Origin of the sequence: Bradyrhizobium sp. PMVTL-01 (assembly GCF_051861855.1) — a bacterium.
In the GTDB taxonomy this organism is placed as follows: Bacteria; Pseudomonadota; Alphaproteobacteria; order Rhizobiales; family Xanthobacteraceae; genus Bradyrhizobium.
In genome coordinates, this window is the sequence record NZ_CP193982.1 from 3,213,462 (window position 1) to 3,319,705 (window position 106,244).

Below are 106,244 nucleotides of genomic sequence, written 5' to 3' on the forward strand. Positions count from 1 at the left end.
CTCAAGACCTCGGATCAGACCAACCTCAACATCATTCAGGCGATGATCCCGAACTTGATGGCCGATCCGACCAACGGCATGACGCAGCAGATCATGGATCAGATCATGGCGCTCATTAACCCGAACGTGCCGTGGTGGAAGGCGAACGGCTTCTCCGGTCCCATCGTCGTCAGTGACCTGATCGCGGCTGGAGACCTGTTTTGACGAGTGACGGCCAGGTCACCGCCGATGAGCAGCTGATCGCCGACATCCTACGCGCCGAGCTGCACGACCGCTTCTACGGCAAGAAGATCGAACGGCAAGAGGTCATCGAGGTCGTTGCCGGTGTTCTCGGTATTCCCGAGGACATGATCAAGGTCACTTACATCGCAGCGACAGGTCAATTTCAAGTCGACATCCACTAACAAGGCTCCCCACCATGTGGTTCCGCTTCTCCAAGCCCGACTATTTCTACCTCGGTCGCTACCGGCTCTTGGATGCCAGCGACATGTCGCCGTTCAATCGCGGCGTCTCGATCGGCTTCGGCTTCTTCGTTTTCCACGCTCGCTGGAACGAGGGGCGTTCGGAAAGTCACGAGGGCCTCCACTATCCCGACAAGCCTCGCTTCGATTGCCTGATCAACGGTCAGCGTATCTCGCTACCAGAGATCGCGAGCTATGAGCTGATATGCTCGCTCGCCGGCCAGCCGCAAGCCACGGTGACCTATCGCTCGAAGGACGGCCTCCGTCACGGCATGATGGGTCTCGGTGACAAGGTGCTGACCTCCTACGGCATGGTCTTCAGCGCCGTCACGACTGGCGCCGCATGAGCCATGATCGCTGCGACGCCTGCGGTGCGCTCTATGCCATGGTCGGCCTCGTGCATCGCTGTATCCCGCGGCCGAAGCCAGTCGAGGTTAGGCTCGCTGCCGAGGCCTCAAAGCCCAAGGCCAGGCCGAAGGTTGCGAAGAAGAAGCCTGCGAAGAGGTCGAAGAAGTGAGCACCTTCGACGACTTCCCGCACAATCGCGGCGACGCCCTGATCGCCGAATACAAGGAGCGGTACGGCGACAAGACGCTGATCGCCTTCTCGCGCGGCAAGGACTCGATTGCTGTTGCGCTCGCCCTGCGCGACAAGATCGAGATGGTGCCGTTCCACTACGACGACTGCCCCGGTCTCGAGTTCGTTGAGGAAAGCCTTGCCTATTACGAGAAGCACCTCTTCGGGCGGAAGATCCTCAGGATGCCGCATCCGGCCTTCTACAAGCACTTGCGCGACGGGATGTTTCAGCCCGTCGGGCGCGCCGAGCTCCTGGCCGCTGCTTCCATCCCCAACCTCAGCCACTCGGACATTGTCCGTATGGTCAAGAAGCAGGAGGGGATCGAGGGCGAAATCCTCTCGGCAACGGGCCTTCGCGCCCTCGACAACGCTGTGCGGTTCATCTCGATCCGCAAGCATGGTGCCATCCGCGGCACCGCCGGCAACTGGGCTCCGATCTGGGATTGGACCAAGCAGCAGCTTCTCGAAACCATCGAGAAGAGCGGCGTTTCGCTGCCTGCCGACTACACGTTCCTGCCGCGCTCCTTCGACGGGTTCTCGTACCTCTACCTGATCCCGATCAAGGAGCACTATCCCCGCGACTACCAGCGCATCCTCGAATGGTTTCCGCTCGCACAGGCGGAGATGTTGCGCTGGGAGATCAATCAGAGGTTCTTCCCCACATGAGACCGTTCACCGTGTATCTGGCGGGCCCGATCACGGGCCTGACCTATGACAGTGCCACGGATTGGCGAGCGACTGCAAAGCAGAAGCTCAACGACGTCGGCATCCGCAGCCTGTCGCCATTACGTGCCCAGGAGCACCTGCGCCACGTCGGCGTCCTGACCCCCGACTGTGCCGGATACGGCGAGATGAGCGCGCTCACGACGCCGCGAGGCATTTTCATCCGCGACCGGTTCGACGCGACGACCTGCAACGCCATCATCGTCAACCTCTTGGGGGCGGAGCGCGTCTCGCAGGGCTCGATCTGCGAGATTTCGTGGGCGCATTGGTGTCGCATCCCTGTCGTCGCGGTGATGGAGCGGCAGGGCAACCTGCACGACCACATCATGGTCACAGAGCAGATCGACTTCCGCGTGACCTCGCTGGATGATGCGATCAACGTCGTGAAGGCGATTGCCGACGCCGCACCGGTGGGGACTGCCGCATGACCACACAGCAGCACATCCTGCAACTGCGCAGCCGTGGCAAGACCCTTCAGGAGATCGCCGACGAGGTCGGCGTCACCCGGCTCGACGTCAAGCGCACCCTCGACCGGCTCGGCATCCGCTGATGTTCCTGGCATCGCTGCTCGCCTTCATCACGGCGGGCATCCTGCTGCTCGTGCTCATCGACCAGATGCGCGGGCAGCCCCACGAGGACAAGAACCTACTCCTCGAGACCGCCTTCCTCATCGGTCTCCTCTGCATGCTGTTCGTCGCCGGGCACGCGCTCTACGGCGCGATCCACGGCCTCACCTGATCTTCCACCCCATCCCCAAGGGACTTCCCCAGAATGACCGACGTCGAACAGGCGGGCGCACAGGCGCGCCTCATCATCGCAACCGAAGTTGCCAAGCAGAACGCCATGTGGGGCGACGCGAACGATCGCGCCGACATCTTAAAGGGTCAGCTGCTCGGCGCGGCCTCCGCGCAGCTGATGGCGGTCTGGTCCGCCAATTTCGAGCCGCAGATCAGCCGCGAGACGGCCTTCGAGATCGCGCGCGAGAGCGTGTTCCCGAAGGACTGGGGCGGCTTCCGCGACTATGGCAGCGACATCGCCAACCTTGCCGTCGTCGGTGCCTACATCGAGAACGAGATCAAGCGCCGCCTCCTCAACGGCGAGAGCACCTATCGCAAGCCGCGGGATCTTGTCACGCAGCCCTTCGACGGCTCGTGCGTTCCCAACCCGGGAGCGTGAGCGGTGGGTGATCCGAAGCAATGCCCGCACTGCGATCGCGTGTTCCAGTGGGGCGAGGATGGCGACAGCCATTATGGCGTTGCCGCCGCTGGCCCGTCCTGCAACAAGAACGCCTTCTGGAAGCTGACCGGCCACCTCAAGGCCGATCATCCAAATGCGGCCCGTCATGTCTGCGGCCGTCGATTCGACATGTTCCGCCCGCCGTCCGGGACGGAGCCCGAGGACTTCTGGCACGGCCGCGGCGCTCATCGCGCATGCAGCTATTGCGGCTCGATGAACCCCGACGACTTCTTCAAGGCGGTCGAGGACGGCAGCTGCGCCAAGATCACCGGCACCGACAAGAACTACAAGATCTATGTCGATGTGGCGGACGCTCACGTGAAGCTCTACTTCCAGCACTTCGATGCTGATCAGCAGCAGCGCTTCATCGATCTCTACAACGAGAAGAAGCTGCCGCTGGAGCCGAGGTTCGGTCTCTACGTGTGGCCGTTCTTCGCTGTTCCGGCGACCTCCAATGGGTGACGTCATCGAAATGCGCCGCAAGGCGCCGCCTGATCCTGCGGACCTGGCGCTGTCGCGGGCGTTGTTCCGCGCGCAGATGTCACTGCTGTCGTCGGCCTTGCATCTGCTGACCCTGCAATTGCATGGCCTCGCCAAGGCTCTCGACGAACAAGCCAAGAAGTGAACATGGCTCTCAAGCGCATCGAGCGGCCGGGGCTCAAGGGCCCCGGAGGCCCCCTCAAGAAGATCGATCGCGACGGCCTAGAACGTCGGCGCGCGATGAATAAGGCGCTCGACTTCGTGCAAGGTGAGACGCAGGACGTTCTCGCCAAAATCGACGAGGACGCGACGCCCGAGGAGCAGACGGCCGAGGTCATAGGCAAGCTGGACGCAGCTCTCAACCCCGAGAAGCAAGCACAGATCAAGGCTGACCTCAAGCGCCAGAAGGACGCCTACGTCAATCAGGGCGCCAACGACTATTACTGCGTCGTCGTGTTCGCGGAAGGCGCCGCGGTCACCGAGTTTCTGCGCAAAGCCGGATACGGCGACACCAGCGCAACCTATGTCGATGGGCATGTGCTCGCACAGGGCCTCAAGATCGACCTGCCGAAGCCGCAGTTCAAGCTTCAGAAGATTCGCCCGCCCGTTCGTAATCTCGAACGGCTGGTGACGGCATTCCCGAAGACCAAGCAGTCGTAAGACGTGCGGTCTGATGGAATGACAGGCGTTGCGTCGGCGCCATCCCCGACGTGTCATCCGAACGGAGTGCCATCATGGCGAAGAAGGCGAAGAAGGCCGTCAAGAAGAAGTCCAAGGCCAAGTCGAAGTCCCGTGGCAAGGGCGGCTCGGGCAACAGCTAAGCTGTAGCCCGGCTCTCTCGAGCCTGAAACGAGGTCGCCCCCTTTCCAACCGACGGGGAGGCGACCTCGTCTTTTTTGAAGTGTCCCCATGCCCCGCAAGACAATCGACATGAGAGGTGACCGGCGCCGTCGCAAAGGCAAGCGCACCACTGGCACCTCCACAACGTCGCCGCGTGAGATCAAGTACCGCGAGAAGGTCGCGCAAGCGCTCGAATACCGCAAGCTCGGCTACACCTACGAGCAGATCGGCGGCGAGCTGAAGTGCGATCCCGCCTATGCCTATCGCCTCGTCAAATGGGGCCTTGACAACATGGTCGCGGAGCCCGCCGAGGACCTGAAGAAGATCATGCGCGCCCGCGTCGAGGAGATGATGGTCGGCGTGCTGGACAAGGCCTTCGCCGGCGAGATCGACGCGCAGGATGCCGTGCGCAAGAACATGGAATTGCAGGCCAAGCTCGATGGCCTGTTCGCCCCCACGAGCAGCAAGGTCGAGCATTCCGGAGAGGTCCAAGGTGGACAACCCATCTTCATCCTCTCCGATGCTGACGCCCGCCTCTAAGAAGCGTCGCCGCCGCCGTCCCGGACGCGGCGAGCCGATCCTCAAGACGGCAGAGCAGGCGGAGAAGGACGGCGACAAGCCGGCCCAGATCGGCCACAACGGCGGCCCGGCCATCGATCCGAAACTCGGACCGTGGGGCAAGCGCGGCCCGAACCCGGCACAGATCGTCGCGACCGACCTTCTGACGCGCCAGCGCCACACCTGCCTCGTCGGGGGCGCGCGCTCCGGCAAGACCACCACCATCGTCCGCGCCATCATCCTGCGCGCGCTGCGCTTCCCGGGATCACGCCATGTGATCCTGCGCGCCCGCGCCGTGCACGCGGACGCCTCGGTCGGCCTCGACACCATCCCGAAGGTGATGTCGCTGTTCTTCCCCGGCACGAAGTACAAGCACTCGCGCCACCCCCACAACGTGGTGAAGTTTCCGAATGGCTCGGAAATCTGGATCGGCGGTCTCGATGACGCCGCCCGCGCGGACAAGATCCTCGGCGCCGAGTACGCCACGATCTTCCTCAACGAGTGCAGCCAGATCAGCTGGTACACGGCCAAGCTCGTCCGCTCGCGTCTCGCCCAGGTGGTCGAGGGCTGCACGCAGCGGATGTTTTACGACATCAATCCGGTCGGCAAGAGCCACTGGACCAATGTCCTGTTCGGCGAACTCAAGGATCCCGACAGCAAGCAGGAGCTCACCGACGGCGCCAACTACGCACGTATGTTCGTCAACCCGGCGGACAACAAGGCGAACCTGTCGGCAGAATACCTCGCCGAGCTCGAAAACTCGACCGGCAACTATCGCAAGCGCTTCTACGAAGGCGCCTACATCGACGAAAACCCGAACGCCATGTGGACGGCGGACCTCATCGAGGCCTGCCGCATCGCTGGCGGTGCTACCGACGGCAAATCCGATCCGGCCATGCCGGGTCCGGAGGAGCCGGAGTATGTGCAGACAGTCGTCGCGATCGATCCGTCTGGCGCCAGCGAGCAGGGCGACAAGACCGACGTCGAACTCAAGCCGCGCAACGACGAGATCGGCATCGTCGTTGCCTCCCTTGGCAAGGACCAGCGCGTCTACCTCCGCGCAGACCTGTCGCTTGTCGGCAGCCCCGAGACGTGGGGCAAGGCAGCGATCGCCGCCTTTCACGCCTTCAAGGCTGACCACATCCTGGCCGAGACCAACTTCGGCGGCGACATGGTCTCCTATGTCATCCGGTCGCTGGACGGCAACGTCCCGGTGAGGGTGGTGACGGCGGGTCGCGGCAAGCACGTCCGTGCCGAGCCGATCTCGACGCTGTACGTAAAGGACGGCGTTCGCCACGTCGGCCGTTACGAGCAGCTCGAGGACCAGCTCTGTGCCTTCACCTCGCTCGGCTATGGTGGCGCGAAGTCGCCTGATCGCGCCGACGCGTGGATTTGGGCCGTGACGGACATCGCGCTGCAGGACGGCGCCAACAACTGGATCGAATACTACCGTCGCCTGTCGGAGGGGTCGAAGGCCGAAGCGGCCGCGACCCCGAGCAAGCCTCCGGAGTTCGGTTTCCAGATCACGCCGCCGAGCGCGAGCGCGAAGCATCGCGTTCGCGTGCCCGACGACATCTCAACTCTCTACCTCATCGACGGCACGTCGCTGCTCGTTCCGGCAGATCGCATCGTCGAAGTCTCCAAGGAAGACGCGACGGCCTTCGGGCTGCGCGGATGGGAAAGGATAACCTAAATGGCCAAGACCGCAGCTGATCCTTTCTCCGGCACGAACGGCTTGCCGGTCACCGCTGGTCGTAACGGCGCCGTCGTGACGCCGAGCGACACCAACGACCTGAAGAACGTCACGACGAGCCTGATCGTGACGATCGGCACGGGCGGCACCGGCATCTCGGTGCTCTATGCCGCCGAGACGCGTGACAGCGCGCCGGTCACCATCCCGCTCGGTGTCGGCACCTGGCAGCTCAATTTGCAGGTCCGCCGCATCATGGCGACCGGCACGACCCTTGGCACCGGCGGCGGTGTCGTTGCGCAGTGGTAAGGCATCCGCCCAGTGTCCGACGACATCGAGAAGATCTCCACGCCGCGCGGCGACGGTGCCCGCAGCATGACGCCTCTTGCGCCGGGCTACGACCTTCGCATTAACGGCTCCCGCCCCCAAGGGGGTGGCTTCACCGTCAACGGTCCCGACTGGTTCGGTCCGCTGTCGCCCGTCCAGCCGATCGCGCCTCCCGCGGTCGCTGGCCGCGCTTGGGATTACATCCCGGGCTACAATCTCGGCATGCAGCCGCGGGCTTACGAGCAAGTCTCGTTCCCGGCCCTGCGTGCCCTTGCCGACACCTATGATCCGGTCCGTCTCATCATCGAGCGGCGCAAGGATCAGATGTGCCGGCTGCCGTGGACCATCCGGATCAAGCACGACGACACGAAGAAGAAGCGCCCCGCGCTCTCGGACCTGCCGCCGGCAAAGCAGCAGCGCATCAAGGACATCAAGGCCTTCTTCGGCCGTCCTGATCGGCAGCTCAAGTTCCGCAATTGGCTTCGCGCGATCCTCGAAGACCTGCTCGTGCTGGACGCTCCGTCGATCTATTGCGAGCGCAACCGCGGCGGCGACCTGATCGGCCTTCGCGGCATCGATGGCGCCACCATCAAGCGCGTGATCGACGACTGGGGCCGCACGCCGGAGCCGATCGTCTGGGAAGGCCGCCCGTTCTTCTGGAATGGCCAGCTCATCACGCTGGAGAACCATCACGAGTTCGGCTTCAAGATCGTGCCGGGCACGGCGGTCGCGCATCAGCTGCCGATCGGCTCGGAGGTTCCCTCGTATGCGATCCTGCCGCCCGCCTATCAGCAAATCCTGAAGGGCATGCCGGCCGTCAACTACACGACGTGGGACCTCGTCTATCGCCCGCTCAACATCCGCACCGGCGCAGCCTATGGCTATTCGCCGGTCGAGCAGATCATGATGACGGTCTCGACCGCCTTCCGGCGGTCGATGGCGCAGTTCGAGTATTTCCGCGAAGGCAACCAGCCGGATGCGGTGTTCGGGCTGCCGGAGAACTGGACGCCCGATCAGGTCGCCCGGTTCCAAGAGTATTGGGACTCGCTCTTCGTCGGCAACCTGGCCGCTCGGCGCCGGATGAAGTTCATCCCGACCGGCTCCACCAACTCCTACACGGCGTTGAAGGAGCCGCCGCTCAAGAACGAGTTCGACGAATGGCTCGTTCGCATCGTCTGCTTCGCCTTCTCCTATCCGCCGAACGCCTTCGTCGCGTTGTCAAATCGTTCAATTGCCGATCAGCACGAGCGACAGGCCGAGGAGGAGGGTATCGAGCCGCTGAAGGCCTGGTGCGCGGACACGTTCAACGAGATCATCGATGCCGAGTTCGGCAAAGACGACATCGAGTTCGCGTGGGCTGAGGAAGAGGAGATCGATCCTGAGAAGCAGGCTAACATCCTACGTGGCTATGCTGAAGACGGCATCCTGACGATCAACGAAGTGCGCGAGCGTATCGGTCAGGAAGCTGACCCGAACCCGGCGGCCAACCGCCTCATGGTCAAGGTCCCAACCGGCTTCGTCAACATCGACTCCGGGCAGCTCGAGAACAAGGTCACGGAGGCGAAAGCCATCGCGGCCGCGGTCCCGCCGCAGCCCGCACCGACACCCGTGAAGGTGAAGGTCAGCGGCGGAAAGAGCAAGTCAACCTCCAAGACCCCGAAGGAGAAACAGGAATGAACCGCCCCGGCGGCACTTACCGCGCGGCTCGCCGCAATGAAGCTCGCAAGCTTCGCAAGTCCAGCCAGGATGGCAAGCGTCTCCCGGTGATCTCGTATGCCGACGTGCGGCGGATCAACGCGATGGCGCTCGTCAACCGCCAAAACCTCAAAGGGAGTTCACATTGACCGCTCCGCTCACGCATCGTCTGATCCCGCCGGCCTCCGCGGCCCAGATCACCGTCCATGGCCGCAAGTACGATCCCGCCAACGGCGCGATCGATGCCTACGAGCATGACGCCCTCCGCCTCCAGGCGAACGGCTGGATCTTGATCGCTCCCTCGGGCCCGACCTCGCAGCGTCCGGACAGCCCGGTCGGCAACTATCCACGCGTCCCCGGTACCAAGTTCTGGGACACGACCATCAGCCATCTGGTGGTCTGGAACGGTAAGAACTGGATCAAGGAAGACGGCACCGTCGGCTAGCGCCATGTTCGATCTTCGGCTCGCAGAGCAGCTTGACAGCCAGTGGCGGACAGCTTCGGCCATCCGCCGCCGGCTTAAGCGCTACGACTACGACACCAACGAGATGGTCAACGCGCTGCGCAAGCTCGCCAAGGCCGGTCGGGTCGAGCGCAAGGAGATCGACACAGGCGTTGCCAGACCTGCGAACCGCCGGCTCGGGTCCACCATCACCGTAGAATACTTCCGGAAGCTGCACGATGACGAAACCAGTTGCCACGGAGCCATCACCGGAGGTGAAGGCGCTGATCGGTGAGTTCTGCCGCATCCAGCGCGAGAAGTATGGTCCTGATTGGAAGCGCATCCTCGCCGAGGAGATGGCCGCCAAGTCGACACCCGTCCTTCAGAAATTAATCGAGCTGCAAAAGACGAGGCCGACACGGTGAGCACGTTCTCCGCACCCGCATCCGCGACCAGCGGCTTGCAGGGCTACGACCTTGAAGGTGCCGAGAAGCCGAAACGCACGCTCTACATCAAGCGACGCGTCCGAAACGGCGCCGACCTGGTGAAATGGGCAAAAGACGCAGGCTTCCCGACAACTCTCGAGCCCGACGACCTCCACGTCACGATCGCCTACTCGAAGACGGCCGTCGACTGGGACCGCATCCCGCGCACCGATCTGCCGCTTCTGCGAATCGTTGGCGGCGAACGCAAGCTCAAGCGCCTTGGCAAGGACGGCGAGGCGACGGTTCTCGGCATTGAGTCCGACGACCTCACGCGCCGCTGGGGTGAAATCCACGCCGCTGGCGCCGTCTGGAGCTGGCCGAGCTACTTGCCGCACATCACGCTGTCGTGGTCCGCCGCTGACGTAGCGATCGATGACATCGTGCCGCCCGGCGAGACGATCGAACTCGGTCCGGAGGAGTGGGGCGAGGTCAACCCCAACTGGTCCGCAACTATCGTCGAGAAGCACGCTCCCATGCGAGCGGCCGGCATCGCGCTCATGAGCGATGACGGCAAGATGCTGTTCATCAAGCGTAGTGGCCACGATGGCGGTGATCATGCCGGCGAATGGTGCATCCCCGGCGGCGGGGTCGAAGTGGGTGAGACGCCGCTGCAAGGTGCGATCCGCGAGGCTTACGAAGAGGTCGGTTTCAAGGCCGGTCCGACGGCCGAACCGATCTTCGTCTGCGAGATCGCGACCGCGGGGGTCGTCTTCACGACCTTCTTCCTTCGCGTAGAAGAGTTCAAGCCGACGCTCAATCACGAGCACGTCGGCTACCGGTGGGCGTTCATCGATAGCCCGCCTCGACCGCTGCACCCGGGCCTGCGGGCAGCGCTGCCGCTCATCATGTCCCAGGCCACTCAACTGACAACGAAATCCAACTCAGCCGTGATGACAAAGAGCGGCGCAGGAGAAAAGTCTATGAAAGACCTGTCCATCTTTGTGCCGATGCTCAAGGTCGATGCCAAGAAGCGCATCGTCTACGGCACGGCCGTGGTCGAGGAGGTCGATCGCTCCAAGGAAATCTTCGACTATGCGAGCTCGAAACCCGAGTTCGAGAAGTGGTCCGGCGAGATTGAGAAGGTGACCGACGGCAAATCGAAGGGCAACGTCCGCTCGATGCACGGCAAGATCGCCGCTGGCAAACTCACCGACATCGGCTTCGACGACAAGCGCAAGGCGATCGACGTCGCCGCCAAGATCGTCGACGAGGACGAATGGAAGAAAGTCGAGGAGGGGGTCTACACCGGCTTCTCGATCGGCGGCAGCTACCTCAAGCGTTGGCAGGACGGCGAGTTCAAGCGCTACACCGCTCGCCCCGCCGAAATCTCGCTGGTCGACCTGCCCTGCGGTCCCAGCGCCACCTTCTCCATGATCAAAGCCGACGGCTCGGAAGAGCTGCGGAAGTTCGCAACCCCGGAGCCTGTTGTGAAAACCATCACCAACGACGACGTCGCCGCCCGCGCCAATGAGCTTGCCAAGGCTTCCGGGAAGCACTTCCTCGAGCACGTCGTTGAGGCGCGCAAGCTGCTGGAGGACGAGGCTGCTGCCGCGGTCGCCAAGGCTGCGGCTACCGCTGCGGAGACCACTCCGGCGACCACCGAGGCTTCTGTTGCCGAGATCGTGACGGCCGAGACCACTAACGCTACCGATCCCGTTGCCAAGGGTACCCAGACCACCGAGGTGCAGGCAGCTGAGGTCACCGCCGCCGAGGGCACCACGACCGACGCCGACTTTGCCAAGACCACGCCCGCGGACATCGCGCAGGTCTGGGTCTCCGAGCGTCTGCCTGGCCAGCACTTCGCTAAAAAGCTGGACCTCCAGAACGCCTTGATCGAGCTCGATGCCAAGGAAGCGGCCGCCAAGGCGGCTGCGCCCGTGCTGGATGCGCTCAAGGCGGCCGTGGGTGAGCAGGCCGTCGCCACCGTCGAGGGCGCCGCTGACGTCGAGAAGGCAGCCGAGGGCGCGATCGCGACCAAGGAAGCGCTGGTCGAGGCCATCAAGGCCTTCGACTTCGACAAGGGCGGCAAGGCATCGCGCCGCGCTCTGGTCAAGTCGGCCCGCGCGCTCGGCGCGCTGGACCTGCTGCCCGAGGGCCTCGTGTTCTTGGTCAAGGATGCGGCGGAAGCCGGAGACCTTGCCAAGGGTGCCAATCTCTACACCGTAGCCTCCCTATCGCGCATGCTCGCATGCGTCGAGGAGATGGAGGAGACGGCCGAGATGGGCTACGGTACGGCCCTTCCCAAGGAGCTGACCGACCGCTTCGGCACCGCCCTCGTGACGCTTGGCGACATCGTTGCCGACATCCTCGACGCCGTCCTCAAGGACATCAAGGCGGAGGAGGCCGAGGAGGCCGCCAAGTTTACCGGCCACATGCTGGACCTCGTCAAGGTCGGCGCCCGCAACTCGCGCGCGGACAAGACGACGATCAAGAAGGCGCACGACGCGCTGGTCGCTCTCGACAAGGATGTCTGCGGTGGCAGCATCTCCAAGGCTGCCGGCGAGATCACGCTCGATCTGAAGGTCGAGGGTGGCGAAGCCCTCCAAAAGGCCGTTGCCGAGGCAGCCGCCAAGGTCGACGCGGTCGCGGCCGAGAACGCCCAGCTCAAGGCCGAGAAGGCTGCGAGCGCCGTCGTGATGCAGGACATCGCCGCTGGCATCGCCAAGATGACCGAGACGATGGAAGGCCTCAAGGCCGACAACGCTGCCCTCAAGGCCCAGGTCGAAGAGGTGCAGAAGAACTCGGCCAGCATCGAGGAGGTGCAGAAGCACGTCCTCGCGATCCGCGCCACGCCGATCCCGGCGCCGCACGCCGGCTCCTACCGCATCGTGGAGAAGGTTGCCGTCCCCGATCACAACGTGATCTCGGATGAGGCGCTGCGGATCGCTGCCGCCGGCGCGCAGGCCGCCCGCATGAACGGGCCGCACGCCTAATGGCGAGTGAGAACGACAAGTTCCTGCCGCCGGCGTCAGCCCAGACGCCGGCGCGCAAACGCGTGCTCGAAACCGACAGCGCCAGCCGAAAGCAATATCCGATGGCGCGCGGTCTCCTCGACTATTTCCCGGACGCGCTGGCCGAGGTTGCCAAGGTCTCATTCCAAGGCAACCAGAAGCACAATCCGGGCGAGGAGATGCACCACGCGCGCGGCAAGTCGATGGATCATGCGGACTGCATCATGCGTCACCTTGCCGGCCGCGGCGGCTTCGACGGAGAGACCCGGGAGAGCGCTGCGCTCGCGTGGCGCGCTCTGGCTCTGCTCCAGGAAGAGCTCGAACGCGAACTGGGCTTGCCGCTTCCGCGCGGCGCCCGCGCTGCGACCTGAGGAGGTCGCTGTGCTGCTGATCACGATCATTGCCATCGCCCGCAAGCTGGGCGGTCGCAAGAGCTAACCCACGAAATTCTCGCGCGCTCGTCCGGGGACGGATGAGGCCAGCGCGAAATGCCGCGAGCAAGCCGGCCACGCAACCTCCGCCCGGGGACGGGCAGGGGAGGGATGCGCGCTGCCTTTCATCGCGATGGACGACCCGCGCCCGCCGGGGACGGCGATCACGGCGCACCCACCCATCCACCCATTCCAATTTGGAGAAAACACGATGAACGCCATCGTGCGCGACGTCAAATTCAGCGACCAGATGCCGCTGGAGCTCTCGAAGTCCTGGGCCCCGATCTTCTCGGCGCCGGGCACCATCGACCGTGCCGCCATCGCGGCCGAGGTGTCGAGCTTCCTCGCCGCCATGCAGAAGGCGCATGCGACGGACAAGTTCGTCCCCGAGACCGAAGTGCTGTGGAAGTCGACCTTCGCGCAGAACGGTTCGGCCACCTCCGGCCTGACCTACTACGATCTCGAGCTCGGCGCCAAGTTCGTCTATCCCGTGCTCACCCCGCTGCGCAACGAGATCCCGCGCGTCTCGGGCAAGGGCGGCATTCAGGCCGCGTGGCGCGCCGTCACCGGCGTGAACACCGGTAACCTGCGCATCGGCGTCTCGGCGGGTAACCGCGGTGGCGTGCAGGCCGTCTCCACGCAGGACTACACCGCGGCCTATCGTGGCTTCGGTCTGGAGACCAACGTCGACTTCGAGGCCGAGTACGCCGGCCGCGGCTTCGACGACATCCGCGCGATCGCGGCCAAGGTCGGCCTCGAAGCGACGATGATCGGCGAAGAGGCGCTGATCCTCGGTGGCAACACCTCGATGGCGCTCGGCACCACGCCGACCCCGACGGTGGCTGCCTCGACCACCGGCGGCTCGCTGGCGGCTGCGACCTACTCGGTCATCTGCGTCGCGCTGTCGTTCGACGCCATGCTGTACGGCTCGATCTCCGGCGGTATCCAGGCCTCGATCACCCGCACCAACGCGGACGGCTCGTCCGACACGTTCGGCGGCGGTTCGGCGCAGAAGTCCGGCAACGCCACCGGCGTCGTCGCTTCCGGCACCACCGGCTCGCTCACCGCTTCCGTCACCGCCGTCACTGGCGCGTGCGGCTATGCGTGGTTCTGGGGCGCGGCCGGAGCGGAAGTGCTGGGCGCGATCACCTCGATCAACTCGGTCTCGATTGTTGCGACCGCCACCGGCACGCAGACCGCTGCCTCGCTGCCCTCGGCTGACAACTCGACCAACAGTCTCGTGTTCGACGGCATTATCACGCAGATGCTGAAGGGCGGCTCCAACGCCTACGTCAGCCTGTTGCCCACCGGCACCGCCGGCGTCGGCACCCCGCTGACGGCCGACGGCGCTGGCGGCATCGCCGAGATCGACGCGGCGCTGAAGGACCGCTGGGATCGCTACCGCTTGTCGCCGGACACGATCTGGGTGAACAGCCAGGAAGCGCTCAATATCTCCAAGAAGGTGTTGCAGGGCAACAGCAACGCGGCTCAGCGCTTCATGTTCAACTCCGAGCGTGACAGCCTCGGCGGCGGCATCATGGTGCGCACGTACTTGAACCGCTTCTCGATGGGCGGTGCGAAGACGCTGGACATCCGCATCCATCCGAACATGCCGCCCGGCATGATCGTGATGACCTCGCGGTCGCTGCCGTATCCGGTCTCGGGCGTGTCCAACGTCCTCCAGATGCGCATGCGTCAGGACTACTATCAGATCGAGTGGCCCCTGCGCAGCCGCAAGTACGAGTCCGGCGTTTACGCCGACGGCGTCTTGCAGTGCTACTTCCCGCCCGCGTTCTGCGTGATCGGCAACATCGCGAACGGCTAAGGCCTATCGCGAAGACGGAGGGGGGAGCGTTCGCTCTCCCCCTTTGACTTCCCCCTTCAACCATCCCCACGAAATTCTGGAGACATTCAATGGTCCGCATGATCGCCCCCGAGGGCGTCGCGAGCTTTTCTCACGCCGGTCACACCTTCGAGGTTGCCGAGGACGGTACGCTCGAAGTTGCCGAGCACGCCGTCGACGAAGCGAAGGCGCACGGCTTCACCGTTGCCGGTGACGGCGAAATCGTCGCGAGCGAAGCGATCACCGTCAAGCGCGAGAGCGTGCTGAAGGTGCTCGAAGCCATGGGCGTCGCGGCCAACCCCGCGATGCGCGCCGACAAGCTCGCCGCCGCCTTCGAGGGCGCGGCCGCGCGCGTCAAGGCGCCGAAGACTGCCGAGACCAAGGCCCCAGCCGGTGACGGCAAGGGCGCTGACGGCAAGGGCGGCGATGGCAAGGGCGCTGACGCCGGTCAGGCCGGCGCGAAGTAAGCCTGACCACACGGGGACGGCATCATGACCGGTCTTGCCAAGGACATGGCAGAGAAGGTTCTTCGCTTTCTGGCCGGTCAGGCATCAATGCCAGCCGTCCCGCGCGTGTTCATCTCGCTCGGCACTGTCGATGGCGAGGTCTTTACCGAGACCTCGCCGCGCGTGCAGGTCGCAGGCCCCGTCATCACCAACGGGGCGACCTCGACCTCGAACGCAGCCATCAACCATGCGCAGGTCCCGTCGTGGGTCATGGCCGGCATGCAAGCCTATAGCGAGCCGGCGGGCCTCGTGCTCGGGATGGTCAAGTCTGCCGGCGAGCGCCGGGTCGTGCTCGCGGAGACGGTGGCCAGCCCGGTCAATTCCGGCCACACCGTCACCTATACCGCCTTCGCCATCGACGGCGATGCCGCTGTCAGCTGCGCGCCCATCACCTTGGTCGCGGCCGAGGCCGATGCATGGGCGCTGTTCGACGCGAACGGCGTCATGACCTGGCTGGGCGAGCTCGGCGATGCGAGGCGCAGCGCCATCAGCACGGGCGACCAGCTCATCATGCCTCCCGGATCGTTCCGGATCAGCCTGAGGCAGTCAGCCCCAGCGCCGACCGCAACTCCAATCGAGGCGCCGGAGTTTGCGCCAGCGCCAGCGCCGGCCCCCTCGGCACCTCCGCTGCCATCACTCTCGCGCGCACCGCGCGGCCGCACGGCTATCGCCCGCGCCTAAGGAACCATTCGCATGCTGCTCTGGGATGACGGCAAGTCGCCGACGGAAGTCGCTGACTTCGATATCGACTGGACCGTGCGACTGGCTGGCGACACGATCGCATCCTCGTCGTGGGCGATCTCCGACGGAGACATTGGCGCGGCGGGAACGCTGGCCATCAATTCGTCGAGCTTCACGACGACCCTTGCCAAGGTCGAACTGTCCGGCGGCAATCTCGGCGTTCTCTACACCCTTGCCAACACCGTCAATACGGCATCCGGGCAGAGGCTGGTCGAGACGGTGCAGCTGCCCGTCCGGTCCACGGTCCTGCGCGGCAATCTGACGTCCCTTGCCAACGCCATGCAGTGGCTCGGCGTCACCAAAGACGATGACGGCAAGGTCGCCCGGATGGTCGCGGCGGTATCTGCGATCATCCAGCAATTCCTCAGCTATCAGGTGGCGCAAGCCACCTATACGAAGACGTTCAACGGCAGCGGGTCGCACACGCTGTTCGTGCCCGACCTGCCCTTGGTCTCGGTCTCGTCCGTCCTCGTCAACGGCGTCTCCGTCCCGCAGGGTCGCATCGGCGGCGGATCGCAGAGCGTCGGCTTCTACAACGACGCAGATGCGATCCGGCTGATCGGATACCGCTTCATGCGCGGCTTCCAGAACATCCAGACGACCTATATCGCCGGTTACGCGACAGTGCCTGAGGACATCGAACAGGCCTGCCTCGATTGGCTGAAGATCCTCTTCGGCTCGTCCTCCATGCCGTTCGGAAACAACGTCGTGCGCGTCCAGGCCGGCGACACCTCGTTCGATTTCGGCGGTTCTGGTACGGTGACTGACACCAAGAAAATCTCGATGCCGCAGTCGATCTATTTTGTCCTGCAACCCTATCAACGGGTCACGGGGTGGTGACATGGCAAAGCAGAAGATGAGTGCACTCGACAAGAGCGTGCAAGCGCGGGCGCGCGACATGGCCGCAAAACGCATCCAAACGGCAAGCAGCATCGCTCGCGCCTACGTTGAGGCCAGCATGCGGATCATGTTTCCCGGCGAAGAGGTCGACTGAAGATGCTCTACCCGCGCAAGGTCGAAATTCACCGGCTTCGGACGGTGGCGGGCCCCGGAACGTCGCCGACCGACGTCATCGGCCTGACCGGATATTCCGGTGCTGAGGCGTCGACCGACCCTGCGGACCCGCAGGGCGAGGCGATCCTCTACAAGGATATCCCTGCGAACATTCAGGCTGCCGCCACGGGGCGCAAGCGCGACAGCGCGCTTCCGCAAGACGCCGTCTCGAACCCGACGTGGGACATTTTCCTGCCGCTTACGGCAGCGCCGCGCGGCGCGATCAGGGATCGCGACATCGTCGTCGACGACGAGGACTATCGCTACGAAGTCGGCCAGGCGTACTGGAACATCTTGGGCTGGAAGCTGATGTGCATTCGTTTGGAGGTGTGACGTGGCAGACCTGACCGACGTCACGGCCTACCTCGCACAGCAGGTGGCCGCGGCGGTCTACCCCAACGGCACGAGCTCGCCATCGGTGGCGGGCATGGATTGCCGCATCTTCGAGGGGTGGCCGCTTGCAGATCAGCTCGATCTCGACCTGGCCGGATACAGGATGGACAACAGCCAAAATCCTCCGGTGAAGGTCAAGCGGCCGGGCGGTCCATGTGCCAACGTCTCGATCTTCCCAATGTTGGGGCAGGGCGCGCCGACATATCAGATCCTCGACGAGACGTACGTAATCACGCCGCCGCCAATCGGCCTCGCGTTCACGCTTTCCGGGAATACGATCACGGTGTCTGGACAGCCGGCTCCCGGCGAGTTCTTGACCGTGATCTGTGACGACGCTGTCGTCGTCTCGCAGACCGGGGCGACGGCGCAGGCTCTGCTCGCGGCGCTCGCTGCGGAAGCGCAGCCCCATTACCCGGCAGCGTCCTCGACCGCGACGACGCTGACCATCCCGGTGGGGCACTCGATCGTGGTCCGGCAGGGTGGCGAGGGCGTGATGGGCAAGGTCACACACCGCCAGAAGCAGTCCATCATGATCACGGTGTGGGCGCCAAATCAGGTGGTTCGCAAGGCGCTCGCTTCGGCGATCGACGTTGCGATCAAGAGCAAGAGCAAGATCACGTTGCCGGTCGATACCTCGCAGGCGACGGTGTTCTACAGCAGAACGAACACGATCGACGAAGAGCAGGCCAAAGGCCTTTGGCGCCGCGACCTCATCTTCGACGTCACCTATGCCACCGTGGAGAAGTTCGATGGCTTCACGATCACCTCCACGAAGGTAACGATCGCCAACCCCGACGGCTCCGCAATTGCAACCGCACTAACCTGAGAGAGGCACGCCAGTGAAGTATCACCTCACCGTGGTCCATGAGTTCGGAAACTACAACAAGGGTCAGCGGATCACTGATCCCGACGAAGTTGCGAGCGTGCTCGACGGGCACAATCACACGCACGTCGTCAAGACCGCGGCGCCGGAAGAGCCGGAGCCCGCTCCGCCCGAGGTTCACGCCGAGGTTCACGACAGCGAAGCCTGATCCCGCCTAGCCACAACTCTCAATTCGTCCTCCCGACCCGCCTCTGATCGAGGCGGGTTTTTTATTTGGAGCAAGCTCGATGCCCGTGTTTCTCGACGGCCAGCAGAATTTGGCCGCGCTCACTGTCCCCGGGGTCTATGGCGACATCATCCTGCCGACCCCGTTCATTGCGGGCACGCCGACCAACATCGAAGGTCTTGTCGGCGTGGCGTCCTGGGGCCCCCTCAACGCCCTGATCCCGCTGTCCAAGCCGACCGATGCGGCCGTCTTGATCGGGCCGCCTCAGGTCCGCAACTATGACATCTCCTCCTACGTCTCGGCGGCCTCGCAGGTCGGCGGCGCGATCGGCTTCTATGCGGTGCGCGTCTCGGATGGCACCGATGTCGCCGCGACGGCGAACATTCAGAGCTCCGCTCTGACCCTGACCGGCAAGTACACCGGCACGCTTGGCAACGGCATCACCTATTCGCTCCAGTATGGCAGCCTCGCCAACTCGTATCTGGCGATCGTGGCCTTCCCGGGTTTCGTTCCGGAGCAATTCAACAATGTCGTCGGTCCGACGCCAGCGTCCGCTTCGTACACCTTCACGGGGCAGCCGACCGCAAACGACACCATCACGATTGCCGGCTCTGCCGTCACCTTCGTGGCGTCCGGTGCGACCGGTTTGCAGGTGAACCTCGGCGCCAATCTCGCGGCGACCCTGTCCAACCTACTGACCTTCTTGCAGGGCTCGTCCGACACCGGCCTTGTCAAGTGCGTTTACTCGCTCTCGGGCAGTGTCCTGACAGTGACTGCGAACCAGACGCAGGGCACCGGCACCAATGCCGGCACCGGCGGTAACGCGCTCACGGTGGCGAAGACCTCCACCAATATCACCGTGTCCGGGGCGACGCTGACGGGCGGCACCGGAACGTGGCAGACGTTCTGGACCAACCTTGCCAACGTCATTAACAACGGCAACGCCGTTCGCGGTGCGAGCCAGTGTGTCATTGCGACTGCGGGCGTATCGACCGTTGTTCCGGTGGTCGGCGTGACCACGCAGCTGTCCGGCGGCACCGATGGTGCATCCGGGGTGACCGATGCGACGCTGATGGGCCAGGACATTGTGCCGCGCAAGGGCATGTACGCCCTGCGCAACTCGAACTGCGACAGCTTCACGCTGTGCGACCTGTCGACGACGAGCTACTATGCTGCGATCGCGTCGTTCGGCCTGTCCGAGACGATGCTGCCCATTCAGGCGACCGTGAAGGGCGACTCGATCGCGAACGCGCTGGCGACCCGGATCAATTCCGGCGTCGACACGCCTTGGATGTGGCTCCTCCTCGGTGATTGGCCGTCGTTCTACGACAGCTATAACGGGTTGTCGCGCCTGATCAGCCCGGCGGCATTCGGCATCGGCATCGTCGGCAACCTCTCGCCGCAGCAGTCGCCGTTGAACAAGCCGCTTCAGGGCGTCTCGTGCACGCAGCGGGCCACGCTCGGCCAGACCTATTCAGACACCGAGCTGTCGCAGATCAACACCGGCGGTATCGACACGATCCTGCCGCCGAACTCTTCGCCGGGCGGGTATTACTACTCGTTCGCGACCGGTCGCAACGCGTCGAGCAACACGGCTGCGAACGGCGTCGAATACACGCGGATGACCAACTTCCTCATCCGTGCGGCGCAGAGCAAGGCTGCTGGCAGCTTCATCGGCAAGTTGCAGTCGATCCAGCCGAACGACCAGACGCGCGCGCAGGCAAAAGCGCTGTTCGACGGCTTCTCGGCGCAGCTCGCTTCGCCCCAAGTCGGTCTCGGCATCAACGGGCAGGGCATGATCGACACGCCTTGGCTCGTCACGTGCGACCTGTCGAACAACCCGCCCTCGTTGCAGGCCCTCGGCTACCTGTTCCTGTATTGGCAGGTTCGCTACCTCAACGTCGTCCGCTACTTCGTGGTGAAATTCCAGGGTGGCGGCAACGTGTCGGTCACGGTCCAGTCGACGCAACCCTCTCCGTCGCAGTTCGCGCAGGCCGTCAATACGACGATCTAAGCGATCTCGCGACCACGCCATCGACCCAACCTTAAACTCAGCCCGCCCTCACAGGCGGGCTTTTGCTTTGGAGAGCAAGCATGCCCGTGAACGGGATGAATACCGGCGTCGACTACTCGATCATGTACTACGATGGTTCGAGCGGCGCGCTGATCGACCTCGGCGACGTCCAAGACGTCAACATCACCGCGTTGAAGCACGACATCAAGAGCCAGCCCTACAACAACGTGCCGCGTTACGGCTACGTTCCGGACGGCTTCAACATCGAGTTCACCATCACCCGCACGGGCGCCGTGCTCGAGGACGTGATGGCGGCCTTCAATGCCAACTTCAACGCGGGCGCGGTGCAGAAGCCGGGGTTCTTGAACCAGTCGACGATCAATCCCGACGGGTCGATCTCGCGTTACCAGTACACCAACCTTGTGGTGTTCCTGACCGATCACGGCAACATCAGCCGCGAGAAGACCGTGACGCAGAAGCTGACCGCACGCGCCAGCGACAAGATCAAGATCGCGTAAGCGATCGAACAGAGCCCGCCGGCGAACACCCGGCGGGCTCTTTGCCGTTCCTGCATTCCCCATCCCCAAGACACGAGCTTTCCATGAGCACCGAAACCGAAATCCGCCTCCAGCGCTACCGCCAGATCGAGCGCGAGGGCGACGAATTTGGCCGCGTCATTGGCGTCCGCAGGCTGAAGCCGAGCGAGCAGACGCGCGCGGCAGGCTTCACCGCCGATATCACCGGCTCAGACAAGTTCATTGGCCCGAACGGCCAGGAGATGTTCATCCCGCATCGGATGCCGCTACTCGTTGCGGCGGCGGTCTGCGAGATCGATCAGCTGCCGATCCCGTTCCCGAAGAGCCGGGCGGAGCTCGACGCCATCTATGACCGCCTCGACGAGGAAGGTCTGGCCGCGGCCAGCAAGGCCTTGGCGAGGCTTCAGAGCGTCGCCGTCGACGACGCCAAGGGCGAAGCAAAAAACTAGTAGAGGACCCTGTCTTTCGATTGCAGGCCTATGCGATCAAGAACGGGGTCCCTTACGACGTCGCCCACGTCATGGACGACTGGGAACTGCTTGCCCACGCCATCGTGTTTGCCCAGTTCGACAACGGCAACAAGGAGTGGGACTGGGAAGGTATGAAGTTCATCGAGAGGTGATGCGTGCAGATCGGCCTGATCAGCATTGGAGGTCGGGCCATCGGCACGATCACGCTCGAAAGGGCCGACGCGCCGCTCCCGAGCTACGTCCCGAAGCACTCGATGTTCCAGAATGCCTCGTTCGATGCGAGCGATGGCTACAGCGCCGAAGCTCCGTCTTACGGTCGCAGCGCACCTAGCCCGGGTCACAATCACCAGCCGGTCGGCGAGGCACAGCAGCCGCCCGCTGCCGCGCCCCGTCCCACCAACAGGTTCGGCGGTGAAGGCGACACCGATCCTCCGGCCCAGCCAGCGGGCTCGGGAACCGCGGTCTCCGGCAATCGCGTCTATGGCCGTCTTGCGGAGGCGCGTGACCGCGCGCGCAAGGAGCTCGCCGACAATCCTCGCCTCAACGAAAAGGCGATGCACATCTTCGCCGGCGAGAACCCGGACCCGACGGCGTCGACCGCTCTTTGGGAAAGCGCCATCAACCGCATGGCGGTGCGCGGCACCACGCTTGAAAAAGAGCTGCGCCGCACCAATGAGGGCGGCTATTACGAGGGATGGCGCGACGAGGTCTCACCGTCCACCCGCAGGGTGTTGGAGGCAAGTCGCGACAAGGCGCTCGCCTATTCCAACGTCTCGAACTATGCCACCGACAACTCGTCGGGCAATCTCGCCGCGCGCGAGAACGCCAGCGGCACGTTCACCCAGAAGAGCGTCTATGCCCGCGAGCATTTCTTCGGGCCCGACAACCGCATCGCCTCGCATCAGCGCTCCTACCGCGATCTGGTCGCAAACAGCGAAGCTGAGCGGCAAAGGGTGGGCGGGGCTCCGGCGGAGGGCGTAGCTCCGAACACGGCAGCTCAAAGCCCGGCAGCTCCAAACCCGGCAGGTCAGCCAGGTCGCGTCGAGGGCGTCGATCCGCAGGCCTTCATCATGCACCACACCGGTGGCCGAGGGACGCCGGACGGGGTCAGGAACACGCTCCGCCAGCGCGGTCTCGGCGTCGAATACATCATGGACCGCGATGGCAACATCGAACGGGCCGGCGGCCCGGGATCGGCGCACATGATGCGAGGCTGGGGCAAGGGCGAAGGCCTTTCCAACAGCAACACCGTTGGCATGGAGGTCATCGCCCGGGATGACAAGGACGTCACGCCGCAGCAAGTCGAGGCGGCAAGGGCCTTCATCGCGAAAAACTACCCGAACACGCCGGTTTATGGCCATGGTGAGGTCAACCCGGGCCATAAGGAGGCCGACGAGGGCATGAGCATCGTCAACGCCATCCGCTCCGATCGAGCGCGGGCCGCCGCGACGACAGCCACGACCGCCGCCAAGGACCCGGAAGAGGACAAGAGCAAATGACCAAGGAACTGAGCCTGCTCGCGGCCGCGGAAATGTTCGCGACCTTGAAGCTCGAGATCGAGCACAAGAACCATCAGTTGCTGGAAAAATCGGCCAAGGTCGTCGAGAAGCAGGCCAAGGACTACATCGGCACGTACGACGCCCACTATCCGACGATCTGGCTGCCGCTGGCCGAGAGCACCAAGCGCGATCGCGTCAACAAGGGCTTTTCGGCCGACGAGCCGCTGCTGCGGACCGGCGCCTTGCGCGACTCGATCAAGCACGAGGCGGACCACCACGAGGCCCATATCGGTACGGACAGCCAGATCGGCGTCTGGCATGAGCTCGGTACCTCGCGCTTCGTGCCAAGGCCCTATCTGGAGCCGGCGCTCAAGGAAAAGACGCCTGAGATCCTTGAGATCCTTGGCAAGGGGACCGTCGGCAAGCTCTCCGGCGAGGCGCGCGAGGGCGATTAGGGTCTTGGGGGCGGGTCCGGCACCCAGATCGCGATGGCGATCAGGGCAGCCAGCAGCACCAGGAGGATGGCGAGGGCCCATTTCCAGAAGGGGTGCACGCGCCGCGGCGCGGGCGCCTCAGGCTGGCTCGCCATCTGGATGATCGTCGGCACCAGCTGCGGCGGCACCTGCTGGATGGGCTCGCCAACGCGTCCTGCGGCCTCAATGACGGCGCCGGTAGCAATCGACGCCGGCACAGCAAACCACTCTCCAGACGCCCTGTAGGCTGCCAGCAGATCGTGCGCAGCACGCTCGATGGAAAAGCCGGTCCCGGACGTCACGCCGATATAGGCGAAGTCCAGCGGCTCATGGGAGCCCGTCTGGAGCGTGGCAAGGCGGGCGATGGGATCGGTCGAAACGCCGATCTTGTGGTGATTGCCCACGCCTTTGATCACGTAAACGAACGATCCGGTCATCCGACCCGCACCCAAGGGGGCTTGCGGGCGTGACAGGCTCCGAAAGTCGCTCGGGCTGAAACTGACGCCCGGACGCAGGCCCAGGATACGCGGGCCTCCCAACCAAAATCTCATCTCAAATTCCCTTAAACGAGGTCACGACGTGGACGCATACCGGATTGGCGTATCGATCGTCCTTGCCAACGGCGTCTCGCCGGTCCTTGCAATCATAGGTAAGGACCTCCTCGGCCTCAATACCTCGGTCGAGGCCATCCAGCGTAACTTTGGCGGGTGGTCGGCCGCCCTGATCGGCGTCGGCGCCATCCTGACCGGCAGCACGATCCTTGGTGCCATGACCAAGATTGCAATGAAGGCGGCCGATTTCCAAGACGCTCTCACCAAGATCTCGCAGCTCAATCCGAAGGTCGCAGAACTCGTCAAGTCCGGCGAGATCACCAAGATGTCGTACGGCATCGGCACCTCGCTCGGCATGAAGGTTGAGGATGTGACGAAGGTCTACGGCGGCATCTATGGCGTGCTTCAGGATCCGCACGAGGCGGAGGAGCTGACGCCGATCGCGTCCCGCTACGCTCGCTTGATGCAGATGCGGCATCCCAAGAGCAAGCCGGAGGAAAGCATCAACACCTTGATGCGCGCCGGCGAATTGTCGGGTCGACTGACCGACGACAACGGCAAGATCGACCCGAAGAAGGTCGAGGAATGGTTCGATATGGCCGCGCGGCTCGAAGCCGCAACCCACGGCCAGGTCAATCCCGAGCAGCTGCTCGGCCTCGCCCAGCAGGGCGGTGGCGTCGCGCTGCGTGGCCTCTCGACCGAGGGCTACGAGCACATGGCGATCATGGCCCAGATGATGGGCGGCCAGCGTGCCGGTACGGCACTTCTGTCGCTGCGCGCCCAGATGGGCGGCACGATGATGAAGCGCAGTGCTGCGGCGATGCAGGAATACGGCATCCTTCAGGATGGCGAATGGACTACCGAGGGCGGTCACGTCCAACTGACTGAGAAGGCCTCCAAGCGCCTCAACGATCTGGTCAGCAAAGACCCGATGAACTTCATCAACTTCCTTGTCGACCGGCTCGAAGCGAAGGGCATCAAGGACAAGGACGACCAGATGGCGGCGCTTCAGCGCATCCTCGGCCGGCAGACGACGCAGCGCATGGTCGCCGACATGATGCTCGCCCGCGAACAGATCAAGCGGGAAACCGAAGGCCTCCAGCAAGGCGCGACCGTCAGACAGGGCCTGGATGCCTACAACGGCAACATCCATGCCGGCATGCAGAACGTCAGCGCGGCCTGGCACAACCTCTTGGTCGCAATCGGCGGCCCCGAGGGGGAGCGGTTCGCAGGGCTCTTGAATAAGATCGCCGGCGCCTTCAACTGGCTGACCGCACAGGTCAACAAGCTGAGCCCCGAACAGATCGACTGGATCTTCAAGATCATGGCCGGCTTTGCAGCCGGCCTTATCGTTCTGGGCGGTGCCGTCACCGCGGCGCTGATCACGACCCTGATCAGCGTCCCGGTTGCTATCGCGGGTGCGGTGTCGGCCGTGGCGGCCGCTGTCGGCACGCTGCTCTTCTTGCAGTGGGATAAGGTCAAGGCTCTGTTTGAGGGTATCACCTCGGCGATCTCCGGCTTCATCGACAGGATCGTTGGCCTCTACGACAGGATCTCGGCCGCTATCACAGGCCCGGTGAAATCCGTCGCAGATGCTCTCGGCACAATGATTTCCTTGCAGTGGGACAAGGTGAAGGCCCTGTTCGATGGGGTCAGCTCGTCGATCTCCGGGCTCATTCACAACACGATCCCGCTGCAATGGGAAAGGCTGAAGGCGTTGTTCGAGGGGGTCGGCTCCTCGATCTACGGGTTCATTACCAACACCATCCCGCTGCAATGGGAGAAGGTGAAGGCGTTGTTCGAGGGCATCACGTCCTCCGTAAGCTTGCTGATCAGTGTGAGTTGGGAAAAAGTCAAGGCGCTCTTCGATGGGATCACCTCGGCGATCTCCGGCTTCATCGACAAGATCGTCGGGCTCTACGACAAGGTCAAAAGCTTCATCTTCCCGAGCGGTAGCGGTCCAGACCCCAAGCTCAAGAAGGATCTCGAGGAAGCCAACAAGAACTACGTGCCCATGCGCTTCGATCCGAGTTCGGACACGAAGCGCAGCGGCGCCATCACGTTGGCGCTCAACATCGACGGTCGAACGCTGGCGCAGGCCGTCAGCGATCAGCTGGCCTCGCTCCACGACTTCTCCACCGGCGGCCACGCCGCCGATGGCATGTCGCGCTTCGGGAACGTGGACCAGGGTTTCACCGCCTAGCCTTCCATCCTCCAGTCAAATCGGTTGAACATGGCAAACGATCAGCCCGCGGACGTACTGTCTCTCGGCGGGTTCGTCTTTCGCGACTATTCTCCTCCGGACTCAATGCCAGCGGGCGGCCGTCAGGCCATGGCCGTCCACAAGCTTCCAGGTGGTGCCCGCGTTGTCGACACACTCGGTCCCGACGAATTGGACATCCGTTGGGAAGGGACGTTCTTCAGCGACACGGCCTATAGCGATGCGCTGATACTCGACGCGATGCGATCAGAGGGCCAGGTGCTGCCCCTGACCTTCGCAGGCCAATTCCGCTTGGTCATCATTAGCGACTTCATCTCTCGCATCCGGCGACTGCCGGTGTGGGTCGAGTATTCGATCACCTGCATGGTCTACCAGAACCCGATGCAGGGCATCCTTGGCGCCGTATCGAGCTCGATCGACGCGCTGGTCTCAGCCGATCTCGACACCGCCGAGCAGGCGATCATTGGCGGCGTCGGAGGAAACGGGCTGTGACCATTTCATCGAAAATCAGTGACGCGCTGGCTTCGCTGCAAAGTCAGGTAGGCGCCGCGAACCCGCTCAACAAGGCATCTTCGGCCACCATCGCGGCGCTGAAGCTAAATGCCGCGCAGCTCGTCGACGATGTGCAGACCGAACTCGTGGCAAAAAGCCTGCTCGATACATGGGTAGCGCCTTCCGATGCGCAGAGCATCACGAGCGGCTTCCTCGACGTCCTCACCGCGGCGGAAGACCAGAGCACCCTGTCTTACCTTCGGGGTGTGACCGGTCGTGTCGCAAGCAATCTGGATCAGCTGCAATGACGACTGTTGGATACATCGCATCGACCATTCCGGCGAGGATCGTTCGGGTCGCGAGCACGACACTGTTTCAGATCGCGCAGCAGTATTGCGGCGACGCGCTGCAATGGCCCGCCATCGCCAAGCTGAATGGCCTCGTCGACCCGTGGATCGTCGGCGAAGCCGAAATCCGCATCCCGCCCGTGCTCCCTGACGGCACTCAGACCGGCATCCTTGGACAATAACGTCACATGGCAATCACTTCCGGAGCCGGCCCGCACGCGGCATGGCTCGTTGTCGACGGCACGTCAATGCTCGTCGAGAACGGGTCCGTGACGCAAAGCGCCAAGCGGAAGACGTCGACGTTTCATTGCACGCTTCCGTTCACGCAGGCCAATTACGACGCGCTGGCCGGTCTTGGCGACAATGAGGCGAGCGTCGTGACGCAGACGCGCGGCACCACGGCAACGCTCATCACGGGCGAAGTCGACAAGGTTCGCTTCGACTATATCGGTGGCCTCATTCAGGTCACCGGCCGCGACAAGTCCGCCAAGCTGCACGACAACAAGACGTCGGAGAAATGGCTCAACAAGAAGCCGAGCGAAATCATTCAGGACCTCATCGGCCGCGTCGGCCTGTCAGGCAAGATCACGTCGAGCGACCTGATGGCCGGCAAGAAGACCGTTCAGGACTTCGTCAAGCTGTCCGACAACGTCTCGTTTGCCTACGTCATCCACAAGCTCTCGCAGCTCGACGGTGCTCGTTGGTGGGTGGATCCGCACGGGCAGTTTCACTACGTGCCAAGCGGCTCTCCGAGCGGGACCTATTCGGTCTTCGTCGATCGGAGCAGGCAACCAATCACCTCAGACTGTCTCGAGCTCGTCATCAGCCGCAACGTGCAGGCCGGCAAGAGCATCAAGGTGACCTACAAGTCGTGGCACCCGCGCCAGAAGCAGGTGTTTCAGGGCGAGACGACCATCAAGGGCAAGGGTGGACCGCTGGAGTTCAATTTCCACGTCCCGAACCTGCAACAAGAGCACGTCGACAAGTACGCGAAATCGACTGCGAAGGAGCGGGCACGGCACGAAATCAACGTCTCCGCGACCGTGGTCGGCGACCCGAACGTGAATGCCGGCATGGGGCTGCAACTGAGCGGCACCCAGTATTACGACGGCACGTACGACATCGACACTGTTACTCACAATTACGGCATGGGCGGTCACCGCACGCACATCGTCGCGCGCGGCCCCGGGCAAGGAAGATCGGACGAATGAGCGGCGACGGCAATCTCGAAGAGATCATCTTTGCCGCGATCGAGCGATGGTATGCCGGCCGCTACAGCGAACGGCACGGCATCGTCACCAGCTACGACCCCAAAAAGTACATGGGCAAGGTCACCTTCCAGCCCGAGGGGCAGGAAAGCGACTGGCTGCCGATCGAGACCGGCCATATCGGCCAGAGCTACGGCATCACCATGGGCTTGCAGCCCGGCCAGGGTGGCGTGAGCGGAAACGGCGTCGGCGGACAGTCGGGGCCGATGTCGCAGAACCAAGGCGATCAGGTCATCGTCCGCTACCAAGAAGGTGACTTCGAGGGCGGAAAAATCGTCCAGCGCGTCCATTCCGAGGCCGACAACCCGCCGGAGACCAAGTCCGGCGAGATTCGCATCTGGACCAAATTCCAGCAATCGAGCGGTCCGACGCCGGATGCCGCATCGGGCGGGCAGGGCGGCACGGGGCAGCAGCTCTACTTCAAGGACGATGGTTCGCTGACTTCGACCGACGGCAACGGCGCAACGACCTACTACGACGGCAGGGGCAACATCACGGTGACTTCGACATGACCATCTTGCAGCGCATCGTCGACAAGGTCGCGGATGTGCCGGCCCTCGGCAGCCTTGGAGACCTCTCGTCCCAGCTGTCGGGAATGGCCGCGCAAGTCTCGGCCCTTGCCAATGCCGGCGTCGGCCTTCCGGGTATCAACGATATCGGGGGCCAGATCAGCTCGATTGCCAGCCAGATAGCGACGACGTTGACAGCGGACGGGAACAGAGAGGGCGCTGCGATCGCAAACCAGATCGCGAGCATCGGCACGCAGATGGCGTCCGGAGGAATGACGGGTATGGCCGGTCTTGCCGGCTCCATGTCGAGCCTGACGTCCCAGCTCTCCGGGATGATGAACTTGGACGGGATGGCGCAGACCCTACACAAGCACATCCTCGACAAGGTGGGCGGCATCACCCACGACGCCTTTCAGGGGCAACACGTCACCAAGTGGAACCCGGCCGGCATCGCGCATCAGTCGATCGCGATGGTGAAGGACCTGGCTCCGCAGCTCCCCAAGATCGGCAACCTGCTCGGATCGGACGCAGCGATCTTCACCAAGGGCGTGACGGCTTCCGGCTTCAGCGTCTCGTCCGATGCCCGGCTGAAGGACAACATCAAGGACTACACGCCGTCCATCGACGATTTCATGGCCCTCGCCGTGAAGTCATTCCTGAAGCGTCACATCCACACCGTTGTCGGTACTGACGGCTCGGTGACGAGCGAAGTCGGCAAGGACGAGGGCGATCCCTGCTTCGGGTTCATCGCGCAGGAGACCCAGCCGCTGTTTCCGGAGCTCGTCTCCGAGTTCAATGGCTTCCTGACCGTGGACGAGCCAAAGGTGAGCTTCATTTTGTGGGCGATCTTGCAGCAGTTCGTCGCCGAACAGCGCGCAGAAATCGCCGCCCTCAAGCAAGAGATCGAGACCCTGAAAAATGGCAGACCTGTCGCTTGAGTGGCATAGCGACCTCGAGATCGACTCCACCGGAGACATTCTCGTCGTCGACGGTGACGACGAGGTAAGGCAGCGGCTGGAGCGCCGGCTGTTCACCGCCGTCCACGGCTACGTCTGGCACAAGGACTACGGTGCCGGGCTTCCGCAGAAGATCGGCTCGGCCCTGTCGCTGTACGAAATTCGCAGCATCGTATCGTCCCAGCTCGCGCTGGAAGCATCCGTTGCGACCTCGCCTCCGCTGGAGCTCGGCGTCGCGATGCGGAACGACGGTCTTTGCACCATCAGCATCAAATACTGGGACGCCAGAACAGGCGTCTCGGTCTCATTTGCGATCACGGCATGAGGAATGAATGGCCAGCCTTCCCACTCAATCGTTCAGCCAGATCGTAGCGAGCACCATCGCAGGGATTCAGGGACGCGCCTCCAAGCTGATTAACTTCTCGACCGGATCGACGCTCCGCGCCATCGTCGAGGGGTTCGCAGGCCTGTTCCTCTGGTTTCAGGCCATGGTGCTGAAGGTGCTGCAAGCCTCGCGCCTGTCGACGGCCGTAGGCGTCGACGTCGACACCTTCACCGCCGACTACATGACGACGATCGGCATCGCCAACGGCGTGCCGTCGCCGCGTCTCGGTGCGCAGGCCGCGACCGGACAGGTGACGTTCTCCCGCTTCACCGTGGCGCCCAGCACCTGCTTCATCCCGGCTGCGACATCGGTTGACGGCTCCGGAACGATCACGAACGCAGGGGCCAGCAAGGCCGCAACGATCCAGACCAACGACGGGCAGAGCGCGTTCGTCGTCATCGCCGACCCGACGTTTGGAACGTACTCGGCGACGCTTGGCGGCTACACGCTTCCAGCCAATGTCGGTTCGATCGTCGTACCGGTGAGCGCCATCATTCCGGGTGCGGCGGGGAACGCGGTGGCAGGGTCGATCACGACGATCACCTCGGCCATCACTGGCATCGACGCGGTGACGAACACTGCCTCCTTCATCAATGGGGCGGATCAGGAGTCGGACACGGCGCTGAAGAAGCGTTTTTCCGACTACATCCTCGGCCTGTCGCGGGGCGATGCCTACGGCCTGAAGGCATCGATCGAAGGGACGGGCGTCACCGTTCAATACACGCTGACGGAAAGCTACAATCTCGACGGCAGCTGGCACCCTGGCTTCTTCTTCGTCGTCGCCGACGACGGATCAGGGTCTCCGTCCGCCAGCTTCATCCAGATGGTCACGGACGCTGCGAACGCGGTGCGCCCGCTCGGCATCCAATGCGCGGTCTTCCTGCCGCAGATCCTCACCGCCAACGTCTCGATGCAGATCAAGACTGCGATTGGCTATGACCACAATACGGTCGTTGCGCAGGTCCAGGCGTTGCTCGGCGTCAACATAAAGCAGCTCGGCCTTGGCAACACCCTGCCATATTCGATCCTGTCGGCATGGGCCTATTCCGTGCCGGGCGTCACCGAGGTTTCGGCCGTACTTCTCAATGGCGGCAGTGGCGATGCTGCTTCCGTCGTGCCGAAGAAGCCCACGCAGGATGGCGCCCACAAAATCAAGTACGGCACGGTCAAACCCGGGGTAATCGCGGTCTCATGACTTCACTGATTGGAAGCGCGGCGAACGTCCTTGATCGCGTCAAGGCGCTGTTGCCGCCGAGATGGTTCAGCTGGGTTGCGCCGAACCGCGATGCCATCATCGGAGGACTGTCCGATCTGGCATCGTGGAGCTATGCGCTGATCGGCTATGCGCGGGCACAGACGAGGCTTGCCACCGCCTATGGCGTGTGGCTCGACATCCTGTGCTTCGACTTCCTTGGCGGGGTGCTCACGCGCAGCGGTCTACAGGACGACAACTTCAGGGGCGTGATCCGCGCAACGATCCTTCAGGAACGCGTGACGCGCGCCGGGATGGTCGGAGCCATCACGAGGATCACCGGTGTTGCGCCCGGCGTATTCGAGCCATGGAACACAGGTGATACCGGTGGCTATGGCAACCAGGCGTCCGGCGTCATTGCCGGCGGTCAAGTCGGTTACGGGGTCGGGCGGGGCTGCTACGGCAGCATGAACCTGCCGGCACAGACCTTCATGACGGTCTACCGCAACGCGCCGAGCGGCATCCCGAATGTCGATGGTTACTCGGGTGTGATCGGCGGATACGGCGCCGGCTCGATCGAATACGTCGGAAGCACGTCGCAGCTTCAGGGCATCACTGACAATCTTATCTATCAGATCGTCAACATCACCAAGCCGACAGGGTCCATCGTCTGGGTGGCCTTTGCAACGCCAAGCCAGTTCTTGGACTCGGAAGCGGGTTCGCACTTGGTTGACGATAGCGGCAACCTGCTCATCACCTTCTAAAAAACCTTAGGGAAATTCGACCAATGAAGATGGTTCGGCTCGCGCTCGTGAGCGCGTTCGCGCTGCTGGCTGCCATGGTGCCCGGCCTGGCTGCCACCAACGTCCCGTTCTCGACCTACATCTCCGGACAGCCGGCGGCGTCCGCGTTCACGGGCACGGAGCGTTTGGTGATCTTGAAGTCTGGAATGATCCAGACGATGACGCCGGTGCAGATCCTCCAGATGATGAGCGGCGACTGCGCGCAGCCCGGCGCATCGATCGTCTGCACCAAGATCAACGGCATCCCCTTCTCGGCCGGCACCGCCATTACGCCGGGAACGGATTTCAACATCCTCACCACCGCCGGCCGCTACTACTCGATCGACAACACCTCGGCAAATACGCCGACGGCGCAGACTTATTACTTGGTCGTTGAAGTCGGCGCGTCCGGCGGCATCAAACAGACCGCGACTGCCCAGCTTGACGGCACCTCGAAGTCCTATGTTCGCACCAAGGAAAGCGGATCTTGGACGGCATGGAAGAGGGTAATGCTGGCCACGCAGGCGACGTGTGCCGACCTGTCGAATGCCGCCGCATCCTGCGCGATCGACGCGACGAACGCCACGAACATCGGCACTGGCACGTTGAACACGTTGCGACTGCCCTCGCCATTCACGAGCGGAACTGCGAGTGGCAACACGTCCAAGTTCATGACCGGGAGCGGTTCGTTCGCTAGCGGGCATATTGCAGGGTTTGACGCCAACGGAAATATCATTGACGGCTTCACGCCGAGCGGAAACACCTCCACCGCCGTCACTGCGGCGGCCGGTGCCAAGACGTCAGGCCATGTCGTGACGTGGGACGCTAGCGGCAACGTTCAAGACGGCGGCGGCGCCCTCACCAACGGCACCGTCACTGAGCAGAAGAATACGGCCGGATCCGGTCTGACGACCTCCGGAAACTGCGACAACACCTCGACCAACTCGGCGTCGCCTTGCCAATATTCCATCAACGCTGGCGTCGTTCCTGGCATTGCGACCGGAACCGCAGCGGCGGCCGGCAACGTCGGCGAGGTCATCTTGTCGAGCACCACGACGGGCTCGCTGACTTCAGGGTCGACGACTGCTGCCACGTCAATCACGCTGACGGCAGGGGATTGGGATATCTCTGCCGTCGTCGATTTTCAGACGGCCGGCGCAACGTCAGTGACGGACTGGTTTGCGGCCATTTCCACGACCAGTGGCACCGTAGTGTCGTCGATCCCGAACTCCGGGATTGCGCACGAGCGCGTCACGGCAACGAACGACCACTCGGCGCGCCTTTCGTTCCCTCCGACGCAAGTCCTGCCAACGGCAAATACAACCTACTACCTCAACATCCAGAGCACCTTCACCGGCACGGCGCCGACGGCGAACGTCTTCCTTCGTGCGCGACGGATGCGCTGATCCTCACCTGAAATCTTCACCCCTGAAACTTCCAGACCCGCCTCGTTTCGAGGCGGGTTTTTTATTGGGCAAGGACCACAATGGACCGCGCAATCGTCTATCCCGGCCAGCTGCCGCAGGACACCGACATTCTCGACACCAACCTGTTCGCTCTCATCGGACAGGCCTTCCAAAATCAGGCGGTCCTCGGCGTCAACACCGTGGTCTCCGGACTTACGTGCACCCCGACGGCTCCGGCGTCTCTCGTGGTGAACATCGGTGTTGGTTCCATCTATCAGATGCAGCCAACGGACGGGTCCGCCTACGGCTCGCTCGGCACGAACAGCAACAACATCGTCAAGCAGGGTATTCTGCCTGTCGCGCAATCCTTGACGATCACCCCTCCTGGTACGACCGGCTATTCGCAGGTCTACCTCGTGCAGGTTCAGCTCGTCGACACCGATACCGGCGCACAGGTCCTCAACTACTACAACTCGAGCAACCCGGGGCAGCCCTTCTCCGGCCCTGCCAATTCCGGGCAGGCGCAGTTCACGACGAGGTCGTGCAAGTGCGTGGTGGCGCTGAAGGCCGGCGTTCCGGCGACCACGGGCACTCAAGCGGCCCCTGCACCCGATTCCGGCTTCCTCGGACTCTACACGATCACGGTGCCGAACGGCGCGACGCAGATCACGACGGGCAACATCACGCTGCTGGCAACGGCGCCGTTTTTCCCGACGCTGCCTCAGGTGCCGTACGACGTGCAGGGCGGCGTCTACAACTATGCCGGTCAGGACACCGGCACCGCCAACGCCTACGTCATCACCTTTGCTGCGGGTCAGCCGCAGCCTGCGGCCTACAAGGCCGGCATGAAGGTCTCGTTCAAGGCGCAGAACGCCTGCACGGGAGCGTCGACCGTCAACGTCAACGGCCTCGGCGCGGTGGCAATCCGGCGCGCCTCCGGCGTCGCGCTCTCGGCCAACGACATCGTCTCCGGCGGCGTCGTCGAGCTGACCTATGACGGCACTCTTTTCCAGATGCAGAACTATCTGGGCGCGGGTGCGACCAGCAACACCACCACTGTCGTCAACATCCCCTATGTCGTGGACACCGGTACGCCGAATGCGGTGATTGCAACCTTCTCGCCGGCGATCACGGCTGGTCAGCAGGTCGCAGGTCTCACCATCGAGGTCAAGCTCGCCAACACGATCACGGGCTCGGCCACGATCAACGTCAACGGTCTTGGCCAAAGGGCGATCAGGACCGGAGATTTGCAGAATCCCCCGAACGGCCTCTTCGTTGCGGGTGAGGTCCTGCTTCTCGTCTATGACGGAACGCAGTACGTCGTCGTCAACACGACCAGCCTGATCTATCGCAAGCCGTCGGCAAACACCGACATCTATGTGAACGCAACGACGGGCAGCGACACGATCTATGATGGCACGAGCGCGACCGTGGTCGGCGGAGGGTCGAGCGCTGGTCCGTTCGCGACGATCAGCAAAGCGGTGTACGCCGCATTCGGATACGCTCCGAGCCAATACACGATCACCATCCACGTCGCTCCGGGCGTCTACGCCGAAGCGGTCAGTACGCCCAGCTTTTCCGGACCCAATCTGGTCATCGATGGCGGCTCTGCCGCTACCACGGTCATTAGCTCGGGCGCCAGTACGTGCATCGGCGTCTCTGGCCCTAACACGATGCTGGTCAAGAACGTCACCATTCAGAATAGCGGCAACCCCAACGTTGCCAACGGCTTCTCTGCCTCGAGTGGCGCGGTCTTGACGGTGCAGAACACCATATCGAACGCGGTCGCATCGGCGGTGTTCTTTGCGGTGAACAACGCCACTGTCGTATTCAGCAACCACACCTTCAATGGCTCCAGTACCTTCCTCGGATGGGCCAACAGAAACGGCGTCGTCCAACCGGGTGGCACTCTGACATTTGGAGCATCCATCAGCGTCAGTGCGGGCTTCAGTGCATCGCAGGGCGGGCAGGTGGATATGAACTTCACTCCCGGCGCGGGTCCGACGTTCGTCAATCCTTCGTACCTTAATGGCGCGAAGTACAGTGCCGCCCTGAATGGTGTCGTGATCGCCCAGAGTCTTGGGGGCGTGGCCAATTTGCCCGGCACCACGGCCGGCTCGACCGCCACCGGCGGCCAGGCCCTTTAACCGCCGTTCCTGAAAATTGAAACGGCCGCTCCGCTGTGCGTGGGGCGGCCATTTTCAATCGGGAGATAGCTCAAGAGGATGTTCATGTTCGATACTGCGAGGTTTGCAGCCGCGCTCCATAACCTGTGGCCGCACGGCGACGCGAAGATCCCGGGGCTGCGTGACGCTATCGTCGCGCAGGCGCCCGCACTGTTCGATGAGTTTGCGATCAAGACGCCCATGGCGATCGCCAACATGATGGGCGAGTTCACCGTCGAGTGCGGCGGCGGATGGGAGATCGAGGAAAATCTCAACTACCGGGCCACGGCGCTCGTCAAGCAGTGGCCGAAGCACTTCACCATGGCGCAGGCCATGGCGATGGAGCACAAGCCGCAGCTCATAGCCAATCAGGCCTACAATGGCCGCATGGGAAACCGGGTCGGGTCCAACGATGGCTGGGACTTCCGCGGCCGCGGCCCGGCCCAGACGACCGGGCGCGATGCCTACGACCGCCTCGGCAAGCTGCTCGGCGTCGACCTCGTCAGCCAGCCCGAGCGCATCAACACCAAGGATCTGTTCCTGCGTGTGGGCGTGGTCGATTTCGTCGTCATCTGCAAATGCCTGCCGTATGCCGAGCGGGACGACGAGATCAACGAGACGCGCTGCCTCAACGGCGGCCTGATCGGTCTCGCCGACCGGCAGAAGTCGATTGCCCAGTGGAAGCACGCCCTCGGCGTCAACTGACCCCTCACTGTGACTGACACGACACAGACGGCGCGCCTCAGCGCCGCCTGACCCGTTTTCGCGGCCGATCTTGAGAACGTGTTCGGCTGCCTCGCGGAGAAGATTCGCATGACGGCCAAGGAACACATTCCGCTGCCGAGCTCGCTCGAGCTGGCCAAGCTCAGCCGGCAGATTTACGCCCCGGACGCCCCCGTTTCCGGCTTCGACTATTTCGATGCCGGCATGGATGATGGCATCTGCTGGGCCTTCAAGCGCGTAGCGGGTTACGACATCGTCGTCTTTCGTGGCACGCACACCCTTCAGGACTTCGTCCACGACATCCGGGCGCTCGCGGTGCCCACCCGCATCGGCCATGTCCACGTCGGCTTCTACGCCGGCATGGAGCACATGTGGGGCGACCTCAGGCCGATGCTCACGCAGCCCGCCGTGGTGACGGGGCATTCCCTCGGCGCGGCGCGCGCGGCGGTCCTGACGGCCCTTATGAAGGCCGATGGCGTGCCTCCGGCCTTGCGGGTGGTGTTCGGCGAGCCGAAACCCGGTCTGATCGACTTCACGAGCCGCATCGCTGACGTCCCCGGCTTCAGCTACCGCAACGGCAACCAGCTGCACCACGACCTCATCACCGACGTGCCGCTGACGTTCCCGCCAATCGAATACAGCCGCCCGACGCCGATTATCCCGATCTGCGCGGCGCCGGCGCCGAACGACCGCTACGGCCCGTTCGCTTGGCATCGCATCGAGCTTTACGAGGCCGCTCTGGCGGCCGCTCAACCCGCGGCGAGCTGCTGATCGCGGCGCGAGCAAGGAAAGGCCCCTTGGCAGCACCACAACTCGGAGTTTCCCCGAATGGACGTTCAAAATTCCCTCGTCAAGACCACGCTTGGTCTGGTTCTTCGTCACTTCGCCGGCATCGTCGGCGCCTGGCTCGTGAGTGCGGGCGTCACCGACGCGAGCGGCGAGAAAGAGTTCGTCGGCGCCGTGATGGTGCTCGGCGCGCTGGCTTGGTCCTTCTGGCAGAAGGTCGGTCACCAGAAGGCGCTGGAGTTGGCCCAGTCCTTGGCCTCGGACGCCAAGGGCGCTGCCAAGGTGCTCGCCTTGGTGGCCTTCGGCCTTCTGGCCTTCTCGCTGCTGACCCCCAGCGTGAGGGCCGCGGACTTCACCGTCGCAATGGCGACGCCGACCAAGGCGCCGGCCTACGTCAGCACCTGCACCGTCAACAACTGCACGGGGTGGTACGCCGGTATCGGTCTCACCGGGAACGGCACCAACGCCAACATCGTCGGCAGCGGGCTCAACGAGTCGGTGTTCGCGGCCGGTGCGCAGGTTGACCTGCACGGTGGCTTCCAGTTCTGGAACGGCAGCTATTTCGCCGCGGTGGAAGCGGGCATCGGCTACCAGTTCACGAACGGCGGCGCGATCCAGCTCAACGGCAACCAGCTCGCCGGCTACGAGATCATCAAGTTCGGGGGCTCGCTCTCCGGCCTGCTGAATACCAGCTCCAGCCCGATCGCCATCCCGACGGCGCTCTCGAGCGCGCTGATCTCGCCGTACTTCGCGATCGGCGCGATCCAGCACAACGGCGTCTCGCAGTTCGCAACCGGTGCCGGAGCCGGCTTCCTGCTCGCGACCAACTGGGACCTCGACGTCCGATACATGTACGCGCCGGCGATCGGCAATGCCACGGCGCAGAACCTCGTGACGATCGGCCTCGACCGACACTTCTGACCTTCAACCGGCGGGCGCAAAGGTCGCCCGCCGACCCTTCGTGCGTGGAGTACAAAGCAAATGGCTGATGAGTCGAGATCGAACTGGCCGAATGAGGCCTCCGCCAAGGTAGTTGCCCTCGATACGAAAGTCGGGATGCTCGACAGTGACGTCAAGCAAATCCACGCCCGGATCGACGGACTTGAAACGAAGTTCATCAACGTAGCGGACTCCCTGTCGCATGAGTTTCGTTCCGGCCTCCAGTCTCTCACCAAAAGTGTCACCGAGCGGGGCTCCACCAAGTGGAGCGTCATCTTCGCCGGCGCCAGCGTCGCGGTATCGGTGATCATCGCGATCGGTGGCCTTGCCTATCTCCCCGTCACGACGGCCATCAACGATCTGAAGGCTAACGTCGTTCCGCGCGCAGAGCACGAGAAGTTCTGGCGCGACACGGAACGGCACTTCGACACGAACGAGGCCTGGCTGCGACGCATCGATGCCGATCGCCGGCAGGATCAACGCGACGAAATCCAGCGCCTGCAGCGCGAGAACTACGAGCTGCGCAAGCGCTAATCCCCAAAACCTCAAACGGAGCGTTCCCCTTGAAACCACATGTTGTTATCGTTGGCGCCGACAAAGGTGGCGTTGGCAAAACCACCATCTCCCGCACGCTGATGAACTACTTCAGCGCCCATGGCATCAGCGTCCGCGCTTTCGACACCGAGCACCCGAACGGCACTCTGGCGCGCTTCCACAAGGAGGCGCAGATCGTCAACCTCGAAGAGAGTGACGACCAGATGAAGGTGTTCGACCATCTCAATACCGCCCAGGTCACGCTGATCGACATCCGCGCGGCCTTGCTGTCAAAGACGCTGGCCACGCTGACCGAGATCGGCTTCCTCGGCGGCTCGCGCGCCTCGCGCATGAAGACCTCTGTGGTGCACGTCATTGGCTCCAACAAGGCCTCATTCGATGAGATCGAGACCACCGCCAAGGCCGTGGAAGGTGCCGATCACTACGTGGTGCTCAACCACACCAACAAGAGCAAGTTCATGGGGCTACCCGAGGCGGTGAAGAACCCCATCGTCATCGGCCAGCTCAACGAGCTCGCGGCCGAGACCGTCGACGGCCTCGGCGTCAGCTTCGATGCTTTCATCGGAGACCAGACGCAGTCGCCCGTGCTGCAAGGCTACGTCGACGCGTGGCTAACGCGCGCTCGCAAGGCCTACGACGACAAGGGGCTCAACGCCCTCTGATCGAACTCAGTCCAATCGACTGGCTCTTCATGGCCGGCACCGCCCTGTTCAGGGTGGTGTCGGCCATTTTGCTTTTCGCCCTCGTGATCTGACGACGACGTTTCCAGTAGGAGTACCAATGTCGGCAAAGCCCCTCTCGAATGAAGTGCTCTTGGCAACGGTGGAGGCCTACGAAGTCTCGGGGCGGAGCTGGGAGAAGGCCGCCGCGATCCTAAAGATCGGCAAGCGCACGGTTGGCGACCGCCTTGCAGTAGCCGCAAAGCGCGGCCTGATGCTCGATCACCCAGCAGCCATGCCGGGCTTCGAGATCACCAAGGTCGCCTCCGACGGCGATGGGAACGTCACCCACATCACGCAGAAGCAGGCCCCGGGCCAAGTCTCTATCATGCCGGAGACCCACGTCCTCGGCAAGATGACCGTCAACCGCGACGGCGCCACCGGGCGGGTGATCCAAGACTGGGTCCGCTACGAGATCTCCGACCTGGCTCGCGAGGCCGCCATGAAGGCGGCTGTTGCCGGCTTTACCTCGGAAATCCCCCGGGCGGAGCCGATGCCGCTGCCGATCCTGCGCAGCAAAGCGGATCTCATCACCCAATACACGATCACTGACCACCACATGGGTATGCTGTCATGGCGGGAGGAGACCGGCTCGGATTATGACCTGAAGATCGCCGAGAAGCTGCTCGTCGACTTCTTCACGCTCGCAATCCGCCTGTCTCCTGATAGCGCCAATGCGATCTTCGCGCAGCTCGGCGACCTCCTGCACTTCGACGGACTGCTCGCGGTCACGCCGACCCACGGTCACGTCCTCGACGCAGACTCGCGGTTCGCCAAGATCGTCCGCACGGTCATCCGGGTACTCAAGCAAGTCATCCAGATGCTCCTGCACAAGCACGAGCATGTCCACCTCATCATGGCGGATGCCAACCATGATCCAGCGTCCGAAATCTGGTTGCGCGAGATGTTCGCAGCCTTCTACGAAAACGAGCCGCGGCTCACCATCGACCGCACCGCCTCGACCTACTATGCCTACCAGTGGGGCAAGACGGCGCTCTTCTATCACCATGGCCACAAGCGCACGATCAACGACGTCGACCGCGTTTTCGCGGCCGACTATCCGGAGATCTTCGGCAGCACGAAATACCGCTACGGTCACGTCGGGCATCGTCACAGCGACGAACTCATCAAGACCAAGCTGATGAAGATCGAGCAGCACGAGACGCTGGCGGCGCGCGATGCGCACGCCGGCGCCGGCGGCTGGCGATCGGGCAGGTCCGCCAAGGCGATCTGGTACTCGAAGCAGTTCGGCGAGACCGGCCGCACCATCATCACGCCCGAGATGGTGATGGCCGCCTGATGCTGACCCTCAAGCCGCAATCGGTCGCGCTGCTCTACGACTACCTGCGATCTTTCCCGCCGTTCGCGAGCATCAGTAAGATGCCGCCGGCAGCGGAGGTCGAGTTCCACGTCGTTAAGGATCGTTCGCGCATCGGGTGGTGGAGTTGGCAGGAAGGCGTCCACCGCATCTCGATCTCGGCCAACGGCGTCAGCCAGACAGCGACCCTGGCCTTCTACCTCGGCCACGAAATGTGCCACGTCGCCGTCGACGTGCAGGGACTGAATACCGGAGGCGGCGAGAACGTCCACAACGCCGCCTTCCGCAAGCTCGCCGCGCGCTTCTGCAAGGTGCACGGCTTCGATCTGAAGGCGTTCTACTGATATCCTTCGGATGGCCACCCTCGCCGGAGTAAAAGTTTGTATCCGACATTTGATGCCCACTTGGCGCGCGTCAGATGACTATCGAAGGCACGCCTGGCGCGATATGGATCGTGGTCCGGATCGATCTTCAACACTATACGAACCACCTCCCGCCAGTCCGCGCCATCAGCGTCGGCATCCAGCAGCCGCAAATACGTGATCCAGTGCGCTTCATCATATACGGTAAGGTCTGGACCGGATGGGGCGAGATCTGCGACACGGGGGTTCCTAAGCGGCGGCACCGGTATTCTCGTGATGGTTGCAGTTCGTCCTAAACATCACCTCACTTTGCGTCAGCTTCGTGGCACGCCTAGATTGCTTTGAAGTCTAAAGGCCCGCCCCTGCGAGGGCGGGCCTTTTTGCGTTTTATATCCTTGCTTCTGCGATGATGTCGTGCGCGGCCGCAAACACCTCGCTCGGCGTCCGTATCTTCCGCGTTGGGGTTGGTCCGCTCTCGTCCCAGTCCATGAAATGGTGGATGACAAGCGTCCGCAACGCTTCCCAAGCAGTCTCCTCGTCCCATTCGGGCTCGTAGTAGCCGCTCATACCGCCGACCATGACGGTGCCCTTGCGCGGGCTGTGAGGCGGCCACATAGCGATGTAGCCTCTCCCATCGCGCGCAGGCACCTTGATCGATTCCTCACGCCCTGATGGCTCGCTGTGAGGCGAACGCATGCGCTCGAAGTGCTTTCGGGCCAGGATCAGAAGGCCGGTGCAATTGTCGGCCTTGTCCGCGAGGAATTGCTCACGCTGGTCGCCCAGCAGCGGCAGGAGCGGGGCCGCTCGCGCCGATAGCTTCTTGAGGATGCGCAGGTTCACGGTGCGGACGCCTTCGGCGTGGTGGGGACGTTGAGCAGGTTGAGGAACATCGAGCTATGGCCGTGTTCCTGAGCGTATTTGGTGACGCCAAGAAGAAAGGCGTCAACGTTGCCGTTCGACCGCATAGCTGCCTCGGCCATGCGGATGCCGAAGCTCGACTTTTCGACGATAGCGACAGTCCGGCCTGTCTCGCCGGGCTCCCATTCGACTTGCGCCACAAGGGAGAGGCCGTTGTCCTGACACTTCTTCGCGAGATCCTTTAGGACCGGCGCGATCTCAGCGTCATAAAATGCTTCGCGTTCGTTGGCGTCCATCGATCACCTGTCCACACGTTGATGGCGCAGCTCGAGGACCGTTCGGCAGCGCTTGCAATCGAACGGTTTCCCCTTGTGGCTGATATCGATCTCGGCGCCGTCATCGGCGAGCGAGATGCAGTCGTTGCCATAGGCAAACAGCAGAATGCCGCAGGCGGTCTTGGCCTGATGCTTCAGCGCCGCGTGGATGTAGCGGTGCACGGTCATGTTTTCTCGAACTTCTCGCCGAGGGCGTTGGCGATGTTCTCGAACAACTTCTGGACGTCCCGCATGGCGCTGTAGCCATGGGTGTCGTGGTTGAACGATCCGACGCTTTTCTCTCCAACGAACAGCTCGATCTGTTCGTCGTCGTGGTTTTCGACCCAGAATTTAGACATCACTCGACCTCTCTGTTTTCCATCCGATCCCATACGCTCGTAGCGGTGCAGCTAGGGGCCTTGAGAAGGGACGCGGCAGCGCGTTTTGCCCAATCGACGTCCTCGCCCCAGCCGATGACGTTTTCGCCATCCTTGGGATAGCCGGTCGCGCGGATCTCGTATCGCTGTCCGCGGTCGCCAACCGCGTGAGGCTTTCCGCCTGAATAGGTCATCAGACGAAGCCCTTCTCGACGGCGAGCCAGCGGGGCATTGTAAAGGTCCCGTCATACTCGTTCCGCTCGACGAGCGACTTCGCCACCCATTCAGTGGTCTTGCCGTCATAGATGCGGTAGGCGCGGTCGGTCTCGCCGCGCAGCTCGCCGGTGATGTCGGTCAGCTTCGATTCAACGGTTGGCATGATCGTCTTGCTCTCTTGCGTATGGGGTGTACCGCGGACACGAGGAAGCTGGCTTCGACCACTCCTCGCCGGTGCGCTTGTTTTGAAAAAGGTCGCAGCCAAGGCACCAGCGCCGATTGCCGACAGCGACGAAATCATGCGGATTGTTCGACTGCATAGGAAACCTCCTCGCAGTGAATGCGGGCCTCGCCAAAGCAGTCGCGAGCACGCTGGAGCATCGGCCCCCAGCGCTCGGCCTTGTCGGCAGGCACGATCGGCGCAATGAAACGCTTGATACCGGCCTGGATCGCGTGCACGGCGCAGCGGTCGCAGGACATGAACGTCGAATACATGGTGTAGCCGTGAAGCGGCTCTCTTGCCGACAGGATGGCATTCATCTCGGCGTGAATGATGCGCCCAAGCTTCTCGTTCCGGTCCTCGTAGAAGCTCGGATGATCGTCGCAGCCGCGAGCGAAGCCGTTATATCCGACGCTGGCGATGGTCCGGTCCGGCCGCACGATCACGGCGCCTGTCTTCGTGCTCGGGTCTTTGCTCCATTCCGCGACGGCGTGCGCGAGGTCGAGAAACCTTCGCTCCCATTTGTCCGGCTGGCGCCGGGGCCACTCACAGCCAGGTCGGCCGCAGAATGGGGTTCGCATTGTAGCTGTGCATCGGCACATGGTTGGTCTCCTTGAACTGGGCTTCCAGCTGCGACCGGAAGGACGGGTGGGCAATGATCTCGCCGTTGATGACGTACATGGCAGGGACGCGGCGAAAGACGCCGCCGTGCCGCTTGATGAGCTTCTTGAGGATGCGGCGCGAGCGGTGTTTGCTCGGCGGGAACAGGCGCTCCTCGCTGTCCTTGAGAGCGAAGGTGGAGAAGGTGACGGTCAGGCGAGGCGGCGTCGGCGGGATAAGCCGCCTCGTGGCCTGAAGCTTGTCCATCGTCATGGCACTGTCGTTGGCCTTGGCAACGGCGTTGGTGGCGGCGCCGGCCAAGACTGATACCATATCGCGATAGAGATCGCTGCGGATCTGGGCGCGGATCAGGTTGGTGAGATGATCGCTCACATGCCCTCCGGGCGCGAGAGCGAGGATGACGGTCTTTTCTGGTATGTCGTCATCCAATGTCCCCGCGACAATGGGTTGCGGGGATCAGCGAATAGAAATGCTGATCGTTGATATCGACCAGTACCCCATCTCCTATTCCTTGGTGGTCAAGCATACGGGGGCCGGTGTCACGAAAAATCTGGTACAACCTGTTGGTGCCAGCTATCGCCTTGATCTCGGCGCCGGTGAGTTGACCTCGCATCGAAGGAAAGCGACGCATGTCCATCCAAAAATGAAATTCAGTCGCGTCTACGCTCTTGCTCGCTTCCTGCGGTTCGTCCGGGCGCGTCAGTGGGGTGCCGGTTTTCTGGCACCAGCCCTGTCCGTGACACCAGCCGGTGTTCTGGCAATCACCGCAAGCCTCAGTCAGCGGCGTTGTCTGCGGTTGACTAGCGATGACTAAGGCGCGGGCGTTCCACTTCTTAAGCGCGTCTCCTCGTTCGGTTTCGCTGGCCTCAACGACGACATCACAATGCTTGTTCATGCAATGCACCATCCAATAGCCACGGCCAGATTGCCTATGGTCTATCGCCGGCAGCACGCCGCAAAACGGGCACGGAAGAAAGTCGGTCATCGGTTGCCCTCCGCTTCGAGGACCATCCAGCCAGCGCCGCCGCAGACTTGGCATGGCTTCTCATCGATATCTTCGTGGCTGAAGCCGCAACCACGCTCGTAAACGTGGATTGCTTCGATAATGTAACCGTGTCCATCGCAGGCCGCGCAGTCGGCCAAGAACTCCGGCGTGTGATCTTCGCCAGTAAGCTGCGCCAACTTCTCGGCGTCAGCCCTTAGCGCATCCATCATGGCTTTATCCATTGGTCGCGTCCTTCTTTGAGACTGGGCCGAAAGCATCGACGGTTCCGCAGCGAAGGCATTGCAGTGGCTCGGTAGGGCCGCGAAAGCGCGCGTTCTCATCGCTCAGGGCCTTTTCCATGGCCTTCATCAGGTCCGGCTGCACGGTCAAAGCAAAGTCGCGGCCTTGCGCATCTCGCACGGTGCAATAGTCCGGGCCGTCCTCGTATTGGAGGGGCATTTTGGCAAGAACCTCGCTGTCGGCAGAGGAGCGATGGACCGGATCCAGCGCGCGGCCCTCATCCAGCGCGCGCTGGATGCGCTCTCTGCGCTCGATCGAAGCCTGGTTGGCGAGTCCATCGATGTATTCAATGACCTTTTGCGCCGCATCGTAGACGCCGCCGACCTTGTCGTTTTCATCCGCGTAGACCTTGTCCCGGATGATGTCTGCCAAGTCCTCGATGTCTGGCGCAGCTTGGACAGCGTCGCGCATGTGGTCGGTCATGACGGACGGCTCCCTAGAGGCCGATAGTGCTGTTGAGGCGTTTAACTGAGCCGCCTTGATCCCGACCAAGATGGCGGTCACCAATCCAGATGCTTCGATGCCGGGAGTATCACACCAGGCCTTCCATTCTTCCCGGACTATTTGTTCGGCCCGTGCAAGTCCGGATACCTCTTGAGCTTCGTGATCTTGGCCATCTTGAACGATCATTTGTTCCTCTGTGATCCGTCATTCACGATGTAAAGCCCGCAGATGCCCAGGATGACGATAAGTGCGACAGGTGCGACCCATAACGGGACTGCCATGATTGCATCATGCAGCTGACTCATGTGCCCTCCGGGCGCGGAAGCGGTGATGCCCTGAGGCTCCGGCTCATCTCAATCAGATTAGTTGTGTCGAGTATCCAAGCATCCGCACGGACGCGCCAATCATCTTTGTGCGGTTCTGCCATTTCGTCCCATTGGGCGTGGCCTTTCATCGCTTTATAGAACAGGCACCGGGCGATGCCCTCGCGCTCAAAAAGTTCTGTCACTGGCGCTCCCTGCGGTTCAGGGTGCGAGAACGATGGAGTGTCGTCGGGGCCGAAGACAATCAGCCCGAACACCCATTTGACTTTCCAGCTCAGCCCTATGATACGGCTGATGCGCAGATCCGATCCGGATTTGATGTGGTGTCCTTCGCCCGTGTAGCAGTCGGTGCGGTACGTGGAGAGGATCATCCGCGTCGCCGGAGCACGGCAGTGAAATTTCGGGAAGAAAGCGATCACGCAAACGACCAACGCCGCTCCTGCAACCACAACTAGCGCAGTAACAATCGCGAGGACGACCATGACGCCGACCCAATAAAAGCCAGACCAAGCCAGAAGATCAGCCATTGTCGCCGCCTCGCTGAGAGCGCGAGAGCGAGGAGGTAGTGGGATCGCGCTTGATGTAAGTTTCAGTCAGGATAGTGTTGGCTGCCGTGATAGCTTCGGCGTACTCCAGCAGCCGGACGTATTGTCTTGCCAGCACGCAGGCATCACAATCCGGATCCCCGGGCACCATCTGTGTTAGCGGGTTCATCTGGAAATCGAGCCACATTTCCGCAATCTGCTTTGCCTGATCTTGTTCAGTCATGCCGCACCTCAATCCGTCGGGACGCCTGGATTGTCAGGATCAAAGCCCATGAAGTACCAGTAATCGCGCTGGGCTTGCGTAGCGGCATCCCATTTCGGTGTGCTTGACCGACGCGCTGGCATCAACGACGGGCAATCGCTCTTGTGACCAAGCTCATTTCCGTAACCCGCGACTGCGCCGCATTGCTCACATCTAACGCTCATAGACCGCCATCCTTTCTAGACCTGCAATCGACCACCATCTTTCCGTCCTGCACGCTCGCGCGGCAGCCGCAGTCGGGGTATTCGCAAACCGCTTCAGGCGCGTCGGGCACTCTCTGCGGTTCAGTGGGGAGGCGCTTCGCAAGTCCGCGAGCTATGGCCCCAGCTACCGGCCTATCCCAGTGCGCAACGCTGGGTTCTGCGCCGATGAAGATGTGCTCCGTAACCTTGAGGCTTAGGCCAAACCTCATGGTCGAAAGAAAACAGTCGGCATCCGTCTTGCGAGCAAAATGCATAGCCTTGTTGGCATCACGCATCCAACCGTGAGCCGGGTTCCACCAGCGCACGGGATTGGTGTCGTCCTCGGGCCATTCGATCAGCCACGCGGTTGCTCTGGCGGTCTCGGCAGAGGAGTGCGAGTCGAGCACGTTGGCGATCCGATCGTAGATTTCGGCGACAGTCTCAACTGACACAGTCGTCCACGGTGTGAACGACTTTCGATAGTGAGCCGCTGCCTCTCGGCAGTCGGCGGCAATTTCTGCGATCGTCGGCACCTGCGCCACCTTTACCTCTTCGGCAGTATGATGGTGAGGCGCGATCTGCCCGCAGATCGGACAGGTGAATATGCCCTTCAGTTCTTCAGTCATGCCAGTGTTTTGCTCATCGCGACGTCGCTCATCCTCAGGGAGAGCATTGCGCGCAACCTGCTTGATCGTCTCGTAATCGGCCTGCCACGTGGCGTCGCCTAAATTTCCCTGAGCAATGGAGCGGAGAACGGCATATGCATCTGCCAACCTGTCCTCGCCAGATGAGCTCTGCTTGTCGGCAGATCGTTGCGGTTCAGCATTGATCTGGCGGCGCAGGTTGCCAATGATAGTTTGATACTTCCAGATGATCTTGCGAGCCAAATCCGGCGTGAAGTCGCTGTCGTCGTCTGGAATCTTCGGAAGGTCACTTTCGTCCGCGGCACACAAACGTTGGGGCATCTGGGCGGCGTCGGGGCCGAACACTTCGTCAATAAGCTTGTCGGCCGTGAGCGTCATCGGAACGCTATCTGCAGCGTGCTTATAGACCACATCAACCAGCTTGCGCAGATCGCGCCGCGCCGGCTGCATGTAGCGGCAACCGGCTTCCTTGCCGAGATCTTGGCACATCACGCCGCAGTTGCACGGTCGTTGGGCAGGGGCAGGGATGAGGGCCAACACGCCTTCGGCGGCTGAATAGTATTCGGCTTTGTGAGTCTCATTGGCCCAGCCGACATGATGGACTGGGGCGAAACGCTGCCAGAGTTCAAATGCAACGTTCTCTTTGAGGCCAGACTCGGTCATGGTAAATTCCATTTCTTACGTTCTTCGGCAGTTAGAGCCGGTCCGGCCGCATAGGCGCGCCGCTCCTGAAACTCTTGGATCTGGACGGCATAGCCATCGCGCTCTGATGAAACTTCGATGATATCGAAGGGCGGCTTGCTCTCGACGCGCTCGAATGGCCCGGGAAGTAGTGGACGCCAAGCGACAGGGCATCGGACCAATAGGCTTCGTCGCCCCTTGGAGATATTTGCCACCATCCCTCAAAGATTCCGCGACCACTGGCGTACAGCAGGATCGTCTTTCCATCGCGCGGCGCCCACTCCATTGGGAGCCATCCGTTCATCGGCATCATTGGCTGTCTCCACAACGAAGACAGCGCTTTGCGCCCCACTGCGGCTGTCCTCGATGCCCCATCAGGCGACACCAGATCACCACGGGCCAAGCTGCGTATTTCTTGTAGCGTGCAGTAAGTAGTTTCATTTACATTCTCCGTTCGGTGCTTGCTGTTGGATCGTGCATCCATAGAGCTGATCCGCGGTTGGCCGCGCGCTCGGCCTGTCCATCCCGTATTGAAGGATGAGCAGAAATCCGAGCACGAACGGAAGCAGCGATAAAAGCGCGGCAGCCTCGTCTAACGTGAAAGGTTTCTTCATGATGTCGCCTTAGCTATTTTGCTGTTCTAGCTCGTGAGCGCACCCCAAGCCGCAGCCGCCCGTGCAAGCCGGGTAGGAGGGACACTTAGCGCCATCGAACCGCTTCACCTCGATGGGGGCGGCCGGCGCCTCGTCGCCTACCAGGATCATCAGCTCGGTTGGAATGCCGCGATCACAAAGGACTGTGGTTTCTCCTCGATCGACCGACAGCACGCGCTTGGCCTTCAGGTGAACCCATCCATTCGCCGGAACGGCCAACGGGTCGGCAACTGAGAGCTGAGGAGCCGGTTTTGCATTCGCTACAACCTCGCAGCCCCATGCGTTGATGGCACAGGCGTCGTCGTGGCCATAGTTGCTGGGGTTGATCTCCTGGAACTGATCGATGATCTCCCGCGGTACGAGATAGAAGTCACCCGTCTTGAGCGAAGCGCCCTCATCGCGCGTCAGGTGGGATGAGACGTAACGGAGCGCCGCCTTCCAGCCCTGCCGGGCAGCGTTCGTCTTTGGATCCATAAAAAGGTAATGCAACGGGTGCTCGTGCATGTCGTATTTCTTGGAAGCCGCCCACTTCTCAAACTCCGTATGTTCCATCTTGCAGGAGGCGAGCACGTCCGCCAGTTGCGGTGACTGCGGTTCAGCGGGCAGGTCAAGTGCATCGGCCCGTGCCCGGAGCCGCGCCGCATCGTCCCGCAGGATGTTGCCAAAATGAACTGCATCGCCGGTCGCGGCAGAGGATTGATGTGGTTCCGGTCGCTCGGTTTGTAGTCCAGCTGCCTCTACGAAGGTGCGAGCAATCTCCCCGCAGCAAGCTAGATATCCTTCAATGACATCTTCGAGCATCTTAGCTTCGTGTTGCCGAGGGCAACGGCGCACATCTTCGGCGTCCATGACTGCAACAATGGCGGTGAGCAACGGCGTTCGCGTCGAAGCGCCGCGGATCAACTCTATTTCGGTCTGCTGCGTCCGCCTTAGCTGATCGGAGCGCTGCAACACCGTTGCGTAGGGCACGCCAGCTCGGCGCGCGAGAGCTAGATAGGGGAATGTGGTATCTTTGCGGAATGCGATCATAGTTCGCCTTTGGGCTCCGGAAGGTCGGGGGTGTAGAATTGATCGTCGCCGTTCCACTTGCGGACCGGCCGATGTTCGTCCCCCTCCGCGAACACGACCACGTCGCCCTCAGCGATCTCGCGCTTGGCACGCTGGTCCCAGAAGCGGTGGAGGAAGGCCGGCTTCCCGAACACTCGGACCGCGTTATGGTAGCGGTGGCCGAGGTCCGGAAAGCCGACGAAGTGGGTGACAGGCACCGTCGCGGCGTCAGAGCGCCGCGAGCATCGCCCGGATTTCGTCCGGGGTCTTCTTCTTCATCTCGCCGCGCTCGGCGTCGGCCAGGGCCTCCAGCAGCTCCTCGCGCTTTGCTGCCTTCTCGCGCGCCGCAGCAGCCTCCGTGCGCTCGGCCACCTTGATCGCGATGACGCGCTTGACCGCTTCGAGCATCATGGTGCCTTCAAGGTTGGCGGTCTTGGTCTCCGACGGCACGAAGCTCTCGCCATCGTCAGCCAGGGTGCGATTGATGCCTTTGGCGATATCGTTGAGGTTGGTCCTGCCGGTATCGGAGGTGAGGGGGAGGTCGAACAGGTCCTCGACGGCGAGCGCGTTCGCCCCCTTGTTGGAAGCGAAGCGCAGCTTGCGCTTCAGACAGTATTCGATCGGGTTCAATTCCATAGTTTTGGTCTCCTTGTCAGAACGTCACGCGGACGGTGCGGTTGATGCCACCCTTGACCCTCGCCAAGAGGTCATTTCTCTGGGTCGAGGAAAATCCCAATCCAGAGAGCTGATCGGCCGTGGTCTCCACCTTTGCCTTGGAGCCGACGATCTCGATAACCTTCCGATGAGGTGCGAGCTCATCGATCAAGAACTCGTTGAAGAAGCCGCGCGGGCGGTCCTCGTTGCGGGCACCATCAAGCATGAAGAAGAAGTGCTTGTTGCCGGTGCCGTTTCCCTCCGCCCAGTAGTTCGGCGACAGCATGACGGTCGAGACGCGGTGGAAGTCCTGAGTCTTCAGGCCCCAGACCTCGCGGGAGGCCTGCGTTGATGGCAGGCTCTCGATGATCTCGATGCCCTTCGCGGCGCTGTAGTGCATGCGCGCGACCATGACGTCGCCCGTCACCGCCTTTGCGTAATGAAAGGTCTTCACCTCGCCAAGCCAATCGATCTCGACGTCGAAGCCGGGGTCGATGGTCTCGCGGCGCGAGAACTGGCGCACGAAGAGCGTGTACTCGCCTTCGGTCATTGTGCGCCGATCCTTGTAGAAGATGTTCTCCACGGGCGTGCGCGTGGGTGACAGGCCGTCGCCGCCGTTCATGTCGACGTCCAGCATGCCGCCGGCCGGCGAGAGGGAGCGACGGTTCGTATACATGATCTCGTAGCGGCGCCCGAACTTGCCGGGCTCGATCATGTGGAAGTCGAGGTCATCATTGTTGAACCACGCGAGGCGGCAGCAGAGGTCGCCGGTGATGTTGCCGCCGGCGCGCTTGACACGCTCCTTGATCGAGTCCGCGACCTCGCCGTTGTACGTCCACGAGAAGCCATTGCCCCATTTGAAGAGAGGCTTGGCGCTCGCGTGCTTGGGCGCGATCAGGCTCATCAGGTTGGAGGTGTGCTTGTTCTCCAGCATCACCTCGATCGTCTCGGCCTTGGGAAGGATGTCGCGCAGGAAGGCCTCGATGCCGATGGTCTCGACCTTGTCGAGGCTCTTGACGCTGGCAGGGACCTTGGTGGCGACCCCGTCGAAGATGTCGTCGCCCATGACCTTGCGCGCGCTGCGGTCTGCCCACAGCACGTCCTCGATCGAGACGTCACTGAGGCGCGCATGTCGACGCTCCATCGACTCGAGCAATCCGAGCTGGGCGATGGTTTCGCGCGCCTTGTCGACCATGGCTTGCGACACCAGTGCCGTGGGCCGCTTGTAGTTGGCCGGAGCCATGATCGAGCTCTCGAACTTCCGAACGGCAGCTTCCAGATCGACCCCTTCCGACAGGTCGATCAGCAGCGTGCCGACGGCGGTATTTCGGATGCCGGCGACAGACGGATGGACCTTGTCGTAGTTGGCCCAAGCGTAGAGCTGCTGCTCCCGACTATCTGACAGCGCCAAGAAATCCGCCTTCTTGGCGACGAATGCCTTGATCGCGGCCTCATACTGCTCGCCGCGATAGAGCGACTTGTTGGCGATCAGCTCCAATACGGTGTCGAGCGCATCCTGTGTCAACGTCTCCAGACCGCGCAGGAAAAGGTTGCGGAGGTCGCGGGCCTTGCCGAGGGTGGTGGCAATGTCCTTGCCTTCGCAGAAGTAGACCTTGCCGGTGTTCGGACGCCACGGGATCTGCGCGTAGAAGTGGCTGAAGGTCTCGACGGTCTTGCCATCGACGAGCTTGCGGCTCTTTTCGGTGCCGACCTGCTTCTCGTAATGCAGGAACGGCTCCTTGATCGCGCGCGACTTCACCAGCGCCGACATTTCGTCGGCGACGGCCTGATACGCCGGCTCCTGGCACTCGACGTCCCAGATGGTGACGAGCTTGCCGTCCTTGATCGCGACCACGCCGCCGAGGTCGCGGATGAACTTCTTGCAGCAGTTGCAGTCGTGCTGGGTGCGCTTCAGATAGATCGGGTCGCTGCCGGGCGGGAACGACGCGAGATAGCGTTCCCACAGCTCGTCGCCATGCACCTCGACGCAGAACAGGTCGAGCTTGGTCATAGCATTGAAGCGCGCCTCAACGGGCGCGCGGAAGTGATGGAAGTCCATTTGGTCTCCTTGGGAGGAGCCGTCTGCGAAACGGCCGTCGGCTCCGTGGGGATCGGGTACGACTCTCCGGCTGCGAACCGGTCGCCCGGATATGCACCAGAGTGGTGCATATGTCAATAGGTCATTCCTAGCCGAGTTGGTCGGCGACCCGCCTGAAAGCTGGGTGTGAGCGGTTCTTGACTTTGAACCAGTCGCAGACCCGCGGCCGGTAGCCCCGATCCCGGCGCTTGGACACGATCCCCTCAAGTCCCATGTCGCAGGCGGCTCGGAAAAGCTTCGGCCCCCAGTCGCCCCGCTCGTAGGACGCCACGAAGATGCCCTCGGGCCGGCGCTCCAGGACCTTGGCCAGCTTGTCCTTGCGTTCGTCGAGCTTCAGCGGCCGCAGGTCTTCGCCGCCAAGCGCCACGATGTCGAAGGCGTAGAGCTGGGCGTCCTCGTTGTAGCGCCCGGAATGCAGCCAATCGAATTGAGAGATGCCGCGGAGATCGAGCACGACGATCTCGCCGTCGATGATGAATTGCTTCTGCTTCATCTTCCGCGCGGCCTCGACGATTTGCGGATACCGCCACGTCCAATCCAATCCCGCTTTGGAGAGCAAGCGCACCTCCTTGCCCTCGCGGATCACACGACCGCGATAGCCGTCATACTTGATCTCGTGAATCCAATCGGGGCCGTCGGGCACGGCCTTCCGGGCCGTGGGCCTGCAAAATTCAAAGGGAAGCATGGCAGGCATCTATGCAGCGCCGGCCAAAATGCGAGTCCTCAGTTGCTCTGATCCGGTTTCCTCGATTTGACGCTGCCCGGAAGGGCCTCGAATCTGCGCGCGATGTTGTCCATCTCGCGCTCCTCGGCCTCAGTCAGCGGGCGCTTCGGTGTGTAGCGATAGCGGTCACCGTCCAGCGCGATGACGCCGACCTTCATCAGTCGCTTGAGCTCGCGGTCCACCTGTTTTCGAGAGTCTCCAAAGAAGAGCGCGACATCGTCGGCCGTCATGGGGCGTCCGTCGACGTCGTAAAGAAGGATCACCGACAGCATGATCGTGCCAAAGGGGGTGACATTGCCGGGGAGATCATTGATGGCCCGCGTGAACCGGAACATGTCAATAAACAAGGACATCGCTTCGACGGGCAGACCCCTGAGCGGATCGGACTTGGACATTCCGGCAACCCTATCTCTGGAGCGGCAGGGGCAGCTGCACCCCGATCTTGCGGCCGAGCTGTGCCTCTATGAAGTCCTTGAGACCGCCTGAAATCTCGTGCTCCTCAGCGGCGAGACGGCGCTCCAGCTCGCGAGCGACATCCTCGCTGGCGTCCCGGGACCAGCCCTCGGCGGGATTGAACGCGACGACGCGCAGCACTTGGCCGTATTGCCCGGAGAGCAGGTCGTTAATCAACGTGTTGTGGTCGATCCCCTCGTCGGTTTCGCGAAATGCAGCGCCGCTCCGGAAGTCCTCGAGCACCAAGTAGAAGTCCCTATCCAGACGGTCATTCGGAAGAAGCGAAGGCGAGGGCATACGCAGAACTCCTTTGCCGGAGTCCAAGGTAGGGGTGCTCAATCGAAAATCGAGTCGCTATCGTTGAGAATCCGGAGGTATGTTCCGCTCTCGTGCACTTCGATGATCTTGCGTTCCTTTAGCCATTTAAGGCCCGCCCCGTACTCGGCAGCGGTTCCGTTGTCGCGGAACAGGAAGGGGTGATTGATCTTCTCGATATACAGCCTCCCGTCCTGCACCGGCGCCGTCTCTCGACAGATCTGCATCAGGCGGCGCGCAGCCGCTTCCGGCGTCGCGTAAGGCCGTTCGTCTTTCAGCTTCATGCGCCTAATCCCCGATGGGCCTTCCGGACGTGGTGGTGGATGGTGGCGTTCGTGATCTCGGCGCCGCAGAAGCAGCGCGAGCGGCCGTCGCGGGTCTGCGTGGGCATCAGCAGCTTCTCGGCCCACATGCGATGCTTCCAAGCCGTCGCGTCGCGCTGATCCCGCCACGGCTCATAGTTCGCCGCTGTGAGGGTCGGCTTCAGCTTCAGCCAGGCGCGCTCGAACGCGGCCCGGCACTCCTCGAAGCTGGCGCCTATGCCGCTGCCGCCGACCCTGCCGTCCATCCCGGGGTGGAAGCCGAGGCTCCAGCTCCACCGGTCAGCGTGCGTCGGCACGCCCGCGCGGGTGCCGATATGGCCGATCCGGATGTCGCCGTAATAGACGTCCCAACCCTCTTGGTGAGGGTCGTCGTGGACCTTGCGGGTGAGGGGCGGATCGTCCGGGAGCATCCGCCGTATATAAAGGGTCTTGGGAAGGGGGCTAGGTCTCGATCTTGGTCGGCGCAAGGAGCGCATCGGCGAAGCGCCGCTGCTCTGGTCCCATGCTCTCCTGCCTAGCGGGCACGCGCCGGCGGCGGTCCGCAGCCGGTCCCATGACCATCCTGAAATGTTCGTGGCAGAGGTAGGCGGTCAACCCATGCCGGTGGGGAAGGGGGTCGTCGTGGAAGATGGTCTCCTCGACCTTGTGCTCGGAGTCGGCGCCGCAAAAGCACTTCTCGCCCCGGCAGGAGCCGGAGACGAAAGGTTGTTCCGTCATGGGATTTTTCCTTGGTGGTTGTTGAGGTTGCCTTGGATCAAAGCCGGAACGGATCGGCGCATCGCGTCCCGGAAACAGCGCATGGCCCTAAGTGAAATCAAAGGCATAGCGTTAAGAAGTCCTTAATTGGCAAAACCTACATTCGAGGGCATCGGCCGGCCTGAGCGCCGGCGTGGACCGCCGAACCGGAAGACATGCCGCAAATGGCGCGAGAGGCTGCCGCTGGATTTGTGTCGCGAGCCCGCGCGTTGGTGCGGGGATTGTCGCGTCACGCCCGCAAGGCGCCGATACTGGCAGCCTGCCTCCTGATCGGCCTCGCGGCGCCCGGCCGGGCGGCCGATGCCGTCAGGGGCGAGGCGAGCTTCTCGGCCGGCGGCGGCTTTGCCCGTCTCGTCATCAAGCTCGGCGAGGATGTTCCGTCCGAGGTGACCACGGCCGGCTCCATCCTCATCATCCGCTTCGATCGTCCGGTGGACGTCCCCGTCGACCGCGTTCCGGAAGGCGCCCCCGACTACGTCAACTCCGCCCGCCGCGACCCTGACGGCGGCGCCATCCGTCTGTCGCTCGCGCGACGCGTCACCGTCAACACCATGAATGCCGGCGAGCGTACGTTCATCGACCTCCTGCCGGAGGGCTGGAAGGGGCCGCCGCCGAGCCTGCCCATGGACGTGGTCAAAGAGCTCGCCGAGCGCGCGCGTCTCGCGGAACGGGCGCTGCGCGCCCAGCGCGCCGCGGCCGAGACCAAGAAGCGACCGCAGATCCGCGTCCGCGCCTCGGTGCAGCCGACCTTCGTGCGCTTCGTGTTCGAGATGCCTGACGGCGTCGGCGTGTCCTCCGTGCTCAACGAGCAGAAGCTCACGCTGATGTTCAACGCCAATCTCAATTTCGACCTGGCGGACGCCATCGTCGCCGCGCCGCCGAACGTCGCCTCGATCAAGCAGAAGGCCGATATCGACCAGACCAGCGTCGAGATCGCGTTGATCGGCGATTCCGACGTGCACTCCTTCCGCGACGACAAGAACTACGTTGTCGACATCTCCTTCCAGCCGGACAGGGGCAAGACGGCCATGACGCCGGAGGCAGCGATCGCGCAGGCCATGCCAGCGGGCCACGCGCCGGCGCCTGCGCCGGAAAAGCCGGCGGCCGAGAAGTCGAAGGAGGTTCGCCGCGAGATTACGCCGCCGACATCGGAGACGATCGCGCGCGAGGCCAAGATCGACGTGAGGCCGGAAGTGCCGGCCGCAATGCCGGTCGCCGACGCACCGAAGCCGACGCCCCCGGCTGAGGCTGCCCACGCGGGGGAAGCGCCCAAGGAAGTTCCGAAGCCCGCGCCTGTCGCCGAAGCTCCGGCCATGCCTGCAACCGTCGAGGCGCCCAAAGAGGTCGAGAAGGAAGCGGCGAAGGAGCCGGTCAAGGAAGTTGCCAAAGAAGCCTCGAAGGCCGAGGCGCCGGCGCCGCAGGCCGCTGTCGCCAGCGTCGATGCGCGCCGCGACAGCGATGGCCTGCGGGTGACGTTCCCGTTGCAGGTTTCGACCCCTGCGGCGGCGTTCCGTCGCGGCGATACCATCTGGCTCGTGTTCGATACGCCGAAGCCGATCGACCTCGAAGCGATCCGCACCAAGGGCGGCGCGATGATCGGCGAAGTCGGACGCCTGCCACTCGACAAGGGACAGGCGGTGCGCATCCGTCTCACCCGGCCGCTGGTCTACTCGCTGACGAGCGAGGAGGTCGGCAAGGAGACCAACTGGCTGCTGACGCTCGCCGACAAGATCCAGGCGACGCCGCTGCCGCTGATGATGTCGCGCAACATCACCGATCCCGCGCTCGCCAACATCGCAGTCCCCCTTGCCAATCCCGGCCAGCTGCACAAGCTGACCGACCCCGATGCCGGTGACACGCTCTACATCGTCACCGCACAACGGCCGGTGCGCGGCTTCATCAAGCGGCAGGACCTCGTCGATCTCTCGCTGCTGGAGTCCGCGCACGGCATCGCGATCCGGCCGAACTCCGACGAGATCGGCGTCGAGGTCGGGTCCGACAAGGTCATCCTCGGCAAGAAGGGCGGGCTGACGCTGTCGCCGGTCGACATCTCCGCCGAGCGCGCGCCGACCGCGGTGCGCCCGATCTTCAGCCCGGAAGGCTGGCGCAAGGGGCAGTCGGAGAATTTCTGGACGCGGCAGAGCGATCTGGTCATGGCGATCTCCGCGGTCGATCCGACGCAGCGCTCGCTGCCACGGCTCGACCTCGCGCAGTTCTACATGTCCCGCGCGATGTATCACGAAGCCAAGGCCGTGACCGAATTGATGCTGGCCGATCCGCTCAACAAGGAGGAGAGCGGCGCCCTTATCATGCACGCGATCGCGAGCATCCTGATCGGCCGGCCGGCCCAGGGCCTGAAGGACCTCGCCAATCCCGTCATCGGCAACAGCCATGATTCCCAGCTCTGGAAGGCGCTTGCTTATGCGCGCCAAGGCAAATGGGCGGACGCGCGCGAGAAGTTCAAGAACGTCGAATTCGCCATCGCCTCGCTGCCGCTGGACATCCAGCGCATCGTGACGATGGACGCGATGCGCGCTTCGCTCGAGGTGAAGGACTATGCCGGCGCCTCCAAGCGCCGCAGCGAGCTCGAGGTCGTCGGGGTCTCGCCCGAGGCGGCGCCCGGTTTTGCGGTGTTGCGCGGCCGGCTCGCCGAGGCGCTCGGCCACGACAAGGATGCGCTCGACGACTACAAGTTCGCGGTCGGCTCGAACGATCGTCTGGCTGCGGCCGAAGCCAAGCAGCTCGAGGTCGCGCTGCGCCAGAAGCGCGACGAGATCGGCAAGGAAGACGCGCTGCGCGAGCTCGAGACGCTGTCGATGACCTGGCGCGGCGATGGGATCGAGGTCAAGACGCTGCAGATGCTGTCGCAGCTGTATGCCGCGAACGGGCGCTACCGTGACGCGCTCACGGCGGCGCGCACCGCGACGAGGCTGCAGCCGAACGCCGAAGCCTCGCGCCAGGCGCAGGACCTCGCTTCCGAGCTGTTCACGCAGATCTTCCTGGGGCCCAAGGGCGACGACCTGCCTGTGGTCGAAGCGCTCGGCATGTTCTACGAGTTTCGCGAGCTGACGCCGATCGGCCGCCGCGGCGACGAGCTGATCCGGCGTCTCGCCGACCGTCTCGCCTCGATCGACCTGCTCGACCAGGCCGCCGAGCTCTTGCAGTACCAGGTCGACCACCGCCTCGAAGGCGCCGCCCGCGCCCAGGTCGCCGCGCGCCTGTCCATGATCTATCTCGCCAACCGCAGGCCCGACAAGGCGATCTCGGCGCTGCGCGCAAGCCGCATCAGCGATCTCTCCGGCGAGCTCAGGCAGCAGCGCCTGCTGCTGGAAGCGCGCGCGCAGAGCGATGTCGGCCGTCACGATCTCGCGCTCGACATAGTCTCCAACGTTTCCGGGCGCGAGGTGCTCCGCCTGCGCTCCGACATCTTCTGGGCGGCGCGGCGGTGGCGCGAGTCCGCCGAGCAGATCGAGCTCTACTATGGAGAGCGTTTTCGCGATTTCAAGCCGCTCAACGCGGTGGAGAAGAGCGACATCATCCGCGCCGCCGTCGGCTACGCGCTCGCCGACGACTCGATCGGTCTGTCGCGCTTCCGCGAGAAATACGCGCCGCTGATGAGCGAGAGCGCCGATCGTCTCGCCTTCGACATCGCGAGCAAGCCGGCTGCGGCCTCCAGCGCCGAATTCGCCGAGATCGCCAAGCTCGCCGCCAGCGTCGATACGCTCGACGGCTTCCTGCGCGAGATGAAGCAGCGCTTCCCCGACGCCACCGCCCGCGCACCGGCCTCGCCGCACGCCAGGGACGAGAGCGACCATACCGGCTCGCTGCCGACGATCCCCGCCGTGCGGCAGATCAAGATGATGCGGTAGGAACCCTGCTACCACCAGACCTCTCGACAGCTGCCGCGCGAGACGGCAACCTGCACGTCTTCATGCCTGGAGAGGGACGAAATGAGCAAGCCTGCCAAGACCGAAGCCGAACTCATCGCCATGGCGCGGGCCGAATTGAAGGCCCATATCGATGGCCCGGACGGCTTCGCCATCTCCATCGTTCGCGACGGCGACAGCTGGGAGTTCCGCGCGGACGCCGATCAGGAGACGCGTGACCAGCCCGGCTTCCCCGAAAGCGTCGCCATGCTGGTCCAGATCGGCGACCATCTCAGCAAGCAGTATGACGTGAAGGGGTAGGGGTCCCGCGCGAGGCGCGGCCGGTAACGTTGCCAGATACGCCGTCATTGCGAGCGCAGCGAAGCAATCCAGAATCTTTCCGCAGAGGCACTCTGGATTGCTTCGTCGCAAGGGCTCCTCGCAATGACGAGGAGAGAGGGGAGGTTATCGCTAGTTACGAGACGTGAAGGGGTAGGGGTCCCGCGCGAGGCGCGGCCGGTAACGTTGCCAGATACGCCGTCATTGCGAGCGCAGCGAAGCAATCCAGAATCTTTCCGCAGAGGCACTCTGGATTGCTTCGTCGCAAGGGCTCCTCGCAATGACGAGGAGAGAGCGGGAGGTTATCGCTAGTTACGAGACGTGAAGGGGTAGGGGTCCCGCGCGAGGCGCGGCCGGTAACGTTGCCAGATACGCCGTCATTGCGAGCGCAGCGAAGCAATCCAGAATCTTTCCGCAGAGGCACTCTGGATTGCTTCGTCGCAAGGGCGCCTCGCAATGACGAGGAGAGAGCGGGAGGTTATCGCTAGTTACGAGACGTGAAGGGGTAGGGGTCCCGCGCGAGGCACGGCCGGTAACGTTGCCAGATACGCCGTCATTGCGAGCGCAGCGAAGCAATCCAGAATCTTTCCGCAGAGGCACTCTGGATTGCTTCGTCGCAAGGGCTCCTCGCAATGACGAGGAGAGATCGGGAGGCTATCGCTAGTTACGAGACGTGAAGGGGTAGGGGTCCCGCGCGAGGCGCGGCCGGTAACGTTGCCAGATACGCCGTCATTGCGAGCGCAGCGAAGCAATCCAGAATCTTTCCGCAGAGGCACTCTGGATTGCTTGTGCGCCAGGCAAGCTGGCGTGGTCCAACCGGTGGAAGTCCGGTCCGGGTAAGCGGTAGCGAGCGCCCGGTAGTGAGTGTTGCGTGGCCGTCGGCAACGGCGGCTGCGAAGCGTACACAACGATGCTGTGGGGTGGGCTATTGAGCCGCGAAAGACAGAAACTCGCAGAGGCCGAGCCGGTAAGCAACGTCGAAGGCAACATGTGCGGCGCCGTTATGCGAGGCGCTGACGCTCTGCCGTGGTCGAAGACCCCATCACGCAGCAAAGGACCGCGTCGGAACCTGGGAGGTCCCGCATCTGACCGATGGCAACATGCCCCCAAGGTCCGCATCGGGAAGGCGAGGAGCCAAAGCCGATGACGAACGGATGCGGGAAGTCGGACGCGGCCGTAGTAGCGTCGAAGCCTGCGAACGAAGCGGAGCGATCCGCGGAGGAGTTGGTGGAGCGAAGGGCCGCGACCAAGGGGAATGCGGACCAGCAAAGCACGCCCCGGACGCCGAGCCGGACAAGCGTGACACAGGCGTTGGAACGCATACGGCGAACTGCAAGGGAAAGGAAGAAGGAGAGGTTCACTGCGCTGCTTCACCACATCACGCCTGAACTGCTCGAGGCGGAGTTCTTCGCGCTGAAGAAGCATGCCGCGCCGGGTGTGGACGGAATGATGTGGCGGGACTACGAGCAAGACCTCAAGGCCAATCTTGAGGACCTGCATGCTCGTGTTCACCGGGGAGCGTACCGGCCGCAGCCGTCGCGGCGGGTCCATATCCCGAAGCAGGATGGGCGGCAGCGACCGCTGGCGATTGCGTCCCTCGAGGACAAGATCGTTCAGCGGGCAACCGCTACGGTGCTCAACGCGATCTACGAGGAGGACTTCCTCGGGTTCTCGTATGGGTTCCGGCCCGGGCGCAGCGCGCACGATGCGATGGATGCGCTGCTGGTCGGAATCGAGAGCCGGCGGGTGAACTTCATTGTTGACGCCGATATCCGCTCGTTCTTCGACATGGTGGACCAGGAATGGCTCATCCGCTTCGTCGAACATCGGACCGGCGACCAGCGTATCATCCGTCTGATCCGCAAATGGCTCAAGGCGGGTGTTCTCGAAGAAGGAACGGTCAGGGTCAGCGAACAGGGGACGGCACAAGGGGCGGTGATCTCGCCGCTGCTTGCCAACATCTACCTGCACTATGCCCTCGATCTGTGGGCCGAACGCTTCAGACGGCGCGAGGCCGCGGGTGACATGATCATCGTGCGCTACGCTGACGACTTCATCGTCGGCTTCGAGCATGAGAATGAGGCCCGGCACTTCCTCGAAGAATTGCGCAAACGGCTGCAGGAGTTCGCGCTGTCACTGCACCCTGAGAAAACCCGGCTGATCGAGTTCGGACGTCATGCGGAGGACAACCGCAGGCGGCGCGGGCTCGGCAAGCCGGAGACCTTCAACTTCCTCGGCTTCACCTTCATCTGCAGCCGATCCAAGCAAGGCAAGTTCCAGATCAGGCGCAAGTCTCGCAAAGACCGCATGCGGGCGAAACTGCAAGCCGTGAAGCAGGGAATGCGACGGCGTATGCACCAGTCGGTGCTCGAACAGGGCAAATGGCTGCGGCAGGTCGTTACCGGGTACTTCAACTACCACGCGGTACCGACCAACAGCCGAGCGCTCAGCGCCTTCCGCTACTTCGTCACCGAACAATGGAGGCGGATGCTTCGGCGCCGCAGCCAGATTGACGGGACCACGTGGCAGCGGGTCGCGCGGCTTGCCTCCGACTTGCTCCCCAAGCCACAAATCCTCCATCCTTGGCCCCGAACACGCTTCACCGCTACTCACCCGAGGTGGGAGCCGTATGCGGGAAAGCCGCACGTACGGATCTGTGCGGGGGGCGCCCAGCAATGAGCGTCCCTACCGCGACCGTCGCAAGGGCTCCTCGCAATGACGAGGAGAGAGGGGAGGTTATCGCTAGTTACGAGACGTGAAGGGGTAGGGGTCCCGCGCGAGGCACGGCCGGTAACGTTGCCAGATACTCCGTCATTGCGAGCGCAGCGAAGCAATCCAGAATCTTTCCGCAGAGGCACTCTGGATTGCTTCGTCGCAAGGGCTCCTCGCAATGACGAGGAGAGAGCGGGAGGCTATCGCTAGTTACGAGAGGATGGGGCGCTGACGACCCCCGCGGTCGCTACCCTCCGTAGCTCTGCACCAAACTCCCCGCCACCAGCGACCAGCCGTCGACCAGGACGAAGAAGATCAGCTTGAACGGCAGCGAGATCGTCGCCGGCGGCAGCATCATCATGCCCATCGACATCAGCACCGAGGCGACGACCAGGTCGATGATCAGGAAGGGCAGGAACAAGAGGAAGCCGATCTCGAAGGCGCGCTTCAGCTCTGAGATCATGAAGGCGGGGATGAGGATGCGCAGGCCGAGGTCGTCGGCGGTGGCGGGCGGCGGCTCGCCGGAGAGGTCCAGGAACAGCTTGAGGTCCTTCTCGCGCACGTTCTTCTGCATGAAGCCGCGCAGGGGGACGGAGGCGCGCTGGAGCGCGTCCTCGACACTGACCTGGTTGGCGACGAGCGGACGGATGCCCTCGTCGTAGGATTTTTGCAGCACCGGCCCCATCACGAAAAAGGTGAGGAACATTGCGAGCGCAATGATCACCGAGTTCGGCGGCGCGGTCGCCGTGCCCATCGCGGTGCGCAGCAGCGACAGCACGACCACGATGCGCGTGAACGACGTCATCATGATCAGGATCGAGGGCGCGATCGACAGCACCGTGAGCAGCGCGATCAGCTGGATCGCGCGCTCGGTGACGCCGCCGCCCTGGCCGCCGAGATTGATGCTGATGTCCTGCGCATGCGCGGGCATCGCGAGCGAAGCCGCACCGACCAGGACAGAAAGGAAAAGAACTCTACGCGGTAGGGCCGGCAGCCTCACGAAGACGGCTTCGGACGGCCGAGCAGCGAGGCCATCTCGTCTTCCAGATTTTCAAAGCTGGTCTTCTCCGCGGCAGGTTTTGCCGGCGGGGCCGGGGACGCCGGCGGCTCGCTGCGTGCAACGCGGGCCGGAGCGACCGGCGGTTCCGGTGCAACTGGAGGGGCGACCGGTTCGCCGGCCGGGCGGCGCAGGGCTGCCTCTAGCCGCTGCGCCATTTCAGCAAGATTCTGCTCGGCGCTCGATGGCGTAGCGGCGGCGGGCGCCGGCGGCGGAACCGACGGGGCCGGCGGCACCAGCGGAGGCGGCGGCGCGGCTGCGCGCTCGGCGCGCACCGGCGGTATCTTTGCCGGTTCGCTCTGGCGCGGCGGGCGCGGCATCAGCGGCGGCTCGCTGCGGGCAATGCGCGGCGGCAGCGCTTCGGGCCGCGGCTCGCGCTCGGGACGCGGCGTCATAGGCTCCGGCGGAAAGCCGGGCAGGGCCGGCTCGCCGCGGCGTTCAGCCAAGGCGGGCGCGGGCCGGCGCAGTTCGTCGGCGAAGGACGGCCGCGCGGGCCGCGGCGGCGGCTCAGGCATCTGCGGTTCGGGTTGATCGAGCAGTTCTGGCCGTGGCGCTTCGTCGGCCCAGGCGCCGGCGTCGGGCATGGGGGCGAGGCGCGGCGGTTCGGCGGCGTTGGGGCGCTGCGGGAGCTGGTCGCGGCCGGCCGCGGCGCGCACGATATTGGGCTCGACGACGATGTCGGTCGGGCCGCCGATCATCAGGAGATGCTCGACATTGTCGCGCCGGACCAGCACCAGGCGGCGCCGGCCATCGACCGCGGCGGCATCGATCACCGCGAGCCGGGGCATCCGGCCGCGCTGGGTGTTGGCACCGATCCGATTGCCGGCGAATCGGCGAACCAGCCATGCAGCGACGCCGATCAACGCCAGAACGACGATGAACGCGACGATGAAGGTGATAGGGCTGCCTTGCATACTTGTCCCCGACAAAATGGCGCTGTTCTCGCGCCCGCGGTCAGCTGCGCCAACCACCGGCGTGCGATGCCCCGAACTGCGATTTCTTAACGTTCCACGGCAAGTTTTGCCGTCCCCAGCTCTTAATAACCTATGAATCGCTCGATCCAAAACGACTTTTGGTCCGTGCGTGGGCCGCCAAGCGGTTGGTTAATGCCGCTTTTTGATGCGTAGAATCACGGGATCGTAAGGTCGTGCCCCGCCGGGGGACACGTCCCGGCGGCAGCCTTAACCACCTGTTAACCATACAGGCGGCAAATTCTGCCTAGCTTCGGACACAGGTCCGACGGCGGAAGGAGCCGCAACGATGTCCATCAACGACCTCCCGGTGCTGTCGGCGCTTCGCACCAAGATGCAGTGGCACCAGGAGCGCCAGCGCGTCCTGTCCGAGAACGTCTCCAACTCCGATACGCCCAAATTCCGGCCGCGCGACCTGGTCGAGCCGAAGCTCGACAAATCGGGCGCCGTGACGGGCTCGATGGGCCCGCTGAAGATGGCCGTCACCAGCGCTTCCCACATGACGCCCCCTGGCGGAGCCTCCGGATTCGACCAGAACAAGAATGTGGGTTTCGAAACACGCCCCGCGGGCAATTCCGTCAATCTCGAAGAGGAGATGATGAAGTCCGCCAGCAACCAGATGGACTACGCGGCGGTGACCTCGCTCTATTCCAAGAGCCTGCATCTGCTCAAGACCGCGATCGGCAAGGGTTAGAGCTGGAGATAGATCATGGCGAATGACAGCAGCGACTTTGCCCGCTCGATGGCGATCGCGACCTCCGGCCTGCGCGCGCAGGCCGGACGCATGCGGGTGATCTCGGAAAACATCGCGAATGCGGATTCGACCTCGCAGACATCAGGCGGCGATCCCTACCGGCGCAAGGTTCCGACATTTTCCTCGGCGCTCGACCGCACGCTCGACGCGCAGGTCGTCACCCTCGGCAAGATCAAGCCCGACCAGTCCGCTTTCCGTGTCAGATACGAGCCGAACAATCCGGCTGCCGACGCGACCGGCAACGTCAAATATCCCAACGTGAACTCGGTGGTCGAGATGACCGACATGCGCGATGCGCAGCGGTCCTACGAGGCCAATCTCAACATCATCAGTGCGACGCGCCGGATGATCCAGCGCACGCTTGACATCCTCAAGAGCTGAACAGGACATTTAAACCATGGCATCACCGACAATCGCCGCCAACGCCTACGCCAACCTCGCCCGGGTGCTGGAGAACAGCGGTGCCGGCAAGGGAAGCGAAGCGAGCGGGCAATCCTTCGCCTCGCTGCTGAAAGACGCCGTCGGCAGCGTGATGGAATCCGGCCGCAAGTCCGACGCGCAGACGGTGGCGATGGCCGCCGGCAAGGCCAACGTGATGGACGTGGTGACGGCGGTGGCCGACACCGACGTTGCGGTGTCCACGCTGGTCTCGGTCCGCGACCGCGTGATCGCCGCGTATGAAGACATCATGAAGATGCCGATCTGATTTTTCGCGCTGGCGCTCGCCCCGATCGTCATTACGAGCGCAGCGAAGCAATCCAGAATTTCTCCGCGGCGGCAGTCTGGGTTGCTTCGCTTCGCTCGCAATGACGGGTAGGGAGCGTTCGTTCCTCGCCGGGGTGGCAGGGATGAAGGATGAACAAGGAATCTTGCAAATGACCGGACCCGAAACCCTCGACGTCGCGCGTGACGCGATCTGGACCATCGTGATCGTGTCCTCGCCGCTGATGGTGGTCGGGCTCGTCGTCGGCGTCATCGTGTCGCTGTTCCAGGCGCTGACGCAGATCCAGGAACAGACGCTGATCTACGTGCCGAAGATCCTGGCCATCTTTGCCACGATGCTATTGGCGCTGCCGTTCATGGCCGACTCGCTCCATGCCCACATGATGCGGATCTCGTCGCGAATCATCGGTGGCTGAGGCACAATGCGCGCACCATGCGCATCGACGTCTCGCTGCTGCCGGCGCTCGCCGCCTCCTTCATGCTCGCCTTCGCCCGGGTCGGCGCGATGGTGATGCTGCTGCCCGGCCTCGGCGAGACCAACATCCCGACGCGCATCAAGCTGTCGATCGCGCTGCTGCTGACGCTGATCATCCTGCCGCTGCATCGCAACGCCTACCACGTCGACATGGGGTCGCTGGCGCCGCTACTGGTGCTGATGCTGCATGAGATCGTGATCGGCATCGTGCTGGGCGCGACCGCCCGCGTGACGCTGTCGGCGCTCCAGGTCGCGGGCTCCGTGATCGCGCAGCAGATGGGACTCGGCTTCGTCACCTCGGTCGATCCGACGCAAGGACAGCAGGGTGTGCTGGTCGGCAACTTCCTGACCATGCTCGGGCTGACGCTGCTGTTCGCCACCGACAGCCATCACCTGGTGATCGCGGCGCTGAATGACAGCTATTCGATCTTCTCGCCGGGCGAGACCGTGTCGAGCGGCGACGTCGCCTCGCTGGCGACGCGCGCCTTCGCCGCCGCGTTCAGGCTTGGCTTGCAGCTCTCGGGGCCATTTTTGGTGTTCGGCCTCGTCTTCAATATCGGGCTAGGTGTGCTGGCGCGGCTGATGCCGCAGATGCAGGTCTATTTTGTCGGCGTGCCGCTGTCGATCTTCGCCGGCTTCCTGGTGCTGGCCGTGGTGCTCACCGCGATGATGGGCACGTATCTCGATTATTTCATCGGTGTCATGCACCAGATGATGCCGCTCAAGTGAGGGATCGATGGCGGAAGACAACGATCCAGAGAGTCAAACAGAAGACCCGACACAAAAGCGTCTCGACGACGCGCTCGAACGCGGCGACGTTGCCAAAAGCCAGGAGATCAACACCTGGTTCATGATCGCCGGCGGCACGCTGGTGGTCTCGACCTTCTCGGGCTCGGTCGGCAGCGGGCTTGTGACGCCGATGCGCAACCTGCTCGCCAATTCCTGGATGATCAAGACCGACGGCGGGAACCTGCTCAAGCTGATGCAGCAGATCGAAGTCGCCGTGCTCGCTGCGATCGGCGTGCCTCTCCTGATGCTGCTGCTGGCGGCGATCGCCGGCAACATGCTGCAGCACCGCCTGGTGTGGTCGGCCGAATCCCTCAAGCCTAAATTCAGCAAGATCTCTCCCGGCGCCGGCTTCAAGCGCATCTTCGGCAAGCAGGCCGCGGCGAACTTCCTCAAGGGCCTCGGCAAGCTGATCGGTCTCGGCGTGGTCATGACCATGATCCTGTGGCCGGAGCGGCATCGCATGGAGGCGATGGTCAGGCTCGATCCGGCCGCCATGCTCGGTGCCACGACCAGCCTGACCGTCCACCTGCTCGGCGCGGTGGTTGCGGCGCTCGCGATCGTCGCCATCGCCGACTATTTCTTCCAGTACCGCAGTTGGTTCCAGCGCCAGAAGATGTCGCTCCAGGAGATCAAGGAAGAGTTCAAGCAGTCCGAAGGCGATCCGCACATCAAGGGCAAGATCAGGCAACTCCGGCAGCAGCGCGCCAAGAAGCGCATGATGGCGGCGGTTCCCAAGGCCTCGGTCATCATCACCAACCCGACCCACTATTCGGTGGCGTTGTCCTACGAGCGCGGCATGTCGGCGCCGATCTGCGTCGCCAAGGGCGTCGACAACCTCGCCTTCAAGATCCGGGAGATCGCACGCGAGCACGACATTCCGATCGTCGAGAACGTTCCGCTGGCCCGCGCGCTCTATGCCACCGTCGACATCGACCAGGAAATCCCGACCGAGCACTACCATGCGGTCGCCGAGGTCATCGGCTACGTCATGCGGCTGAAGCAGGGATTCCGCGCCGGGCGTGGCTAAAACCCCCGAAAAGTATCTGAAATGGCTGTAATCTGGGAATCAGCGTACCTTTCAACCCTGCTGCCCTTGCGCCTGCAGGTCCTGATGAGGCAGGGAAGGCCCTGCGCGCGCGGCAGCGCGTTGATTCTCTGCCAACAGGCTGCGCCAGCTCGAGATGACTGCTGAGACCGACCACGACCTCACACGCGAGCCCGTTGCGGCGCACGAGCCGTCGCCGCGCTCGGGCAGCATTGCGCTGGTGCTGCTGGTGGCCGCCGGCCTCGTCGCTGTCGCCGTCGGGCTGATGACGCTCGGGCGCGCGCAGGCGCAGCCCTATATCCTCGGCATCCTCGCCGTGCTGGCGATGGTCGGCCTGTTCAACCTGTTCGCCTTTGCCGCCGGCATCATCCGCTTCACCGACCGCAATCTCGACGATCCCATCATTGGCCGCATCTCCGATCACGCGTTCGACGGGCTCGCCGTGACCGATGCGCGCGGACACGTGGTCTATTCCAATGCGGCCTATCTGACGCTGACCGGCGCCAGCGGCCCGCAGGACGTGCGCCCCGTCGAGCGCGTCTTCATCGGCAACCCCGACGTCTCCGAAGCCGTGTTCCGCCTGCTCAAGGCCGCCCGCGAGGGCAAGCGCCAGCAGGAGGAGGTGCGTATCTCCGGCCATGACGGCAACCAGGGCCGGTGGCTGCGCATGCGCGTGCGCCCGCTCGGCACCGGCAAGCGCGAGGCGAAATACGCGGTGTGGTCGATCGCCGACATCACCCGCGACCGCGAGCGCCAGGAGGACGTGTTCCAGGAGCTCCAGCACGCCATCGAGTATCTCGATCACGCGCCTTGCGGCTTCTTCTCGGTCAATCCGGCCGGCGAACTCGCCTATGTCAACGCGACGCTGGCGAACTGGCTCGACTACGACCTGGCCGAGATCGGCTCGGGCGGCTTGAAGCTGACCGACATCGTCTCGGGCGACGGCGCCTCCCTGCTCACCGCGATCGTGGCGGTGCCGGGTGAAGTCAAAACTGAAGTCTTCGACATCGACCTGCGCATGCGGACCGGCAAGACCATGCCGGTGCGGCTCTATCACAAGCTCGCCTTCGGCGCCGACGGCGCGCCGGGGCCGTCGCGTACCCTGGTCATCAGCCGCGCCCGCGACGAGCGCAGCGATCCCGATCGGGCCGCCGAAGTGCGCTTCATGCGCTTCTTCGACCATACGCCGATGGCGATCGCGACCGTCGATCGCGCCGGCAACGTTGTGCGTGCCAATGCCCGCTATGCCAAGCTCGGCCAGGCGCTCGGGCTCGACAGTGCCTCCAAGTCGATCTTCCGCGCGGTCAATTCGCGCGATCGTCACCTGCTGATCGCGGCCATCAATCAGGCCGCCGAAGGCCAGGCCGACATCGCTCCGGTCGAGGTGGCGCTGGAAGGGACCAAGGAACGCTGGGGCCAGTTCTTCGTCACGCCGGTGGATGCGGCCGAGAACGAGGCGGAAGCCGCCATCGTGCACATGCTCGAGACCACCGAGCGGCGCGCCCTGGAGAACCAGATCAACCAGTCGCAGAAGATGGAGACGGTGGGCCAGCTCGCCGGCGGCATCGCCCACGACTTCAACAACGTGCTCTCCGCCATCATGATGGCGAACGACTTCCTGCTGAACGCGCACAAGCCGACCGATCCGTCGTTCCAGGACATCATGCAGATCAAGCAGAACGCGACCCGCGCGGCGACCCTGGTGCGGCAGCTGCTGGCGTTCTCGCGCCGGCAGACGCTGCGGCCGCAGGTGCTCGATCTCGGCGATGCCTTGAGCGATCTCACCATGCTGCTGCGCCGGCTCATCGGCGAGAAGGTCAAGCTCGACCTGATCCACGGCCGCGACCTCTGGCCGGTGAAGGTCGACGTCTCCCAGTTCGAGCAGGTGATCGTCAACCTCGCGGTCAACGCGCGCGACGCGATGCCCGACGGCGGCAAGCTGATCATCCGCACCGTCAACGTCACCACGGAAGACGCCGGCAAGCTCGCCTACAAGGGCATGCCGGCGGCGGACTATGTCCGGATCGAGGTCGCCGACACCGGCACCGGCATTCCCGCCGACATTCGCGACAAGATTTTTGAGCCGTTCTTCTCGACGAAAGAGGTGGGTAAAGGCACCGGTCTCGGGCTCTCCACGGTCTACGGCATCGTCAAGCAGACCGGCGGTTTCATCTACGTCGATTCCGAGCCGGGGCAGGGCACCTCGTTCCACATCTTCCTGCCGCGCCATCACGCCGAGCCGGATGTGCAGGTCGAGCAGCCCGCAGCCGCGGCCAGCGCGACCAATGGCGCTGCGAAGGAAGCCGCGCCTGCCGCGCCGGCAGAGGCCAAGCCGCGCACCGATCTCACCGGGCAGGGCACGATCCTTCTCGTCGAGGACGAGGAGGGCCTGCGCGCCCTCAACGCCCGCGGCCTGCGCTCGCGCGGCTACACCGTGGTCGAGGCCGAGAACGGCGTCGAGGCCATGGAGGTGCTGGAGGAGCAGAGCGGCGCGATCGATCTCGTCGTTTCCGACGTCGTGATGCCGGAGATGGATGGCCCGACGCTGCTGAAGGCGATGCGGGAGAAGAACCCCGACATCAAGTTCATCTTCGTCTCCGGCTACGCCGAGGATGCTTTCGAGAAAAGCCTGCCCGAAGGCCAGCAGTTCGACTTCCTGCCAAAGCCGTTCACCCTCAGCCAGCTCGTGGCGGCGGTGAAGGAGACGATGACGAAGCAGGGGTGAGGGCGAGGGTCGGCACGCCGCGTCCTCCGTCGTTGCGAGCGAAGCGAAGCAATCCAGAAATGCATCCGCGGAGGGATTCTGGATTGCTTCGTCGCAAGGGCTCCTCGCAATGACGCGGTGAGAGAGCTGCGCCTCCAATGACGAGGAACAAGCTGAAATCCCGCCCCCTAGCCCACCGGTAACCGACGACCACGGTTCCCTCGGTGCACCCGGCCAAACCCCCGTCAAATATGGGCTTTTGCCCCATCCCCGCGACTGAGGGCCGCAGCCAGGGGGTCCGAAACCGGCTTCACTTTTCGGGAAGTCTGCCCATCTTAGGGGCACGTCCCCATGCCGGGGATTTGGGAAACGCACATGACTTTCTCGCAACGATCCCGCTCTCTCTTCAAGACGATCGCCGTCGTGCTGGCGCTCGCGCTGCCAACTGCGCTGGCGATCTCGTCCGCCGACGCGCGCGTCGGTGGCGGCATGTCGTCGGGTTCGCGCGGCTCGCGCACCTATTCGCCGCCGCCCTCGACCACGACCGCGCCGGGCTCGACCTCGCAGTTCAACCGTACCTACACCCAGCCGGGTGCAGGCATGAACTCGGCCGCGACCGCGCCGGCGCGCGGCGGCCTGTTCGGCCGCGGCGGCGGCTTCCTCGGCGGCCTTGCGGCCGGCTTCCTCGGCGCGGGCCTGCTCGGCATGCTGTTCGGCGGCGGCCTGTTCGGCGGCCTCGGCGGCCTGTCGTCGATCCTCGGTCTGATCATCCAGATCGTGCTCGTGGTGTTCGTGGTGCGGCTGGCGATGTCCTGGTGGCAGCGCCGCCACTCGCCTCAGGCGGCCTATGCCAATGCTGACGCAGGCAGTGGCCAGGGACCGCAGACGAACTATCGCGGCGGCCTCGGTGGCGGGCTTGGCGGTGGCCTCGGCGGCTTCGGCTTCGGCGCCAACAACGCGCCGCTCGAGATCAAGCCGGGTGACTATGAGGCGTTCGAGCGTCTGCTCGGCGAGATCCAGACCGCCTGGTCGAACGAGGACGTGGCCAAGCTGCACACGCTCGCGACGCCGGAGATGGTCTCCTATTTCGAGCAGGATCTTGCCCAGAACCGCGCGCGCAACGTCGTCAACAAGGTCACCAACGTGAAGCTGCTGCAGGGCGACCTCGCGGAAGCCTGGCGCGAAGGCGAGACCGACTACGCCACGGTGGCGCTGCGTTTCGCGCTCACCGACAAGACGGTGGACCGCAACACCGGCGCGATCGTCGCCGGCAGCGAGCAGCCGGGCGAGGCCACCGAGGTCTGGACCTTCGCCCGTCGCCCGAACGGCGGCTGGGAATTGTCGGCGATCCAGCAGACCAACTGATCGCGGACGAGATGAGGAACCAGGGCGTCGTGCTTCGGCACGGCGCCCTTTTTCTTTGGGCGTCTCGCAGCGCGGCATCGGAATAAGCGGGTGCCCCTCGGGTTCAAGTCAGACGGCTGACGAAAAATACAACTGGGAGGACAAGATGATCCGTATCGAGAGATCCGTGACGATTTCAGGGCTCGTGCTCGCGCTGGCCTTGCTCGCGGCGCCATCCGCGTACGCACAGTCGGCTGACATGACGTTCTTCGTGACCTCCAGCGGCCCGGGCAAGGGCGCCGATCTCGGCGGCCTGGAGGGAGGCGACGCGCAGTGCCAGAAGCTGGCCCAGGCCGCCGGCGCCGGGGCCAAAAACTGGCGCGCTTATCTGTCGACGCAGGCCGCCGACGGCAAGCCGGCCGTCAACGCCCGCGACCGCATCGGCAAGGGACCCTGGCAGAACGCCAAGGGTGCGGTGATCGCAAAGGACGTTGCCGACCTGCACAGCGCGGCCAACAATCTCACCAAGCAGACCGCGCTCAGCGAGAAGGGCGAGGTCATCAACGGCGCCGGCGACACGCCGAACCGGCACGACATCCTCACGGGATCGCAGGCCGACGGCACCGCTTTTGCCGCGGGTGACGACAAGACCTGCAAGAACTGGACGTCGAGCACGCAAGGCGCGGCGGTCGTCGGCCACGCCGATCGTAAGGGCCTGCGCGATGACGAGCCGTCGAAGTCCTGGAATAGCTCTCACCCCTCGCGGGGCCCGGATGGCGGCTGCTCGCAGGCCGATTTGAAGAGCACCGGTGGCGACGGGCTGCTGTATTGTTTCGCGGCGAATTGAGGCCCTGAGCTCTCTCCACCCGTCATTGCGAGGAACTCTTGCGACGAAGCCATCCAGACTGTCTTCGCAGAGGCATTTCTGGATTGCTTCCGCCTTCTCCAAGGCTTGCGGACGAGTCGCTACGCTCGCACTGACGGCGTATGTGGCGCGGACCTTCCGTCCAACCCTGACGGAACCTCCGGCTCCATGGTACATTGGTCCGGTTGCTCCCACGCGCACGGACCCCTCCGATGAAATACGAACTCTACTACTGGCCCGAGATCCAGGGCCGCGGCGAATATGTGCGGCTGGCGTTGGAGGAGGCGGGTGCGACTTACGTCGACGTCGCGCGCAGCGCGCGCGGGACGGCTGCGATGATGAAGATGATGGATGCGCAGAAGGGCACGCCGCCCTTTGCGCCGCCGTTCCTGAAAGCGGGCAAGCTCGTGATTGGCCAGACCGCGAACATCCTGCTCTATCTCGGCAGCCGCCACGGACTGGCACCGAAGACCGAAGCAGGCCGGCTCTGGGTGCATCAGCTCCAGCTGACGATTACCGACTTCGTGGTCGAGATCCACGACACTCATCATCCGCTCGGGCCGTCGCTGTACTACGAGGACCAGAAGGCGCCGGCGAAGAAGCGCACGGCCGATTTTTGGGACGAGCGCGTGCCGAAATATCTCGGCTATTTCGAGCAGCTGCTCGCCGGCAACGGCGGCGCTTACGTCATCGGCCGCCGGCTCACCTATGTCGACCTTTCGCTGTTCCAGATCGTCGCCGGGCTGCGCTACGCGTTTCCGAAACGCATGAAGGCATTCGAGAAAGATGTCCCCGGCCTCGTCGGCCTGCACGACCGCATTGCCGCGCGCCCGAACATCAAGGCCTATCTCGACAGCCCGCGCCGTATCGCCTTTAACGAGCAGGGGATCTTTCGCCGCTATCGCGAGCTCGACAGCTAGAGCGTTTTCGATCGAAGTGATGCCGGTTCACGTAAAGAAAACGCGTCAAGTAAGAGCGCTAGGCGGTCCGACGGAGACCACGCGAAAAGCCCGATCGACCGGATCGGGCGATTCACCTCGGAAAGGGCCGGTCAGGCGAGCTGATCGATCCGCGTGCCCTGACCCGGCGGCAGCGGCGCGGGCGGCGGCGGCTTGTAGGTCGGATCAGTGTCCTTGATCTTGGTCTGGTCGTCCTGCTGCTTGGTCGTGTCGTAGCTCGGCACCACGATCGCGATCGGCGGCGGCGCAACGGTGGAAACGCTCATCCACAAATCCTCACACATGGAAACAATTCAGCCTGCCCCGACGGGAGCGAAATTTCCTTCAAGGCAATTGTTAAAATGCGAGGGAATTGGTGCGGTGAGTTGTGCTGTTCTTGCTTCCGCGAAGGGAATATTTGAGAGGACGGTAACTCTCTCCTTGTCATTGCGAGCGGAGCGGAGCAATTCAGAATCCCTCCGTGGAAAGACTCTGGATCGCTTCGCTACGCTCGCAATGACGGAGTATGCGGCTGGTCGCGTCGCGGCACATGAGCACCGCGCGCCGCCTACTCGTCCTTGCCGCGCGTGATCGCGATGGAGGCATCTGTCTTGGTGCGGGTGCATTCCATGTTGAGCCGCCGGTAGCGCATGCTGATCTTGTCGCCGCGCAACAGGCCCATCCGCTTCAGGCAGCGCGTCGCGCCCGTCGTGGTGTCGTCCTTGGTCACGGTGAAAACGATCGCCGCCATCGATCCCACCAGCGCGTAAAACTCCGGCGCCGGCTTGCGGTCGCCCTTGGCATAGAGCTCGATCGAATATTTGTCGCCGCGGCAACCCACCGACAGCTCCTTGGCCGCCGGGTGCGTCAGGTACACGATGTTGGCAGCCCGGAAATTCACCTTGAGGCGGTCGATCTGGTTCGCCAGCTCCTTGGCGCTGTCGTCACAGCGATCGGCGCGTGCGGGCGAGGCGAGTGCCACAAGTCCGGTGATGGCGGCGGCGACCAGGATCGCGCCGCGGACGTTCAGTTTGAAAATCATGATGAAATGCCCCTGAGGGCGCGCATTCAACCTTCGTCGCGCGCGGAGTGCAAGGGGTGCATTCAGACCTTCCCGGGGACAATGATGCCCACGCATCAGCGCCGATATCGAGCAGAAAGGGACCGCCAAGCGGCCGAAACGGATGCCCCAGCCGCGCCAGAACACCTTCCATTTGCGGTAAAAAAGCTTAGAACGCTTCTACGCTTAGAGGCCCGCGAGGGCTCCAGAACCCCGAGATTCACCCATGAACGCTCCCACCGCTTTCCCCGACCAGTCCAAGCCCGTTCCGCCCTACAAGCACACCCCGCTGTTCCCGCTGGGCAAGGACGAGACGCCCTACAAGAAGATCTCCTCCGAGGGCGTCAGGGTCGAGAAGGTCCTCGGCAAGGACATGCTGGTGGTGTCGCGCGAGGCCCTGCGGGCGCTGTCGGAGGCGGCTTTTGGCGACATCAACCACTATCTGCGCCCTGGCCATCTGAAGCAGCTCCGCTCGATCCTGGAGGACAGCGAGGCGAGCCCGAACGACAAGTTCGTGGCGTTGGACTTCTTGAAGAACGCCAACATCGCGGCCGGCGGCGTGCTGCCGATGTGCCAGGACACCGGCACCGCGATCATCATGGGCAAGAAGGGCTGCAACGTCATCACCGACGGTGACGACGAGGCGGCGCTGTCGGAAGGCGCACGCGATGCGTATCTCCGCCGCAATCTGCGCTACTCGCAGGTCGCGCCGCTCTCGATGTACGAGGAGAAGAACACCGCCAACAACATGCCGGCGCAGTGCGAGATCTACGCCGAGGGCGACGATGCCTACAAGTTCATGTTCATGGCGAAGGGTGGCGGCAGCGCCAACAAGAGCTTTCTGTTCCAGGCGACGCCGTCCGTCCTGACCAAGGACCGGCTGCTCGCGTTCCTGAAGGAGAAGATCCTCACGCTGGGCACCGCGGCGTGTCCGCCCTATCACCTCGCCATCGTGATCGGCGGCACCTCGGCCGAGCTCTGCATGAAGACGGTGAAGCTCGCCTCCGCCCGCTATCTCGATGCGCTGCCGACCCACGGCTCGCCCGACGGCAACGCCTTCCGCGACGTCGAGATGGAGAAGGAAATCCACAAGATGACGCAGTCGCTCGGCGTCGGCGCGCAGTTCGGCGGCAAATATTTCTGCCACGATGTGCGCGTGATCCGCATGCCGCGTCACGGCGCGTCGCTGCCGATCGGGCTTGGCGTGTCCTGCTCGGCCGACCGCCAGGTGCTCGGAAAGATCACCAGGGACGGCATCTATCTCGAGGAGCTCGAGCACAACCCGGCGCAATACCTGCCGCAGGTCGAAGAGGCGCTAGGCGGCGAGGTCGTGAAGATCGACCTCAACCGGCCGATGAAGGACATTCTGGCGACGTTCTCGAAGCACCCGATCAAGACGCGGGTCTCGATGACCGGCACCATGATCGTCGCGCGCGATAGCGCACATGCCAAGTTGCGCGAGCGCCTGGAGAAAGGCGAGCCGCTGCCGGATTACTTCAAGAACCACCCGGTCTATTACGCCGGTCCCGCCAAGACGCCTGAGGGCTATGCCTCCGGCGCGTTCGGTCCGACGACCGCGGGCCGCATGGATTCCTTCGTCGACCAGTTCCAGGCCGCCGGCGGTTCGATGGTGATGGTGGCCAAGGGCAACCGAGCGCCGGCCGTGCGCGAGGCCTGCAAGAAATATGGCGGCTTCTATCTCGGCTCGATCGGCGGTGCCGCGGCGAACCTCGCCGAGCACTGCATCAAGAAGGTCGAGGTGCTCGAATATCCCGAACTCGGCATGGAAGCGATCTGGCGCATCGAGGTGGTCGACTTCCCGGCGTTCATCATCATCGACGACAAGGGCAACGACTTCTTCAAAGAGTTGAACTTGGGCTAGCTCTTCACCTCTCCACTTGCGGCGGGGCGCGCCTTTGAAGCACTCGCTCCGCGGCGCATCCTTAGAGACGCCCGCCGTTGGCGGGCCCTCAGGATGAGGGCAGAGTACGCGGTTGCGGTTTCCGGCGACGGCGACGTAGTCAGCCTCATCCTGAGGAGACCGCGAAGCGGTCGTCTCGAAGGACGAGGCGCTTGCTCAGCCGTGGCCGCACTGATGGGTGGAACGCGCGGCCTTACGCCCGCGCGCCCGTGAACGGGAAGCTGCCCATCGGGCCGATGCCCATTTCGCCGCTGATGCTGTCGCCGGAGACCGTGCCGGTGAATTCGAGCGTGAGCGGCATCGGGTTCGTGATTGAAACCTTCCAGGAGACGTTGTCGCCAGCGACGGTGCCGTCGAAGATCTCGACGGTAGTACCTTCCGCACCCTGCGTGCCCGTGAGCGAGCCGCCCGCAGCCTTCAGGTTCAGCGTCGCCTGACGCTCGCCCATCGGCGTCGTCATCGTCAGATTCCAGTTGCCGTCTACGGCCATTCCCGTCTCCCTAACAAATCCCGGCGGGCCGCGACGATCCGCGGCCAGTCCTGAGCGAGCCTATAGCCCAACTCGCAGCTCCTGCCTAACGCTCCAATAGGGCATTGCAGCATGATCCGGAAAAGTGTGTGGCGGTTCTCCGAAGGGATCATGCTCAAACGTCGACTGGAAGCGCGATCGCATCGTGCGTCAGGCGCGGGCGGCGGCGCGCCGGCGGCTGGTCACGATCAGCCTGAGAACCACATACTGCACGGCGAAGGCCAGGATCTTGGCGCCGCCCGCAACCACCGTAATGTAGAACGCCCACAGCTTCAGATCGCCGGTGGCGGCGACCGCGATCATGCCGGCGCCGATCACGAACATCAGCGCGGCCCAGGCGTAACCCGCAGCGGTCACATATTCCGGGACGGTCTCGGCGACGATCGGCGGCATGTAGCGCAGCATCCAGCCGCGCTTGAGCATGATGGCACCGATCGCGAAATGCGCGATCGAAGGTTTTGCCAGCATGAAGCGGGCATCGTTGGTCAGCAGCGTGACCGTGCCCAGCACGATGACGAGCGCGAGGCTCGCATAGGTCATGTAGTTGAGCTGGTGACCCTTGATCCGGGCATAGATCACCTGCGCGATCGCGCCGGCAATCGCGACCGACGTCGCCAGCACGACGTTGTCGGTAATGAGGTAGACGGCCAGGAAGATGATGGCGGAGAGGAAGTCGGAGGCGAGGCGGGCGAACACGTCCTTCATCGTCAATCCTGTTCAGCGGGCGTCGGGAAGAGCGCGGGCGGGCGTACCGTACTTGATCTGACGATACTCGGGATACCATTTTGTGAAGTAGATCGCGCTGTTGCGGGCGGCGAAGGCGACCGCAAGGCTGGACCAGAGCGGCAGGCCGGGGACGTAAAGCAGCACGAGATTGGCGACCGCCATCAGCAGCGCGGCGGCTGTCCACGCGCCGGTGATGACGTAATTTGCCGTGAGAAAGCCAGGGATTGCCGCGGTCTCGGCCGGGACGGATTCGAGCGCATATTGCAGCGTGAAGGGGCGGCGGAGCAGCATCGAGCCGAGCGAGATGACGAAAATGCCGATGTCGACCGACAGCTTGACGCCGAGCGTTCCAAGCGCGGGGTTTATCAGCGCGAGGTAAAGGCCGATTGCGGCGAACACGATCGCGGAGCCCGCGGCCAGCACCTTCACCGAGCGGCCGCGCGCGACATCGACCGCGACGGTGGCGAGGCAGATCGCCGATGCCGTGAGCACGCTGATCTCGGCTGACGTGACCAGCATCAGGAAAGTGAAGGCGCCATAGGGCGCGAGGATCAGGAAAATCGCCATTGGCCGCCCCGCTCACCGATCTTTACGATGTAAAGATCAGTAGCCTGCCGACGATGCCCGGTCAAGCAAAATCTTTACAGTGTCAAAATGACGTAGGCGACCTCCAAAAGATGAAGGGCTGCAACGGCTTGGCCGCAGGCCTCCTCCGCGAATTCCGCCCAGGGCAGGGCGGCCAGGAGCGGCAGCGCGGCAGCGATCAACAGACCGAGGCAGAGCAGGATGCCACCATTGAAGAGGGTATGGCGGCTCCGCCGCAGCCGGACGACCTGGAATGCGAGCGCGGCGCCGGTCAGGGCGAGGAGGGCGAGGCAGCCTGCAGTGAGCGAGGCCATGTGCATGGAAAGCTCCTCTTTCGTCATTCCGGGGCCGGACGTCAGCGCGAGCCCGCAATCCATCGGCCAGCCAAGCGTGTAGCGAAATGGATTCCGGGCTCGCGCCAAGTCGCGCGCCCCGGAATGACGAGCGCTACACGGTGCCCACCCAATTGCCGTGAAAGCCGTCCGGCACGCGATGGCCGAGCTGCACGAGCGCGGCGGGACCGGCCTCGATGTCGGTGGCATTGAACACAGCGAGATCGCTGCGATTTTCCCGTGCGCGCCAGACCACCGCGAGGAGCCAGCCGTCCCCCTCCGGCGCATTCTTCGATCGCTCCACGAAGACAGGCTCGGAGATCGTGTCGCCGACCGGCAGCAGGTAATGGCCGAGCCGTCTGCCGTTGCCGTCGACATGGACGATGCCGGACAGCGCGCCGAACATCGGCAGTCTTGGATTGGCGCAGGCGTACCAGCCGTGACGGCTCTTCCGCCCGGCGCGGCGGTCGTCGATGCGGGGGAATTCGCCGGTGAGGTCGTCAAGGTACGTCTGCTGGAAGCGGTCGGTATTCCCCGCGAGATCGAACGTCCAGCGGCAGTGGCGGGCGCGCGATTTCTCCGGGTCCGTCGGTCGTCCGTCGGGATGCGGAAACAGCGGCGCCTCCTCGAACTGCATCACGTCGGCGACGATGCGGTCGCCATCCTCCCACGCATTCATGACGTGGAAGACGTAGCAGGCCTCGCTGCGAAACCAGACGATGTCCTTCGCTGTGCCGCTGCGTTTCATCACGCCGACATAGGCGCCCTTGTCCGGCTCCCAGGCATAGGGCGGCCGTCCGCTCATCGCGCGCTCCATGCTGCCGGTGATGGGCAGGATCGGAAACAGCACATGGTTCGCGGTGACGATGAAGTCGTGCACCATGCTGGCATAGGGAGCCTCGAAGCGTTCGAAACGTGTCGCCTCGCCGGAGGCGTCGATCGATCCGTAGGAGAGCGCTGAAGTCAGCGGCCCCGCGGCGTTGTAGCCGAAGAATACCAGCTCGCCGGTGGCGGGATCGATCTTCGGATGCGCCGTGAAACTGCCGGCGACGCGGCCCTGGTAGTTGTGATAGCCGCGCGTGGCGAGTGAGCCCGGCTCGATCTCGGTCGGCAGATGCGCTTCTTCCAGCGCCAGCAGCTTGCCGGCGTGGAAGATGATGTTGGTGTTGGCGACGCCGCCGTCGGTTAGATTTGCCGGGGCATCCGGCAGCTTGCGGCCGAAGCCGCCGAACAGCGCGCGGCCGGCATCGTGCTCGGCCAGCCATTTCGGCGTACGGACCCAGCGGTTGCGATAGCTGGCGCGGCCGTTCTCGAGATGAAAGGCGTGCACCATGCCGTCGCCGACGAACCAATGCGCGCCGGGAGAATCGAATTGCGGATTGGGGCCGTTGCGATAAAGCGTGCCGTTCAGCTCGCGGGGCAATTCGCCGACGATCTTCAGAAAGGGCGCGTCGGCCTCGAACGGGATCGGCGCGATATTGTCGCCGCGCTCGGCGATGGCGTCGTGCTGCACGGCGTATCTCCCCTATCTTTACATCGTAAAGATCGAATAGTGCCAATCGCAGCTTTCGTCAAGCGAAATCTTTACACTGTCAATATTGCGTCATATAGCTTGTAAATGGCCAAGAGCGACACCAAGGGCGAAACGGCGCGTCACCCGCGTGCACCCAGACGAGCGGCATCGACCGCGGCATCGCGCCCGGCGCGCCGCGCGAGCGCGAAGACCGAGACGCCGTATCATCACGGTGCCCTGCGCGAAGCGCTGCTCCAGGCGGCCGAACGGGTGCTCGAGCGCGACGGGCTCGCCGGGCTTACATTGCGCGCGGTGGCGCGCGAGGCGGGCGTCTCGCATGCCGCGCCGACGCATCATTTCGGCGATCTTACCGGGCTCGTCAGCGAGCTCGCCGCGATCGGCTTCCGCCAGTTCAATGCCGCGATGGTGTCGGCCTGCGATGCCGCCACCACGCCGCTCGCGCGCGCGCTGGCGCGACCGAAAGCCTATGTGGCCTACGCCCAGGCCCATCCCGGCATGTACGGGCTGATGTTCCGCACCGAGCGCCTCGATTATTCCCGGCCCTCGCTGCACGAAGCGGCTGAGGCCTCCTTCGCCGGCCTCGCCAACGCCATCGGCATGATGCGGCAGGAGCAGATCAGCGGCGATGCGCTGACGCTGAACCAGGGCGCGGCCATCGCCCGGGCGTGGTCGATGGTGCACGGTTTCACCATGCTGCTGCTCGACGGACGGCTCGAGGATATCTTGGAGCGGCTGCCCGAGGGAACCACAGCCGAACTTCTGTTTGAGTCGATGCTAACGGCGCCGATCGCAGGCAAGCTGCCGGCATAGCGCCTTCGAACGAAGGCGGCCTTAGCGCATCGTCGCGCGCGCGGGCGCGGGTGCCGACGATCTTCACCTCGTTCTTGCCGCACGTGAAGCTGCGCGCCTGGCGATCGCATCGACATAAGCGTGGCAGACCGGGCCCGGCGGCAGCCGGGTCACCACCAGCATGGCCTTGGTGTTCGGGCGTCCCTGCCGATCGGGATCGGCGCTGTCGGCATGTGCCAGCGCCGGATCATCGCGAACGGCTTTGTTCCGCAGCCCGCCCACTCGACAGTCGTCTCCATGAATTGAACGGGGCGAACCAGACCTATCGCGCAAGTTCCGCGGCCGCTTCCTCCGTGCCATCTGACGTCTTCATTGTGGGCAAAGGTTCAAACAAGCCCGCGAGGCACCTGACAGCGCCGCGGAATCGTTCTAGAAGAGCGGCTTCGCTTGAAGCTCATCCGGCGTCGTAAGCGTCCTCATTCTCCTGATCATGCCAGTCACATCGTCGAACAAACCCTATCGCGTCGGCCGCTCCAAGACCGGGCTCGGCCTCTTCGCTACCAAACCGATCAAGAAGGGAACCCGGATCATCCGTTATTTCGGACCGATCCTGGACTCGCGAATCCCTGAGCAGGACGAGATCGAGAACAAATATCTGTTCGAGCTCAACGGCCGCTGGACCATCGACGGCTCGGTGCGGAAAAATCTGGCGCGCTACATCAACCATTCCTGCCGACCCAACGCGGAGTCGGACGTCCGGCCGCGCGAGCGCAAGGTCTTCATCCGCGCCATCAAGGACATCGAGCCGGGCGACGAGATCAACTACGATTACGGCACCGACTATTTCAAAGCCTATCTGAAACCGATCGGCTGCAAGTGCGTCTCCTGCGAGGCCAAGCGCAAGAAGCTGCGTGCCGAGGCGCGGGTCGCGCGTGCCAAGGTGAAGGCGCGCACGGAAGCCAAGGCCAAGAAGGCGGGCACCAAGGCTGCCAAAACGAAAAAACTCAACGGTCATGCGTTCAGCAAGACCAGCGGGCGCCCGCGGGCATAGCCCGCACTTGCGCCTCCAGCCCCACTGTCATTCCCCGCCTGGTGCGCACTTGCGCACTGGAGCGGGGCATCCGGTACGCTTGCAGCTTCTGCGCATACGTTTACTGTCGCGGTAATAATGGGTCGCCCGGTCCAGTGCGCAATCGCGCACAAGGCCGGGCGACGACAGCGCGTGGTGAAGGGGCCATCAAGCCGTCACCACATCCGCACTCTTCCGCAATCCCAGAAACTGCAGCTCGGCGAACACGCCGGTGGCGATCGCCTGCGCGACGACCATGAACTCGCCGGTGAGGTTCGGCGACACCGCGCCCGAGAAAAGTAGCACGATGCTGCCGAGCGTCCAGGCCGCGTTACCGATCACGACCAGCAGGACGAGCGGTTTCGCCACCGTGGCCCGCGAGGCGAGCCAGCCGACCAGGAACGTGTAGGCGATCAGGAACAGGCCGGTCTCGCGCAGCAGCGCTTCGGGCAGATTGAACAGCGCTGCGAACGGGTTTGCGCCGAAGGTGAAGCCGAGGGCGGCAACGCCGCTGAAGATGGCGTCGGCGAGCAGGGCGCGGCGCAGGAAGGGCGATGCATCGATCATCGTAGGTCTCCTTGTTTGGGGGGGAATTCAATGCAGTCCGCGCCACCAGGCGCGGAGCAGGCGAGCGAGGCGGAACGGGCAGAGGCTCTTGCCGATGCTGTGCTCGAAGGCTGTGACCTGCGCGAGGACATAATCGCCGGTCGAATGCAGCAGCGGCTCGGGCATATTGAGCCCGCGGGCCAGCATCCGCGTTGCGAACGCCATCGCCCATGGCAAGACGTGGTCTGCGACGGTCCGGTAGAGCAGCAGCGCGATCATGGTCATCTCCTGTGCGATCGAAGATGCGCGCGCCGGCGCCCCAATTCGATTACCTCACGGGTAATGGAAGGGCCGAAATCCGCATGCTAGATATCTGGTCATGAACGCACATGCATCCACGGCACGGGCCGAACGCAGCCAGCCGGTCCATATTGGCGACCATTTGCGCGAATGGCGGCAGCGCCGCCGCATGAGCCAGCTTGATCTGGCAGGCGAGGCCGAGATCTCGGCGCGGCACTTGAGCTTCGTCGAGACCGGTCGCGCCGCGCCCTCGCGCGACATGGTGCTCAGACTAGCCGAGCGCCTCGACGTGCCGCTGCGCGAACGCAACGTGCTGCTGGTCGCCGCCGGCTTCGCGCCGGCCTTTCCGCAGCGCCCGCTGGAGGATCCCGCCTTGAAATCAGCCCGCCAGGCGATCGACCTCGTCCTCAGGGCACACGAGCCCAATCCGGCGCTCGCGGTGGACCGGCACTGGAACCTGGTCTCGGCGAACGGCATGGTGGCGCCGCTGCTCGACGGCATCCCGCAGCGGCTGCTCGGCCAGCCCCTCAACGTGCTCAGGCTCGCCTTTCACCCGGAGGCACTGGCGCCGCGTACGGTCAATCTCGCGGAATGGTGCGGGCATCTCTTGGAGCGGCTGCACCGGCAATGCGAGGCGACGGCCGATCCTGGATTGATCAAGCTCTACAACGATCTCAAGAGCTATCCCATCCCGGCGCGCTCGGCGCCGCTGTCGAGCGATAATGTCGCGATCCCCTTCAAGCTGCGGCATGGCGGGGAGATCCTGAGCTTCTTCTCCACCACCATGGTGTTCGGCACGCCCGTCGACATCACGCTGTCGGAACTGGCGCTGGAGACGTTCTTTCCAGCGGACGAGCGCACCGCCGAGCGACTGAAGGAGATGCAGTGCGCGGCCGGCGGAGCTTGCAATGAATGTGATCGAAAGACTGCCGAGTGACCGCGAAGTGACCGTGCCTTGCGCTACCCGCGCTTCGGCATATGTTGGACGATAAAGCAAGCCCAGGAGGCCCCATGAGCACGCTGAAACCGCTCCAGATCGACGTCGTCTCCGACGTGGTGTGCCCCTGGTGCTATATCGGCAAGCACCGGATCGAGAGCGCGCTGGCGCTGGTGCCCGACGTTCCGGTCAAGCTCAAATTCCGCCCCTTCTTCCTCAATCCCTGGGTGCCGCGCGAGGGCATCAGCCGCGAGGCCTATCTCACCCAGAAGTTCGGCTCGGTCGAGGCCTACAAGGGCATTGCGGGGCGCGTCGTAGCCGCTGCGAGCGAGGAGGGCCTCGTCTACAAGCCCGAACTCGTGGCGCGCCAACCCAACACGACCGACTGCCATCGCCTGATCCTGTGGGCGGAAGCGATCGGCAGGGCGCCCGAGATGAAGCAGCGCCTGATGGAGCTCTATTTCCGCGACGGCGGCGACCTCACCGATGTGAACGTGCTGGTGCAGGCGGCCGCCGACGTCGGCCTCGATGCCGACGACGTGCGCAAGCGCCTTGCCACCGAAGAAGACGTCGCACGTGTTTCGGCGGACGCGCAGGAGGCGGCCGAGAAGGGTATCTCCGGCGTTCCGACCTACGTGTTCGCACAGAAATACGCCGTCTCCGGTGCGCAGGATCCGAACCTGCTCGCCCGCGCCATCCGCCAGGTCTCGGAAGAGATCAACGCGCAGGCGGCGGAGTAGCATCTTGCTTTCGAAGCAGACGGACCGCGCGTCGCGCAGCATCGTGCGCGACGTTGAGGCCGATTAGTGCTGCGTGAATCAAGGCCACCGCGGGATCGTTTCGCCGCAGCGGGATCAGCACGTCGCCGATCGCAAGGCGTCCGCGCCAGATCGGGTTGATCATGGGGTGATCGGCGCTTGCGGTGGAGTCCGCGGTGGCGATGGCGGGATCGGCGCAGAGGTGGCGGGTGAGGTCAAGCGCGAGCTGCACGCCCGGCGAATATCTTGCAAAGCGTTCGTCGATGCCGAGCTTGAAGAAGAAGGCGCGATCCTGGTGCCGTAGCACGATGCCGGCGGCGACCGCAATCGTGCCGGCGCGAAGCGTGATGATCTCGCACTGCGCGGTCTCCGCCAGTGCCGGTACGGCGCGGCGGATGAAGGTTGCATCCCCCGCATGCTGGACTAGCGCGGTGCCGCGCTTGCCCTTCCAGCCGCTGGCTTCGAGCCGCAGGAATGTTTCGAGCGCCGGCCCGATCTCGTCGGGGCTGCGCGCGACCTCGAACACGACGGGGCCGTGCTCCTCGAGACGATGACGTTGGCGACGCAGCTCCTTGAACTTCTTGGCGCCGAGCGCGTCGCGCAACAGCGCGTCGCCATCCTGCGTGGCATCGAGGCTGGCGCGAGTGTAGGAGGAGAGCACGCGTGGTTTCAGTCCGTCGCGGCCCAGAGCCTGGTTGAGCGCATTCATCGCCGCACCGTCGAGCGCGACATCGTTCAGCACGAGGGCATGAGCGCCGGCCTCGCGTGCCTGCTGCAACAGACGCGCGGCGGCCTCGAACGCAGCGTCGCGATCGATCAGCGGGCTGCACAGCGTGCCATACGGATGCGCGCTCAGCAGCGCGGGCAGGGGAATCTTCCGGGCGCGCCACAGCGAGATCACCGGCACCAGCCCGATCAGCCGCGCCGAAGGATCGAATGCGGCCAGCGCCGAGGCATCCGTGCGGCCGCGAGCGGTTGCGCTGACGGCGAGCTCCCAGGCGGGCAGGTAATATCCGTTCGGCTCGACCGCGCGCTGCGCGAGCGCGCGCCATTGGCCAGGGTCGATCGCGCTGAGCGGGACGGGCGCACGCGATTGCGCGACATCCCTTGTCGATGCCGGATTGTTCGCTGCCTGGTGCGCGATGTCGACCACGTCCCGTCGTCCCCGTTCACGCGAGCTGAGCCCGTGTTACGGGTCATGCTTAGCGCAAAGATTGGAAAATACCGTTGGGACGCCGCTTCAATTCGAGTGGTAATATTAACGTCTCGTTGAGCATCGGAGCGCCGATTGTAGGGATGGATGCGGTAGGATGCTGCCGAACTGGAGGATCACAATGATCGTGACGCCTTTCACACCAATGGCCTCGCTCCTGGGAGGAGCACTGATCGGCTTGTCAGCCGTTCTGCTGATGTGGGCAACAGGGCGGATTGCCGGTGTCAGCGGCATCGCGGCGCGGCTGTTTCCGCCCCATGAGGACCACGAATTTGCCGGGCGACTCGCCTTCGTCGCCGGTCTCGTCGCCGCGCCCGTGCTGGTGCGGCTCGTCACCGGAGACCTGCCGGCACAGACGATCGCGGCAGGGCCGGCGGTCCTGATCGTCGGCGGATTGCTCACGGGGTTCGGTTCGGTGTGGGGCAGTGGCTGCACCTCCGGCCACGGTGTGTGCGGCTTGTCGCGGCTGTCGGTGCGCTCGCTGGTCGCAACCATGACCTTCATGGCGGCCGGCATGGCGACCGTGTTCGTGATGCGGCACTGGAGCTGATGGCGATGGCAGTCCTGGTTCAATTCGCGATCGGCCTGATCTTCGGCATCGGCCTCATCGTCTCCGGCATGTCGAACCCGGCCAAGGTGCTGAACTTCCTGGACATCGGCGGCATTCCGGCAGGGACATGGGATGCGAGCCTCGCCTTCGTGATGGCAGGCGCGGTGGCCGTGACCTTCATCGGCTTCAGCCGTGTCCTGAAGCTCGCGCGTCCGTTCTTCGCCGATCGATTTTATCTGCCGACGCGACGAGACATCGATACCAGGATCGTCGCAGGTGCCGTGATCTTCGGTGTCGGCTGGGGATTGGCGGGCTTCTGTCCGGGGCCGGCGCTGACCGCGCTCGGATTCGGTTCGGTCTCCGCCGTCGTCTTCGTTGCGGCGATGTGCGCCGGCATGGTGCTCGCCCGATTCATCGCTCGCCTGCCGTCATGGACGCGCTTCGCCACGCCGGCCGATCCGCTCGAAACCTGAGGTGTCCGCCTACGAGCAGTTCCAGCGGAAATCCGTCGCCGCCTGACGCCGGTTTCTTTCGTAGAAAATCGACCGGACGAGACATGCTCGTCCGGTCCTGTTCATCAAGGCTTCACCGATCACCAGCGGTCGTCACCGACGCCCACACCGACGCTGACGCCAGGTGTGCGAATGCCGACGCCGGCGCGCGGGCCGTCATCCCAATCGCGGTGATACATCCGGCGCTCGTAATAGCGCTCGCGCGGCATGTAATTATAGGAATCGCGCACGATAACACGCGAACCGCCGCGCGTGCGATAGCACCGGCCGTCGTCGTCGCAGACAAGTCGCACCTGCTGGACGAGATCCGGATTGGCATACTCGCTGCTCGTGTAGATATCCGAAGCCTTCGCGCCCGATGCGGCGGCCAAAGCACCAACGCCCGCCAACAGCGCAATAGTCAACGTCCTCATCATGACCTCCTCCAAAACTGCCCTCGGCGGTAACAAGAAGAGGAGGCGGTGATCGTTCCCGCCTGCCATGCTGGTTTTTCCCGGAACCGCACCTTCGTTAACGGCCGTTTGTTCCTAGATCGGCTCGTAAGTCTCGGTCCCGCAAATGTCGTCGGCTTCGGCCCGCCGGCGATCGACGACCTTTCCGCCGTTGATCGTCACGATGTAGGTCTGTGCGCCGAGTGGCGTGCCGGTTGCGGAGGTGAGCTGCGCGCGGACGCAGGCAGTCCAACCCGGTCCCCGCACCTCGTGATGGGGCGGGGCGACATGAACCTCGCGTGGATAGGACGTGGTGAGAAATACCACGTCGATCTGCTCGCGCACCAGACGCTTGACGTCCGGAGGCGGCTCCGGCGGAGGCTGCTCGGCTTCCTTGATGCGCATGAATTCGGGCACCGGCGCCCGGCTGTCGGCAAAGCCGCAAGCACCGAGCGCGAGCGCGCCGGCCAGCAGCGCCGCATTGGCAATGATCCGCAACATTCGTGAAGGTCCCCCCGCGGGCGAACAGATAGGCACGAATGCGATCCGGCGAAGTCCGCCCCGATCAAAATTTGCTGAAAGGCGCCGAACCCGCGGCATTGCTATTACAGGATTGCAGGCTAGGTTGTACCCCTCGCGAGGGGATATGCATCAATGAAGATCTTGGTCATAGCGGCTGCGGTGCTGGCGCTGGCGTGCGGCTCGGCCGAGGCGCAAGTTCGCCGCCAACCCAATGAGGGCGCCAAGCCCGCGGACAACAAGCCGAAGGTCGACGAGAAAGCCTACAAGGCCGCGCTCGAGCGCATTCCCGAGCCCAAGGAAAAGTACGATCCGTGGGGCGGGGCCCGCCCGAGCGAACCGGCCAAGAAGCCGAAATAGGGGGAGGCGGGCGTTTGCGGACCCGCCTGCGAATCTCGCCAGCGCTCGTTGCGCTCTTGTTGCTTGCGATGCCCCCGTGCGCGGCCTGGGAGAGTTGGGGCGGCGATGCCGGCGGCTCGCGCTTCTCGCCATTGCGAGAGATCACGCCCCACAATGTCGGCCAACTCGTTCGCGCCTTCGAATTCCGAACCGGCGATCTCGCTGCGCGCCCGCCCGACGTGATGCGGCGAACCAAATTCCAGGCGACGCCGCTATTCGTCGAGGACAGCCTGATCTTCTGCTCGCCCTTCAACGAGGTGATCGCGCTCGATCCAGGCACCGGCGCGCAGAAATGGCGCTTCGATCCGAAGATCGCGACCAATCAGCGTCCCGCCAACCGCTACGTCTGCCGCGGTGTCACGTACTGGGTCGATGACCAGGCGCCTGCGAGTGCCGCTTGCCGATCGCGGATCTTCATGGGCACGAACGACGTCCGCCTGATTGCGCTCGACGCGAAGACGGGAATTCCTTGTGCCGGTTTCGGCAAGGGCGGCGAGATCAAGCTCGAAATCGGCATGCGGCTGGAATGGCCCGGCGAATTCCAGATCACCTCGCCTCCGGCGGTCGGCCGCGGCGTCGTCGTGGTCGGCTCCGCGATCGGCGACAACAGCCGCGTCGATGCGCCGAGCGGCATGGTGCGCGCATTCGATGCGCGGAGCGGCGAGCCGCGCTGGACCTTCGAGCCCCTCGAGCGCGAGGGCATCGAGGCCGGCCACGCCAATGTCTGGGCACCGATGTCGGTCGACGAGACGCGCGGGCTCGTGTTCTTGCCCACGACCTCGCCGTCGCCGGACTTTTGGGGCGGCAAGCGACCGGGCAACAACGAGCATGCCAATTCGGTGGTCGCCCTGCGCATCGAGACCGGCGAGTTCGTATGGGCCTTCCAGACCGTGCATCACGACGTCTGGGATTACGATCTGCCGGCGCAGCCGACGCTGACGCGTCTCGACACCGGTGGCGGTCAGCGCGACGTCGTGATCCAGCCGACCAAGCAGGGTTTTGTCTTCGTGCTCGACCGCGACACCGGCAAGCCGGTGTGGCCGGTCGAGGAGCGCGCGGTGCCGCAAGGTGGCGCGGACGGCGAGAGATTGTCGCCGACCCAGCCGTTCCCGACGCATGTGCCGGTGCTGACCTCGCAGTCGATCTCGACCGATGATGCGCGTTCGCTGCTATCGGGCTTGCGACGCTCGTCATGCGAACGCCAGTTCGCGGACGCGCGCAACGAAGGCCTGTACACGCCGCCCTCGGTGCAGGGCACCTTGGAATTTCCCTTCACCGGCGGCGGTGTGAACTGGGGCAGCGCGGCCTTCGATCCGATCCACCAGATCCTCTACGCCAACACCAGCCGTGCGGTTCATCTCATTAGGCTGATGCCGCGCGCGGAAGCCGCCGGCTTCAATCCGCCGCCAGGTCATGATTTCGGCCGGCAGCGCGGCGCGCCGTTCGCGATGTCGCGTGCGGTGGTGATGTCGCCGCTCGGCCTTCTCTGCAACAGGCCGCCCTGGGGCGAGATGGTGGCGGTCGATCTGAAGGCGGGCAAGATTCTCTGGCGTTCGACTGTCGGCACCACCGAGGATCTGGCGCCGCTCGGCGTGCCACTGCCCTGGGGCGCGCCGCTGGTCAACGGACTCGCGGTCACGGCGGGCGGTCTCGTCTTCACCGGTGCGATGGACGCCTATCTGCGAGCGTTCGATGCGCGTAGCGGCAGGGAGCTATGGCAGGGGCGGCTGCCGGTGCCGGGCGTCGCCAATCCCATGACCTATCTCTGGAAGGGCGAGCAATATGTCGCGATCGGTGCCGGCGGTCATTCCGAGGCCGGCACATCGATCGGCGACAGCGTCGTTGCGTTCCGCCTGGCGCGGCCGGGCGAGGCGCCTTCGCTCTGGTCGCGCACGATCGATCGGCCGGGCGGACGATTTGTTGCGGCGACGTCGGCGATCACGCTCGCGATCATCACGCTCGTGATCGTCGGCCTGCGCTGGCGTCGCCGCCATCGTAGCAGGCCTCGGGCTCTCTTCTTTTGGGACGAGGCTCAGCCCGGCAGCATCGCGAATGCACTCGACACCATCGCGACAGGCTTGTTGTCGGCGGCTGACAGCAGCGTGACGCGGCCGAAGCTCATGGTGCGTCCGAGCCGCACCACGCGGGCCTCGGCGAGCACGTCCGAGGAGGAGACTGCGCGCATGAAATGCGTGGTCTGGTCGACCGTCGTCATCGGGCGATAGCCGCGATTGGCGGCAAGGATGGCGATCACCATCGCGGTGTCTGCGAACGCCATCAGGGCCTGGCCGCAGACCGCGCCGCCGTTCCGGCACAGCCGGTTTGAGAACGGCATGCGCAGCAGCGCGCCCGGCTGCCAGTCGGGCTCATCCGGCGGCGGCACGTGCTCGATGCGCTCGACCGAGAGGTTGAGATCCTGGACCCAGGGCGCGAAGACCTCGCCGAGGATGCGTCTGGCCTCACTGATGCCGAACTCGGCTTCTGGCTGCAATGGCATTGCTGTGGTTTCCTCCGTTGTTGCCGGATGTTTCGGACATTCTGCCCGCATCGGCGCGGTAAAGTCACCCGCCCGGCGGCGGTCCCGTCGGCTTGAAAATGCCTGACTTGGCCCGATATGATGCCCGTGGTTGGGTACGGGTGGGCGAATGTTGCGTCGGTATGTCCTCGTCTTTTGTCTGGTAGCGCTCGGTCTTGCGCTGAACGGCTGCACCAAGTGCGGCCCGATATGGGACGACTGGGTGCACGCGCCGAAATCGTGCCGATCCTAGCCGTCCCTGCGGCCCAGCGGCCCCGCTGGGATGACAAGGCACGGCGATCCGCGCCTCCATGAAATGATCTGAGGAGTCAAAGATGAAGCTTTTCCGTTTGGCCGCGGTGCTGGCCGTGCTGGCGGGACCGGCCTACGCGCAAATGCCCAATCTCAATCTGCTGCAGGAAGGTCCGGGCAAGACCCCGGAGGAGAAGGCTGCGGAAGCCGAGCGTGACAAGGCCTACAAGGAGACGCTGAAGAAGATTCCGGACGCCAAGGCTTCGAACGACCCCTGGGGCGGCATGCGCTCCGATCCGCCGAAGCAGCCGGCGGCGCCGAAAGCGGCCGCCACCAGCGCGCCCAAAAAGACCAAGACCGGCACAACCGCGAACTGAGCCTTTCGGCCGGAGGCGACATGCTTCCGGCCGGGACTCCTCCTTGACCCCGCCACTCCCTACATTGAGCGCAGGTATTGCGTAGAGGAGGGCAATTGATGGCCGACCGTCCACGGGACCTCGCCGAGCGGATGGCGCGCCGGCGCAAGAGCGGCGGCAACGCGCCGGGCGGGCGCGCCAGTGACGGCTATCTGCGCGAGACCTTTACGCTGCCGCGTGCGGCGGCGCGGGCGAGGGCAGAGGCCTTCTTCGCCCGTTACCCCAAGGCCGGCTATATGAGCGCGGTCGAGACTTGGCGCGAACTGCCCGGCGGCGAGATCGAATTCACCATGCGGCGGCTGCCCAGCGCCGATTGACGGGGCGCGCGCCCTACGTCTGGTCCAGCGTCTCGGCGACGATGCGGATACGGAACACCGGCTCCTTGGCCTCGTCCAAGAGCTCCATGTGCCACTCGGAATTTTCCTGCAGCTTGCGGGCGATCCCGGCGGCCATGTCGGCGCAGACGCTGGTCATCTCCTTCCAGGCGGAATCGCGATCGGAAAATTCCGTCGCCTGGTCCGCACAGCCGGAATAGCGGCCGTTGCGGATTCGGAAGAAATAGAGCGGCATGGCTGGCACCGGTCGCGCGTGAAGGCCCCGCCTCCCAAGGCCACGGGCGGGGAGTGCAATCCCAAACCCGCGGCAGATCAATTCCGGGCGTCTACGGAGGACATGCGCCCGATGGCCTTCAGCTCCCGATCGATGCGCAGCTGCACCCGCCTGATCGCCAACAGGTCGATCTTGGTCTCGGTCTTGCCGGACTTGACCTGCTCCCCGATGCGAAACTGCCACTGCCAGACTCCGGGAATTGCAGTCTTGGCGACGGTGAACTCAACACCCCTGTGATTCATGGTCACCTCCCACGATTCACCCCCGATCACTGAAAACATGCTGGAAATATCGAAAGCGCGCACGTCACCGCGCGGCCAGGAACTTTGTTCATGGCCGGAGAACCACGGAGCCAGTCTAATCCTGGTGCTGCAGGAGAGTCTTGATCCAGATCAGTCTCCGGTTGCAAAAAGCTCGGCTCTTTGTGTGCGACGCGGCACGTGCCTTGCTGGGCCGCATGACGGCAAGCACAAGGCGCGTCATGCTCGGTATTCCCCGCCGTTACAGTCATTCCGTCTTCGGCGCCATCCAGTCCGGATTGACCTCGCTGATCGCGGCGGGAATCGCCAGCTTTCCCGCCGATGGCGCGATGCTGTTCGTTCGGCACTGGATGGTGTCGTGGCTGATCGCATGGGCCGCGATGCTGCCCATGGTGCTGCTGGCGGCGCCCGCGATCCGTGCCTTCTCGCTGCGGCTGACGCGGGAGAAGCGCGGCGCATGAAAAAAACCCGCTCGGGGAGAGCCAAGCGGGCAGAGGTTATTGGAGGCTGAGGTGCTGGGCTGCAACACCATAAGCGGAAAGACCTTAACCGGCTGAGCTTACGGCAACCTGACAGGCTCGCAATCAGGATCCGCACCGGCTCACCGCGCACGGGCTCGCAAACAGAAAACCCCGCTCGGTGAGAGCGGGGTCGTCGACTGGTATGGAGGCCCGCTGTTGGTCCACCGGGCTCATCGACACCAGGCGCGTTGGCTTACAGACCTCTGACCGCGGCAGCGACAGAAGTGCTGAGGCCGCAGACTGGCCCCGCACCAGTCCCAATTTGGCCACCCGATCGCACCACTCAAGCCACAGCCGCAGGCAAGATTCCACGGGGTCCGGTGCTGCCATGGGGGAACGTGGCACGCCGGCAACGGGGTGGCATCATGGATAACGTAGAGCGGTCATTTGCCGCCGCGACAGCGGCTGGCTTCGTGGTGTTGGTCATCGGCATCGCATTGCTTGTGCTGCTGTAGTACGCAGGCAGGCCGCGGCCGGTCCGGGCCAGCAAGGACCCCCGCGCGCAGACGGAGGCCGCCACGGGACCCCAGGTCCTGCAAAAGCTGCAAAACAACCCCATGCACAGTAGGCCGCCGTGCGATTGTCTCATGCCATCAACGGAAGGGACGACCGCCGGCGTCGCCTCAGTGGATCTCGATCCTATCCAAGGGAAGGCGAAGCTCCGCTGCACGCTCTTCGCGGTCCTTCTTGCGGAACTCCATTTCCCGCCGTTCGAACGCGATCAACTCTTTGCGGGCTGCGTCCAACAGGCGATCTTTCGGCGCCATGCCGAGCTGGGTCGGTTCCGTCACCACTCACGCTCCCCGTCGCTCAGTCGCTGATCCCTATCCAAGATCGGGAATAGCAGGAGGGGTGCCCCAGAATTACGGATTTATGACGGGGGATTGAGAAAGCGCGGCCGGGCTCGAAATAAGCGTCCCGGCAGCACTTTATTCTCTAACTGAGCGCTGAAATCTCAGTTGAACTCAATGTGCAACGGCCATGCCACAGGTGTGTGACGCTGCCCATCAGCAATGCGATCGCCGGCACAACACCGTTACGGGCATCGCCGGCGCAAGACCAGGCAGTTCGGTTCTTTAGGCGGGGTTGTTGGATCAAGGAGGCTGCGAAGCTTCTCGAGGACGCCCCCGAGAGTTGGGACACCCTCAGAGCAAACTGGGACACCTGTGATCAGATCCGGACAGGCTGGCATCAATCAAAGGGCTATCGAGCCTTTGCTCGGGCCGTGCTAGTTGGGCCGATTGCAGTCAACCCACGACAAGCTGTTACGAGAAGGGGCTCGTGCAGAATGAAAGAGGCCGCCAACTGAGCAGACAGGAAACCTGCCGAAATGCGACATTGGCGGCCTGACCTCTAAGGGGCGTACCGCCAGCTTGCGAGAGTGAAAACACGTGATGGCACAGTCGGTCACCCGACGGATCGAGAGAAACCTGACCGCCTCAGTGGCGTTCGAACCCGGCCAACTGATAAGGCCTCGATCCGCGGAATCCATCAAGGCCAGAGCGGTTATGTACGACCGCGAAGAAAGGCCGGACACATGATTGCAAGCGACCACTGCTCATCACGCAAAAAATTCTTGCAAGCCGGGGGCCATCCACACATGAGGCCGGCTTACTCCTTGCTTCGTTCGGGACGCCAGACTTTAGGGGGCGGCACGCTGAGTAGTTCCTCGGCCTCGGCGATCAGCTCGAAAGATCGACGGATCATCTCCCTTTCGCGCTCAGCGCCGGCTCGCAGACGGTCCAGCTTCGCATTGGTCTGTTCTGCAAGCCATTCCAAGTCGCCCGTTCCCATGCGCCGCCTCCGGTCAGCCAAGGACGGGCGATATTTTACTTGCCCTCATCCAGCGGGAAAAGGGCTGCCGCCTTACTGCTTGGGCGGCTGCAACTCGCCGTGGATGAGGTTCTGAATGTCCACGCGTTCCATCGGGTCTTGCTCCGGGAACGGCTCATGAGTCTTGCGCCCGAGGAAGGTGTCTGGCCTTGGCAGCTTGAGTGCTTCGGCCGCTTCCGCCGTCAAGCGGCGGAGCTCGTCGTTCTGCTGCGCGATCTCGGCAGCCAAATCTCGCACGCGGCGGATAGGGGGATCTTTGGCCATGACGGCGCTCCCTTCGCTATGCAGGCGGGAGCGCTATCGGTCTCTCAGCCACCGACCCTACGGCAAAGCCTTGGCCGGTGATACCGGAACAATGCACCTATTAACCAATGGTTGCTAGCGAATTCGGACACCGCGGGATTCAACTTGGGACACTGGTTGCTCAATGCGGACAGCATCGACCTTACTGTAGTCGCTTGATATCGAACCGGAACCGGGCCTGCATCACGGTGCCTTGGTCGTCGCGGACCTCAATCGAGAGATTGCGCGCCACTCCAAACGCGGCGGTCGCTCGAATGGTGTCTCTTGCCAGATCTGACAGTGCGCGAGCGGCTTCGTTCTGAACGGCTTCCATGTCGGGAAGGTCGAGCCCCTCTTCATCGGGGGCGACGTGATGGCCCTCTCGCAAGTCAAAATAATACCGCGGCATTGCCGGATAATCTCGGACGCCACGGAGCGTTCCTCCGCGCTGGCCTAGTTCATCTTGCGCCGAAGCATCTTGAGAAGCGCTCGGAGGTCAGCGGCGTACTCCTCAATGATCCGCCGCGCCTCCTCCAGCCGGGACGGCTTGGGCTCTTCCACCTCGCTCTGTTTCGCAGTCTCGACCATGGCTCACGGTCTCGCCAGACGACTGGCGCGAGTTGAGCCAAGTCAACGGTCCTGCAAATTAGGACAGTGCTCAGAACGAACTGGGACACCAGGGCTCAAATCCGGGCAGGCGCCCAATTCCCAAAAGAACATATTGCGAACCTAGAACAAATGGAGTACATTGTTTTTATCGCCGGCCCGCCTCTCAATCGTTTGTCCCCCTAGCGAATCCTCGCCATAAGGAGCACGACCCAATGTCCGCAACTGCCCTGCGTATCGTCGAAGGATCTTCCATGGACAAGAGTAAAGCTCTGGCCGCCGCGCTCTCCCAGATCGAGCGCCAATTCGGCAAGGGCTCGGTGATGAAGCTGGGCAAGAACGACCGCTCCATGGACATCGAGGCGGTGTCCTCGGGCTCGCTCGGGCTCGATATCGCGCTTGGCATCGGCGGCCTTCCCAAGGGGCGCATCGTCGAGATCTACGGGCCGGAATCCTCGGGCAAGACCACGCTGGCGCTGCACACGGTGGCCGAAGCCCAGAAGAAGGGCGGCATCTGCGCCTTCATCGACGCCGAGCACGCGCTCGACCCGGTCTATGCCCGCAAGCTCGGCGTCAACATCGACGAACTCCTGATCTCGCAGCCCGACACGGGCGAGCAGGCGTTGGAGATCTGCGACACCCTGGTGCGCTCCGGGGCGGTCGACGTGATGGTGGTTGATTCGGTTGCGGCGCTGGTGCCGAAGGCCGAGCTCGAGGGTGAGATGGGCGAGTCGCTGCCGGGTCTGCAGGCCCGTCTGATGAGCCAGGCGCTGCGCAAGCTGACGGCCTCGATCAACAAGTCCAACACCATGGTGATCTTCATCAACCAGATCCGCATGAAGATCGGCGTGATGTACGGCTCGCCCGAGACCACCACCGGCGGCAACGCGCTGAAATTCTACGCCTCCGTCCGCCTCGACATCCGCCGCATCGGCGCGATCAAGGAGCGCGACGAAGTGGTCGGCAACACCACGCGCGTCAAGGTGGTCAAGAACAAGCTGGCGCCGCCCTTCAAGCAGGTCGAGTTCGACATCATGTACGGCGAGGGCGTCTCCAAGATGGGTGAGATCCTCGATCTCGGCGTCAAGGCCGGCATCGTCGAGAAATCCGGCGCCTGGTTCTCCTATGACAGCCAGCGCCTCGGCCAGGGCCGCGAGAACTCGAAAGCGTTTTTGAAGGCCAACCCCGACATCACTGCCAAGATCGAGACCGCGATCCGCCAGAACTCCGGCCTGATCGCCGAGCAGATTCTCGCCGGCGCCCCCGAACGCGATGCCGACGGCGAGGAGCCGGCGGAAGAGTAAGCCTTGACGCGAAGCGTTTTTCGCGAGGAGCGGGCACTGAGGACGTTGAGTTGCCGACGTCTTCGGTGCCCGTTTCGTTTTGCGTTGCGTTGATCGGGTGGTGCGATGAAGCGTCTGATCCTGACTGGCTGGGGCGGCGCGAGGCGCGTCTGCGAGGCGAGTTGGCTTCGCGACGTGTTCGATGATGACGACGCGCGCGATGCCTTGCTCGAACTGGGGGCGTATTCGGCGCCGCCAGTGTTGTTGGGCGATCCAGCTTTCGACGATGAGGACCGCTACTTCGGCAGGAGCGAGTGGAAGGTCACGCTGACCGAACTCGGGTGTCTAGCGCGCGAAGACGACATGTGGCGCCACAACCCGATCAAGCGTTAGCGGGGTGGGACTGAACTCACCAACGAACGGCTCTGGCGATGGGACCGCGAAAGCCGATCATTGGTTGCGCCCTAGAGGTGCGTTCAGTGGGCAAAGGCGCGTAAGCGCCGTGCCCACGGTTTTTTCAACGCAGATGAAGGTGGTAGGCACGCTTGCGCTTGCCCGCCCTACGGAACCTCCGTTGTGTCTTACTCCGCGGCTTCCGCGTAATCGCTCACCGGCGGGCAGGAGCACACCAGGTTGCGGTCGCCATAGACGTTGTCGACACGGCCGACCGGGCACCAGTACTTGTCAGTACGCGAGACGCCATCGGGGAAGCAGCCCTCGCTGCGGGGGTAGGCGCGCTTCCAGTCGTCATCGGCGATGTCGTGCACGGTGTGCGGAGCGTGACGCAGGGGCGACGCCTCGATCTTGAAGCGGCCGGCCTCGACCTCGGCGATCTCCTTGCGGATCGCGATCATGGCATCGCAGAACCGGTCGAGCTCGGCCTTCGATTCCGATTCGGTCGGCTCGATCATCAGCGTGCCCGGCACCGGGAAGCTCATGGTCGGGGCGTGGAAGCCGTAATCGATCAGGCGTTTTGCGATGTCGTCGACCGTGACGCCGCTCGTCGTCTTCAGGGGCCGCGGGTCGACGATGCACTCGTGGGCGACTCGGCCCTTCGCGTTCTTGTAGAGCACCGGGAAATGCGCATCGAGCCTTGCTGCGATGTAGTTGGCGTTGAGGATCGCGATCTCGGTGGCGCGCTTCAATCCTTCACCGCCCATCATCAAAATGTAGATGTAGGAGATGGTGAGGATCGAGGCCGACCCGAACGGCGCGGCCGAGACCGGCCCGACAGGCGTGTCGCCATTCGCTGCGGGATGGCCCGGCAGGAACGGGGCGAGATGCGCCTTGACGCCGATCGGGCCCATCCCGGGGCCGCCGCCGCCATGCGGGATGCAGAAGGTCTTGTGCAGATTGAGGTGGCTGACATCGGCGCCGTAGTCGCCGGGCCTGCTTAGGCCGACCTGCGCATTGAGATTGGCGCCGTCGAGATAAACCTGGCCGCCATGGCCGTGCACGATGTCGCAGATCTCGCTGATGTGCTCCTCGAACACGCCATGGGTCGAGGGATAGGTGATCATGACCGCGGCGAGATCGTTCGAATGCTTTTCCGCCTTGGCGCGGAGGTCATTGACGTCGACGTCGCCGTTCTTCTCGCAGGCGACGACAACCACGTCCATGCCGACCATCGCGGCCGAGGCCGGGTTGGTGCCGTGGGCGGAGGAGGGGATCAGGCAGATCTTGCGATGGCTCTCTCCACGCGCGGCATGATAGCCCCTGATCGCGAGCAGCCCGGCATATTCGCCTTGCGCGCCGGAATTCGGCTGCAGCGAGATCGCGTCATAGCCGGTGATGTCGCACAGCCATTTTTCCAGCCGCGCGAACAGCGCGTGGTAGCCCCTGGCCTGCTCGCGCGGGGCGAAGGGATGCAGGCTGCCGAACTGCGGCCAGGTCAGCGGCATCATCTCGGTGGTCGCGTTCAGCTTCATGGTGCAGGAGCCGAGCGGAATCATCGCGCGGTCGAGCGCGAGATCGCGATCGCTGAGCTTGCGCATATAGCGCAGCATCTCGGTTTCCGAGCGATGCGCGTGGAAGACGGGATGGGTGAGGAAGGCGGTGGTGCGCTTCAGCGCCTCCGGCAGCGCCTCGCGCGTGGTCGCATCTAACTCGGCGTAGGAAAGCTGGCTGCCGAAGGCGCGCCAGACTGCTTCCACCGTCGCCGGCGTCGTGGTCTCGTCGAGCGCGACGCGAAGCGCCGTTTCACCGACGCCGAGATTGATCTTCTCGGCCGCCGCCCGCGCGATGATCTCGGCGCGCTTGGCGCCGGCATCGACGCTGAGCGTGTCGAAGAAACTATCGCATTGCGGTGCAAAGCCGAGCTTGCGCAGGCCGGCCGCGAGCACGGCGGTGCGGCGGTGCACGGTCCGCGCGATCTGCGAGAGGCCCTCGGGGCCGTGATAGACCGCGTACATCGCGGCGATCACGGCGAGCAGCACCTGCGCGGTGCAGATGTTCGACGTCGCCTTCTCGCGGCGGATGTGCTGCTCGCGGGTCTGCAGCGCGAGGCGATAGGCCGGCGCGCCGCGCGAATCCACGGAGAGGCCGACAATGCGGCCGGGCAGCGAGCGCTTCAACGCATCGCGCACCGCCATATAGGCCGCGTGCGGACCACCATAACCCATCGGCACGCCGAAGCGCTGTGCGGATCCGATCGCGATATCGGCGCCAAGCTCGCCGGGCGAGGCGATCAGCGTCAGCGCGAGCAAGTCAGCGGCCACGATCGCGAGAGCGCCCTTAGCCTTCAGCGCTGCGATCGCGGGGCGGAGATCGCGCAATGCCCCGGAAGAGCCCGGATATTGCAGCAGCGCGCCGAGCACGTCTGCCTTGTCGAGATCGGTGAGTGGATCGCCGACGACCAGATTCCAGCCGAGCGGCTCGGCGCGGGTGCGCATCACCGCCAGCGTCTGCGGATGCACGTCCTTGTCGACGAAGAAGGCCTTTGCCTCAACCTGCGAGTGCCGCTCGGCGAGCGCCATGGCTTCGGCCGCGGCGGTTGCTTCGTCCAGCAGCGAGGCGTTGGCGACGTCGAGCCCGGTGAGGTCGCAGATCATGGTCTGGAAGTTGAACAGCGCCTCCAGCCGGCCCTGGCTGATCTCGGGCTGGTAGGGCGTATAGGCCGTGTACCAGGCCGGGTTTTCCAGGATGTTGCGCTGGATCACCGCGGGCAGGATGGTGCCGGAATAGCCTTGGCCGATCAGCGAGGTGAAGACCTGGTTCTGCGCGGCGAGCTCGGCCATATGCGCGATCGCCTCGGTCTCGCTCAGGGGCTTGCCGAGATCGAGCGGCGATCCCTGCCGGATCGAGGCCGGCAGCGTCTCCGCCATCAGCGCGTCCACGCTTTTGGCGGCGACGGATTCGAGCATTGCGGTGACATCGCGCACCGAGGGGCCGATGTGGCGGCGAACGAAACTGGCGGCGGTCTCGCCGCTTGATTTACGGTGCGCGGTCATCGCTTGCTCCATCGTCCTCAAGCCGTGTGTGCCTTGTAGGCGGCTTCATCCATGAGGCCGCCGAGCTCGCTTTTGTCGGCGATCTTGATCTTGAAGAACCAGGCCGCGCCCTGCGCATCCGAGTTCACCAGCGCGGGCTCGGCGGCCAGCGCCTCGTTGGTTTCGAGCACTTCGCCGGAGATCGGTGCGTAGACGTCGGAAGCGGCCTTCACCGATTCCACGACGGCGGCGGCTTCGGCCTTCTTCAAGGTGCGGCCGACCTTGGGCAGTTCGACGAACACGACGTCGCCGAGTTGTTGCTGCGCGTAGTCGGTGATGCCGACCGTGGCGGTATCGCCGTCGATGGCGAGCCATTCATGGTCGGAAGTGTACAGCGTCGTGGTCATTGTCGATTCCCTGAAGCGGTGAGGTTTGGTTGAAAGCCGCGGGCTCTGTTCACCTCTCCCCTCCGGGGAGAAGTGAACGCGGGACCGCCTGCTGTGCTCAATCTGATCATGCGTCAGCGTTTGTAGGTGTTTTTCACGAAGGGCATGGCGGCGACTGCGAGCGGCAGGCGCCGGCCGCGCACTTCGGCGAAAAGTTTTGTGCCGAGCGTGGCGAGGCCCACGGGCACGTAGCCCATCGCCACCGGCGCGTTCAGGCTCGGGCCGAAACCGCCCGAGGTGACCTTTCCGACTGCCTCGCCGCCCGCGCCGTCGGCAAACAGCAGCGCGCCCTCGCGCACCGGCGCGCGGCCCTCGGCACGCAGGCCGACGCGGCGGCGGGATGCGCCATCGTCGAATTGCGCGAGGATCTTTTCGGCACCGGGAAAACCGCCGGCACGGGCACCGTCGCTGCGGCGGCTCTTCTGCACCGACCATTCCAGCGCGGCCTCGACCGGCGTTGTGGCGGTGTCGATGTCGTGGCCATACAGGCACAGCCCGGCTTCCAGCCGCAGGCTGTCGCGGGCACCGAGCCCGATCGGCAGCACGTCGGGATCGTCCAGCAGCATTTTGGCGAGGCGTTCGGCATCGCCTGCGGGAACCGAGATCTCGAAGCCGTCCTCGCCGGTGTAGCCGGAGCGCGAGACGAAGCACTTGATGCCGGCGACCTCATGCGGGCCAGCGTCCATGAATTTCATGGCCGGCGCCTCGGCACAGAATTTCGCCAGCACCGCTTCGGCCTTCGGGCCCTGCAGCGCCACCAGCGCGCGGTCGGCCAGCGAATCGATGATGCAGTCATCCGAGAGATTCGCGCGCAGATGCGCCTCGTCCTGCTCCTTGCAGGCCGCGTTGACCACCAGGAACAGGTGATCGCCGAAATTGGCGACCATCAGATCGTCCAGGATGCCGCCATGCATGTTGGTGAACTGGGCGTAGCGCTGCCGTCCCGGCGCAATCGCGACGATGTCCTGCGGCACCAGCCGTTCCAGCGCGCAGGCGGCGTCCTCGACCTTGCCCGACTTCGGCCGGAGCGCGATCTGGCCCATATGGGAGACGTCGAACAGGCCGGTGGCGGTCCGGGTATGAAGGTGCTCCTTCAGCACGCCGGCGGGGTACTGCACGGGCATGTCATAGCCCGCGAACGGCACCATCTTGCCGCCCAGCGACACATGGAGGTCGTAAAGAGGGGTACGTTTCAGGGAGTTTTTGTCTGACGCAAGCATCACAGGGATCCTCGGCGGTTCCCCGGGGACAATTCCCCGAGACAAACCAGTCGAAGCCCCATCTGTCGCTGTGCCTGAGAGTATTATCCCGTCGGCGGACGCAGTCCGGGTCTTATGCCCGTCGGCGCCTCTTTCCAGATGCTGTCAAAGCCACGCGGTCCTTTTGCCTGAGAGTTTCCGGGGCGGTTGCTCCTTCGGCGCCGGCTGCCTAAAGCCGGTCTCTCCCGACGTGGCCGTACGATACAGATGGGTAGAGACCACAGGGCAGCCAAGCCTGTCAACGCGACTTCAGCGGCTTTCAACCGGATTGAGCGCTTGCGGCAACCCTCTGATCTCCTTGCACAGTTTCTGGACAGCGAAGCTGGCCTTGTCTAAAAGCGCTTTGGCCCGCAGATATCAGCCTTAATTTCCGGTTTGGACGGCGGAGCGGGCCCAAGCACACCCGATTGGATGAACATGAGCGGCGTCAACGAGATCAGGTCGACCTTTCTGAACTTCTTTGCCGAGAACGGCCACGAGATCGTGCCGTCCTCGCCATTGGTGCCGCGCAACGACCCGACGTTGATGTTCACCAATGCCGGCATGGTGCAGTTCAAGAACGTTTTTACCGGCGTCGAGAAGCGGCCCTACCAGCGCGCCACCACGTCGCAGAAATGCGTGCGCGCCGGCGGCAAGCACAACGACCTCGACAATGTCGGCTACACCGCGCGCCATCTCACCTTTTTCGAGATGCTCGGCAACTTCTCGTTCGGCGACTACTTCAAGGAGCGCGCGATCGAGCTCGCCTGGAAGCTGATCACCAGGGAGTTCGGGCTGAAGAAGGACAAGCTGCTCGTCACGGTCTATCACACCGACGACGAGGCGGCGGGCCTGTGGAAGAGGATCGCCGGCTTCTCCGACGACCGCATCATCCGCATCCCGACCTCGGACAATTTCTGGGCGATGGGCGACACCGGGCCGTGCGGCCCGTGCTCGGAGATCTTCATCGATCGCGGCGAGCATATCTGGGGCGGCCCTCCGGGCTCGCCGGAAGAGGACGGCGATCGCTTCCTCGAATTCTGGAATCTCGTGTTCATGCAATACGAGCAGGTGACGAAGGAGGAGCGCGTGGATCTGCCGCGTCCCTCGATCGACACCGGCATGGGCCTGGAGCGCATGGCCTGCGTGCTCCAGGGCGTCGAGAGCGTGTTCGAGACCGACCTGTTCCGCCACCTGATCGACGCGACCTCGTCCGCGCTCGGCAGCGGCCCGCAGGAGCAGACGGTTGCCTCGTTCCGCGTCATCGCCGACCACTTGCGCTCCTCCGCGTTCCTCGTCACCGACGGCGTGCTGCCCTCGAACGAGGGCCGCGGCTATGTGCTGCGCCGGATCATGCGCCGCGCGATGCGCCATGCGCAGCTGCTCGGGGCCAAGGAGCCCCTGATGCATCGCCTCGTCCCGGCGCTGGTGCGCGAGATGGGCCAGGCCTATCCCGACCTGATGCGCGCCGAGAAGCTGATCGAGGAAACGCTGCGGCTGGAAGAGACCCGCTTCCGCAAGACTCTTTCGCGCGGCTTGGCCATCCTGGACGAGAAGAGTGCGTCCCTGAAAAAGGGCGACATGTTCGACGGCGACGTCGCCTTCACGCTGTACGACACCTACGGCTTCCCGCTCGACCTGACGCAGGACGCGCTGAAGTCGCGCGGCATCGGCGTCGACCAGTCCGCCTTCACCGACGCGATGGAGCGCCAGAAGGCCAAGGCGCGCGAATCCTGGAAGGGGTCGGGCGAAGCAGCTTCCGAAGCGATCTGGTTCCCGCTGCGCGAAAAGCTCGGGGCCACCGAGTTCCTGGGCTATGAGACGGAGAGCGCCGAGGGCGTGGTGTCTGCGCTGGTCAAGGACGGCCAGGAAGTCGAAAGCCTCAAGGCCGGCGAGACCGGCGCGATCGTGCTGAACCAGACGCCGTTCTATGCGGAGTCCGGCGGCCAGGTCGGCGACACCGGCGTGCTGACGGGCGAGGGCGGCATCAAGGTCCGCGTCACCGACACGCAGAAGAAGCTCGGCGATTTCTTCGTGCATATGGGCACCGTCGAGAGCGGCGAGCTCAAGCTCGGCACAGCGCTGCAGCTCGAGGTCGATCATGGAAGGCGCTCCTCGATCCGCGCGCATCACTCGGCGACGCATCTCATTCACGAGGCGCTGCGCCAGGTGCTCGGCGACCACATCGCCCAGCGCGGCTCGATGGTCGCACCCGACCGCCTGCGCTTCGACTTCGTGCATCCGAAGCCGATCACGGCGGAGGAGCTTGCCCGCGTCGAGGACATCGCCAACGACGTGGTGCTGGAGAACGACGAGGTCACCACGCGCATCATGGGGGTCGATGAGGCCCGCGAGGCCGGGGCGCGCGCGCTGTTCGGCGAGAAGTATGGGGACGAGGTCCGCGTCGTCTCCATGGGCAGGACCGCGCGCGAGCGCGGCGCCAACGTGCTCGGCTGGTCGGTCGAGCTCTGCGGCGGCACGCATGTCAAGCGCACCGGCGATATCGGCCTGATCACGCTGACGAGCGAGAGCGCGGTCGCCTCGGGCGTGCGCCGCATCGAGGCGCTGACGGGCAATTACGCGCGAAAACACGCCAATGAGACCATGGCGCTGGCGAAGACCGCGGCAAACGAGCTGCGCACCTCCATCGACGACGTGCCGGCGCGCATCACCGCGCTGATGGAGGAGCGCAAGAAGCTCGAGCGCGAGCTGTCCGACGCCCGCAAGAAGCTCGCGATGGGCGGCGGCGCATCCGGCGGCAACGGCGCGGCGAGCGGCGTGCGCGAGATCGGCGACGTCAAGCTGATGGCGCGCGCGGTCGAGGGCATCGAGATGAAGGATCTCAAGGGCCTTGCCGACGACGGCAAGAAGCAGATCGGCTCGGGTGTGGTCGCCATCGTCGGCGTCACCGGGGACGGCAAGGCCGGCGTCGTGGTCGGCGTCACGCCGGACCTCACCGCGCGCTTCAACGCCGTGAACCTCGTCCGCGTCGCCTCCGAGGCGCTCGGCGGCAAGGGCGGCGGCGGCCGGCCCGACATGGCGCAGGCCGGCGGCCCCGATGGCGCCAACGCGAGCGCGGCGCTGGCGGCGATCGAAAAAGCGATGGCAGGCGCTTAGGCCACCATGCGCCTCGTTCCGCGAGGACGTGGGCTTGGGGATCCCGATTTGCGGGATCGCCTCTACGAATGGCTGGAGCACGATCCCTTGGCCTATTCGGTCGGGTCGCGCTTCATCCAGCTGATCATCGGCGTCATCGTGCTCAACGTGGCCGCGATGATCCTCGCCTCGGTGCCGGAGCTGGATGCGCGGTTCGACACGCTGTTCAGCGCGATCGCAATCCTCGCCGTCCTCGTGTTCGCGCTGGAATATGCGGCGCGGCTGTGGACGGTGGCGGGTCATACGCCGCGCAAGGGCTCGGCGCTGTCCGACCGTCTGGGCTATGTCTTCTCCGCGCTCGGCATCATCGACCTCATGGCGTTCCTGCCGGCTGCAATCGTGCTCGCCACGGGCCGGCATGCGACGCTGGCCGGGCTCGGCGTTCTGCCGTTCTTCAAGCTGATCCGCTATTCGCCCGCGATGCGTTCGCTGCTCGCCGCCGTCCATGCCGAGCGGCGCGCGCTGATCGGCTGCATCGTCATCCTGATCGGCGCAGTCCTGACCTTTGCCTCGCTGCTCTACGCCGTCGAGCGCGACGTGCAGCCGGACAAGCTCGGCACCATCCCGCAGGCGATGTGGTGGGCGATCGTGACGCTCGGCACCGTCGGCTATGGCGACGTCGTGCCGGTAACGCCGCTCGGCAAGTTCATCTCCACCTTCGCTATCATCAGCGGCTTCGCCATGATCGCGCTGCCGGTCGCGATCATCTCCTCGGCGTTCGCCGAAGAGGTGAAGCGGCGCGACTTCGTCGTCACTTGGGGCATGCTGGCGCGGGTGCCGCTGTTTTCGCATCTGTCCGCGTCCGAGATCGCCGACATCATGCGCCTCTTGCGCGCGCGCACCATCGAGCAGGGCGAGATCCTGGTGCGGCGGGGGGATGCCGCCTCGTCGATGTATTTCATCACCGCCGGCGAGGTCGAGATCGCGCTGCCGAGCCAGCAGGTGCGGCTTGCCGATGGCACTT

General features: G+C 63.9%; 133 protein-coding genes, 2 pseudogenes and 1 riboswitch (2 of these 136 cut by a window edge). Of the genes and pseudogenes, 84 read left to right on the forward strand and 51 right to left on the reverse strand.

The genetic code is table 11. From position 1 onward, the window contains the following. The 36 genes from ACRQ5Q_RS14990 to ACRQ5Q_RS15165 all read left to right on the forward strand — a co-directional run. Window positions 1–204: the end of a hypothetical protein gene (locus ACRQ5Q_RS14990; protein WP_439398656.1), read on the forward strand. It extends 288 nt beyond the left edge of the window; only the last 204 of its 492 coding nucleotides appear in the window; the start codon falls outside the window, past its left edge; the stop codon is at window positions 202–204. After that, complete coding sequence (locus ACRQ5Q_RS14995; protein ID WP_439398658.1) at window positions 201–404, forward strand: hypothetical protein; 204 nt, start codon at window positions 201–203, stop codon at window positions 402–404. The genes ACRQ5Q_RS14990 and ACRQ5Q_RS14995 overlap by 4 nt, the downstream gene beginning before the upstream one ends. 14 nt (window positions 405–418) lie before the next feature. Further along, window positions 419–808, forward strand: a complete 390-nt coding sequence (locus tag ACRQ5Q_RS15000; RefSeq protein WP_439398660.1) for a hypothetical protein — start codon at window positions 419–421, stop codon at window positions 806–808. Next, complete coding sequence (locus ACRQ5Q_RS15005) at window positions 805–978, forward strand: hypothetical protein (protein WP_439398662.1); 174 nt, start codon at window positions 805–807, stop codon at window positions 976–978. Before ACRQ5Q_RS15000 ends, ACRQ5Q_RS15005 begins: the two co-directional genes overlap by 4 nt. Then, window positions 975–1,703, forward strand: coding sequence for a hypothetical protein (locus ACRQ5Q_RS15010; protein ID WP_439398663.1), 729 nt, complete (start codon window positions 975–977; stop codon window positions 1,701–1,703). The genes ACRQ5Q_RS15005 and ACRQ5Q_RS15010 overlap by 4 nt, the downstream gene beginning before the upstream one ends. Beyond that, window positions 1,700–2,188 (forward strand): nucleoside 2-deoxyribosyltransferase, encoded by a 489-nt coding sequence (locus ACRQ5Q_RS15015; RefSeq protein WP_439398665.1) that lies wholly within the window; start codon window positions 1,700–1,702, stop codon window positions 2,186–2,188. Before ACRQ5Q_RS15010 ends, ACRQ5Q_RS15015 begins: the two co-directional genes overlap by 4 nt. Next, a complete protein-coding gene (locus tag ACRQ5Q_RS15020) occupies window positions 2,185–2,310 on the forward strand; it encodes a hypothetical protein (protein ID WP_439398667.1) in 126 nt (41 codons plus the stop codon). Before ACRQ5Q_RS15015 ends, ACRQ5Q_RS15020 begins: the two co-directional genes overlap by 4 nt. After that, window positions 2,310–2,498, forward strand: a complete 189-nt coding sequence (locus ACRQ5Q_RS15025; RefSeq protein WP_439398669.1) for a hypothetical protein — start codon at window positions 2,310–2,312, stop codon at window positions 2,496–2,498. The genes ACRQ5Q_RS15020 and ACRQ5Q_RS15025 overlap by 1 nt, the downstream gene beginning before the upstream one ends. Before the next feature lie 33 nt (window positions 2,499–2,531). Continuing rightward, window positions 2,532–2,936, forward strand: a complete 405-nt coding sequence (locus ACRQ5Q_RS15030; protein WP_439398671.1) for a hypothetical protein — start codon at window positions 2,532–2,534, stop codon at window positions 2,934–2,936. Between the two features lie 3 nt (window positions 2,937–2,939). After that, entirely contained in the window at window positions 2,940–3,458 is a 519-nt protein-coding gene (locus ACRQ5Q_RS15035) for a hypothetical protein (RefSeq protein ID WP_439398672.1), read from the forward strand. Then, window positions 3,451–3,621 carry a hypothetical protein gene (locus ACRQ5Q_RS15040; protein WP_439398674.1) on the forward strand — a complete coding sequence of 57 codons (171 nt, stop codon included), beginning with the start codon at window positions 3,451–3,453 and terminating at the stop codon, window positions 3,619–3,621. The genes ACRQ5Q_RS15035 and ACRQ5Q_RS15040 overlap by 8 nt, the downstream gene beginning before the upstream one ends. 2 nt (window positions 3,622–3,623) lie before the next feature. Beyond that, the gene (locus ACRQ5Q_RS15045) at window positions 3,624–4,136 is read left to right on the forward strand and encodes a hypothetical protein (RefSeq protein ID WP_439398676.1); all 513 of its coding nucleotides are present in this window, start codon (window positions 3,624–3,626) and stop codon (window positions 4,134–4,136) included. Between the two features lie 249 nt (window positions 4,137–4,385). Next, window positions 4,386–4,856 carry a hypothetical protein gene (locus ACRQ5Q_RS15050; protein ID WP_439398678.1) on the forward strand — a complete coding sequence of 157 codons (471 nt, stop codon included), beginning with the start codon at window positions 4,386–4,388 and terminating at the stop codon, window positions 4,854–4,856. Continuing rightward, window positions 4,810–6,567, forward strand: coding sequence for a phage terminase large subunit (locus ACRQ5Q_RS15055; protein WP_439398680.1), 1,758 nt, complete (start codon window positions 4,810–4,812; stop codon window positions 6,565–6,567). The genes ACRQ5Q_RS15050 and ACRQ5Q_RS15055 overlap by 47 nt, the downstream gene beginning before the upstream one ends. Next, window positions 6,568–6,873 carry a spike base protein, RCAP_Rcc01079 family gene (locus tag ACRQ5Q_RS15060; protein ID WP_439398682.1) on the forward strand — a complete coding sequence of 102 codons (306 nt, stop codon included), beginning with the start codon at window positions 6,568–6,570 and terminating at the stop codon, window positions 6,871–6,873. Window positions 6,874–6,885: 12 nt separating this feature from the next. Further along, a complete protein-coding gene (locus ACRQ5Q_RS15065; protein WP_439398683.1) occupies window positions 6,886–8,568 on the forward strand; it encodes a phage portal protein in 1,683 nt (560 codons plus the stop codon). Further along, on the forward strand, window positions 8,565–8,735 hold the full coding sequence (locus tag ACRQ5Q_RS15070; protein ID WP_439398685.1) for a hypothetical protein: 171 nt from the start codon (window positions 8,565–8,567) through the stop codon (window positions 8,733–8,735). Before ACRQ5Q_RS15065 ends, ACRQ5Q_RS15070 begins: the two co-directional genes overlap by 4 nt. Continuing rightward, window positions 8,732–9,031: a hypothetical protein gene (locus tag ACRQ5Q_RS15075; RefSeq protein WP_439398687.1), complete on the forward strand. Its 300-nt coding sequence runs from the start codon at window positions 8,732–8,734 to the stop codon at window positions 9,029–9,031. The genes ACRQ5Q_RS15070 and ACRQ5Q_RS15075 overlap by 4 nt, the downstream gene beginning before the upstream one ends. 4 nt (window positions 9,032–9,035) lie before the next feature. After that, a complete protein-coding gene (locus ACRQ5Q_RS15080; RefSeq protein ID WP_439398689.1) occupies window positions 9,036–9,323 on the forward strand; it encodes a hypothetical protein in 288 nt (95 codons plus the stop codon). Next, complete coding sequence (locus tag ACRQ5Q_RS15085) at window positions 9,304–9,453, forward strand: hypothetical protein (protein ID WP_439398690.1); 150 nt, start codon at window positions 9,304–9,306, stop codon at window positions 9,451–9,453. The genes ACRQ5Q_RS15080 and ACRQ5Q_RS15085 overlap by 20 nt, the downstream gene beginning before the upstream one ends. Continuing rightward, window positions 9,450–12,446 (forward strand): NUDIX domain-containing protein, encoded by a 2,997-nt coding sequence (locus ACRQ5Q_RS15090; RefSeq protein ID WP_439398692.1) that lies wholly within the window; start codon window positions 9,450–9,452, stop codon window positions 12,444–12,446. The genes ACRQ5Q_RS15085 and ACRQ5Q_RS15090 overlap by 4 nt, the downstream gene beginning before the upstream one ends. Beyond that, window positions 12,446–12,835 carry a dATP/dGTP diphosphohydrolase domain-containing protein gene (locus ACRQ5Q_RS15095; protein ID WP_439398694.1) on the forward strand — a complete coding sequence of 130 codons (390 nt, stop codon included), beginning with the start codon at window positions 12,446–12,448 and terminating at the stop codon, window positions 12,833–12,835. The genes ACRQ5Q_RS15090 and ACRQ5Q_RS15095 overlap by 1 nt, the downstream gene beginning before the upstream one ends. 271 nt (window positions 12,836–13,106) lie before the next feature. Then, window positions 13,107–14,720, forward strand: a complete 1,614-nt coding sequence (locus ACRQ5Q_RS15100; RefSeq protein ID WP_439398696.1) for a hypothetical protein — start codon at window positions 13,107–13,109, stop codon at window positions 14,718–14,720. Window positions 14,721–14,809: 89 nt separating this feature from the next. Beyond that, a complete protein-coding gene (locus ACRQ5Q_RS15105; RefSeq protein ID WP_439398697.1) occupies window positions 14,810–15,205 on the forward strand; it encodes a hypothetical protein in 396 nt (131 codons plus the stop codon). A gap of 24 nt (window positions 15,206–15,229) precedes the next feature. Further along, on the forward strand, window positions 15,230–15,925 hold the full coding sequence (locus ACRQ5Q_RS15110) for a hypothetical protein (RefSeq protein WP_439398699.1): 696 nt from the start codon (window positions 15,230–15,232) through the stop codon (window positions 15,923–15,925). Between the two features lie 12 nt (window positions 15,926–15,937). Then, the gene (locus ACRQ5Q_RS15115; RefSeq protein WP_439398700.1) at window positions 15,938–16,825 is read left to right on the forward strand and encodes a phage fiber-tail adaptor protein; all 888 of its coding nucleotides are present in this window, start codon (window positions 15,938–15,940) and stop codon (window positions 16,823–16,825) included. Between the two features lies 1 nt (window position 16,826). After that, a complete protein-coding gene (locus ACRQ5Q_RS15120) occupies window positions 16,827–16,979 on the forward strand; it encodes a hypothetical protein (RefSeq protein WP_439398702.1) in 153 nt (50 codons plus the stop codon). 2 nt (window positions 16,980–16,981) lie between these two features. Continuing rightward, window positions 16,982–17,371 carry a hypothetical protein gene (locus ACRQ5Q_RS15125; protein ID WP_439398704.1) on the forward strand — a complete coding sequence of 130 codons (390 nt, stop codon included), beginning with the start codon at window positions 16,982–16,984 and terminating at the stop codon, window positions 17,369–17,371. A gap of 1 nt (window position 17,372) precedes the next feature. Continuing rightward, window positions 17,373–18,257: a hypothetical protein gene (locus ACRQ5Q_RS15130; RefSeq protein ID WP_439398705.1), complete on the forward strand. Its 885-nt coding sequence runs from the start codon at window positions 17,373–17,375 to the stop codon at window positions 18,255–18,257. Between the two features lie 13 nt (window positions 18,258–18,270). Further along, the gene (locus ACRQ5Q_RS15135) at window positions 18,271–18,462 is read left to right on the forward strand and encodes a hypothetical protein (RefSeq protein WP_439398707.1); all 192 of its coding nucleotides are present in this window, start codon (window positions 18,271–18,273) and stop codon (window positions 18,460–18,462) included. A gap of 79 nt (window positions 18,463–18,541) precedes the next feature. Continuing rightward, entirely contained in the window at window positions 18,542–20,494 is a 1,953-nt protein-coding gene (locus ACRQ5Q_RS15140) for a hypothetical protein (RefSeq protein ID WP_439398709.1), read from the forward strand. 80 nt (window positions 20,495–20,574) lie between these two features. Next, window positions 20,575–21,012 (forward strand): hypothetical protein, encoded by a 438-nt coding sequence (locus tag ACRQ5Q_RS15145; RefSeq protein ID WP_439398711.1) that lies wholly within the window; start codon window positions 20,575–20,577, stop codon window positions 21,010–21,012. Window positions 21,013–21,095: 83 nt separating this feature from the next. Beyond that, window positions 21,096–21,479 carry a hypothetical protein gene (locus tag ACRQ5Q_RS15150; protein ID WP_439398712.1) on the forward strand — a complete coding sequence of 128 codons (384 nt, stop codon included), beginning with the start codon at window positions 21,096–21,098 and terminating at the stop codon, window positions 21,477–21,479. A gap of 20 nt (window positions 21,480–21,499) precedes the next feature. Continuing rightward, window positions 21,500–21,652, forward strand: coding sequence for a hypothetical protein (locus ACRQ5Q_RS15155; protein ID WP_439398714.1), 153 nt, complete (start codon window positions 21,500–21,502; stop codon window positions 21,650–21,652). 3 nt (window positions 21,653–21,655) lie between these two features. Further along, the gene (locus ACRQ5Q_RS15160) at window positions 21,656–22,999 is read left to right on the forward strand and encodes a peptidoglycan recognition protein family protein (protein WP_439398716.1); all 1,344 of its coding nucleotides are present in this window, start codon (window positions 21,656–21,658) and stop codon (window positions 22,997–22,999) included. Then, window positions 22,996–23,454, forward strand: coding sequence for a phage virion morphogenesis protein (locus ACRQ5Q_RS15165; protein WP_439398718.1), 459 nt, complete (start codon window positions 22,996–22,998; stop codon window positions 23,452–23,454). Before ACRQ5Q_RS15160 ends, ACRQ5Q_RS15165 begins: the two co-directional genes overlap by 4 nt. Here ACRQ5Q_RS15165 and ACRQ5Q_RS15170 read toward each other — a convergent pair. After that, a complete protein-coding gene (locus ACRQ5Q_RS15170; protein WP_439398719.1) occupies window positions 23,451–23,909 on the reverse strand; it encodes a GIY-YIG nuclease family protein in 459 nt (152 codons plus the stop codon). The two genes, ACRQ5Q_RS15165 and ACRQ5Q_RS15170, sit on opposite strands and share 4 nt — an antisense overlap. Before the next feature lie 142 nt (window positions 23,910–24,051). On the opposite strand from ACRQ5Q_RS15170, the gene ACRQ5Q_RS15175 reads away from it, so the two are divergent. From ACRQ5Q_RS15175 to ACRQ5Q_RS15265, 19 genes are all read left to right on the forward strand, one after another. Then, complete coding sequence (locus ACRQ5Q_RS15175; protein WP_439398721.1) at window positions 24,052–26,226, forward strand: hypothetical protein; 2,175 nt, start codon at window positions 24,052–24,054, stop codon at window positions 26,224–26,226. A gap of 30 nt (window positions 26,227–26,256) precedes the next feature. Further along, window positions 26,257–26,736, forward strand: coding sequence for a hypothetical protein (locus tag ACRQ5Q_RS15180; protein WP_439398723.1), 480 nt, complete (start codon window positions 26,257–26,259; stop codon window positions 26,734–26,736). Then, entirely contained in the window at window positions 26,733–27,044 is a 312-nt protein-coding gene (locus ACRQ5Q_RS15185; RefSeq protein WP_439398724.1) for a hypothetical protein, read from the forward strand. The genes ACRQ5Q_RS15180 and ACRQ5Q_RS15185 overlap by 4 nt, the downstream gene beginning before the upstream one ends. After that, window positions 27,041–27,265, forward strand: coding sequence for a hypothetical protein (locus tag ACRQ5Q_RS15190; RefSeq protein ID WP_439398726.1), 225 nt, complete (start codon window positions 27,041–27,043; stop codon window positions 27,263–27,265). The genes ACRQ5Q_RS15185 and ACRQ5Q_RS15190 overlap by 4 nt, the downstream gene beginning before the upstream one ends. Before the next feature lie 6 nt (window positions 27,266–27,271). Beyond that, window positions 27,272–28,294, forward strand: a complete 1,023-nt coding sequence (locus ACRQ5Q_RS15195) for a hypothetical protein (RefSeq protein WP_439398728.1) — start codon at window positions 27,272–27,274, stop codon at window positions 28,292–28,294. Further along, window positions 28,291–28,863: a hypothetical protein gene (locus ACRQ5Q_RS15200; RefSeq protein WP_439398730.1), complete on the forward strand. Its 573-nt coding sequence runs from the start codon at window positions 28,291–28,293 to the stop codon at window positions 28,861–28,863. Before ACRQ5Q_RS15195 ends, ACRQ5Q_RS15200 begins: the two co-directional genes overlap by 4 nt. Beyond that, window positions 28,860–29,798 (forward strand): tail fiber domain-containing protein, encoded by a 939-nt coding sequence (locus ACRQ5Q_RS15205; protein ID WP_439398732.1) that lies wholly within the window; start codon window positions 28,860–28,862, stop codon window positions 29,796–29,798. Before ACRQ5Q_RS15200 ends, ACRQ5Q_RS15205 begins: the two co-directional genes overlap by 4 nt. Then, on the forward strand, window positions 29,779–30,141 hold the full coding sequence (locus ACRQ5Q_RS15210) for a hypothetical protein (RefSeq protein WP_439398734.1): 363 nt from the start codon (window positions 29,779–29,781) through the stop codon (window positions 30,139–30,141). Before ACRQ5Q_RS15205 ends, ACRQ5Q_RS15210 begins: the two co-directional genes overlap by 20 nt. Window positions 30,142–30,148: 7 nt before the next feature. After that, a complete protein-coding gene (locus tag ACRQ5Q_RS15215; RefSeq protein ID WP_439398735.1) occupies window positions 30,149–31,396 on the forward strand; it encodes a baseplate J/gp47 family protein in 1,248 nt (415 codons plus the stop codon). After that, entirely contained in the window at window positions 31,393–32,157 is a 765-nt protein-coding gene (locus tag ACRQ5Q_RS15220; RefSeq protein ID WP_439398737.1) for a hypothetical protein, read from the forward strand. Before ACRQ5Q_RS15215 ends, ACRQ5Q_RS15220 begins: the two co-directional genes overlap by 4 nt. A 23-nt stretch (window positions 32,158–32,180) precedes the next feature. After that, window positions 32,181–33,581 carry a hypothetical protein gene (locus ACRQ5Q_RS15225; RefSeq protein WP_439398739.1) on the forward strand — a complete coding sequence of 467 codons (1,401 nt, stop codon included), beginning with the start codon at window positions 32,181–32,183 and terminating at the stop codon, window positions 33,579–33,581. 80 nt (window positions 33,582–33,661) lie between these two features. Next, window positions 33,662–35,728 (forward strand): hypothetical protein, encoded by a 2,067-nt coding sequence (locus ACRQ5Q_RS15230; RefSeq protein WP_439398741.1) that lies wholly within the window; start codon window positions 33,662–33,664, stop codon window positions 35,726–35,728. An 84-nt stretch (window positions 35,729–35,812) separates the two neighbouring features. Continuing rightward, complete coding sequence (locus ACRQ5Q_RS15235; protein ID WP_439398743.1) at window positions 35,813–36,451, forward strand: glycoside hydrolase family 19 protein; 639 nt, start codon at window positions 35,813–35,815, stop codon at window positions 36,449–36,451. A gap of 108 nt (window positions 36,452–36,559) precedes the next feature. Continuing rightward, on the forward strand, window positions 36,560–37,240 hold the full coding sequence (locus ACRQ5Q_RS15240; RefSeq protein ID WP_439398745.1) for a lipase family protein: 681 nt from the start codon (window positions 36,560–36,562) through the stop codon (window positions 37,238–37,240). A gap of 57 nt (window positions 37,241–37,297) precedes the next feature. After that, a complete protein-coding gene (locus ACRQ5Q_RS15245) occupies window positions 37,298–38,176 on the forward strand; it encodes a Pam3-gp28 family putative phage holin (RefSeq protein WP_439398747.1) in 879 nt (292 codons plus the stop codon). Window positions 38,177–38,236: 60 nt separating this feature from the next. Next, the gene (locus ACRQ5Q_RS15250) at window positions 38,237–38,728 is read left to right on the forward strand and encodes a hypothetical protein (RefSeq protein WP_439398748.1); all 492 of its coding nucleotides are present in this window, start codon (window positions 38,237–38,239) and stop codon (window positions 38,726–38,728) included. A gap of 29 nt (window positions 38,729–38,757) precedes the next feature. Continuing rightward, window positions 38,758–39,411 carry a nucleotide-binding protein gene (locus ACRQ5Q_RS15255; protein WP_439398750.1) on the forward strand — a complete coding sequence of 218 codons (654 nt, stop codon included), beginning with the start codon at window positions 38,758–38,760 and terminating at the stop codon, window positions 39,409–39,411. 118 nt (window positions 39,412–39,529) lie between these two features. Continuing rightward, on the forward strand, window positions 39,530–40,768 hold the full coding sequence (locus ACRQ5Q_RS15260; RefSeq protein WP_439398752.1) for an oxidoreductase: 1,239 nt from the start codon (window positions 39,530–39,532) through the stop codon (window positions 40,766–40,768). After that, window positions 40,768–41,130: a hypothetical protein gene (locus ACRQ5Q_RS15265; protein WP_439398754.1), complete on the forward strand. Its 363-nt coding sequence runs from the start codon at window positions 40,768–40,770 to the stop codon at window positions 41,128–41,130. Before ACRQ5Q_RS15260 ends, ACRQ5Q_RS15265 begins: the two co-directional genes overlap by 1 nt. Here ACRQ5Q_RS15265 and ACRQ5Q_RS15270 read toward each other — a convergent pair. The 24 genes from ACRQ5Q_RS15270 to ACRQ5Q_RS15385 form a co-directional block, all read right to left on the reverse strand. Continuing rightward, a complete protein-coding gene (locus ACRQ5Q_RS15270; RefSeq protein ID WP_439399813.1) occupies window positions 41,124–41,417 on the reverse strand; it encodes a DUF2285 domain-containing protein in 294 nt (97 codons plus the stop codon). The genes ACRQ5Q_RS15265 and ACRQ5Q_RS15270 overlap by 7 nt on opposite strands. Before the next feature lie 118 nt (window positions 41,418–41,535). Continuing rightward, window positions 41,536–41,988 (reverse strand): hypothetical protein, encoded by a 453-nt coding sequence (locus ACRQ5Q_RS15275; RefSeq protein WP_439398756.1) that lies wholly within the window; start codon window positions 41,986–41,988, stop codon window positions 41,536–41,538. Further along, a complete protein-coding gene (locus ACRQ5Q_RS15280) occupies window positions 41,985–42,302 on the reverse strand; it encodes a hypothetical protein (protein ID WP_439398758.1) in 318 nt (105 codons plus the stop codon). Before ACRQ5Q_RS15280 ends, ACRQ5Q_RS15275 begins: the two co-directional genes overlap by 4 nt. Window positions 42,303–42,305: 3 nt before the next feature. Further along, window positions 42,306–42,509: a hypothetical protein gene (locus tag ACRQ5Q_RS15285; protein WP_439398760.1), complete on the reverse strand. Its 204-nt coding sequence runs from the start codon at window positions 42,507–42,509 to the stop codon at window positions 42,306–42,308. Further along, on the reverse strand, window positions 42,506–42,679 hold the full coding sequence (locus ACRQ5Q_RS15290; RefSeq protein ID WP_439398762.1) for a hypothetical protein: 174 nt from the start codon (window positions 42,677–42,679) through the stop codon (window positions 42,506–42,508). Before ACRQ5Q_RS15290 ends, ACRQ5Q_RS15285 begins: the two co-directional genes overlap by 4 nt. 211 nt (window positions 42,680–42,890) lie before the next feature. Continuing rightward, on the reverse strand, window positions 42,891–43,076 hold the full coding sequence (locus ACRQ5Q_RS15295) for a hypothetical protein (protein WP_439398764.1): 186 nt from the start codon (window positions 43,074–43,076) through the stop codon (window positions 42,891–42,893). 134 nt (window positions 43,077–43,210) lie between these two features. Continuing rightward, window positions 43,211–43,735, reverse strand: coding sequence for a deoxycytidylate deaminase (locus ACRQ5Q_RS15300; RefSeq protein ID WP_439398766.1), 525 nt, complete (start codon window positions 43,733–43,735; stop codon window positions 43,211–43,213). Further along, on the reverse strand, window positions 43,680–44,126 hold the full coding sequence (locus ACRQ5Q_RS15305; RefSeq protein WP_439398767.1) for a hypothetical protein: 447 nt from the start codon (window positions 44,124–44,126) through the stop codon (window positions 43,680–43,682). Before ACRQ5Q_RS15305 ends, ACRQ5Q_RS15300 begins: the two co-directional genes overlap by 56 nt. A gap of 49 nt (window positions 44,127–44,175) precedes the next feature. After that, window positions 44,176–44,739, reverse strand: coding sequence for a Lar family restriction alleviation protein (locus tag ACRQ5Q_RS15310; protein ID WP_439398769.1), 564 nt, complete (start codon window positions 44,737–44,739; stop codon window positions 44,176–44,178). Beyond that, on the reverse strand, window positions 44,736–44,981 hold the full coding sequence (locus tag ACRQ5Q_RS15315) for a hypothetical protein (RefSeq protein ID WP_439398771.1): 246 nt from the start codon (window positions 44,979–44,981) through the stop codon (window positions 44,736–44,738). Before ACRQ5Q_RS15315 ends, ACRQ5Q_RS15310 begins: the two co-directional genes overlap by 4 nt. After that, the gene (locus tag ACRQ5Q_RS15320) at window positions 44,974–45,669 is read right to left on the reverse strand and encodes a hypothetical protein (protein WP_439398772.1); all 696 of its coding nucleotides are present in this window, start codon (window positions 45,667–45,669) and stop codon (window positions 44,974–44,976) included. Before ACRQ5Q_RS15320 ends, ACRQ5Q_RS15315 begins: the two co-directional genes overlap by 8 nt. Before the next feature lie 115 nt (window positions 45,670–45,784). Next, on the reverse strand, window positions 45,785–46,333 hold the full coding sequence (locus ACRQ5Q_RS15325; protein WP_439398774.1) for a hypothetical protein: 549 nt from the start codon (window positions 46,331–46,333) through the stop codon (window positions 45,785–45,787). After that, entirely contained in the window at window positions 46,326–46,574 is a 249-nt protein-coding gene (locus ACRQ5Q_RS15330; protein ID WP_439398776.1) for a hypothetical protein, read from the reverse strand. The genes ACRQ5Q_RS15325 and ACRQ5Q_RS15330 overlap by 8 nt, the downstream gene beginning before the upstream one ends. Before the next feature lie 199 nt (window positions 46,575–46,773). Then, window positions 46,774–48,102 carry a hypothetical protein gene (locus tag ACRQ5Q_RS15335; RefSeq protein WP_439398778.1) on the reverse strand — a complete coding sequence of 443 codons (1,329 nt, stop codon included), beginning with the start codon at window positions 48,100–48,102 and terminating at the stop codon, window positions 46,774–46,776. A gap of 641 nt (window positions 48,103–48,743) precedes the next feature. Next, the gene (locus tag ACRQ5Q_RS15340; protein ID WP_439398779.1) at window positions 48,744–49,802 is read right to left on the reverse strand and encodes a hypothetical protein; all 1,059 of its coding nucleotides are present in this window, start codon (window positions 49,800–49,802) and stop codon (window positions 48,744–48,746) included. Continuing rightward, entirely contained in the window at window positions 49,799–50,038 is a 240-nt protein-coding gene (locus ACRQ5Q_RS15345) for a hypothetical protein (RefSeq protein ID WP_439398781.1), read from the reverse strand. The genes ACRQ5Q_RS15340 and ACRQ5Q_RS15345 overlap by 4 nt, the downstream gene beginning before the upstream one ends. Window positions 50,039–50,048: 10 nt before the next feature. Beyond that, a complete protein-coding gene (locus ACRQ5Q_RS15350) occupies window positions 50,049–50,456 on the reverse strand; it encodes a hypothetical protein (RefSeq protein WP_439398782.1) in 408 nt (135 codons plus the stop codon). 16 nt (window positions 50,457–50,472) lie between these two features. Beyond that, window positions 50,473–52,533: a hypothetical protein gene (locus ACRQ5Q_RS15355; protein ID WP_439398783.1), complete on the reverse strand. Its 2,061-nt coding sequence runs from the start codon at window positions 52,531–52,533 to the stop codon at window positions 50,473–50,475. A gap of 127 nt (window positions 52,534–52,660) precedes the next feature. Beyond that, window positions 52,661–53,215, reverse strand: coding sequence for an ATP-dependent DNA ligase (locus tag ACRQ5Q_RS15360; protein ID WP_439398785.1), 555 nt, complete (start codon window positions 53,213–53,215; stop codon window positions 52,661–52,663). A gap of 80 nt (window positions 53,216–53,295) precedes the next feature. Beyond that, window positions 53,296–53,691, reverse strand: a complete 396-nt coding sequence (locus tag ACRQ5Q_RS15365) for a hypothetical protein (protein WP_439398787.1) — start codon at window positions 53,689–53,691, stop codon at window positions 53,296–53,298. 10 nt (window positions 53,692–53,701) lie between these two features. Continuing rightward, a complete protein-coding gene (locus tag ACRQ5Q_RS15370; RefSeq protein WP_439399814.1) occupies window positions 53,702–53,992 on the reverse strand; it encodes a hypothetical protein in 291 nt (96 codons plus the stop codon). Window positions 53,993–54,084: 92 nt separating this feature from the next. Beyond that, window positions 54,085–54,348 (reverse strand): hypothetical protein, encoded by a 264-nt coding sequence (locus ACRQ5Q_RS15375; RefSeq protein WP_439398789.1) that lies wholly within the window; start codon window positions 54,346–54,348, stop codon window positions 54,085–54,087. After that, on the reverse strand, window positions 54,345–54,797 hold the full coding sequence (locus tag ACRQ5Q_RS15380; protein WP_439398791.1) for a hypothetical protein: 453 nt from the start codon (window positions 54,795–54,797) through the stop codon (window positions 54,345–54,347). The genes ACRQ5Q_RS15375 and ACRQ5Q_RS15380 overlap by 4 nt, the downstream gene beginning before the upstream one ends. A gap of 31 nt (window positions 54,798–54,828) precedes the next feature. After that, window positions 54,829–55,104, reverse strand: a complete 276-nt coding sequence (locus ACRQ5Q_RS15385; protein ID WP_439398793.1) for a hypothetical protein — start codon at window positions 55,102–55,104, stop codon at window positions 54,829–54,831. Between the two features lie 203 nt (window positions 55,105–55,307). On the opposite strand from ACRQ5Q_RS15385, the gene ACRQ5Q_RS15390 reads away from it, so the two are divergent. The 3 genes from ACRQ5Q_RS15390 to ltrA all read left to right on the forward strand — a co-directional run bounded on the left by ACRQ5Q_RS15390 (window position 55,308) and on the right by ltrA (window position 62,027). After that, window positions 55,308–59,012, forward strand: a complete 3,705-nt coding sequence (locus ACRQ5Q_RS15390; RefSeq protein ID WP_439398794.1) for a tetratricopeptide repeat protein — start codon at window positions 55,308–55,310, stop codon at window positions 59,010–59,012. Between the two features lie 81 nt (window positions 59,013–59,093). Further along, a complete protein-coding gene (locus ACRQ5Q_RS15395; RefSeq protein ID WP_439369246.1) occupies window positions 59,094–59,330 on the forward strand; it encodes a hypothetical protein in 237 nt (78 codons plus the stop codon). A gap of 1,317 nt (window positions 59,331–60,647) precedes the next feature. Further along, window positions 60,648–62,027 (forward strand): group II intron reverse transcriptase/maturase, encoded by a 1,380-nt coding sequence (gene ltrA, locus ACRQ5Q_RS15400; protein ID WP_439368145.1) that lies wholly within the window; start codon window positions 60,648–60,650, stop codon window positions 62,025–62,027. A 280-nt stretch (window positions 62,028–62,307) separates the two neighbouring features. Here the strand turns inward: ltrA and fliP are convergent, their stop codons facing one another. Both fliP and ACRQ5Q_RS15410 read right to left on the reverse strand, forming a co-directional pair. Beyond that, window positions 62,308–63,060 (reverse strand): flagellar type III secretion system pore protein FliP, encoded by a 753-nt coding sequence (gene fliP / locus ACRQ5Q_RS15405; protein ID WP_439369245.1) that lies wholly within the window; start codon window positions 63,058–63,060, stop codon window positions 62,308–62,310. Further along, entirely contained in the window at window positions 63,057–64,031 is a 975-nt protein-coding gene (locus tag ACRQ5Q_RS15410) for a flagellar biosynthetic protein FliO (RefSeq protein WP_439369244.1), read from the reverse strand. Before ACRQ5Q_RS15410 ends, fliP begins: the two co-directional genes overlap by 4 nt. Window positions 64,032–64,377: 346 nt before the next feature. On the opposite strand from ACRQ5Q_RS15410, the gene flgB reads away from it, so the two are divergent. The 10 genes from flgB (at window position 64,378) to ACRQ5Q_RS15460 (ending at window position 73,707) form a co-directional block, all read left to right on the forward strand. After that, on the forward strand, window positions 64,378–64,782 hold the full coding sequence (flgB, locus tag ACRQ5Q_RS15415; RefSeq protein ID WP_439369243.1) for a flagellar basal body rod protein FlgB: 405 nt from the start codon (window positions 64,378–64,380) through the stop codon (window positions 64,780–64,782). Between the two features lie 15 nt (window positions 64,783–64,797). After that, on the forward strand, window positions 64,798–65,223 hold the full coding sequence (gene flgC / locus ACRQ5Q_RS15420; protein ID WP_439369242.1) for a flagellar basal body rod protein FlgC: 426 nt from the start codon (window positions 64,798–64,800) through the stop codon (window positions 65,221–65,223). A gap of 16 nt (window positions 65,224–65,239) precedes the next feature. Beyond that, on the forward strand, window positions 65,240–65,548 hold the full coding sequence (fliE, locus tag ACRQ5Q_RS15425) for a flagellar hook-basal body complex protein FliE (RefSeq protein ID WP_008142413.1): 309 nt from the start codon (window positions 65,240–65,242) through the stop codon (window positions 65,546–65,548). A gap of 169 nt (window positions 65,549–65,717) precedes the next feature. Continuing rightward, entirely contained in the window at window positions 65,718–65,981 is a 264-nt protein-coding gene (gene fliQ, locus ACRQ5Q_RS15430) for a flagellar biosynthesis protein FliQ (protein WP_028180904.1), read from the forward strand. A gap of 17 nt (window positions 65,982–65,998) precedes the next feature. Continuing rightward, entirely contained in the window at window positions 65,999–66,769 is a 771-nt protein-coding gene (gene fliR / locus ACRQ5Q_RS15435; RefSeq protein WP_439369241.1) for a flagellar biosynthetic protein FliR, read from the forward strand. 7 nt (window positions 66,770–66,776) lie between these two features. Then, entirely contained in the window at window positions 66,777–67,856 is a 1,080-nt protein-coding gene (gene flhB, locus ACRQ5Q_RS15440; protein WP_439398796.1) for a flagellar biosynthesis protein FlhB, read from the forward strand. Window positions 67,857–68,010: 154 nt separating this feature from the next. After that, window positions 68,011–70,599 carry a cell cycle histidine kinase CckA gene (gene cckA, locus ACRQ5Q_RS15445; protein WP_439398798.1) on the forward strand — a complete coding sequence of 863 codons (2,589 nt, stop codon included), beginning with the start codon at window positions 68,011–68,013 and terminating at the stop codon, window positions 70,597–70,599. A 330-nt stretch (window positions 70,600–70,929) separates the two neighbouring features. Further along, the gene (locus ACRQ5Q_RS15450; RefSeq protein ID WP_439398800.1) at window positions 70,930–71,943 is read left to right on the forward strand and encodes a Tim44 domain-containing protein; all 1,014 of its coding nucleotides are present in this window, start codon (window positions 70,930–70,932) and stop codon (window positions 71,941–71,943) included. Between the two features lie 145 nt (window positions 71,944–72,088). After that, entirely contained in the window at window positions 72,089–72,769 is a 681-nt protein-coding gene (locus ACRQ5Q_RS15455) for a lectin (protein WP_439369235.1), read from the forward strand. 230 nt (window positions 72,770–72,999) lie between these two features. Continuing rightward, on the forward strand, window positions 73,000–73,707 hold the full coding sequence (locus tag ACRQ5Q_RS15460) for a glutathione S-transferase (protein WP_439369234.1): 708 nt from the start codon (window positions 73,000–73,002) through the stop codon (window positions 73,705–73,707). Window positions 73,708–73,838: 131 nt separating this feature from the next. On the opposite strand, the gene ACRQ5Q_RS15465 is transcribed toward ACRQ5Q_RS15460, so the two are convergent. Both ACRQ5Q_RS15465 and ACRQ5Q_RS15470 read right to left on the reverse strand, forming a co-directional pair. Next, a complete protein-coding gene (locus ACRQ5Q_RS15465; RefSeq protein ID WP_439369233.1) occupies window positions 73,839–74,012 on the reverse strand; it encodes a hypothetical protein in 174 nt (57 codons plus the stop codon). Window positions 74,013–74,293: 281 nt separating this feature from the next. After that, window positions 74,294–74,767 (reverse strand): hypothetical protein, encoded by a 474-nt coding sequence (locus ACRQ5Q_RS15470; protein ID WP_439369232.1) that lies wholly within the window; start codon window positions 74,765–74,767, stop codon window positions 74,294–74,296. 244 nt (window positions 74,768–75,011) lie between these two features. On the opposite strand from ACRQ5Q_RS15470, the gene ACRQ5Q_RS15475 reads away from it, so the two are divergent. After that, a complete protein-coding gene (locus tag ACRQ5Q_RS15475; RefSeq protein ID WP_439369231.1) occupies window positions 75,012–76,667 on the forward strand; it encodes a fumarate hydratase in 1,656 nt (551 codons plus the stop codon). A 232-nt stretch (window positions 76,668–76,899) separates the two neighbouring features. On the opposite strand, the gene ACRQ5Q_RS15480 is transcribed toward ACRQ5Q_RS15475, so the two are convergent. The 5 genes from ACRQ5Q_RS15480 to ACRQ5Q_RS15500 all read right to left on the reverse strand — a co-directional run bounded on the left by ACRQ5Q_RS15480 (window position 76,900) and on the right by ACRQ5Q_RS15500 (window position 80,391). Continuing rightward, entirely contained in the window at window positions 76,900–77,196 is a 297-nt protein-coding gene (locus ACRQ5Q_RS15480) for a hypothetical protein (RefSeq protein ID WP_439369230.1), read from the reverse strand. 189 nt (window positions 77,197–77,385) lie between these two features. Beyond that, on the reverse strand, window positions 77,386–77,940 hold the full coding sequence (locus tag ACRQ5Q_RS15485) for an inner membrane-spanning protein YciB (protein ID WP_439369229.1): 555 nt from the start codon (window positions 77,938–77,940) through the stop codon (window positions 77,386–77,388). 12 nt (window positions 77,941–77,952) lie between these two features. Next, window positions 77,953–78,528: a hypothetical protein gene (locus tag ACRQ5Q_RS15490; protein ID WP_439398801.1), complete on the reverse strand. Its 576-nt coding sequence runs from the start codon at window positions 78,526–78,528 to the stop codon at window positions 77,953–77,955. Window positions 78,529–78,602: 74 nt separating this feature from the next. Beyond that, a complete protein-coding gene (locus ACRQ5Q_RS15495) occupies window positions 78,603–78,866 on the reverse strand; it encodes a hypothetical protein (RefSeq protein ID WP_439398803.1) in 264 nt (87 codons plus the stop codon). Between the two features lie 127 nt (window positions 78,867–78,993). Next, window positions 78,994–80,391 carry a carotenoid oxygenase family protein gene (locus tag ACRQ5Q_RS15500; RefSeq protein WP_439398805.1) on the reverse strand — a complete coding sequence of 466 codons (1,398 nt, stop codon included), beginning with the start codon at window positions 80,389–80,391 and terminating at the stop codon, window positions 78,994–78,996. 105 nt (window positions 80,392–80,496) lie between these two features. Here ACRQ5Q_RS15500 and ACRQ5Q_RS15505 point away from each other — a divergent pair, with 105 nt between their 5' ends. Beyond that, the gene (locus ACRQ5Q_RS15505) at window positions 80,497–81,222 is read left to right on the forward strand and encodes a TetR/AcrR family transcriptional regulator (protein ID WP_439369225.1); all 726 of its coding nucleotides are present in this window, start codon (window positions 80,497–80,499) and stop codon (window positions 81,220–81,222) included. Window positions 81,223–81,259: 37 nt separating this feature from the next. On the opposite strand, the pseudogene ACRQ5Q_RS15510 reads toward ACRQ5Q_RS15505, so the two are convergent. After that, window positions 81,260–81,523: pseudogene (locus tag ACRQ5Q_RS15510) on the reverse strand (hypothetical protein); the annotation flags it as partial. Window positions 81,524–81,691: 168 nt separating this feature from the next. Here ACRQ5Q_RS15510 and ACRQ5Q_RS15515 point away from each other — a divergent pair. Beyond that, window positions 81,692–82,252 (forward strand): SET domain-containing protein, encoded by a 561-nt coding sequence (locus ACRQ5Q_RS15515; RefSeq protein ID WP_439369224.1) that lies wholly within the window; start codon window positions 81,692–81,694, stop codon window positions 82,250–82,252. Between the two features lie 186 nt (window positions 82,253–82,438). Here ACRQ5Q_RS15515 and ACRQ5Q_RS15520 read toward each other — a convergent pair whose 3' ends face one another. After that, window positions 82,439–82,837: a hypothetical protein gene (locus ACRQ5Q_RS15520; protein WP_439398807.1), complete on the reverse strand. Its 399-nt coding sequence runs from the start codon at window positions 82,835–82,837 to the stop codon at window positions 82,439–82,441. 27 nt (window positions 82,838–82,864) lie between these two features. Then, window positions 82,865–83,095, reverse strand: coding sequence for a hypothetical protein (locus tag ACRQ5Q_RS15525; RefSeq protein WP_439369222.1), 231 nt, complete (start codon window positions 83,093–83,095; stop codon window positions 82,865–82,867). A 100-nt stretch (window positions 83,096–83,195) separates the two neighbouring features. On the opposite strand from ACRQ5Q_RS15525, the gene ACRQ5Q_RS15530 reads away from it, so the two are divergent. Continuing rightward, window positions 83,196–84,053, forward strand: coding sequence for a helix-turn-helix domain-containing protein (locus ACRQ5Q_RS15530; RefSeq protein WP_439369220.1), 858 nt, complete (start codon window positions 83,196–83,198; stop codon window positions 84,051–84,053). A gap of 74 nt (window positions 84,054–84,127) precedes the next feature. Further along, window positions 84,128–84,793, forward strand: a complete 666-nt coding sequence (locus ACRQ5Q_RS15535) for a DsbA family oxidoreductase (RefSeq protein ID WP_439398809.1) — start codon at window positions 84,128–84,130, stop codon at window positions 84,791–84,793. Here the strand turns inward: ACRQ5Q_RS15535 and ACRQ5Q_RS15540 are convergent. Further along, window positions 84,771–85,964, reverse strand: coding sequence for a GNAT family N-acetyltransferase (locus ACRQ5Q_RS15540; protein WP_439369217.1), 1,194 nt, complete (start codon window positions 85,962–85,964; stop codon window positions 84,771–84,773). The genes ACRQ5Q_RS15535 and ACRQ5Q_RS15540 overlap by 23 nt on opposite strands. Before the next feature lie 181 nt (window positions 85,965–86,145). Here ACRQ5Q_RS15540 and ACRQ5Q_RS15545 point away from each other — a divergent pair, with 181 nt between their 5' ends. Then, a complete protein-coding gene (locus tag ACRQ5Q_RS15545; protein WP_439369216.1) occupies window positions 86,146–86,574 on the forward strand; it encodes a YeeE/YedE family protein in 429 nt (142 codons plus the stop codon). A 5-nt stretch (window positions 86,575–86,579) separates the two neighbouring features. Continuing rightward, window positions 86,580–87,047, forward strand: a complete 468-nt coding sequence (locus tag ACRQ5Q_RS15550; RefSeq protein ID WP_439369215.1) for a DUF6691 family protein — start codon at window positions 86,580–86,582, stop codon at window positions 87,045–87,047. Between the two features lie 119 nt (window positions 87,048–87,166). Here the strand turns inward: ACRQ5Q_RS15550 and ACRQ5Q_RS15555 are convergent, their stop codons facing one another. After that, window positions 87,167–87,502, reverse strand: coding sequence for a hypothetical protein (locus tag ACRQ5Q_RS15555; protein ID WP_439369214.1), 336 nt, complete (start codon window positions 87,500–87,502; stop codon window positions 87,167–87,169). Between the two features lie 111 nt (window positions 87,503–87,613). Beyond that, on the reverse strand, window positions 87,614–88,018 hold the full coding sequence (locus ACRQ5Q_RS15560) for a hypothetical protein (protein ID WP_439369213.1): 405 nt from the start codon (window positions 88,016–88,018) through the stop codon (window positions 87,614–87,616). A gap of 153 nt (window positions 88,019–88,171) precedes the next feature. Between ACRQ5Q_RS15560 and ACRQ5Q_RS15565 the strand changes: the two genes are divergently transcribed. Continuing rightward, window positions 88,172–88,396: a hypothetical protein gene (locus tag ACRQ5Q_RS15565; protein WP_439369211.1), complete on the forward strand. Its 225-nt coding sequence runs from the start codon at window positions 88,172–88,174 to the stop codon at window positions 88,394–88,396. A gap of 68 nt (window positions 88,397–88,464) precedes the next feature. Then, window positions 88,465–90,432 (forward strand): annotated as a pseudogene (locus tag ACRQ5Q_RS15570) (pyrroloquinoline quinone-dependent dehydrogenase); the annotation flags it as partial. Window positions 90,433–90,467: 35 nt separating this feature from the next. On the opposite strand, the gene ACRQ5Q_RS15575 reads toward ACRQ5Q_RS15570, so the two are convergent. Then, on the reverse strand, window positions 90,468–90,932 hold the full coding sequence (locus ACRQ5Q_RS15575; protein WP_439398811.1) for a PaaI family thioesterase: 465 nt from the start codon (window positions 90,930–90,932) through the stop codon (window positions 90,468–90,470). A 353-nt stretch (window positions 90,933–91,285) separates the two neighbouring features. Here ACRQ5Q_RS15575 and ACRQ5Q_RS15580 point away from each other — a divergent pair, with 353 nt between their 5' ends. Next, window positions 91,286–91,579 (forward strand): hypothetical protein, encoded by a 294-nt coding sequence (locus tag ACRQ5Q_RS15580; RefSeq protein WP_439369208.1) that lies wholly within the window; start codon window positions 91,286–91,288, stop codon window positions 91,577–91,579. 98 nt (window positions 91,580–91,677) lie between these two features. Then, entirely contained in the window at window positions 91,678–91,935 is a 258-nt protein-coding gene (locus ACRQ5Q_RS15585; RefSeq protein WP_439369207.1) for a hypothetical protein, read from the forward strand. Between the two features lie 13 nt (window positions 91,936–91,948). Here ACRQ5Q_RS15585 and ACRQ5Q_RS15590 read toward each other — a convergent pair whose 3' ends face one another. Continuing rightward, window positions 91,949–92,188 carry a DUF6894 family protein gene (locus ACRQ5Q_RS15590; RefSeq protein ID WP_439369206.1) on the reverse strand — a complete coding sequence of 80 codons (240 nt, stop codon included), beginning with the start codon at window positions 92,186–92,188 and terminating at the stop codon, window positions 91,949–91,951. Window positions 92,189–92,265: 77 nt separating this feature from the next. Continuing rightward, the gene (locus ACRQ5Q_RS15595; protein WP_439369205.1) at window positions 92,266–92,469 is read right to left on the reverse strand and encodes a hypothetical protein; all 204 of its coding nucleotides are present in this window, start codon (window positions 92,467–92,469) and stop codon (window positions 92,266–92,268) included. A 239-nt stretch (window positions 92,470–92,708) separates the two neighbouring features. Between ACRQ5Q_RS15595 and ACRQ5Q_RS15600 the strand changes: the two genes are divergently transcribed. Continuing rightward, on the forward strand, window positions 92,709–92,948 hold the full coding sequence (locus ACRQ5Q_RS15600) for a DUF2798 domain-containing protein (protein WP_439375645.1): 240 nt from the start codon (window positions 92,709–92,711) through the stop codon (window positions 92,946–92,948). A gap of 683 nt (window positions 92,949–93,631) precedes the next feature. Here the strand turns inward: ACRQ5Q_RS15600 and ACRQ5Q_RS15605 are convergent. The 5 genes from ACRQ5Q_RS15605 to ACRQ5Q_RS15625 all read right to left on the reverse strand — a co-directional run bounded on the left by ACRQ5Q_RS15605 (window position 93,632) and on the right by ACRQ5Q_RS15625 (window position 95,711). Then, entirely contained in the window at window positions 93,632–93,802 is a 171-nt protein-coding gene (locus tag ACRQ5Q_RS15605; RefSeq protein ID WP_439375799.1) for a hypothetical protein, read from the reverse strand. 817 nt (window positions 93,803–94,619) lie between these two features. Continuing rightward, the gene (locus ACRQ5Q_RS15610) at window positions 94,620–94,802 is read right to left on the reverse strand and encodes a hypothetical protein (protein WP_439369203.1); all 183 of its coding nucleotides are present in this window, start codon (window positions 94,800–94,802) and stop codon (window positions 94,620–94,622) included. Window positions 94,803–94,874: 72 nt separating this feature from the next. Continuing rightward, on the reverse strand, window positions 94,875–95,105 hold the full coding sequence (locus ACRQ5Q_RS15615) for a hypothetical protein (protein WP_439369201.1): 231 nt from the start codon (window positions 95,103–95,105) through the stop codon (window positions 94,875–94,877). A 181-nt stretch (window positions 95,106–95,286) separates the two neighbouring features. After that, window positions 95,287–95,532, reverse strand: coding sequence for a DUF6894 family protein (locus ACRQ5Q_RS15620; protein WP_439398812.1), 246 nt, complete (start codon window positions 95,530–95,532; stop codon window positions 95,287–95,289). A 44-nt stretch (window positions 95,533–95,576) separates the two neighbouring features. Then, window positions 95,577–95,711 carry a hypothetical protein gene (locus ACRQ5Q_RS15625; RefSeq protein WP_439369197.1) on the reverse strand — a complete coding sequence of 45 codons (135 nt, stop codon included), beginning with the start codon at window positions 95,709–95,711 and terminating at the stop codon, window positions 95,577–95,579. A gap of 233 nt (window positions 95,712–95,944) precedes the next feature. Between ACRQ5Q_RS15625 and recA the strand changes: the two genes are divergently transcribed. Further along, window positions 95,945–97,033, forward strand: coding sequence for a recombinase RecA (gene recA / locus ACRQ5Q_RS15630; protein ID WP_439369195.1), 1,089 nt, complete (start codon window positions 95,945–95,947; stop codon window positions 97,031–97,033). A gap of 105 nt (window positions 97,034–97,138) precedes the next feature. Next, window positions 97,139–97,405, forward strand: a complete 267-nt coding sequence (locus ACRQ5Q_RS15635) for a hypothetical protein (protein ID WP_439398814.1) — start codon at window positions 97,139–97,141, stop codon at window positions 97,403–97,405. A gap of 188 nt (window positions 97,406–97,593) precedes the next feature. Here ACRQ5Q_RS15635 and gcvP read toward each other — a convergent pair whose 3' ends face one another. The 3 genes from gcvP to gcvT all read right to left on the reverse strand — a co-directional run bounded on the left by gcvP (window position 97,594) and on the right by gcvT (window position 102,106). Next, window positions 97,594–100,461: an aminomethyl-transferring glycine dehydrogenase gene (gene gcvP, locus ACRQ5Q_RS15640; protein WP_439398816.1), complete on the reverse strand. Its 2,868-nt coding sequence runs from the start codon at window positions 100,459–100,461 to the stop codon at window positions 97,594–97,596. 17 nt (window positions 100,462–100,478) lie between these two features. Further along, window positions 100,479–100,847 carry a glycine cleavage system protein GcvH gene (gene gcvH / locus ACRQ5Q_RS15645; RefSeq protein ID WP_439369190.1) on the reverse strand — a complete coding sequence of 123 codons (369 nt, stop codon included), beginning with the start codon at window positions 100,845–100,847 and terminating at the stop codon, window positions 100,479–100,481. Window positions 100,848–100,960: 113 nt separating this feature from the next. Then, the gene (gcvT, locus tag ACRQ5Q_RS15650; protein WP_439398818.1) at window positions 100,961–102,106 is read right to left on the reverse strand and encodes a glycine cleavage system aminomethyltransferase GcvT; all 1,146 of its coding nucleotides are present in this window, start codon (window positions 102,104–102,106) and stop codon (window positions 100,961–100,963) included. 146 nt (window positions 102,107–102,252) lie between these two features. Next, window positions 102,253–102,343, reverse strand: a riboswitch (glycine riboswitch). A 219-nt stretch (window positions 102,344–102,562) separates the two neighbouring features. Between gcvT and alaS the strand changes: the two genes are divergently transcribed. Beyond that, a complete protein-coding gene (alaS, locus tag ACRQ5Q_RS15655) occupies window positions 102,563–105,241 on the forward strand; it encodes an alanine--tRNA ligase (RefSeq protein WP_439398820.1) in 2,679 nt (892 codons plus the stop codon). A gap of 6 nt (window positions 105,242–105,247) precedes the next feature. Further along, window positions 105,248–106,244 carry the 5' portion of a cyclic nucleotide-gated ion channel gene (locus ACRQ5Q_RS15660; protein WP_439398822.1) on the forward strand. The gene runs 230 nt beyond the window's last position, so 997 of the gene's 1,227 nt are visible here — the first part of the coding sequence; the start codon lies at window positions 105,248–105,250; its stop codon lies beyond the right edge, outside the window.

What these genes read in the sequence shown, in the direction of transcription:
- ACRQ5Q_RS15000 (WP_439398660.1), top strand. Translation starts at nt 419, where the DNA reads ATGTGGTTCCGCTTCTCCAAGCCCGACTATTTCTACCTCGGTCGCTAC.
- ACRQ5Q_RS15005 (WP_439398662.1), top strand. Translation starts at nt 805, where the DNA reads ATGAGCCATGATCGCTGCGACGCCTGCGGTGCGCTCTATGCCATGGTC.
- ACRQ5Q_RS15015 (WP_439398665.1), top strand. Translation starts at nt 1,700, where the DNA reads ATGAGACCGTTCACCGTGTATCTGGCGGGCCCGATCACGGGCCTGACC.
- ACRQ5Q_RS15020 (WP_439398667.1), top strand. Translation starts at nt 2,185, where the DNA reads ATGACCACACAGCAGCACATCCTGCAACTGCGCAGCCGTGGCAAGACC.
- ACRQ5Q_RS15025 (WP_439398669.1), top strand. Translation starts at nt 2,310, where the DNA reads ATGTTCCTGGCATCGCTGCTCGCCTTCATCACGGCGGGCATCCTGCTG.
- ACRQ5Q_RS15030 (WP_439398671.1), top strand. Translation starts at nt 2,532, where the DNA reads ATGACCGACGTCGAACAGGCGGGCGCACAGGCGCGCCTCATCATCGCA.
- ACRQ5Q_RS15040 (WP_439398674.1), top strand. Translation starts at nt 3,451, where the DNA reads ATGGGTGACGTCATCGAAATGCGCCGCAAGGCGCCGCCTGATCCTGCG.
- ACRQ5Q_RS15045 (WP_439398676.1), top strand. Translation starts at nt 3,624, where the DNA reads ATGGCTCTCAAGCGCATCGAGCGGCCGGGGCTCAAGGGCCCCGGAGGC.
- ACRQ5Q_RS15050 (WP_439398678.1), top strand. Translation starts at nt 4,386, where the DNA reads ATGCCCCGCAAGACAATCGACATGAGAGGTGACCGGCGCCGTCGCAAA.
- ACRQ5Q_RS15060 (WP_439398682.1), top strand. Translation starts at nt 6,568, where the DNA reads ATGGCCAAGACCGCAGCTGATCCTTTCTCCGGCACGAACGGCTTGCCG.
- ACRQ5Q_RS15070 (WP_439398685.1), top strand. Translation starts at nt 8,565, where the DNA reads ATGAACCGCCCCGGCGGCACTTACCGCGCGGCTCGCCGCAATGAAGCT.
- ACRQ5Q_RS15080 (WP_439398689.1), top strand. Translation starts at nt 9,036, where the DNA reads ATGTTCGATCTTCGGCTCGCAGAGCAGCTTGACAGCCAGTGGCGGACA.
- ACRQ5Q_RS15095 (WP_439398694.1), top strand. Translation starts at nt 12,446, where the DNA reads ATGGCGAGTGAGAACGACAAGTTCCTGCCGCCGGCGTCAGCCCAGACG.
- ACRQ5Q_RS15100 (WP_439398696.1), top strand. Translation starts at nt 13,107, where the DNA reads ATGAACGCCATCGTGCGCGACGTCAAATTCAGCGACCAGATGCCGCTG.
- ACRQ5Q_RS15105 (WP_439398697.1), top strand. Translation starts at nt 14,810, where the DNA reads ATGGTCCGCATGATCGCCCCCGAGGGCGTCGCGAGCTTTTCTCACGCC.
- ACRQ5Q_RS15110 (WP_439398699.1), top strand. Translation starts at nt 15,230, where the DNA reads ATGACCGGTCTTGCCAAGGACATGGCAGAGAAGGTTCTTCGCTTTCTG.
- ACRQ5Q_RS15115 (WP_439398700.1), top strand. Translation starts at nt 15,938, where the DNA reads ATGCTGCTCTGGGATGACGGCAAGTCGCCGACGGAAGTCGCTGACTTC.
- ACRQ5Q_RS15120 (WP_439398702.1), top strand. Translation starts at nt 16,827, where the DNA reads ATGGCAAAGCAGAAGATGAGTGCACTCGACAAGAGCGTGCAAGCGCGG.
- ACRQ5Q_RS15125 (WP_439398704.1), top strand. Translation starts at nt 16,982, where the DNA reads ATGCTCTACCCGCGCAAGGTCGAAATTCACCGGCTTCGGACGGTGGCG.
- ACRQ5Q_RS15140 (WP_439398709.1), top strand. Translation starts at nt 18,542, where the DNA reads ATGCCCGTGTTTCTCGACGGCCAGCAGAATTTGGCCGCGCTCACTGTC.
- ACRQ5Q_RS15145 (WP_439398711.1), top strand. Translation starts at nt 20,575, where the DNA reads ATGCCCGTGAACGGGATGAATACCGGCGTCGACTACTCGATCATGTAC.
- ACRQ5Q_RS15150 (WP_439398712.1), top strand. Translation starts at nt 21,096, where the DNA reads ATGAGCACCGAAACCGAAATCCGCCTCCAGCGCTACCGCCAGATCGAG.
- ACRQ5Q_RS15165 (WP_439398718.1), top strand. Translation starts at nt 22,996, where the DNA reads ATGACCAAGGAACTGAGCCTGCTCGCGGCCGCGGAAATGTTCGCGACC.
- ACRQ5Q_RS15170 (WP_439398719.1), bottom strand. Translation starts at nt 23,909, where the DNA reads ATGACCGGATCGTTCGTTTACGTGATCAAAGGCGTGGGCAATCACCAC.
- ACRQ5Q_RS15180 (WP_439398723.1), top strand. Translation starts at nt 26,257, where the DNA reads ATGGCAAACGATCAGCCCGCGGACGTACTGTCTCTCGGCGGGTTCGTC.
- ACRQ5Q_RS15190 (WP_439398726.1), top strand. Translation starts at nt 27,041, where the DNA reads ATGACGACTGTTGGATACATCGCATCGACCATTCCGGCGAGGATCGTT.
- ACRQ5Q_RS15195 (WP_439398728.1), top strand. Translation starts at nt 27,272, where the DNA reads ATGGCAATCACTTCCGGAGCCGGCCCGCACGCGGCATGGCTCGTTGTC.
- ACRQ5Q_RS15200 (WP_439398730.1), top strand. Translation starts at nt 28,291, where the DNA reads ATGAGCGGCGACGGCAATCTCGAAGAGATCATCTTTGCCGCGATCGAG.
- ACRQ5Q_RS15205 (WP_439398732.1), top strand. Translation starts at nt 28,860, where the DNA reads ATGACCATCTTGCAGCGCATCGTCGACAAGGTCGCGGATGTGCCGGCC.
- ACRQ5Q_RS15210 (WP_439398734.1), top strand. Translation starts at nt 29,779, where the DNA reads ATGGCAGACCTGTCGCTTGAGTGGCATAGCGACCTCGAGATCGACTCC.
- ACRQ5Q_RS15215 (WP_439398735.1), top strand. Translation starts at nt 30,149, where the DNA reads ATGGCCAGCCTTCCCACTCAATCGTTCAGCCAGATCGTAGCGAGCACC.
- ACRQ5Q_RS15220 (WP_439398737.1), top strand. Translation starts at nt 31,393, where the DNA reads ATGACTTCACTGATTGGAAGCGCGGCGAACGTCCTTGATCGCGTCAAG.
- ACRQ5Q_RS15225 (WP_439398739.1), top strand. Translation starts at nt 32,181, where the DNA reads ATGAAGATGGTTCGGCTCGCGCTCGTGAGCGCGTTCGCGCTGCTGGCT.
- ACRQ5Q_RS15230 (WP_439398741.1), top strand. Translation starts at nt 33,662, where the DNA reads ATGGACCGCGCAATCGTCTATCCCGGCCAGCTGCCGCAGGACACCGAC.
- ACRQ5Q_RS15235 (WP_439398743.1), top strand. Translation starts at nt 35,813, where the DNA reads ATGTTCGATACTGCGAGGTTTGCAGCCGCGCTCCATAACCTGTGGCCG.
- ACRQ5Q_RS15240 (WP_439398745.1), top strand. Translation starts at nt 36,560, where the DNA reads ATGACGGCCAAGGAACACATTCCGCTGCCGAGCTCGCTCGAGCTGGCC.
- ACRQ5Q_RS15245 (WP_439398747.1), top strand. Translation starts at nt 37,298, where the DNA reads ATGGACGTTCAAAATTCCCTCGTCAAGACCACGCTTGGTCTGGTTCTT.
- ACRQ5Q_RS15250 (WP_439398748.1), top strand. Translation starts at nt 38,237, where the DNA reads ATGGCTGATGAGTCGAGATCGAACTGGCCGAATGAGGCCTCCGCCAAG.
- ACRQ5Q_RS15260 (WP_439398752.1), top strand. Translation starts at nt 39,530, where the DNA reads ATGTCGGCAAAGCCCCTCTCGAATGAAGTGCTCTTGGCAACGGTGGAG.
- ACRQ5Q_RS15265 (WP_439398754.1), top strand. Translation starts at nt 40,768, where the DNA reads ATGCTGACCCTCAAGCCGCAATCGGTCGCGCTGCTCTACGACTACCTG.
- ACRQ5Q_RS15280 (WP_439398758.1), bottom strand. Translation starts at nt 42,302, where the DNA reads ATGGACGCCAACGAACGCGAAGCATTTTATGACGCTGAGATCGCGCCG.
- ACRQ5Q_RS15285 (WP_439398760.1), bottom strand. Translation starts at nt 42,509, where the DNA reads ATGACCGTGCACCGCTACATCCACGCGGCGCTGAAGCATCAGGCCAAG.
- ACRQ5Q_RS15290 (WP_439398762.1), bottom strand. Translation starts at nt 42,679, where the DNA reads ATGTCTAAATTCTGGGTCGAAAACCACGACGACGAACAGATCGAGCTG.
- ACRQ5Q_RS15295 (WP_439398764.1), bottom strand. Translation starts at nt 43,076, where the DNA reads ATGCCAACCGTTGAATCGAAGCTGACCGACATCACCGGCGAGCTGCGC.
- ACRQ5Q_RS15300 (WP_439398766.1), bottom strand. Translation starts at nt 43,735, where the DNA reads ATGTGCCGATGCACAGCTACAATGCGAACCCCATTCTGCGGCCGACCT.
- ACRQ5Q_RS15310 (WP_439398769.1), bottom strand. Translation starts at nt 44,739, where the DNA reads ATGACCGACTTTCTTCCGTGCCCGTTTTGCGGCGTGCTGCCGGCGATA.
- ACRQ5Q_RS15315 (WP_439398771.1), bottom strand. Translation starts at nt 44,981, where the DNA reads ATGGATAAAGCCATGATGGATGCGCTAAGGGCTGACGCCGAGAAGTTG.
- ACRQ5Q_RS15320 (WP_439398772.1), bottom strand. Translation starts at nt 45,669, where the DNA reads ATGATCGTTCAAGATGGCCAAGATCACGAAGCTCAAGAGGTATCCGGA.
- ACRQ5Q_RS15325 (WP_439398774.1), bottom strand. Translation starts at nt 46,333, where the DNA reads ATGGCTGATCTTCTGGCTTGGTCTGGCTTTTATTGGGTCGGCGTCATG.
- ACRQ5Q_RS15330 (WP_439398776.1), bottom strand. Translation starts at nt 46,574, where the DNA reads ATGACTGAACAAGATCAGGCAAAGCAGATTGCGGAAATGTGGCTCGAT.
- ACRQ5Q_RS15335 (WP_439398778.1), bottom strand. Translation starts at nt 48,102, where the DNA reads ATGACCGAGTCTGGCCTCAAAGAGAACGTTGCATTTGAACTCTGGCAG.
- ACRQ5Q_RS15340 (WP_439398779.1), bottom strand. Translation starts at nt 49,802, where the DNA reads ATGATCGCATTCCGCAAAGATACCACATTCCCCTATCTAGCTCTCGCG.
- ACRQ5Q_RS15350 (WP_439398782.1), bottom strand. Translation starts at nt 50,456, where the DNA reads ATGGAATTGAACCCGATCGAATACTGTCTGAAGCGCAAGCTGCGCTTC.
- ACRQ5Q_RS15355 (WP_439398783.1), bottom strand. Translation starts at nt 52,533, where the DNA reads ATGGACTTCCATCACTTCCGCGCGCCCGTTGAGGCGCGCTTCAATGCT.
- ACRQ5Q_RS15365 (WP_439398787.1), bottom strand. Translation starts at nt 53,691, where the DNA reads ATGTCCAAGTCCGATCCGCTCAGGGGTCTGCCCGTCGAAGCGATGTCC.
- ACRQ5Q_RS15375 (WP_439398789.1), bottom strand. Translation starts at nt 54,348, where the DNA reads ATGAAGCTGAAAGACGAACGGCCTTACGCGACGCCGGAAGCGGCTGCG.
- ACRQ5Q_RS15380 (WP_439398791.1), bottom strand. Translation starts at nt 54,797, where the DNA reads ATGCTCCCGGACGATCCGCCCCTCACCCGCAAGGTCCACGACGACCCT.
- ACRQ5Q_RS15385 (WP_439398793.1), bottom strand. Translation starts at nt 55,104, where the DNA reads ATGACGGAACAACCTTTCGTCTCCGGCTCCTGCCGGGGCGAGAAGTGC.
- ACRQ5Q_RS15390 (WP_439398794.1), top strand. Translation starts at nt 55,308, where the DNA reads ATGGCGCGAGAGGCTGCCGCTGGATTTGTGTCGCGAGCCCGCGCGTTG.
- ACRQ5Q_RS15395 (WP_439369246.1), top strand. Translation starts at nt 59,094, where the DNA reads ATGAGCAAGCCTGCCAAGACCGAAGCCGAACTCATCGCCATGGCGCGG.
- ACRQ5Q_RS15410 (WP_439369244.1), bottom strand. Translation starts at nt 64,031, where the DNA reads ATGCAAGGCAGCCCTATCACCTTCATCGTCGCGTTCATCGTCGTTCTG.
- flgB (WP_439369243.1), top strand. Translation starts at nt 64,378, where the DNA reads ATGTCCATCAACGACCTCCCGGTGCTGTCGGCGCTTCGCACCAAGATG.
- flgC (WP_439369242.1), top strand. Translation starts at nt 64,798, where the DNA reads ATGGCGAATGACAGCAGCGACTTTGCCCGCTCGATGGCGATCGCGACC.
- fliE (WP_008142413.1), top strand. Translation starts at nt 65,240, where the DNA reads ATGGCATCACCGACAATCGCCGCCAACGCCTACGCCAACCTCGCCCGG.
- fliQ (WP_028180904.1), top strand. Translation starts at nt 65,718, where the DNA reads ATGACCGGACCCGAAACCCTCGACGTCGCGCGTGACGCGATCTGGACC.
- fliR (WP_439369241.1), top strand. Translation starts at nt 65,999, where the DNA reads ATGCGCATCGACGTCTCGCTGCTGCCGGCGCTCGCCGCCTCCTTCATG.
- flhB (WP_439398796.1), top strand. Translation starts at nt 66,777, where the DNA reads ATGGCGGAAGACAACGATCCAGAGAGTCAAACAGAAGACCCGACACAA.
- cckA (WP_439398798.1), top strand. Translation starts at nt 68,011, where the DNA reads ATGACTGCTGAGACCGACCACGACCTCACACGCGAGCCCGTTGCGGCG.
- ACRQ5Q_RS15450 (WP_439398800.1), top strand. Translation starts at nt 70,930, where the DNA reads ATGCCGGGGATTTGGGAAACGCACATGACTTTCTCGCAACGATCCCGC.
- ACRQ5Q_RS15455 (WP_439369235.1), top strand. Translation starts at nt 72,089, where the DNA reads ATGATCCGTATCGAGAGATCCGTGACGATTTCAGGGCTCGTGCTCGCG.
- ACRQ5Q_RS15460 (WP_439369234.1), top strand. Translation starts at nt 73,000, where the DNA reads ATGAAATACGAACTCTACTACTGGCCCGAGATCCAGGGCCGCGGCGAA.
- ACRQ5Q_RS15465 (WP_439369233.1), bottom strand. Translation starts at nt 74,012, where the DNA reads ATGAGCGTTTCCACCGTTGCGCCGCCGCCGATCGCGATCGTGGTGCCG.
- ACRQ5Q_RS15470 (WP_439369232.1), bottom strand. Translation starts at nt 74,767, where the DNA reads ATGATTTTCAAACTGAACGTCCGCGGCGCGATCCTGGTCGCCGCCGCC.
- ACRQ5Q_RS15475 (WP_439369231.1), top strand. Translation starts at nt 75,012, where the DNA reads ATGAACGCTCCCACCGCTTTCCCCGACCAGTCCAAGCCCGTTCCGCCC.
- ACRQ5Q_RS15480 (WP_439369230.1), bottom strand. Translation starts at nt 77,196, where the DNA reads ATGGCCGTAGACGGCAACTGGAATCTGACGATGACGACGCCGATGGGC.
- ACRQ5Q_RS15485 (WP_439369229.1), bottom strand. Translation starts at nt 77,940, where the DNA reads ATGAAGGACGTGTTCGCCCGCCTCGCCTCCGACTTCCTCTCCGCCATC.
- ACRQ5Q_RS15490 (WP_439398801.1), bottom strand. Translation starts at nt 78,528, where the DNA reads ATGGCGATTTTCCTGATCCTCGCGCCCTATGGCGCCTTCACTTTCCTG.
- ACRQ5Q_RS15495 (WP_439398803.1), bottom strand. Translation starts at nt 78,866, where the DNA reads ATGCACATGGCCTCGCTCACTGCAGGCTGCCTCGCCCTCCTCGCCCTG.
- ACRQ5Q_RS15505 (WP_439369225.1), top strand. Translation starts at nt 80,497, where the DNA reads ATGGCCAAGAGCGACACCAAGGGCGAAACGGCGCGTCACCCGCGTGCA.
- ACRQ5Q_RS15515 (WP_439369224.1), top strand. Translation starts at nt 81,692, where the DNA reads ATGCCAGTCACATCGTCGAACAAACCCTATCGCGTCGGCCGCTCCAAG.
- ACRQ5Q_RS15520 (WP_439398807.1), bottom strand. Translation starts at nt 82,837, where the DNA reads ATGATCGATGCATCGCCCTTCCTGCGCCGCGCCCTGCTCGCCGACGCC.
- ACRQ5Q_RS15525 (WP_439369222.1), bottom strand. Translation starts at nt 83,095, where the DNA reads ATGATCGCGCTGCTGCTCTACCGGACCGTCGCAGACCACGTCTTGCCA.
- ACRQ5Q_RS15530 (WP_439369220.1), top strand. Translation starts at nt 83,196, where the DNA reads ATGAACGCACATGCATCCACGGCACGGGCCGAACGCAGCCAGCCGGTC.
- ACRQ5Q_RS15535 (WP_439398809.1), top strand. Translation starts at nt 84,128, where the DNA reads ATGAGCACGCTGAAACCGCTCCAGATCGACGTCGTCTCCGACGTGGTG.
- ACRQ5Q_RS15545 (WP_439369216.1), top strand. Translation starts at nt 86,146, where the DNA reads ATGATCGTGACGCCTTTCACACCAATGGCCTCGCTCCTGGGAGGAGCA.
- ACRQ5Q_RS15550 (WP_439369215.1), top strand. Translation starts at nt 86,580, where the DNA reads ATGGCAGTCCTGGTTCAATTCGCGATCGGCCTGATCTTCGGCATCGGC.
- ACRQ5Q_RS15555 (WP_439369214.1), bottom strand. Translation starts at nt 87,502, where the DNA reads ATGATGAGGACGTTGACTATTGCGCTGTTGGCGGGCGTTGGTGCTTTG.
- ACRQ5Q_RS15560 (WP_439369213.1), bottom strand. Translation starts at nt 88,018, where the DNA reads ATGTTGCGGATCATTGCCAATGCGGCGCTGCTGGCCGGCGCGCTCGCG.
- ACRQ5Q_RS15565 (WP_439369211.1), top strand. Translation starts at nt 88,172, where the DNA reads ATGAAGATCTTGGTCATAGCGGCTGCGGTGCTGGCGCTGGCGTGCGGC.
- ACRQ5Q_RS15575 (WP_439398811.1), bottom strand. Translation starts at nt 90,932, where the DNA reads ATGCCATTGCAGCCAGAAGCCGAGTTCGGCATCAGTGAGGCCAGACGC.
- ACRQ5Q_RS15580 (WP_439369208.1), top strand. Translation starts at nt 91,286, where the DNA reads ATGAAGCTTTTCCGTTTGGCCGCGGTGCTGGCCGTGCTGGCGGGACCG.
- ACRQ5Q_RS15585 (WP_439369207.1), top strand. Translation starts at nt 91,678, where the DNA reads ATGGCCGACCGTCCACGGGACCTCGCCGAGCGGATGGCGCGCCGGCGC.
- ACRQ5Q_RS15590 (WP_439369206.1), bottom strand. Translation starts at nt 92,188, where the DNA reads ATGCCGCTCTATTTCTTCCGAATCCGCAACGGCCGCTATTCCGGCTGT.
- ACRQ5Q_RS15595 (WP_439369205.1), bottom strand. Translation starts at nt 92,469, where the DNA reads ATGAATCACAGGGGTGTTGAGTTCACCGTCGCCAAGACTGCAATTCCC.
- ACRQ5Q_RS15600 (WP_439375645.1), top strand. Translation starts at nt 92,709, where the DNA reads ATGCTCGGTATTCCCCGCCGTTACAGTCATTCCGTCTTCGGCGCCATC.
- ACRQ5Q_RS15610 (WP_439369203.1), bottom strand. Translation starts at nt 94,802, where the DNA reads ATGGGAACGGGCGACTTGGAATGGCTTGCAGAACAGACCAATGCGAAG.
- ACRQ5Q_RS15615 (WP_439369201.1), bottom strand. Translation starts at nt 95,105, where the DNA reads ATGGCCAAAGATCCCCCTATCCGCCGCGTGCGAGATTTGGCTGCCGAG.
- ACRQ5Q_RS15620 (WP_439398812.1), bottom strand. Translation starts at nt 95,532, where the DNA reads ATGCCGCGGTATTATTTTGACTTGCGAGAGGGCCATCACGTCGCCCCC.
- ACRQ5Q_RS15625 (WP_439369197.1), bottom strand. Translation starts at nt 95,711, where the DNA reads ATGGTCGAGACTGCGAAACAGAGCGAGGTGGAAGAGCCCAAGCCGTCC.
- recA (WP_439369195.1), top strand. Translation starts at nt 95,945, where the DNA reads ATGTCCGCAACTGCCCTGCGTATCGTCGAAGGATCTTCCATGGACAAG.
- ACRQ5Q_RS15635 (WP_439398814.1), top strand. Translation starts at nt 97,139, where the DNA reads ATGAAGCGTCTGATCCTGACTGGCTGGGGCGGCGCGAGGCGCGTCTGC.
- gcvP (WP_439398816.1), bottom strand. Translation starts at nt 100,461, where the DNA reads ATGACCGCGCACCGTAAATCAAGCGGCGAGACCGCCGCCAGTTTCGTT.
- gcvH (WP_439369190.1), bottom strand. Translation starts at nt 100,847, where the DNA reads ATGACCACGACGCTGTACACTTCCGACCATGAATGGCTCGCCATCGAC.
- gcvT (WP_439398818.1), bottom strand. Translation starts at nt 102,106, where the DNA reads ATGCTTGCGTCAGACAAAAACTCCCTGAAACGTACCCCTCTTTACGAC.
- alaS (WP_439398820.1), top strand. Translation starts at nt 102,563, where the DNA reads ATGAGCGGCGTCAACGAGATCAGGTCGACCTTTCTGAACTTCTTTGCC.